Source organism: Mesorhizobium sp. WSM4819, from assembly GCF_055811215.1.
In genome coordinates this window covers 1-83,966 of the sequence record NZ_JBVVQO010000031.1, presented here as the reverse complement: position 1 = coordinate 83,966, position 83,966 = coordinate 1, and the positions used below count along the sequence as shown (strand labels likewise).

Here is an 83,966-nt window from a genome sequence, read left to right as displayed (position 1 = left end):
GCCATGGCCGCCCCTCGCCTCAGAGTAAGGGCTGCTCTCTCTCCAGAGCTTTTTGCAGAACCTTCAGGACACTATCGCGAATCGGCCGGAGAGGGGGCTTCGTAGGGCGCAGTCCCCCTCTCCGTCTCGGCTTCGCCGAGCCACCTCTCCCCCACTTCGTGAGGGCGAGGAACCCAAGCTGGAATGAGGCGCAGTCCTTCGCAGACTCTCAACCGGCGCTGCCCTGCGGATAGCAGATGATCGAGAGATAGCGCATCGGGAGAATGGTAAGCACCTCCGGCCCGTGCGGCGCATCGGCGTCGAAGAACAGGCTGTCGCCGGGCTTCATCGGGTAGAGGTTGCTGCCGTGCCGGTAGGTGACCTCGCCTTCGAGCATGTAGAGGAACTCCATGCCTTCGTGCTGAAAAGTCGGAAACACATCGGAATCCTCGGTCAGCGTGATCAGATAGGGTTCGACGACGACGCCGCTGGTGTTGGAGCCGATATGACCGAGCAGATTGTACTGGTGGCCGGCGCGCGTGCCGCGCCTTTCGACGTCGAGCCCTTCGCCAGCCCTAACGAAGACGGCGCTGCGCTCTTCCTCAAAGCGGCGGAAGAAGGCGGTGACCGGAACGCCGAGCGCCCGCGACAGCGCCTGCAAGGTGGTCAGCGACGGCGAGGTGATGCCGTTTTCGATCTTCGACAGCATGCCAAGCGAAATGTCGGTGGCAGCGGCAAGATCGGCAACAGTGATGCCGAGTTTCTTGCGAAACGCCCGCACCTCGCGGCCGATCGCGACCTCGAGGACCTTTTCGCGGGTGTCGCGGACGGCGTGCGGGTCCTGGGTCAGTGGCGTCCGGATCGATGCCACGCTTTTCGGCGATGGCTTGGCCTTGGCGGCGGCGGCCCCATTCCTGAAACTGGAAGCTTTCTTCGCCATGTCGCCACCCCGTCTGCAGATTTATTTCACTCAGGGTGAACATATTCGCTGCTGATACAGAGCGCAACTGCGACAGCAAGCCACTTTATGTCGAACGCGTGCTCTCCGGTTTTTCGCCCGTCAGCGGGTCTGCTGAAATCGATTGGTGAATCGAGGTTTCGGCAGAAGGCCTGTTGACAGCCTCGAAGGGGCAATTACTGTCCTGTCAGTGAAATTTGTTTCGTTAGGGAAATGAAACCGGGAGGCCCGCAATGAAAAGTCGTGTTGCCGTCATCGGAGCCGGACCGTCCGGCATGGCCCAGCTTCGAGCCTTCAAGTCGGCAGCCGACAACGGCGCGGACATTCCGGATATCGTCTGCTTCGAAAAGCAGTCCGACTGGGGCGGCCTGTGGAACTACACCTGGCGCACCGGCCTCGACGAGCACGGCGACCCGGTGCACGGCTCGATGTACCGCTACCTCTGGTCGAACGGTCCGAAGGAATGCCTCGAATTCGCCGACTACACGTTCGAGGAGCACTTTGGCCGGCCGATCGGCTCCTACCCACCGCGCGCCGTGCTGTGGGACTACATCAAGGGCCGCGTCGAAAAATCCGACGTGCGCCAATGGGTGCGCTTCAACAGCCCGGTGCGCATGGTGACGTTCTCCGACGCGACGAAAAAGTTCACCGTTACCGCGCATGACCGCAGCAACGACGTCACCTATTCGGAAGAGTTCGACAACGTCGTCGTCGCCTCGGGGCATTTCTCCGTGCCCAACGTCCCCTATTTCGAGGGTTTTTCGAGCTTCAACGGCCGCATCCTGCACAGCCATGATTTCCGCGACGCCATGGAATTCAGGGATAAAGACATCCTGATCATCGGCCGCTCCTATTCGGCCGAGGATATCGGCTCGCAATGCTACAAATACGGCGCCAGGTCGATCACCTCCAGCTATCGCTCGAAGCCGATGGGTTTCAAATGGCCTGACAGCTGGCAGGAAGTGCCGCTGCTGCAGAAGGTCGTCGGCAAGACCGCGCATTTCAAGGACGGCAGCACCAGGGATGTCGACGCCATCATCCTGTGCACCGGCTACCTCCACTCCTTCCCGTTCCTCACCGAAGATCTGAAGCTCAAGACCGCCAACCGGATGTGGCCGGACGGGCTTTTTGAGGGCGTCGTCTGGGAGAAGAACCCGCAGCTGTCCTATATCGGCATGCAGGACCAATTCTACACCTTCAACATGTTCGACGCGCAGGCCTGGTTCGCCCGTGATGTCATCATGGGCCGGATAAAGCTGCCTTCGGCCGAGGCGATGGCCGACCATGGCGCGAAATGGCGGGCGCGCGAGGAAACGCTGGAAGACGCCGAGCAGATGATCTGGTTCCAGGGCGACTACACCAGGGAGTTGATGGAGCAGACCGATTATCCGGGCTTCGATGTCGAGGCTGTCAATCAGACCTTCATGGAGTGGGAGCACCACAAGGCGCAGGACATCATGAGTTTCCGCGACCACGCCTACCGCTCGCTAATGACCGGCACGATGGCGCCGCTTCACCACACGCCCTGGCTGCAGGCCATGGACGATTCGATGGAATCCTATCTCGAGGTGAAAGGCGTCGCGGCGGAGTAGCGGCTTCCTCGCCACCCAGCTTTGCGCGACATGCATCAGTTGCTGCGCGCCTCGCGCACCTCTTTCGTTGCCTCGATGATCCGGCCGAGCAGGGCATGGAGATCGTCGCGGTGGCCGCTGCGGCCGGCGGGGCCGTTTTCATCGGAAGTCATGACCACGGTCAACGCGCGCCCCGGCACGACATAGACCATCTGCCCGCCATAGCCCCACCCGTAGAAGACCGCTTCGCCCGCGATCTGACGGATGAACCAACCATAGCCATAACCATCACCGGTGAAGCGCGAGGCGGTACGTGGCTGCCAGGAGAGCTTGATCCAGTCGGCCGGCACAAGCTGCCGTCCACTGCTGCTCATCCCGCCGCTGCGATAGAGCTCGCCAAAGGCGAGCAGCGAGCGCGGGCTCATGGCCATCTGGTTGCCGCCGAGATAGATGCCCTGCGGGTCGCGGTCCCAGGCGGTGATGGAAAAGCCCTCCTGCGGCCCGAGCCATTCGCGCGCCAGTTCCAGCGTGGAGCGGCCGGTCCGCCGCGTCAGGATCGCCGAAAGGAGATGGGTCGAGCCGGTGGAATAGAGCATGGTACCGCCCGGTTCGTCGTCGAAGGGCATGGCGAGCGCTGCCCGCACCCAGTTGTCGCTTGCCACCCAGCGCCCGTAGTTTGGGCCTGAGGTCCGACCCAGCCCGGCCTGCATGGAAAGCAGATGACCGATCGTAACCTGCTGGAGACGCGGATCCGCGTCGGCTGGCAGGTTGGCCTGAAGAAGCGGAGCGATCTTCTGGTCAGTGCCTTGCAGCACGCCCTTGTCGATGGCGATGCCGACGAGCGCCGAGATAATCGACTTGGAGGCGGATTTTATGTTGGCCGGACGTGCCGGAGAGTGGCCGCGATAGCCGCGCTCCGCCACCACCGCGCCCTCATGCGCGATGGCAACCGTGCGCAGCGGCGTCAGGCGTTCGGCCTCGTCAAGGAGCTTTCCAAGCCGCTGCTCCAGGCCATCGGCAGCGTGAGCAGCGACGGAAAGGATGAGGAGAAAGCCGAGAATCACGGTGGGGCGCTTCAGCATGAAGCCAGCTTGGGATGCATTTTGGGCAAGACGAAGGTGGGGCGGCGGGCAAAGACGCCTGCCTAGATGGGGTATCGATGGATGTTTTCGAAGACTTCGTGCTCGCGTCGGTGCGAGATTAGACAAACATTACCGCAAAATTCAGTCCGGTCATGGAGAGCGCGCCAAATTGCCGCGCCGCTTCGTGAAAGAGGCCCATTTCCGCCAGTCTGATTGGTTTAAGGGCGCTTGGGCTGACGACGCGATCTACGCGGTGTTATCCAATTGCCAGCCGTAGTTGCCGATCTTCGTTGAATGAGAGAATGCCGTCATGGCTCCTTGATTTGCTTGTCGAGGAAGGCAAACGCGTCCTTCGCCGACTGTTCGGTCACCTCTGCGCTGTATTGATACACGATCTCCTGGCCATAGACGCCGCGCATGCGCTCCCCCGCGCTGCCCAACTCCCGATGATCCCAAACATGTGTCGCATGGTAGACGATGTGTTCGACCGGATCCCCCTGCGCCTTCCGTTCTTCGAGTAGCGTCTTGCAACCGTTCATCGGCGGTCCACCCTGCGTGTCCTGGTTGCCTATTTCAACCAGCAACGGCACGACGATCTTTTCCGGAATGAAGTGCATGTCGACGGGATGCAACAATCCCGGCATCGGGAAGTTCGCGAAGAGACAAACCGGGTAAACCGACACGATAGCGCGAAATGGCTCGTTTCCATCCGGTCGCGACCGGCTCGATCCCGCGGCGGCGAGTCCTGTCATCGCACCTTGCGAAAAACCCATCAGAGCGACCCGAGCGGGATCGACGAAATGCTGCCGACGGAGGTGGTTTGCAGCATCGAACGCATCCTTCAGGAGCCGAGAAGCAGGGATGGCCAAGGGCCGGACACAGTTGTCGTCGACTCCGCGCGGAGCCAGCGGATCAATGACGAGCGCCGCGTACCCGTGCTCGACGGCACGCCGCGCCCAATCGAACGTGTTCGAGGTGTAGAGATGTCCATAGCAGGTGGGCATGATGACGAGCGCCGGAAAAGGGCCAGCGCCAACAGGCTTGAACATCATGCTTTCGCGTCCGGCCGCAAGGTCCCGCGTCTGGTCCGGAAGCGTCAAATCCGGACTGTCAAAAGGCAGGGCAAACTCATCGAACTGATCATCGGATCCAGCAGCATTTGCCGCCAGCACAACCGCGATTGCGGTAACAGCTAAGAATGGAAAAGACATTGTTCGGCCTTCCTTACTTCCGGTGCGATCACGCCGACGCTTGCGACCCTTTCATTTCTCCGGCAATCCTGCCTTGGCAAGGTCGGCGAGTTCGCGCGAATCTCGGTTATGCACTGGACGAGGCTAGTCGGTCACTGCGATGTCGCCCCACACCGCCTGCATCAACTCGTCTTTGGTGACGAGCGTGCCCGGCCTCAAGGCAAGTAGCCTCAGAACCTCAGCTGCTTGTGGACGCAAAGTCACCGTATGCCCGGCTTGATCAGTCACCGACCCGCACTGGAGATCGACCGTGCGGCCGTCCAGGCGAAGCAACGTCGGTGCCGAGCTGTGCATCGGAACTTTCCCCCTCGAGCGGACGCCCCAGGGTTTTCTCCCGTCGCCAATCTATACCGAAGTCTGCCCCAAAACCAGCATTCGGCAATCGCCCAAGTCTTCCGTTAGCGATCGCAAGATTTCGTCCGGTTTCGTCTGGCGATCGTGTCGATCTCGTTACGACTGGCGCCATCGGGTTCACGCTCTTCTTCGCCCCGGCCGTTCCGGCGAACATTGTTCAGGAATGGAGAAGATGATGATCGAACTCGTAATCGCCGCCTGTCTTGCGACGGGTGAATGCAAGGAAACAAAACTGACTTACGACGCCCGCGACGTGTCGCTGATGACTTGCCTAGTCGCTGGTCAGTCGGAAATCGCCCGCTGGCATCAGCAACATCCGTCCTGGCAGGTGAAGCGCTGGCATTGCGGCGTCGCCAGGCAGCTAGACTAGGGGAGGCGATTTGAGGATCCGTTCAGTGCGGCAATGCGGACGGAGGTGCCGACCGCGCCGGGCGGCGTTCCTCATCGCCACTGGCACCAGACGTGGCGTAGAGCGCTTCCGTGGTTGTACGGCAGAGTCGAATCTTTCAGCCGGCTTGGTCGCGCCACTTCTGAACCTCAGTGGTGCCTTTCGGAAGGTCTCGCATCCGAGCCGCCCCGAGCTGAATGTCCGCTCACTTACATCTCACACTGGCAGCTGCCTGTCCGCTATCGGCCCCAGAGCTGACATTTTTGCGATCAGCTTGGCAAGGACAGCTTCTGGAAGCCGACGTTTCGCGGCGCGCGCCCCCTCTATCTCCGGCTACCCCAGCCTTGCGCGTGCCTTCGCCGTCCAGGCGTTGAACAGCCGGTCGGCGACGATGCCGATGAAGGCGATGGCCAGTCCGGCGACGATGCCGCGGCCGGAATCGGCCTTGGACAGCGCGATGAACACCTCCTGGCCGAGATCGCGGGTGCCGACCATGGCGCAGATGATGATCATCGCCAGCGCCATCAGGATGGTCTGGTTGACGCCGAGCATGATCTCAGGCAACGCCAGCGGCAGCTGCACGCGCAGGAACGTCTGGCGCCTGGTGCAGCCTGACACCTTTGCCGCCTCGATCAGCGCCGGCGGCACCTGCCTGAGACCGTGATTGGTGTAGCGGATGGCCGGCACTACGGCAAAGGCGACGGTCGCGATCATCGCCGTCACGTCGCCGACTCTGAATAGCATCACCACCGGGATGATGAAGCAGAACGACGGCAGCACCTGCAGCGTGTCGATAACAGGGGTGACGATCTTCTCGACACGGTCGCTGCGCGATGCCATCAGCCCGATCGGAATGCCGATCAGGCAGGCGATGAAGGCCGAGATGCCGCAGAGGTAGACCGTCGCCATGGTCTTTTCCCAGAGGCCGGTCACCGCGCAGAAGACGGTCAGCGCCGCGACCAGGGCGGCGAGGCGCAGGCCGCCGAGCTGGTAGCCGGCAAGCCCAAGCAGGAACACCGCGCCCAGCCACGGGAAGCCCTCGCAGAAGGCGCGCACCGGGTTCAGCACATTGAGGATCAGCGCCACCCGGAACGCTTCGATCGTGTCGAAGAAGTTGATCGTGATCCAGCTCACCGCTGTCTTCCACAGCGGCGCGGTGGTGAAGGTGATCGCCTTCGGCACCGCAGCGAAGGCCGGAACGAACAGACCAAGCAGTGTCGTGACGGCAAGGACGGCGACGGCCAGCGTCAGATTGGGGTAGCGCCGCCAGAAGCTCGGGCTGACCTCCTGGTAGACATGGCCCTTCGCATGATTGCGCGCGATCGCCTGGCTCAGCCGGTCGAGGGCGATGGCCAGCGCCACGATGGCAAGGCCGGCTTCCATCGCCTCGCCGACCTTCAGCGCCCTGAGCGCCAGAAGCACGTCGTAGCCGAGGCCGCCGGCGCCGATCATCGAAGCGATGATCACCATGTTGAGCGCCAGCATGATGACCTGGTTGACACCGACCATCAATGTCGGACGCGCCGAAGGCAGCAGCACGCGCCACAGTTTCTGGCGCGCCGTGCAGCCGGCCATCTCGCTGAAATCGCCGATTTCGGACGGCACCCGCGACAGCCCCAGCATCGTCGCGCGCACCATCGGCGGCGTCGCGAAAATGGCCGTCGCGATCATCGCCGAAACCGGACTGTTGCCGAACAGAAGAAGCATCGGGATCAGATAGGCGAAGGTCGGGATGGTCTGCATCAGGTCGAGGGCAGGGGAGATCAGCAGCCGCTCCGCCCATGGCTTGCGCCACGCCCAGATGCCGACGAACAATCCGGTGACGATGCAGAACGGCACGGCGATGGAGATCAGCCCGAGCGTCAGCATGGCGCTGGTCCACTGGCCGAACAGCGCGATGTAGAGGAAACAGCCGCCGACCAGCGCGCCGAGCTTCCAGCCGCCGGCGGCACGTCCGGCCAGGAATGCGGCGATGCAGACACCGACCCAGGACAGACGCGGCAGGACGAGCATGTCGGCGCCATGGCCGATCTTGAAATTCTTGGCGAGCAGACCGAGCGCAAAATCGAGCGGCACGCCGAGCGCCGCGGTGATCGAGCGCGTCAGCCAGGAAAAGTTCGACTTTATCAGGCTCATCAACGCGCTGACCCAATCAGCGACCGGAATGATTGCGCCGACCGGATAATTGACCGCCCAGGGCAGCCTGTCCTGCAGCAGGAACACGGCAAGCACGGCGGCAAGGGCGCCGGCCCAGACCACCAGCCAGAGCTGAACCGGCCGCGATCTCGCCTCGCTGGCGCTTGCCGTCACCGTCATGCGTTGGCCCCGGAACGCTCGATGCCGGCCAGAAGATCGATCACCGCTTGCGGCGTGACTTCGCCGATCGGCTTGCCGGTGCCGTTGACGACGGCGAACGGCTTGCCGGCCGAAACGATATCAGCCGAAAAACTCGATATCTTGGCATCCGGCGCGACCACGCCGCCATGCTCGGCGCCGGCGCAGGCGCGCATCAGGCTTCGCGCCGAGATCACCTTGGCGCGGTCGACGTCGCGGGTGAACTCGGCGACATAGTCGGTCGCCGGGTTGACCACCAGCTGTTCCGGGGTGCCGATCTGGATGACCTCGCCGTCCTTCATGATGGCGATGCGGTCGGCCAGCCGGATGGCCTCGTCGAAATCATGGGTGATGAAGACGATGGTCTTGTGCAGCATGGTCTGCAGCCGCATCAATTCGTCCTGCATCTCGCGGCGGATCAGCGGATCGAGCGCCGAAAACGGCTCGTCGAGAAACCAGATTTCCGGCTTGGTGGCGAGGCTGCGGGCGATGCCGACACGCTGCTGCTGGCCACCGGAAAGCTCACGCGGATAGAAATGCTCGCGGCCGCGCAGGCCGACAAGCTCGATCACTTCGCGCGCGCGCTTCTCGCGCGTCGGCCGGTCCTGCCCTTGGATGCCCAGTGGAAAGGCGATGTTCTCCAGCACATTCAGATGCGGCAGCAGGGCGAAATTCTGGAACACCATGCCCATGCGGTGGCGCCGCAGCTCGATCAGCGCGGCATTGGAGATTTTGAGGAGATCCTTGCCCTCGAACTCGACCTTGCCATGCGTCGGCTCGACCAGCCGCGACATGCAGCGCACCAGCGTCGACTTGCCCGACCCCGAAAGCCCCATGATGATGAAGATTTCGCCCTGGCGGATTTCGAGGTCGACGGCGCGCACCGCGCCGACCAGCCCGGCCGCGGCGACCTCCGCCATGCTGGCCTTGCCGTCGCGCTGGCGGATGAAATTGGCCGCGTTCGCGCCGAACAGCTTCCAGACGTTGCGGCAGGCAAGTTTTATCGGGCGGGCATCCTTCGGCGTGCCTGCCGTTTGCGGCACCTGTTCAGTCGTATCGGCCATGCAGTCGTCCTTCTGGAATATGGGATAGAGACCCGGCCATGAATGACCGGGTCTCGCAGTTTCCAGTTGGAACTATCACTCGGCCGCCCAGGCCTCCCAGTCGGCTTCGTGGGCGGCGATCCAGGCGGCGGCGACGTCTTCCGGCGTCTTGCCTTCAAGATCGATCTGGCCGCTCATCTTGTTGAGCTCGTCGGTGTCGATCGTGTAGTTCTTCGCGACCTTGTAGGCGACCGGCCATTTGTCCTTCATGCCGGCCCAGGAATATTTCCAGATCTCGCCATGCGGCTTGCCGCAGTCATACTTTGCCTCGGGGTTCACACCCCATTTCGGATCGGTGTAGCATTCCGGCGTATAGTCGGGGAATTCGACCCATTCGCCCTTGTATTTGGCCGGTGCCCAATGCGGCGAATAGACCCACAGCATGATCGGCGCCTTGCGCTGATAGGCCGAATCCAGCTCGGCGAACATCGCCGCGTCGGTGCCGGCATGGATGACGGTGAAGGGCAGCTTCAGCGCCGCGGCACGCTCGTCGTCAAAACCTTCCCATGTCACCGGGCCGCCGAGATAGCGGCCGTTCGGCGCCGTTTCGGCGGTCGAGAAGGCCTCGGCGCATTTCGGGTCCTTCAGCGCCTCCCAGTTCGGCAGGCCCGGGCATTTTTCCTTCATGTATTCGGGATACCACCATTCCTCCTTGGCCTTGGGCCCGAGCGGGCCGAGGCGTTCGGTCTGCCCGGTTGCATCCGAGGCCTTCATGGCTTCGCCGGCCGTCGTGTCCCAGAATTCCATGGCGACAGCCAGATCGCCATTGGTAAGGCCGGTGGTCAGGCTGGAGAGATAATCGGCGGTCGGATACTCGACCGTGTATCCCAGCTTTTCAAGAATGCCGCCGAGGATCTTTGCGTTCAGATTGACGCTGGTCCAGTCGAACAGCGCGATCTTGATAGGGTCGTTCGATTCTGGCGCCGCCGCTTGGGCCGAAGGCGTCAGTGCACTTGCCGCGGCAAGTGTTAAGGCTCCCATTGACAATCTCGAAATCAAACTCCGAAGTGACATGCCTGTGCTCCTGTCAAGCTCTGGTGGAAGTTATCGTTCGTTCCCTTCTTGCGTCTTTTTGATTGTGTTGGAAAAGCTGGTCGTTGCGCAAGTCCATTGGCAGCAAATTGCTGTCGGCGCTGAAGTAGGCGCAGACGGGAATGATGCCCAATTCGATGAAGAGGTCGTGCGACCGCGTCATGGCTGCCGTGCTGCCGAAGCAGTGATCCGCGGATCGATCGCCGCTCTTGCGGCGCCCTCAAGCTTGCGAGCCATCAAGGTCCCATGCTGTCGGCTCTCGGCAGTCGCCGAAGCCATTTTCATGAGATGAAATTATATATACCAACATTCATGTCGCGCAACGACTAATGCGCCTCTTCCTTCTCCCCTTGTGGGAGAAGGTGGCCTCGCGAAGCGAGGTCGGATGAGACACATCGCCCGGCGCCGGGCGCCATCGTAGATGAAAGGTGCGTGGGCCGCTTTCTCTGGTATATCGGCTTTAAAAATCGAGCCCTTGGCCCAAGCCGCTATCCGATTGAAATGAAACAGAGTTTGAAGTTACTTTCATGGCAGGGGTGCTCCAGCTTGGCACTAACAGCACTCCGGCCAACACCCCTCATCCGTCTCGGCGCTGCGCGCCGATCCACCTTCTCCCCCAAGGGGAGAAGGCAAGAAGCGGTGGCGCCTCACGACATGATCAGGCCGCCATCGACATTGATCGTCTGGCCGGTGATGTAGGCGGCGTCGCTGCTGGCCAGGAAGCTGACCAGGCCGGAAACATCCTCGCCGCTGCCGGCGCGGCCCATCGGGATGTTCTTCACCCATTCGGCCATCAGCTCGCCGGGCTTGTAGTCGCCCATCAGTCTGCCCCATGCGGCGTCGTTGTAGGCCCACATGTCGGTATCGATGATGCCGGGGCAGATCGCGTTGACGGTGATCTTCTCCTTGGCCACTTCCTTGGCGAGGCTCTGGGTGATGCCGACGACGCCGAATTTCGAGGCGGCATAGTGCGGTGTGTAGATGAAGCCCTGGCGCGCCTGGCCGGATGCGGTGTTGATCAGCCGGCCGCCGTCGCCATGCTTGCGGATGCGCGCGATCGCCTCCTGGCAGCACAGGAACACGCCCTTGGTGTTGACCGCCATCACCTTGTCCCATTCGGCCTCGGTCATCGCCTCGATCCTGGCGATGGTGATGACGCCGGCATTCTGCACGGAGATGTCGACGCGGCCGAACTGCTGTTCGGCCAGATCGTAGAGGGCGGCGACCTCGTCCTTCCTGGTCACGTCCATGCGCAGCGATGCGACCTTGGCGCCCTCCGCCTTCAGTCCGGCGGCGATCTCGTCGACGCGCGGGTCGATGGCGCTGACGACCACAGCAGCACCCTCAGCCGCGAAGCGCCTGGCCATGGCCGCGCCAATGCCGCCGCTGGCGCCCGTGATGACCGCCGTCTTTCCCTCGAACCGTTTCTGCATGTTCTCTCCTACCAGCAGACGAAGCCGCCATCGACGATCAGGTCGATGCCGGTGACGAAACTCGAGGCGCGGCTGGCCAGGAACACGGTCGGGCCGACCATCTCTTCCGGCGCCGCCATCCGCCCCATCGGCGTGTCGCGCTCGAAGATCGTGACCTGGTCGGCGACCTCCGGCCGCTTGTTCATCGGCGTCAGCGTGTAGCCGGGGCTGACGACGTTGACGCGCAGGCCGCGATCGGCCCATTCCATGGCGAGACTCCTCGACATGTGGATGACGGCGGCCTTCGACGAATTATAGTGCGCCTGGGTCAGGCCGCGGTTGACGATCGAGCCCGACATCGAGGCGATGTTGATGATCGAGCCCTTGCGCCGCGTCAGCATTACGCGCGCTTCGGCCTGGCAGGACAGGAACACGCCGCTGACATTGACGTCGTAGAGCTTCTGCCATGTCTCCAGCGACAGCGTCTCGGCCGGCTCGGCCCCGGCGACGCCGGCATTGTTGACGGCGATGGTCAGCGCGCCGAGTTCCTTCTCCGTGCGTTCGGTCGCCGCTGCCAAATCGGCCTCTGAGGCCACTGTGCCGGTCAGCACCAATGCCTTGCGGCCGAGCCCCGAGATCCTGTGCGCGGTCTCGTCCAGCCCGCCCTTCGAGGCATGGCCGAAACAGGCGATATCGGCGCCGGCCTCGGCCAGGCCGATGGCGATTGCTTGGCCGATGCCGCTGCCGGCGCCGGTGACGAGGGCAACGTCGCCATGAAGATCGAATAATTTCATCGAAATGTTTTCCTGTTGAGCCGCCGGTGCTGCCCTGGGAAGGAAGGGGCGCCAGTCCTGACTGGCGCCCCGCGCGGTCCGGTGCCTGGGAGGATACCACCTGCTGCGCTCTATTCCGATCCTTTATGCCGCCCTCAGCTTGTGGCGAGCTCCATGACGGCGACGTTGCTCGCTTCGCTGCGGTCGAGAATGCCACGCTGGCGGCCACGGCTCAGCACCAGCACGCGATGCGACAGGCCGAGCACTTCCTCGAGGTCGGAGCTCACCACCACCACCGCCATGCCGGAGCGGGCGAGTTCGGCGATGACATCGTAGATCGCGGCGCGAGCACCGACGTCGATGCCGCGTGTCGGCTCGTCCAGGATGAACACCTTGGGCGGCCGTGAAATCCATTTGGCGATGATCACCTTCTGCTGATTGCCGCCGGAAAGCTTGCTGATCGCCTGGTTAGGCCGGCCCTTGACGCCGAGCCGGCCAATGCCGGCCTCGGCGAATTTCTGCACCGCCTTGGGAAACACCCAGCCATTCGGCGCGACATGGTCGAAATTGCCGATCGCCAGATTCTCGCCGATGGTCTGGTCGAGCACCACGCCTTGCGCCTTGCGGTCTTCCGGCACCAGCACGACGCCGGCCTTGATCGCCGCCGCCGGGCCAGTGAGGTGCACCGGTTTGCCGGCAACGCGCACCGAACCCGATGAAATCGGATCGGCGCCGGCAATCGCGCGCACCAGTTCGGTGCGGCCGGCGCCGATCAGCCCGGCGATGCCAAGGATCTCGCCGGCCCTTACCGAGAAGCTGACATTCTGAAAGCTGCGTTCCGGCGAGGACAGGTTGTCGACCTCGAGCAACGCCTCGCTGCCCGGCTCCGACAGCGGCGGGAACATCCGCTCGACGCTGCGGCCGACCATCTGCTCGACTATCGCGCGCACCGGAACGTCGGCGCGCTCGTGGCGGGCGACAATGCGCCCGTCGCGCATGACCACGACGCGGTCGGCTATCTCAGCAACCTCGTCCAGCCGGTGGCTGATATAGATGAAGGACATGCCTTCCGCCTTGAGCTTGCGGATCTGCTTGAACAACAGCTCCGTTTCCTCGCTGCCAAGTGCCGCTGTCGGTTCGTCGAAGATCAGAAGCTCGGCATTGAGCGTCAGCGCCTTGGCGATCTCGACCTGTTGCTGGGCGGCGATGCGCAGCGTGCCCACCTTGCGTTCCGGCGAGACATCGAGGCCGAGCCGCTTCAGTTGGGCCGATGCCCGCGCATTCATGGCCGCGCGATCGATGCGGCCGCCGCGCATCAGCAGGCGCCCGACATAGACGTTCTCGGCGACCGACAGGTCCGGCAGCAGCTTCAGTTCCTGGTGGATCATGCCGACGCCGGCGTCGATGGCCGCGGCGGGAGAAGCGGGGGAATACGGCTTCCCCCGCCATGTGATGCTGCCGGCATCGGGTTTGGTCGACCCGGCGATGATGTTCGAAACGGTGGACTTGCCGGCGCCATTTTCTCCAAGCAGCGCCACGACCTCTCCCGGCCGCACCTCGAAGCTCGCATCGGCCAGGACCTGCACCGGCCCGTAGCTCTTGCAGAGGCCGCTGACGAAGAGCCCCAGATGCGGGGTCTGCGTATGGCTGGGATCCAGGGACATCGTTCCGCTCATCAACTGCCGGACTCTTTGGGATCAGGGATGCCTGATATTAAGGATGCTTGGCGATGAACTGGTCGACATTGTCCTTGGTGGTCAGCGTCGCATCCTGCAGCTGTTCTGCGGGAACGGTTTCGCCGGCCACCAGCTTGATCGCCGCATCGACGGCAAGCCGGCCCATGCCTTGCGTCTGCTGTGTCGCAGTCACGTCGAAGACGCCGCCTTTCAGTGCCTTGAGCGCCGCCACGTCGCCGTCAAAACCGGCGATCCAGACCTTGTGGCCGGGATTGGCGACCTTGACCGCCTGCGCCGCACCGAGCGCCAGCGCATCTGCCTGGCCGATGACGATCGACACGTCGGGATGCGACTGCAGCAGGTCCTGCGTCAGCTTGAAGCCCTCGTCCTGGTGCCAGCCTTCGCTCCACAGCTCGCCGACCACCTTGATGTCGGGATAGGCGCTCAACGCTTCGCCGCAGCCCTTCGACCGGTCGACCTCGGGCGTCGTGCCTTTCTGGCCATGGATGATGATCAGCTCGCCCTTGCCACCGGCCTGCTTGGCGATGTAGTCGCACACCGCCTTGGCCGATGCGACGCTGTTGGTGGCGATGAAGGTGTCGCCGGGGGCGCCCTCGGCGTTGCGGTCGACATTGATGACCGGGATGCCGGCAGCCTTGGCCGTCTTGGTCGGCACGGTGGCGGCGGTGGCGCCGGCCGGGATATAGATCAGCGCATCGATGTTTTGCGTGATCAGGTCCTGCACCTGGCTGACCTGGGTCGCCGAATCGCCCTTGGCGTCGACGGTGACGATCTCGATGCCCTTTTCCTTGCCATAGGCCTCGACGGACTGCTTGATCTGGTTGAAGAAATCGGCCTGCAGGTTGGCGACGGCAAGGCCAAGCTTCTTGGCTTCCTTGGCCGAGGCCATATCGGACAGTCCGAGCAGCGGAATGACGGCTGCTGCAGCAAGCAGCAATGAACGTTTGGTCAGCATGTGTTTCCTCCGTTGATGTTCAATCTGTCCCGCCGGCGCATCACGGCGCCCCTTGGCCGAACAACTCCCAATTTCGGATCACCGATCCGTTTTCGCCCGGACATCCGGGTGAATCTCCTTGCGCCCACTCTTCATTGGGCTCTGCGCCGCCATGTATCCGTGGCCACCGCCAGCGCGATCACGACGCCGATCACCACCTGCTGGATGAAGGGCGACACGCCGAGCAGGTTCAGCCCGTTGCGCAACACGCCGATGATGAGCACGCCGATGGCGGTGCCGCCGATCGAGCCGACGCCGCCCGACAGGCTGGCGCCGCCGATCACCACCGCCGCTATCGTGTCCAGTTCGTAGCCGAAGCCGGAACTCGGCTGGACGGAATCAAGCCGTGCCGCAAGCACGATGCCGGCGAGCCCGGCCAGAACGCCGCAGACGGCATAGACCCAGTTGGTCAGCGACTTGACCGGTATGCCGGACAGCCTGGCGACCTCGGCGCTGCCGCCGATCGCGTAGAGGCTGCGACCGGTCGCGCGATAGTTGAGGAAGATCGCGAAGATGATGGCCAGCACGATCATCAGGCCGACGGTGACCGACAGGAAGCCGAAATGGCGGATGATCGACAGGCTGGTGAACCAGTCGGGGAAGCCGATGATCTGCGAGCCGTCGGTGATCATGTTGGCAAGACCGCGCGCCACCGACATCATCGCCAGCGTGGCGATGAAGGGTGGCAGCTTGGTGACGGTCACGAGCAGGCCTGAAACCAGCCCGCAAAGCCCAGCAACGACAAGCGCTGTGACGATGCCGGCAGGCATGCCGAGATTGAGGTGGTCGGGATGGGCGACGAAGCCCATCACCATGGCGGCGAGCGCCAGCACGGAACCGACGGACAGGTCGATGCCACCGATCAGGATGACCAGCGTCATGCCGATAGCCATGATGCCGAGCACCGTGACCTGGTCGAGCACGTTGAGGATGTTGCGGACAGTCAGAAACGTGTCGGTGGTCAGCGACAGCGCAAGGCACAGCAGCACCAGCCCGATTAGCGGTCCCATGGTTCCGGCGAACAGCGCCGAAAGCTTCGCGCCCGCCGCGGCCTGTGCATTTGGGCCGGCCTTCAACTCGCTTGCACCGTTGCTCACAGCCATTTTGTCTCCTCCATCAGCGCTCCGGCGATGCGTCGTCGGCTCACTCTTGTTCACCAGGCACCTCCCTGTGAACAATTTATCTTTGATATGCAATTTTGTTCAGCTAAACTGTTCGTCGGAAAATTGTCAAGGCCCGCCGCATCATTCCACGCCGGTTTGCGCCGCCAGCCGGTTTGCCTTACGAAAGGGCATGGAATGCCGCGTTTCAGGTCCGCTCTCATCCTGCGGAATCATGTCGGCTGCTTGAGCAGGGCAGGACGGCCAAGACGAAGTAAATGTTGACCATTTTGGCTTTCACTCACGTTGTAGAGGTATCCTGTCGATGTCCTGAATCTCGAATCCCGGGCACGCAGAATAATTTCGCGTCGCTTGGTCGGATAACGCCATTTGAATGGCATTTAAGGATTCGGACGACCGCGGGAGGGCAAAAAGATGGCGATGACAGACAATGAGAAGGCCTCGCGCTTCCCGGATGCCGAACTGAAGGCCCGTGCCGCGTGGCACTATTATGTCGAGGGCCTGACGCAGGAGAGGATTTCGGAGATCCTCGGCATCGGCCGCATCAAGGTGCATCGCATCCTGTCGGCCGCGCGTGAGGAGGGCGTCGTCCAGTTCCGCATCCGTGACAGCGTCGTCGAATGCCTGGTGCTGGAGGAGGCTCTAAAACAGCGTTTTGGGCTCAGCCAGGCGGTTGTGGTGCCGTCGGCCGCCGACCGAAGCAACGCGCCGCTGATGATCGGCCATGCCGCGGGCGCCTATCTGGCTGACAATGTGAATGCCGGCGATGTTATCGCGCTGGGCTGGGGGCGCACGCTGAAGTTCGCCATCAATGAATTGCCGCGGCGGCCGATCGCCAGGACGACGGTGGTTTCCATGCTGGGCGGCCTCACCCATGCCCAGCCGCTCAACCCGACCGAAAGCGCCTGGGAATTCGCCGAAAAGATCGGCGCCGAGTGCTTTCTGCTGCCGGTGCCGGTCTATGCCGACAGGCCGGAGCAGCGCGAAGCCTTCATGAGCCAGCGCAGCGTTCAGGACGTCGTCTTCCGCGCGCGCCGGGCAAACATCGCCGTGCTGAGCGTCGGATCGTTTTCCACTGACAGCCCGATCGCCAATTACGGCTTCATCAAGCCCAGCGAACTCGAAGAGCTTCAGGCGGCCGGCGCAGTTGGCGATATTTTATGCCATTTCATCGACGCCGACGGCCGGCTCGTCGACCATGAGGTCAACCGCCGGGTCTGCGCTTATCCGCTGCAGGACCTGTCGGACATCCCGGCCATCATCCTGGTCTCGGGAGGGCAGGAAAAAATCGCCATCATGCGGGCGGCGCTTGCCAACACCAGGATATCGGTTCTGATCACCGACGAGGACGCCGCCAAGGGCCTGCTCAACCGCTAAACCTGCCCGACTTCACCGAGCCGCACATGGGTCTCGCGCGTCGCCTGATAGAGGTCGCGGTAGATTGCCTTGCGCGCACGGTAACCGGAAACCAGCCCGTCGACGGGGTCGACATGCCTGGTCGGCGGCGCGGCCATCGCCTCAGCCGCCGTTTCAGGCGAGGCAAACCATCCGATGGCGGAAGCCGCCAGCATGGCGGCGCCGAGCGCTGCGGCTTCGTTGACTGGCGAGACGGACAGCGGCCGCTCGAGCACGCTTGCCATGATCCGCATCAGCAGGGCGCAGTTGGTGCCGCCGCCGGCGGCGATCATCGCCGCCGGTTTGCCGCCGGCCAGCGTTTTCGCCGCCTGCGTTTGCGCCGCTTGGGTTTCCGCCGCCCGAGTTTCCGCTGCTTGAGTTTCCATTGCCTCGCTGGCGATGGCCTGCTCGAAGGCGATGCCTTCCAGAACCGCTCGAAAAAGGTGCTTCGGCTCATGGTCGAGCGACAGGCCGACAATGGCGCCGCGCGCCGCGCCGTCCCAATAGGGGCTCATGACACCGGCCCAATACGGCAAGACGAGCAGGCCCTCGCTGCCGGCGGCAACGTCGACCGCTGCCTTCTCCAGGGCCGCAGCCGACGGCGAGCCGGTGGTGCGAACGATCCAGTCGACCAGTTGCATGCCGGAGCGCAGCACGGTCTCCAGCATGAAGCCCGAGCCGGTCGGCGAGACCAGCGTTCGAAACGCGTCCGACGTCGTGATCCCATGGGAATAACAGCCGCTGACGATGCCCGAGCCGAGCGAAAGATAGTTTTTGCCTTCGCCATAGACGCCCATGCCGAGGCCCATCGCCTGGCCGTCGCCGGCGCCGGCGACAACAGCCGTGCCGGCCTTCAACCCGATCAGCCGGGCCACGCTTTCGCCAAGCCCGCCGCAGATCGCGCCGGGCGCGACCAGTCGCGGCAACTGGTCCGGCCGCAGCCCCGCGGCCTCGACGAGCTGAGGGTGCCAAGTGCCATTCTTGACGTCGAGCAGCCCGAGCGGATCCGCACTTGCCGTGCTGGTGACCAGACGTCCGGTCAGCCGGTGGACGAAGAAGCCATGCACGTCGACGAGTGCGGCTGCGTCATCAAGCGTTTGCGGCTGGTGCTCGGCAAGCCAGGCGATCGCATAGAGCGCGGGCGTCGGGTCCGGCGGTTTGCCGCTCCAGTCGCGGATCGTCTCGCGGCCGAGCTCCGCCGAAAGCCTGATGACTTGCGGGCGCGCCCGCTCGTCCAGCCACAGGATCGCCGGAATAAGCGGCTTGCCGGCATGATCGATCAGCGTGAATGTTTCGCGCTGGTGGGCGATGGCGATCGCCGCCACCCGGGCAGCGCCAACCGCCTCAGCGACCTGCTTCAAGGCGCCGAGCAGCGCCGTCCACCAATGTTCGGCATCTTGCTCGAAATGGCCGGGCCTGGGATTTGAAAGCGGATAGGCTTCGCGCGCCTGGAACAGCTCCTTGCCGTCGCGCGTGAAGGCAATCGCTTTCACGGCCGTGGTCGAGGCGTCGATCCCGATTACGACATCGTCCATCAGGCGGGAATCCAGCGGATCAGGCGGCGTTCGTAACGAACCGTCCGTCCGACTGGTCGAGACGACGGCGGATCTGGGTTATCACCATCGAATCGTCGGGTACACAATTTTCATAGGTGAGGAAATCGCCTGTCTTGACCGGCTTGACCACCTTGGCGCGTTCGGCGAGGCCGAGCGGCAGGGCGCCGCGGGCGCGCGCGTCCTCCCAGGTCATGGCGAAGCCGCGATAGTCGTTCTCGCCGATCATGCCGAGCGACTGGCCAGGGGCAAGCTCGCTCTTGGCAACCGCCACCGCCTCGGCGACCGGATGGTCGAGCGGCTCCATGTCGGCGCGCTTGTAGACCACGGCGCGCGCCGCCGACAGCGGCACTTCCAGGCTGGTCAGATGATAGGGGCGGAAGATCGTGAAATACGGGCCCTTGCCGACCTTGAGGTCGATCATGCGCTCCAGCACGCGCGGATGCCTGGTCTCGATGATGCAGAACACGCCGGGCGCCACGCCCTTGCCGATCGAATAGTCGACGACGCCCTTGCGGTGCAGCACGCCGCCATCCTCGCGCGGGCAAAGCACGCCGGCGAGTTCCTCCAGCGTCGCGGTCGGGCCGTGCATGCCCGGCACGTCGGGCACCAGGCCGGTGGCGTTGGCGATCGCCACCATCTCGATCGCCGTCTTCGAGCCGTCGACGAACTCGACCAGCATGCGCGCATTCATGTTGCGCTCGGCCGCCTCCTTCTCGTAGTCGGCCGGCATGGCATCGATCTTCAGCGGATTGTTCTTGCCCTTGCCGGCGGCGATGATGTTGAAGCCGAGGCTCCTGGCAAAGCCGATGATCTCCAGCGTGCAGGCCGGCTCGTCGCCGGCCGCACCGGTATAGACGACGCCGGCCTTGCGCGCCTCCTCCTTGAGGAAGCGGCCGATGGTGATGTCGGCCTCGACGTTGAGCATGACGATATGCTTGCCGTTCTTCATCACTTCAAGCGCGAACAGCGTGCCGATGTTGGGATTTCCTGTCGCGTCGATGATGACGTCGATGCGGCCGGCCGCAGCCAACGCATGCAAATCTTCGGTCACCGCGATCTTGCCGGCCTCGATGGCGCGGTCGATCGCCGCCGCATTGCCGGCCTGCACGATATCCGAGCGGTCGTGGCCGGCGAGCAGCGCCGCATCGATCGCCGCCTGCGGCCTGACCTCGGAAATGGCGCCGATCCGCATGCCCGGCATCAGCGCGACCTGGACGACGATGTCGGTGCCCATCTGCCCGGCGCCGGCAAGCCCGATGGTGATCGGTCCCTGCTGTTCAGCGCGCTGCAAAAGTTCCGCTGCAAATTGCGGATGGGCCATGTCGCTTCCTCCAGTTCCTGACGCGCCGCAGCGTCGAAGCCATCATTTTGAACATTCCTATTTCCAAATGAAAAATATTTCAACCGGCAATTCGGCAGCCGTCCCCGCAAACATTCTGTGATTTAATTTGTGTAAGCCTTGGCTTGCGGCTTGGCAGCGCGGCGCAGAAGGCGGTGATCTCTTGGGATGCAGGCGGCGACGACCGTGACATCTCTGCTCGCAAGCAAGCGGGTGCGACGAAAAAACTGTTTCACGACCGCTCAGCTGCCGCTGCGCCTATCGCCGCGACGGAGTCGCGCGCTGGCCGGCATGCTCAGTCGGCACATGCCAGCATAACAGTCAGCTGCCGACCTCGAAGAAGGGCGCGCCAAGCAGGTCGGGAACAACGTCGATGCCGAGGCCAGGCCCGTCCGGGATGCCCATGCGGCTTCCCGAAACCGGCGGCTTGTTCGATGCGGTGCGCACCGTCACCCATTCGTGGAAGGCAATGGCGTGCAGCCGGCGCTCCTCCGGCGTCGACAGCGACAGATGCGCCATGGCTGATGTGTCGATCTCGGCGCCGCCGGTGTCCTCGACGGTGATCATGAAGCCCAGGTCGACGGCAAGGTCGCGGATCTGGCGCGTCCTGGTCACGCCGCCGAGCCGCGAGATTTTCAGCGTCAGCCCGTCAGCCGCCCCCTTGCGGTGGATGTCGAGCATGTCGTCCAGCGAGGTGACGGATTCATCGAGCACCATCGGCTTGTCGAGCGAGCGGCGCACCGACATGCATTCGTCGATCGTGGTGCAGGGCTGCTCGAACGTGTAGTCGATGGCGCGCGTCGCGTCGGCGAACTGGCGCGCCTGATAGGGCGTCCAGCCGGCATTGGCGTCGCAGAAGATGACGGTGCCCCTCGGCACTGAAGCGGCGACCGCGGTGACGCGCTCGATGTCGTCATGGACGTTGCCGCCGACCTTGACCTGCAGCCGGTGAAACCCGTCCTTGACGATGCGCTTGGCCAGTGCGGCCATCGCGTCGACGGTGCCATGGGTGACGACCTTGTAGAGTTCCGCCGTCTCGCTCTCGCGCCCGCCGAGCAGCGTCACCAGCGGCACCTCGGCGGCGCGTGACGCGAGATCCGAGCAGGCCATGTCGAGCGCCGACTTGATGTAGGGGTGGCCCTTGAACACAGTGTCCATCAGCCTGCCGATACTGACCAAGGCGCGAGGATCGTGGCCGAGCAGATGCGGCGCAATTTCGATGACGCCGGCGCGAGTGCCGGCCGAGAATGCCGGCGAGTAGAAATTGCCGAGCGGCGCCATCTCGCCCCAGCCGGTCAGCCCGCTGTCGGAGGTGATTGCGACGATCACCGCATCGAACGCGGCGGCGACACGCCCCTTGGACATGCGGTAGGGCCCGTCCACAAAGGGCTGCACGACATGGTAGGCCTTGATGGTTTTGATCCGCAATTTTTCTGTCCGTCGCTGTGACGCCCTGACGAAGCCGCCAACCTGCATCGTCCGCTGGGCTCAACTGCCGTCAGGCCGGTTGCGCGTCAGGCTGGCGCGATCGGCCTTGACGCCTCTGAAGCACACTGTTCGAGGCAGCGCGCATAGGCAAGCAGTTCTTCGAAGCTGTGCCGATGTCGCCGGCCTTGTCGAACTGCTCAGCAAAACGGCGCCCTCGGCATAGCCGGGGGCGCCGCTGGACCGGGCCTGATGGGGGGGTATCAGTTGGCAGGTTTCTGTGGCAGCGGCGAGACAGGCATTCCCGGGCCGATCTTCTGCAGATTGCCTGTTATCACCTGGTCGCCTTCCGCTACGCCGCTCGAGATCGCCACCAGGTCGCCGTTGGTCGGCCCCAGCGAAACAATGCGCTGGTCGACAGTATTGCCCTTGCCGACGACGTAGAGATACTTGCCGAGCTGGCTCGATCCCAATGCCGTCTGCGGCACCATCAGTGCATCTGGCTGCTGCTTGATATGCAGCCTGACACGAACATATTGGCCCGGCAGCAGCGTGAACTTGGCATTGCCGATCGTCGCGCGTGCGGTGATGGTGCCGGTCGATCGATCGACCGTGTTGTCGATGAAGGTGAGCTGACCTCTCTGGCGCGGTTCCGTATCGCCGGGAAGCAGGACGTCGACATCGATGGGTCCCGTCGCGCGGGCTTCCTCGATCTGTGCCAGATCCGTTTCGCTCGGATTGAAGGTGACATAGATCGGGTCGAGCTGCACCAGCGTGTTGAGCACTGTGCCGGCGACGCTGACCAGCGTTCCGACCGAGGCCTGGTTGCGGCCGACGCGCCCGGCGAACGGCGCCTTGATTTCCGAATAGCTCAGATTGAGCTCGGCGGTCCGCACAGCCGCCTGGTTGACGGCGAGTGATGCCTGGGCCTCGCGCAAGCTGCTGGTGCGCTGGTCGAACGCATCCTTGGCGATGTATCCGCTCTTGGCCAGTTCGGTGCCGCGACCAAGGTTGGATCGTGCATAGTCGAGCGTTGCCTCGTCGCGCTGGACCTGAGCCTTCGCCTGTTCAAGGGCAGCCTGGAAATCCTCTGGAGCGATCTTGTAGAGAAGGTCGCCCTTCTTGACATCGTCGCCGTCTGGCGCGACCTGCTCCTGCAGATACCCCGGCACGCGCGCCTGCAGCGTGATGCTGCGGATCGGCTCGGTGCGAGCGGCATAGTCGAGATAGATCGGGATCGTCTTCTTGACGACGCTCACCACTGGCACCGGCATGACAAAAGCCGCGGGCTCGGGCGCCGCGGGCTCAGGCGTTGCCGCCCCTGCCGTGCCGGCGTTGAGGCCGAAATTACCCATGTCGAGCAAGTGGACGCTGGCCATCGAGACCGCCCCCACGGCAACAGCCGCTCCCAACGCAATTTTCCATTTACGCATGATCATTCTCCAATTCTATTCGGCCGCTTCGGCCAATCGCTCGAAAGCGGGTTCGGCAGTTGGTTCAGTCGGTTCGGCGACAGGCTCGCTCTTGCTGCCGCGCTCGCGCAGCTGCTCGATCACCGCGTAGAAGACCGGCACGAACACCAGCGACAGGATCGTCGCTGCGACCATGCCGCCAAAGACGGTGGTGCCGATCGACTGGCGGCTGGCTGCACCGGCACCTGTCGAGAACATCAGCGGCAGCACACCGAGGATGAACGCGAAGGCGGTCATCAGGATGGGCCGCAGCCGCAGGCGCGCCGCTTCCATTGCGGCGTCGACGATGCTGAGACCTTCCTCGCGCCGGCGCCGGGCAAACTCCACGATCAGAATGGCGTTCTTCGCCGCCAGCCCGATCAGCATGACGAAACCGATCTGCGAATAGACGTCGATCTGCATGCCGCGCATAAGCAAGGCGACAAAGGCGCCGAACAGGGCAAGCGGCACCGCGAGCAGGACCATGAAGGGCATGGCCCAGCTCTCATATTGGGCGGCAAGGATCAGGAAGACGAAGACCATGGCGAGACCAAAGACGATCGAGGCGATCGATCCGGCCTTGAGCTCCTGATAGGTGATGCCCGTCCATTCATAGCCGAAATCCTTCGGCAGCGCCGTGGCGGCGGCACGCTCCATCGCAGCGACCGCCTGGCCCGAGGAGAAGCCGGGTGCGGCACCGCCATTGATCAGGGCCGACGCATTGTTGTTGTAGTGCGGGACGGTTTCCGGGCCGACGATAGGCACCAGCTTGCCGAGCGTGCTCAACGGCACCATGCCGCCGGAGGCATTGCGGACATAGAGCCGCGAAATGTCGGCCGCACCCGCACGCGCATCCTTGTCGGCCTGGATCGTCACCCGGAAGGTGCGGCCGAACAGGTTGAAGTCGTTCACATAGAGCGAGCCGAGATAGATCTGCAGTGTGTTGAACACGTCGGGCAGGCTGAGGCCGAGCAGCTTCGCCTTGTTGCGATCGAGGTCGTAGTTGAACTGCGGCGTCGAGGTCGAGAACGACGAGAACAATTGCTGCGGGTTGAGTTCGGGCTGCTTGCGCGCTTCGGCCAGCACGGCCTGCGTCGCGTCGTTGAGCGCAGCGCTGCCGCGACCGGTCAGGTCCTCCACCTGGAATTCAAAGCCGCCGGTCGTGCCGATGCCCGGAATCGAAGGCGGGTCGAAGCTCAGCGCGAACGCTTCAGGAAGTTCCATGAGCTTCGAGCGCACGTCGGCGACGAGCTTCGAGGCGCTCTGGTCAGGGCCGCGTTGGTCCCATGGCTTCAGGATGGCGAATTCCACCGCCGAGTTCGACTGGGCGGCACTGGTGAGGAAGTTCAAGCCGCTGATCGAGCCGACGATATCGACACCAGGCGTATTCTGCAGGATGTCGCGCGCTTTGCGGGCCACCGCGTCGGTGCGCTCCAGGGACGCGCCGTCCGGCAACTGGATGACCACGAAGAAATAGCCCTGGTCCTCGACCGGAAGGAAGGTCGAGGGCAGGCGCTGCCAGACGAAATAGGTCGCGACAAGCCCAGCCGCGAATATGCCGAGCATGATCCAGCGCAGGCGGATGAGGAAGCGCACACCATTGGCATAGGCATGCGACAGCCGATCGAAGCCCGTGTTGAACCAGCGGAACAGCACGAATTGCGTTGCCGGGCGGTGGCGCAGGAAAGCGGCGCTGAGCGCCGGGGTGAGCGTCAACGAGACGAAGGCGGAGATGCCGAAGGAGATCGCCACCGTCAGGGCAAACTGGTTGTAGAGCCGGCCGGAAACGCCGGGTATGAAGGCGACAGGCACGAACACGGCCATCAGCACGGCGGTTGTGGCGATGATCGGGCCGGTCACCTCGGCCATCGCCGCGCGCGTCGCAGCCAGCGGTTTGAGGCCGGCCTCCAACTGGCGTTCGACATTCTCGACGACGACGATCGCGTCATCGACGACGAGGCCGATCGCCAGCACCATGCCGAGCAGGCTGAGCATGTTCAGCGAGAAGCCGAACATGTACATGACGACGAGCGTGGCGACCAGCGACACGGGAATCGCGATCGTCGGGATGATCGTGGTGCGCCAGCTCTGCAGGAAGATGAACACCACCGCGACAACCAGGACCAGCGCCTCGCCGAGCGTGACCAGCACGTCGTGCATCGAGGCCGAAACGAAACGTGTCGTATCGTAATGCATGGCGTAGCTGACGCCCTTCGGGAAGCGGGCCGACAGTTCCTGCATCTTGTCTTTGACGCGCTGCTGCAGATCGAGGGCGTTCGAGCCCGGCATCTGGTAGACCGCGAGCACCACGGTCGGGTCCTCGCCGAAGAACGCCGACGACGAATATTGCAGGGCGCCGAGTTCGATGCGCGCGACGTCGCGCAACCGCACCAGTGAACCGTTCGCGGCATCGGCGCGCACGATGATATCGCCGAATTCCTTGGGGTCGCTGAGTCGGCCGACGGCATTGACCTGCATTTCGAAAGCGGTGCCGGCCGGCGCCGGCGACTGCCCGATCTTGCCGGCCGCAACCTGGACATTCTGCTCGGCGATGGCGTTTTGGACATCGACGGCGGTGATGCCGAGATTGGCGAGCTTGTCGGGATCGAGCCATACGCGCATCGAATAGCGCCGCTCGCCGAAGATCTGCACGTCGCCGACGCCGGGCAGGCGCTTCAGCGGGTCGACCACTTGCAGGTAGGCGAGGTTGCTGAGCGCGACCGGATCGACAGAGCCGTCGGGCGAGGTGAGGTTGACGATCAGGACGAAGTTCGGATTCTGCTTCTTAATCGTCACGCCGCCCTGGTTGACGATGGCCGGCAGCGAGGACGCCGCCTGTGAGACGCGGTTCTGGACATCGACGGCGGCGGTGCTCAGTGGATAGCCGACCTCGAAGGTGACGGTGATCGTCGAGGAGCCGTCATTGGAGCTCGACGACGACATGTAGGTCATGCCTTGAACGCCGTTGATCTGCTGTTCGAGCGGCGTCGTGACGGTGTCGGCCACGACTTGCGCACTGGCGCCAGGATAGTTGGCGCTGACCACGACCTGAGGCGGCGTGATATCGGGAAACTGCGAGACAGGCAGCAGGAAATAGCAGATCGTCCCGGCGAGCACCATGATGGTGGCGATCGACGATGCGAAGATCGGACGGTGGATGAAGAAATTTACCATGACACGCACGCCTCGCCCGATGCTCTTGCCTGGCCAAAGGCCTTGGCCACCCTTGACAGCCGCCGGCTGCGGCTTTGCCCGGAATCTTCCAGGAAACGAGGCGGCGCCTTGCGGCTGCGGCCTTGCGCATCCGCAAGGGTGCGCAGCATCGTCTCGAAAGAGCGCGGGTCGACACGGTCGGCCTGCATCAGCATCCGGATCATCGGATCCGTCACAACTTCGTCGATCGTCAAATCTTTGCGCTGCGACATCGTAGCGGCTCCTGGCTTTGGGGATCTGTGGCGTACGCCGCCGCAGATCGGGTGGTCTTCCTTTTCGCGGCCAAAGTCGCCTGGGCGCAGTTTCATGCCTGGGCCGATTTGGCGGAGGCTGTTCACAGGCGCCTGCGAGATTGACACGAGGCAATGGGGGTGTTACCAGTAAGTAACATCTAGAAGTTACAGACCGGTAACACCCTAGTCAAGAGGTGTGCCGAGGGATTTTTCGGAAATCCCGGAAACCAAGGAGGTTTTGATGGAAGACGGCACTGCGGAACGCATCCGCCCCCGGGATCGCATCCTGGAGACGGCACGGGATATGTTCCACAAGCATGGCATCAAGGGCGTCGGCGTCGACGCGATCACTGAGGCCGCCGGTACCAACAAGATGACGCTCTACCGTCATTTCGAGTCCAAGGACGATCTGGTCATCGAGTGCCTGCGAGCGACCGCATGCAGCGCCAACGCGATGTGGCAAAAGTTCGAGGCGGAGCATCCGGGCGACAAGCTTGCGCAACTGCATGCCTGGGTTCGGATGGCAGCCGATTGCCTGATGATGGACGGCCGCGGTTGCGACATGGCCAACGCCGCCATCGAGTTGAGCGAGACCGACCATCCGGCCCGTCGGGTAATCAAGGAACTCAAGCAGGCTCAGCGCGACCGCCTCGTCGGCCTGTGTCGGGATGCCGGCATCGGCCAGGCAGAGCTTCTCGCCGATACATTGTCGCTGCTGCTTGAAGGCGCCCGTGTCAGCCTGCAAAGCGTCGGAGCCGAAGGCCCCAGCGCGCAGTTTGTCCGCATGGCGGAAGGCCTGATCACCTCGTTCAAGGCCAGATAGTCTCGCAAGCGGCGAAACGATCGGTGGCGTGTTCATTGCAAGCCGCGCCGCGAGTGCTCTTTTGCCTTGGCATGTGCTGTCATCTCACGTCTCCGTTGCCGGTCTGTCGCCGCGCTCTTGCGCGCGGCGGTCGCTGCTGGTTGTGAGCAGGCTAGGCCCGATAGCGAATTGGTGAGAGTGACAAGTGTGGCGGGATTCCAATGGGGCTGCGGCGCTGCCCGAACCAGCCATTGGCGATTGCCGCCGCCTTGCCCGACACCCAAGAACAAAAAAAGCCCGCTGCCGGGAGGAGGTGGCAGCGGGCTCGATTTCGAATACGACGCGGGAGGAGGTGCGCCGCACTCAGCGTCGGCATCGCATCTGGGAGGAGTAGATGGCCGACACCTGCGAAACTAGCGGTTGCCCAATGATTCGGCAATAGCAAAAGATGCATAGCAGATGTGCAGATTCGCGCTATCAAGCGAATATTAACCATCGCCGCGACCAACCGTGGCGCTTGCGTGGCATCACTGGACCGGAACGTTCTCCTTGAAGATCAGGCGCGGTTCGATGAATTTCCGCGTCAGATAGGGCGCCGAGGAAGCGATCGAGCCGAGCAGGCGAATCACCGATTGCTCGGCGATCAGCCGTGCATTCTGGTCGATGACGACATCGAGCAGATCGTCGACGAGATAGCCGCGTGTCGCTCTTGTCAGGTCGTGACAGATGAACACCGGCTTCCTTTGCGGTTTGGCTTCCAGCAGCGCTTTCGCCACGCCCGAGCGTCCGGCGCCGACGCAATAGATACCGAGCAGTTCCGGCTCGTTGTGCAGCGCCTTCATCGTCGCCGTGTAGCTGATATCAGGCTCGTCGTTGATCTCGACGGCGCTGGTCACGGTCAAATTGCGGAACTCCTCGCCGAGCACCGAGCGAAAGCCCATTTCGCGTTCCTCATGCCCGCGATAGGAGCGCGAGCCGACGATCATCGCCAGATGGCCCGTGCGACCGCCTAGGAAACGTCCCATCAAAAGGGCTGCGGTGCGCCCTGCGACACGGTTGTCGATGCCGACATAGGCCGATCGCGGCGCGCCCGGAACGTCCGACACCAGCGTGACCAGGCGGATGCCGGCTTCGACGATCTCGCGCAGGATGTTGCGCGTTCTCGGGTGATCGATCGCAATGACACCGACGCCGTTCGCCTTGAGCGAGAGGTTTTCGACGGCCGCCTGCAACGCGTTCGGCGAGATGCCGGCGAGCTTGTGGATCCGACAGGAGGCGACAAGCGGCAGGCGTGCGGCATAGTCCTCGATATGATTTGCCAGATCCATCATGAAGGCGTTCGAGCCGATCGGCAGGAAGAACTCGAGATGCGCCGGCCGCGAGGGCAACGTGACCTGATCCACGACCGGCAAATAGCCAAGCTGCTTGGCCGCCTCCATCACCCGCTGCCGGTTGGCGGCGCTGGCGCCCGGCCGGTTGTTCAGCACCCGGTCGACCGTCGCGGTCGACAGCCCGCAGCTTCTGGCGATGTCCGCAACGGTGGCTTTCATAGTCGCAGTCATAGGAGCCGATGTGATCCTGTACCAGAGATACGGCCAACCCGGCTTCCAACTGGCCACTCAGCCCTGCGATTGCTTCCCCTGCACGATGGCGTCACGGATCTCCTTGTCGGACATGCCGGTGATGATCCGTTCGACTTCCGCGACGTTGGTGTTCTTCGGATCGATATCGTCGGCAACCACCTTGCCGCGGCGCATGACGACGATGCGGTCGACCACCTGGAAGACGTGGTGGATGTTGTGCGCGATGAAGATGCAGGAATGGCCCGAATCGCGGGCGCTGCGCACGAAGCTCAGCACACCTTGCGTCTCGGCAACGCCGAGATTGTTGGTCGGCTCGTCGAGGATTATGAGGTCGCTGTCGAAATGCATGGCGCGCGCGATCGCCACGGCCTGCCGCTCGCCGCCTGAGAGTGAGCCGATTGGTGTGGTCGGCGGGATGTTCTTCGAGATGCCGACCTGCTTGAGCAGATCGCGGGCGACCACGTTCATCGCCTCCTGGTCCATACGGTTGAGAAAACGCGGCGGTTTGATCGGTTCGCGCCCGAGGAACAGGTTGCGCGCGATCGACAATTGCGTGACCAGTGCGGAGTCCTGGTAGATCGTCTCGATGCCGTGCGCGATGGCGTCGCTGGTGCTGCGCAAGTCCACCTTCTTGCCGCGGATGAAGATGTCGCCGCTGGTCAGCGGGACCGCACCCGACAAGACCTTGATCAGCGTCGACTTGCCGGCGCCATTGTCGCCGAGCAGACCGACGATCTCCCTTTCGTTGACATGGAAATTGGCGTCCACCAGCGCTTGCACGCGCCCGTAGGACTTGCGGATGTTTTCCATGCGGACAAGCGGCTCAGTCATGGTTCAAGTCCCCGCCTGATGCCGGCGTTCCAGCCATGAATGGAGCGCCATCATGCCGAGGATGATCGCGCCGATGAAGATGTTGTAGGCAAGCCCAGGCACGCCGATCAGCACGATGCCGTTGCGCATCACGCGCAGGATCAGGATGCCGAGCACGGTACCGATGATGGTGCCGCGTCCGCCGGTCAGCGCCGTGCCGCCGATCACCACCATGGCGATGACTTCGAGCTCGTAGCCGGTGCCGCTGTTCGGGTTGGCCGCCGAAGTGCGCAGCGAACTGATGACGCCGGCAAGCGAAGCCATGATTGACGACAGGATGAACAGGCCGATCTTGACGCCGCTGACATTGACGCCGCGCGCCCTTGCCGCATTGGGGTTGCCGCCGGCCGCCTGGATCCAGTTGCCGGTCCGGCTCTGCGTCAGCACGTAGCCGAGTGCGATCGCGGCTGCGATGAACCAGAACAGCGACATGTAGATGCGGAACGGTCCGATGAAGAAATCGCCGACCAGCGCCTCGGCGAGCCAGCTGCCTTCGGCGCTCCAGGTGCGTTGCGGAAATCCGCTGGTGACGAACAGAGCGGTGCCGCGCACCACCAGCAGCATGCCGAGCGTCACCAGGAAGGACGGTATCTTGAGTTGCGTCACGAACCAGCCATTGACCAGCCCGATGAAGCCGGCAACCAGCAAGGCCACGACGAAGCCGGCCTCCAGCGAGGTGAGGCCGCTGTTGAAGAGCGTCCACATCAAGACGGGCGAGAAACCGAACAGCGATCCGACCGAGAGGTCGAATTCGCCTGAAGTCATCAACAGCGTCATCGCCAGCGCGATCAGGCCGAGCTCGACCGTGAAGGCCAGTATGTTGCTGATGTTCTGCGGCGACAGGAAGTCGTGGTTGAACCCCCAGAACACGACAAGCTCGACGACGAGCAGCACGAAGGGCCCGAATTCCGGCCTGGCGATCGAGCGTTGGATGATGGAACTGTTTTCCACGTTGGACCCGCGACATGGTTGGAACTGGCCAAGTCCGGCGCCGCATGAGGCGGTTCGAGGCTCAGCGGGATGATGGGGATGATCGCTGCGGCAAGCGCCGCCGCGACCATCCCGATCGCGGTTTTATTTTCCGGACAGGATGTCGTCGTAGACCTGTGCGGTGTCCTTTTCGTAGAGCGCGCCGGTGATCACGTCGAAGCCGGGCGGAATGCCGCTCGCGGCCATGTTGGCGATCGAAAGCGCCACATAGCTGGTCGCCTGCGGATCCTGCCACTGCGCGGCATTGACGTAGCCGGTCAGCACCTCCTGGGTGGTGTCGAGCGAGTTGCCCCAGCCGACGACCGGGATTTCGCCCGGCTTGATGCCGGCCTGGTCGAACACCCGCTTGATCGAGCCGGTCACCAGGTCGCCGAGACCGATGATCGCCTTGACCTTGGCCCTGTTGGCGGTGAGATAATCGACCATGCGGTTGATTGCTTCGGCCTGGTCGAGCGTGGCTTCGGTGATTTCATAGGTGATGCCGAGCGGCTCGAAGACGCTCTTGATGCCCTCTTCTTCCTGGACGCCGTAGGTGGCGCCGGGGATTTCAACCGGCATCCAGACAAAATCGCCCTTCTTCACCAGGCCCTTGTCGACCAGATACTGAGCCCAGTTTTTGCCGAAGGTGACGTTGTCGCCGCCGACATAGGCGTTGAAGTCCGCCTTCGGATCGGGCGTGTTGAAGTTGATGATCGGGATGTTTGCCGCTCGTGCCTCCTTGACGAGCTCGATAAGGCTGCCCGGGTCGGGGCTGGTGGTGGTGATGCCGTCGGCCTTCGCCGCGATGGCGGCGCGAACAGCCTCCTGCTGGGACGACACGTCGCCATTGTGGAACGAGGTGTTGACGGTGTTGCCGGTGTCCGTCGCCCATTGCTTGGCGCCGGCGAGGAAGTAGGTCCAGACCGGATCGGCCGGGCCGCCATGCGAAATCCAGTAGAAGGTCTTGGCCTGTGCCGCCGCCGGAATCGCCAGCGCCACGATCAAGCCGAATACAAATAGTCGTAGCCTCGTCAGCATTTGATTTCCTCCCATTTTGAAAACGTCCTCCAGCTCCGGCGACGATCACGGCAAGCCTGACCGTATTCTTGCCAGCGGCGATCTGGATGCATCAGAGCATCCGCTTTTTCGATCAATGGCAAGCCTCCATTTGCCAGTGGTAGTTGGCGCACGACGATGCGCCATCAGCCATCCCATCAGATCGCATCAGTTTGGCTGATATCTTTTGCGGCAAGCGGTACGCGGCGCCGAAGACGAGGGCGCAGGCGGGACGGAAGCTAGATGAGGTCGGCCCTGGCAAGGTCGCGCAAGAGATGGCTGGCGCCGTAGGTCCAGTGGGGACAGTCGGGCGACAGCCGCACCCGGTTGATCAGGGCGCCGAATTTCTCCGATGAGATGGTGACGATGTCGCCGACCTTGTGCGTGAAGCCCTTGCCCTTTTCGCCGCGATCCTTCGACGGCACGAACATGGTGCCGAGGTAGAGCGCCAGCCCGTCGGGGTACTGGTGATGCGGGCCCATGGCGGCGGCGACCAGTTCTTCGGGCGAGCGGCTGATCTCGGCCATCGAACTGGCGCCCTCCAGCGAGAAACCATCCTCGCCCTCGACCTTCAGCCGCACGGTGGCCTGCTTCACGTCACCGATGGAAAAGGTATCGTCGAACAGCCGGATGAACGGGCCGAGCGCGGCCGAGGCGTTGTTGTCCTTGGCCTTGCCGAGCAACAGCGCCGAGCGCCCTTCGACGTCGCGCAGATTGACGTCGTTGCCGAGCGTGGCACCGACGATTTTGCCGCTGCCGGCGGCGATCATGGCGATCTCCGGCTCCGGATTGTTCCAGGTGGAGACCGGATGCAGGCCGACATCGGCGCCGAAGCCGACCGACGCCATCGGCTGGCATTTGGTGAAGATTTCGGCATCGGGGCCGATGCCCACTTCCAGATATTGCGACCAGGCGCCGCGCTGGATCAGCTTGGTCTTGATCTCTATCGCCTCCGGCGAGCCTGGCTTGAGCTTCGACAGATCGTGGCCGATCAGCCCGGCAATGTCGGCGCGAATGGCGTCGGCTTTTTCCGCGGAGCCGCGCGCCTGCTCCTCGATGACCCGTTCGAGCAGGCTGACGACGAAGGTGACGCCCGATGCCTTGACCGCCTGCAGGTCGACCGGAGAGAGCAGGTACGGCTTTTGCGGATCGCGCGCGGCCTGGAAACTGTTGGCGGCGATTGCATCGAGCGATCCGATCGGTTCGCCCGCGGCGGCGTGGACGTAGCCTGCTGGATCCGGCATCTCGCAGATGTCGCGCACGGTTGGTGCCATGCTGGAGGTGATGTCGAAGACCGTGCCGCCACGTACCGTGACCACCAGCGGATGCGATGCTTCGCTCGTCCAGGCGCGGCCGATGAAGAGGCCCTCGTCGGGCAGGAGGGTGGCGTTCGTCATGGCTTGCGGTCCTCTGCTGTCTTGTTCTGCGTCGCTGCGGACCAATGGTTCATCAAAAGCCTGGCCGCGGCGGCGGCACTTTCAACAAATTCCCGCCAAAGGTCTATCCCGTTCCTAGCGGTCGAGCCCTGCGCTGAATTTCGCATCGGCGGACGCCATCCTCTTCAATCCCTTGATGCCGAGATCAAAGGCTCTTTCAAAATAATGAAATCGTCACTAGGATTTTCATTTGACGAAGACATTTCAGGTGACCCTTGCCCCTACCGTTTTCCGATCCGCTCTGGCAGAAGCCGCCGGCGGCCCCTGCGTTCCGGTCGCTTTTTCCCGGCCGCCAGCGTGCCGATGTCGTCATTGTCGGTGGCGGGATTCTCGGTCTGTCGACAGCCTTGCATGCAGCCCGGTTCGGCCTTGCCGTGCAGGTGCTGGAAGCCGGCGAAATCGGCCAAGGCGCATCGGGCCTGAATGGCGGTCAGGTCATCCCTGGCCTGAAATATGATCCGGAATGGCTGCTGGAGCATTTTGGCCTCGAACGCGGCGAGATCCTCGTCAATTTTGCCGCCTCAACGGCGGACGCCGTCTTCGAATTGATCCGCGACGAGAATCTGGCGGTGCCGTTCGTCCGCAACGGCTGGATCCAGGCAGCGCACACCGAGACGGCGCTGAAGGCGGCGGCGAACAGGGACCGGCAGTGGCGGAACCGTGGCGCCGATGTCCGGCTTCTGAGCCAGACCGAGATCGCCGCGTTGACTGGCGCGCAGGGCTATCTCGGTGGCTGGCTCGACCGCCGCGCCGGCGTGATTGATCCGCTTGCCTACACGTCGGAACTGGCACGGATCGCCTCGGCCGCGGGCGTGAAGATCGCCGAACATCAGAAGGTGATGCGCCTCGACAAGGCCGGCATTTGGCGCATCTCGACGGAGGGCGGCGCCGAATTGCAGGCCAAAGCGGTCATTCTGGCGACGAACGCCTATACCGGCGACCTGCTCCCTGGTCTCGCCGAAACGTTCGTTCCGCTGCACTCCTTCCAGATCGCGACAGCACCGCTGCCATCCGATCTGGCGGCCGGGATTTTACCGGAAGGGCAAGCAGTATCGGACTCACGTCGCATCCTCGTTTATTACCGCAAGAGTGCCGACGGGCGGCTGGTGCTCGGCGGGCGCGGCCGAATGGCGCTGCCGACCAGCGAATGTGATTGGGCGCATCTCGAGCGCGCGCTGCTCCGGCTGTATCCGGCGCTATCCGAAGTCGCAATCGAAAAGCGCTGGTTTGGCCGGGTGGCGATGACGCCGGATCACCTCCCGCATATCCACGAGCCCCAGCAGGGCCTGATGGCCGTGGTCGGCTGCCAGGGCCGTGGCGTCGGCCTGATGACCGCGCTTGGCGAGCGCATTGCTGGCTATCTGGCGAGCGGCGACGCCGGGCAATTGCCGTTCCCGGTCTCGCCGATCCGGCCGATCCCATTCCACGTCTTTCGGCAGGTCGGCGTCGCCGCGACGATCGCCTGGTATCGTATGCTGGATGCATTCGAGCGCTGATTTTATGCCGATGCAGGAATCAGCTTGACAGTTTCACGATTCTGAAAAATTCTTAAGTGATTTCAAATTTCGATGGGCAACCCCGATGTCGACCATCGTTGCAAGGCAGCCGCTGCCGGAGTCCCGGTCCTCGACGGGTTTCCGGTTGGCCATGCTGCTGCCGGGCGGGCTGGTCACCTTCTTCCTGATCCTGTTTGCCCTCGGCCTCGTGGTTTTCCTCGCCCTTCGCGGTAATGACGGTTCGCTGCTGGGCGCCGGTTTCACTTTTGCGAATTTCGTCACCGTGGCATCCGACCCGCTGTACTGGACGGTAACGCTGCGCTCGCTGGCCATTGCCGGCCTGGTGACGCTGGCGACGGTCGTCACCGCCTATCCCGTCGCCTACTACCTGGCCTTCCATGCCGGACGGCGGCGCGGGCTGCTGCTGTTTCTGGTGACGCTGCCGTTCTGGACCAGCTATCTGTTGCGCGTTTTCGCTTGGAAGATCGTGCTTGCCTACAATGGCGTGCTGAACTCGGCGCTCGTCGAAAGCGGCATCTGGTCCGAACCGACACTGGCGTTTCTCAACACGCCGACCGCCGTCGTCGTCACGCTGGCTCACGCCTATGCGCCGTTCGCCATCCTGCCCATCTATGTGGCACTGGACACGATCCCGAAATCGCTGCTCGAAGCTGCTTCCGATCTCGGTGCCAGACCGTTCACCAGCTTCCGCCGCGTCGTGCTGCCGAATTCGATGCCGGGCGTGCTGGCGGCGGCTCTCGTCGTCTTCGTGCCGACGGTCGGTGATTATGTCACTCCGGCGCTGGTCGGCGGCCCTGCCAGCACCATGATCGGCTCGCTGATCCAGGCCCAGTTCGGCAAGGCAAACGACTGGCCGTTCGGCGCAGCACTCGCCGTTGCCGTCATGCTGGTCATCCTTGCCGTGGTGCTGGTCGTGCGTTCCGCCGACCGCAGGTTTGGCAGCCGCACATGAGCGCCGCGCGCATAGACGCAAAGCAAGGTGGCCGCTGGCTCGGCGCCTACGTGCTTGTCTATCTGGTATTCCTCTATTTGCCGATCTCGCTGATCCCGCTGTTTTCCTTCAACGATTCGATCCAGGCGGCGTTTCCGCTGCAAGGCTTCACGTTTGAATGGTACACGACGCTGTCCGGCAATTCGGCGCTATCCGGCGCGCTTGCCAACAGCCTCGTCATCGGTGCAATTGCCGCCACCGGTGCCACGCTCTGCGGCATCACCGTGTCCTACATGGATCTTTTTGGCCGTTCGCCGCTTGCCTTCACGATCAGCGCTATCGCGCGGCTGCCGATCCTGATCCCCGGCGTCATCGTCGGCATCTCGCTGCTGATCCTGGTCAACCTCATTGGCTTCGGTCCGTCACGCACCGCCATCGTGCTCGGCCACATATTGGTGGCGCTGCCGACGACGGTGGTGATCATGAAAAGCCGCTTCGCCGCTATACCCAAGACCATCCATGAGGCGGCACTCGATCTCGGCGCCTCCGACTGGACGACATTCAGGCGGGTCATGCTGCCGCTCAGCCTGCCCGCCATTGTATCAGCGTTCATGCTGGCCTTCCTGACCTCCTTCGACGAGTTCATCGTCGCCTTCTTCCTCGCCGGCACCGAACCGACCTTGCCGCTTTATATCTGGAGCCAGCTGCGTTTCCCGAAATCGCTGCCGACCGTCATGGCGCTGGGCACGGCCATCCTGGCCGTGTCCTTCGTCATCGCGGCAATTGCCGAAATCCTGCGCCATCGCGGGCTCGCCGCCGCTCAGCGGCCGGTGCCCGCCAACCTGTCCAAACCAGAAGAAACCGAAAGAGGAGAACTGCAATGGCATTCGACCTGAAATCGATAAATCGCAAGACAGTCCAAGCCGGATTGGCAGCCTTCGCGCTGGCGTTTTCGTCGACCGTCGCGGTTGCGGCCGACAAGCTGCAATATTTCACCTGGTCGGGCTACGAACTTCCCGACTTCAACAAGAGCTTCCTCGCCGCACACCCCGATGGCGTCGAGGCCTCGATGTTCGGCGACGACGATGACGCCTTCACCAAGGTCAAGGCCGGTTTCCGTCCTGACGTCGCGCATCCCTGCTACGACAAGGTGGCGCGCTGGAACAAGGAAGGCCTGCTGCAGCCGATCGACACCAAGCGCATCAAAAACTGGGATTCGATCTTTCCGGTTTTCAAGAACCTGCCCGACCTGCAGGCCGGCGACGGCAAAGTCTGGATGGTGCCGTGGGACTGGGGCAACACCTCGATCCTTTACCGCACCGATCTGGTGAAGAACCCGGAGCCAAGCTGGAACCTTTTGTGGGACAAGCAATATGCCGGGCGCATGGCGACGATCGATGCCGTCCACGACACGCCGGTGGTGGCGGCGCTTCTCGCCGGTGTCAATCCGTTCGACATGACGCCGGAACAGATGGAAAAGGTGGCTGAAAAACTGCGCGAGCAGCGCCCGCTGCTCTCCAACTACACCACGGACATGACCTCGGTCGAACAGGCGCTGGCGAGCGGCCAGCTGGTCGCCGCCATGACCTGGAACGCGTCGGCCACCTCGCTGAAGAAGCAGGGCGTGCCGGTCGAGTTCATGAAGCCTAGGGAAGGCATGCTGACCTGGTCGTGCGGCTTCGTCATGCTCAAGGACGCCAAGAACGTCGACCTCGCCTATGATTTCATCAACAGCCGGCTGGAGACGGATTCGGGAAAATACCTGATTCAGACCTATGGTTACGGCAGCTCAAACAGCTCGGCCTTCGCCGCGGTGCCGAAGGAGGAACTGGAAAAGCTGCAACTGCCGTCCGATCCGGAAGTGATGCTGAAGACTACCGTCTTCACCGGGCCGATGAAACAGAATGACGAACTCGCCAAGATGTTCGAGAAGGTCAAGGCAGGCGGCTGAGTTCGCTCTTCCTTCTCCCCTTGTGGGAGAAGGTGGATCGGCGCGTAGCGTCGAGACGGTAGAGGGGTGCTGGACAGAATGCGGGGTTTGCCAAGCTGGAACACCCCTCATCCGTCCGAGCGGCGCCTGTCCTCGGGCTTGCCGGAGGCAAGACCCGTGGGCTCGGCCACCTTCTCCCACAGGGGGAGAAGGGAAAGTGCTGGCGAACGAGGAAATATGCATGGATATACTGGACCAAGCGGCTGAAAAGCCGAAAGACGACGCCGATGTGCGGGTCGGCCGGCGCGTGCGGGCGCTTAGGCTGGAACGCAGTCTTTCGCTGGCCGATCTCGCCGCCAAGGCCGGCGTTTCGATCGGGGCGCTCAGCCAGATCGAGCGCGGCTTGTCCTCGCTTCGCGTCAAGGTGATCTGGCCGCTCGCCGCCGCTCTCGACATCGAGCCGTCGGCGCTGATCGCTGACGGCAACCATGCCGTCAGCGATCTCTATTGCGTGCGCGCCAACAGTCGGCGCCAGATCCCGGTGAAGTCGGAAGGCATTGCCAAGGCGCTGCTGTCGCCGCCGGCCGCTACGCTCACCGGCATGCTGGTGACGGTAGAAGCCGGTGGCGGCACCGTCGAAGCCTACGCCCATCCCGGCCACGAATTCGGTTTCATCTTGTCGGGCGAAGTCGAACTCGTGATCGATTCAACCACCTACGGGCTGAAGACCGGCGACAGCTTCGCCTTCAAAAGCACCTTGCTGCATGCCTTCCGCAATCCGGGCACCGAGCGCTGCCAGATCCTCTGGGTCAACACGACCAAAGCGTCCGAGGTCCGCGATGGCGCCTGATCCTCTCGTCCGGCTGGATGCGGTATCGAAGATTTTCCCCGGCGGCATCGTCGGTCTCGACGCCGTCGATCTCGACATCGCCCGCGGCGAGTTCCTTACCTTGCTCGGCCCATCTGGCTGCGGCAAGACCACTAGCCTGCGGGTGATCGCAGGATTTGAAAGCCCATCCAACGGACGGGTGCTGCTCGACGGCCGTGACATCACTTCGTTGCGGCCGTTCGACCGTCCCGTCAACACCGTGTTCCAGGACTATGCGTTGTTTCCGCACATGGACGTCGCCGAAAACGTCGGCTTCGGCCTGTCGCTGCGCAAGCTTTCCGGGGCAGAACAGGCAAAGCGCGTCGGCGAAGCGCTCGACATGGTTGGCCTTGCCGAGAAGCTCGGCGCCCGCGTGTCCGAATTGTCGGGCGGCCAGCGTCAGCGCGTCGCGCTTGCCCGTGCGATTGTCTGCGAACCACGTGTGCTGTTGCTCGACGAGCCGCTGTCGGCGCTCGATGCGCATCTGCGCGAACAGATGCAGGTCGAATTGAAGCGGCTGCAGTCGCGGCTCGGCACCACCTTCGTCATGGTCACCCACGACCAGACCGAGGCGCTGTCGATCTCCGACCGTATCGTCGTCATGAACAAGGGCCGCATCGAGCAGATCGCACCGCCGGCCACGCTCTACGACCGGCCCGCCACAAAATTCGTCGCCAGCTTCATCGGCACGATGAACCTGCTGCAGTCGCGCTTTGTCGGCCGTGACGGCGATCGATTGCGTTTCAGCGCCGGCGCCCTGCCGCTCGAAGCCACGTCGGAAACCGGCGAAGCGCCGGGAGAAGGCGCGGTGCGAACCATCGGTGTGCGTCCGGAGGATCTTTTGGCCACGACCGAAGCAGCGATCGGCACCGCGCCGGTGCGGGTGAGCAGCATCGTCTTTCACGGCCGCACCTTGCGCCTGCACGCCGAATTGGGGCAGGGGATACCAGTGGTGATCGATGCGCCACGCCGGGCGGAAGGTTTTCAATTCAGCGTCGGCGATGTGGCGCATATCAGCCTGCGCCGGGGCGCTAACTGCCCTATGCTGCCCATCTGACCCTATCCTTCCAGAAAACCGGAGCACCACCCATGAGCAATCACTTGAACTTCTTCATCGACGGCAAATGGGTCGCGCCGGTGGTGCCGGCGACGCTGGATGTGATCGATCCGTCCACCGAAGAGGCCTACACCAAAATCTCCGTCGGCTCGAAGGCCGATGTGGATCGCGCCGTGGCGGCGGCGAAGGCGGCCTTTCCGGCCTTTTCGCAAACCAGCAAGGCCGAGCGCCTGAAGCTGCTGAAGCGCATCCTCGAAGTCTACAACGAGCGCTACGAGGACATCGCCCAGGCTGTCAGCCAGGAGATGGGCGCGCCGATCACCTGGGCGCGCGAGGCGCAGGCATGGGCGGGCAGGGCGCATATGGAGTCCACCATCAAGGCGCTGGAGGATTACGAATTCAGCGAGAAGCGCGGCGCCACCATGGTGGTCAAGGAGCCGATCGGCGTCTGCGCGCTGATCACACCGTGGAACTGGCCGCTCAACCAGATCGTCTGCAAGGTGGCGCCGGCGATCGCCGCCGGCTGCACGGTCGTGCTGAAGCCTTCCGAGATCGCGCCGATCAGCGGCATCGTCTTTTCGGAGGTGATGGAGGCGGCCGGCACGCCGAAGGGGGTCTACAACATGGTCAACGGCACCGGTCCGGATGTCGGACAGGTCATGGCCGGACATCCCGATGTCGACATGGTTTCCTTCACCGGCTCGACCCGGGCCGGCATCATCGTCGCCAAGTCGGCGGCTGAGACGGTCAAGCGCGTGGCGCAGGAACTCGGCGGCAAATCGCCCAACATCGTGCTTGCCGATGCCGATTTCGAGAAGGCCGTGCGCAAGGGCGTCAACGCCTGTTTCGGCAACAGCGGCCAGTCCTGCGATGCGCCGACGCGCATGCTGGTGCCGGCCGCCCGCCACGATGAGGCGCTGCTGATCGCCAAGAAGGCGGCCGAGGCGCACAAGGTCGGCGATCCGCGCTCGGAAGACACCAGGCTCGGGCCGGTGGTCAGCAACATCCAGTTCGACAAGATCCAGCGGCTGATCGAGGCCGGCATCGCCGAGGGTGCAACGCTGGTCACCGGCGGTCCCGGCCGGCCGGAGCATCTTAATCGCGGTTATTACGTGCGGCCGACCGTCTTCGGCCACGTCACGCCGGGCATGACCATCGAGCGGGAAGAAATTTTTGGGCCGGTGCTTTCGGTCATCTCCTATGATGACGACGATGACGCGGTGAAAATCGCCAACGACACCGTCTATGGCCTCGCCGCCTATGTGCAATCAGGGGATATAGACCACGCGCGCAAAGTCGCCGGCCGCCTGCGCGCCGGACAGGTCTCGATCAACTATCCGGAGTGGGACACCTTCGCGCCGTTCGGCGGCTACAAGCAATCCGGCAACGGCCGCGAATATGCCGACTGGGCGATCCACGATTTCCTCGAGATCAAGGGCATCATCGGCTACGGCGCGTAGGGCTTAACCCGAACAGCGCCGCGCATCCAAGAAGGTCGCTGTAGCGGGTCATCTGAGCTATTCGGCGGCTTCGCGGACAGGGATCAGGCGCCGCTCAACCTGCTGGAGATGCAGGCGCATCGCTGCCGCCGCGCCGCCGAGGTCACGCTCGGCGATCGCCTCGACGATCCGTTCATGGTCGGCGAAGCTGTGATGGTCTGCCGGAGGGCGGGCGCCTTCTGAACGGAGACGTCCCCAGACCACGGTGCGGCGCACGGCGTTCAGCACGTCGAACAGGCCGAGCAGCACATTGTTGCGGCTCGCCTGCGCAATCTGCCGGTGGAGCAGATTGTCGACATTCTCATACTGCCGCCACGTGACGGCCTCCCGCGTCTGCACCAGCGATTGCCGCATCGCGGCGATATCCGAAAGCGTGGCGTGCAGCGCCGCTTCGCGCGCAATTTCGGGCTCGAGGATGAGGCGCGCGCGCATCACGTCGGCCGGATTGGTGCGCCCGGCGATTTCCGAAATGCCGATCGTCTCCTCGACCGGCCCGCTGCCGACGAAGGTGCCCCTCCCGACGTGACGCCAGATGCGGCCGTCCTTCTCGAGCACCGCCAGCGCCTTGCGCAGATCGCCGCGCGATACGCCGAGGCTGTCCGACAGTTCCCGCTCGGCAGGCAGCCGCGTCTCACCGGCATGATCCATCTGGGCAAGATAGGCCTGCAGCTGAACCAGGGCGGCGTGGCCGCCATTACCGGGATCGTCCATCAATTTAACCAATCCGCACATGATTTGCCTCTGTCGGTGTTAAAACGATTAGCTCAAACCGTCAACTGCCGAGTTTCTGGGCACACCCGTTCGATACGGTGCAATTTCTCCTTGACCAATCGGCTCCATAGTCTTAACCAATCACGGAAATGGTTACAAAAAACGGGAGGAATGACAATGGCCGGCGTGTCCAGACGTACCATCCTTGCCACCGCTTTCGCCGCGGTCCTGGCATGTGCAGCGCCCTTGTCGGCCGCAAATGCGGGCGACATGCGCATCGCATTCGGCGACCTTCCGGGCATCGAATCCATCCAGACGCTCGCCGCGATAGAGCGCGCCAGGGAACGCGGCGTGAATGTCGAGCTCATTGTTCTCAATGACGAGGATCTGGCTGCCCAGGCCATTGTCGGCGGCCAGGCCGATGTCGGCATCGGCGCGCCCTATACGTTGATCCAGAAGGTGGGCGTGCCGATCCGCATTTTCGCGCAGATATCGACGCTGCGCTTCTTTCCCGTCGTCAACAGCGAATTCTACAAGGAATGGAAGGATCTCGACGGGCAGGAGGTCGCCGTCCAGGCGCGCGGCTCCGGAACCGAGGCGGTCATGCTGCTGATGGCGAAAAACCACGGCATCAAGCTCGGCAACATCAGCTATGTCCCGGGTTCCGAGGTTCGCCGCAATGCGCTGCTCCAGGGGACCATCAAGGCGTCGATCGTCGATGCCGCCAACAGGCGCGCGCTCGAGGCCGAAGCGCCCGGCAAGTTCATCGTTCTGCCGGTCGAGGATCTCGGCGCCTCTGACGAAGCGCTTTTCGCGACCGCGGACTATCTGAAGAACAACGCCGCCGACGTCGACATCCTGGTCGAGGAACTGATGAAGACCGCGCGCGAGATCACCGCGAGCCCGGCGGTCGCCGTCGAGCTTCGCAACAAATACAAACTGCTGCCGGATCTCGGCGCTGAAGCCGACAGCGAAATCACCGAATACTACAAGGAAACCGCGGAAGCCGGCAGTCTTGCGCTGAACGGCGGCGGAGCCGATGCGGCCAAGGACGACTTTGCCTTCTTCAGCCTTGCCGGCCAGATCGAAGGCGATCCCGCCAGCCTTAAGGTCGAGGACTTCTGGGATGTCTCCGCAATCGACCGCGCCGTCGCCAAGCTCGGCAAGAAATAGGCGGCCTGCCGGATGGCCGCAAGCATCAGAACCGACGGGGAGGCTGCCGGCCTCGCTCCTCTTTCCAATCGCAGCGCAACGGGCGCATCGTGGGACCAGCCGGTCCTGCTTAGGCTGGTGTCGATCGCCCTGTTCGCGGGAATCTGGGAGGTGGCTGGGCGCATTCCGGTCAGCTTCGCCTTCCCGACTTTTTCCGATACGGTCGTCGCGTTCTTCGGACTGCTCGCCGACGGCAGCCTGGCGACCGCCTATCTTTCGACGCTGCAGCCGCTGGTGCTTGGCGTTGTCCTGTCGGCGTTCCTGGGTGTCGGCCTCGGCACGATCTGTGGCCTCTGGCGCACCGGCGAATGGCTGGTGATCCCTGTGTTCATCGTGCTTCAGGCAGCGCCCGTCGCCGCCTTCATTCCGATGGTCACGTTCGTCTACGGAATAGGCATGACCGCCAAGACGCTCGCCGTCATGATCCTCGCGCTGCCGGTCATCGTGCTCAACACCTACAAGGCCGTGCACAACGTCAACGAGTCGCTGCTGGTCATGTGCCGATCCTTCCTCGGCACCCGCTGGCAGACCGTCGCAAAGATCATTCTGCCGGACGCCAGCCCGGTGATTTTTGCCGGCTTGCGCCTTGGAGTCGCTGCTGGCTTCGTCGGCGTGGTGCTCGCCGAACTGCTGATCACCCCGACCGGCATCGGCGACCTCATCACCTTCCACCGCTCGCGCGCCGACTACGCCGAGATGTACGCAACAATCGCCTCGATCATTGCGCTTTCCACCCTGACGCTCGTCTTTCTGCAGTGGGTGGAAGTCCGCGTTTTCAGGCCCGAGAGCAGAGGTGCTTAAGATGGGCGCGACCGCATTGCGAAATGGACCGTCGCCGGTTCCCGCACCGATCGATTCAATCGTGGAAGTGAGGGGAATCTCCAAGACCTACGGCAATGTCGAGGCGCTGCGCGGCATCGACCTCTACTTTCCCAGGGGCAAGCTGACCAGCCTTCTCGGACCCAGCGGTTGCGGAAAGACGACGCTGCTGAAGATCATAGCGGGGCTGATACGGGCCGATGGCGGTACCGTCGCGATCAACGGCAAGCACGTCACAGCCCCTGGCCCCGAACGCGCTTTCGTATTCCAGGACTTTGCGCTGATGCCGTGGGCGACGGTGACACGCAACGTGGCCTTCGGACTGGAGTTGCGCGGCACCAACAAGGCCGAGCGCGAGGAGATCGCCCGACGCTACATCGCCGAGGTGGGGCTCGCCGGATTCGAGGACAAATATCCGCATCAGCTGTCGGGCGGCATGCGCCAGCGCGTCGGCCTGGCGCGCGCCTTGTCGGTCGATGCCGACGTCCTGCTGCTCGATGAACCGTTTTCGGCGGTCGACGAGCAGAACCGGCGGAAATTCCAGGAAGACCTGATCCGGCTGCGCACCAACCAAAACAAGACTTTCATCTTCGTGACGCACTCGATCGAGGAAGCGGTCTACATCTCCGACCGCATCGTTTTGCTGTCGCCGAGACCCGGCCGGGTTTCGCAGATCATCGAACCGGAAATCGATCGCTCCGGCGACCCCGAGCGCATCCATCGCGACAGGCACTATCTCGATACTGTCGAGGAGATCTGGCAGGGGCTGAAGCAGTATGTGGAGTGACCGGCCGTGACCTTGTTTGGCTACCGTGTGCCAATGATGGCGTCCCTGCTGGTCTGGTGCGTCGTATGGGAAATCGTCGGCCGGCTCGACCTTGTCTTTCTGCTGCCGCCGTTTAGCGACGTGCTGGTTGCAGCGGTCAGCCTGGTGCAGACGCCGTCCTGGCAGAGCGCGACAGTCACGACCCTTCGCGCCTTCGCGACGGGCATGGCCCTGTCGATCGTGGTCGGCGTGCCATTGGGTATCCTGATGGGACGCGTCAAGATCGCCGACGACCTGCTCGGCATGTGGGTCAACATCTTTTCAAGCGCACCGCTCTCGGCGATCGTCCCGGTGCTGATGATCCTGTTCGGCTTCGGCGAGAAGACGATCGTTGCGGCGGTGTTCCTGTTTGCGATCTGGATCATCGTTCTCGACACCCGCGCCGGGGTCCGCCATATCTCGCCGTCGCTGATCGAGATGGCGCGTTCCTACGGCGCCTCGCGCCCGGCGCTCTATAGCAAGATCATCCTGTGGGCGGCCCTTCCGGAAATCCTTGCCGGCATTCGCCTCGGCCTCATACGCGGCGTCAAGGGCGTCGTCATCGGCCAGTTGCTCGTCGCCATCGTCGGCTACGGTGCACTGTTCGAAACCTTCTCGCGAAATTTCCGCATGGCCGAATTCTGGGCCTTGACCATCATCCTTTTTGCCTTCGCCCTGCTGATCGCCGAACTGATCGAACGGTCCGAAGCCAAGGTCGAATACTACGCAGGAGCAAGACAGTGAACATGCACGGCACGACTTCAAGCTATGTCATCGAACCAACCGCAATCCCGAGCATCCCGGTGGCGGGAACCGACAAGATGTTTCCGGTGCACCGGGTCTATTGCGTCGGGCGGAACTATGCCGCGCATGCCGTCGAGATGGGACACGACCCCGACAGGGAGCCGCCATTCTTCTTCCAGAAGAACCCCGACAACCTCGATACGACAGGAGAATTTCCGTACCCTCCGGCCTCCAACGATGTTCATCACGAGATCGAAATGGTCGTGGCGCTGAAGAGCGGCGGTACCGACATCCCGGTCGAAAAGGCTCTGGACTGCGTGTTCGGTTATGGCGTAGGTCTCGATATGACGCGGCGCGACCTGCAAGGGAAGGCGAAGGACATGGGCCGTCCATGGGAGGTCGGCAAGGCCTTCGAGGCATCGGCGCCATGCACGCCATTGGTTCCGGCAAGCTCGACCGGCCATCCCAGCCAGGGCGCGATCTGGCTGGACGTCAATGGTCAGCGAAAGCAGACCGGCGACCTCAACCAGATGATTTGGAAGGTTCCGGAAATGATCAGCTATCTGTCAGGTCTGTTCACGCTGAAGCCGGGGGACATCATTCTTTCCGGCACGCCGGCGGGCGTCGGCGCGGTCGTGCGCGGTGATGTTCTTCGTGGTCATATCGATGGCGTCGGCGACCTAGAGGTTCGCGTTGTCTGAAGCGGCCTTGATCATTGAGCGGCTTGCCGCCGGAGTCGACGATGCGCCGGCGATTTCGGCACCCGACAGGATCACGCTCACGCATGGCGGACTGCGCCGCCTGATCTCCGAGACGGCAGCGCAATTGCATGCACTGGGCCTCGGCCGTGGCGACCGGGTGGCCATCGTGCTGCCGAACGGGCCGGAGATGGCGACGGCCTTTGTCGCGGTGGCGGCGGCGGCGTCGACGGCCCCGCTCAATCCGGCCTACCGGGCCGACGAGCTCGATTTCTATCTCTCAGACATCGGCGCCAAGGCGATCCTCGTCGCCGAAGACGAAAGCGGCCCGGCGGTGACCGTGGCCGAGCGCCTCGGCATAGCGGTGCTCAGGCTCACAGCACTGCGTGACGCGCCAGCCGGCAGTTTTGAGATCAAGGGCAAACCGGTTGGTCCGTCTGTTTCGCCGGGCCTGGCTGAAGACGGCGACATCGCGCTGTTGCTGCACACGTCCGGCACCACGTCACGACCCAAGCTGGTGCCGCTCAGCCACGCCAATCTCGCCGCCTCGGCCGCCCATATCGGCGCGACGCTCGGCCTGACGGCCGGCGATCGTTGCCTCAACATCATGCCGCTCTTCCACATCCATGGGTTGATCGCGGCGGTGCTGTCCGCGCTCGCCGCCGGCGGCAGCGTCTTCTGCACGCCGGGTTTCAACGCGCTGCGCTTCTTCCATTGGCTGGGCGAGGCGCGGCCGAGCTGGTACACGGCGGTGCCGACCATGCATCAGGCGATACTGCCGCGCGCAACGCGCAATGCCGAGGCGCTGGCCGCAGCGTCGCTTCGCTTCATCCGCTCGTCCTCGGCATCGCTGCCGCCGCAAGTGATGGCCGAGCTTGAGGCGACCTTCGGCTGTCCGGTGATCGAATCCTACGGCATGACCGAGGCCGCGCACCAGATGGCTTCGAACCGGCTGCCGCCGGGCCTGCGCAAGCCGGGCAGCGTCGGCGCCGCGGCCGGACCGGAGGTGGCGGTGATGGCGCCGGACGGGCAATTGCTGCAGCCCGGTGACACCGGCGAGATCGTCATTCGCGGACCTAATGTCACCGCGGGCTACGAGAACAATCCGGACGCCAATGCCACGGCTTTTGCACATGGCTGGTTTCATACCGGCGACCAGGGCGTGCTCGACGACGATTTTTATCTGCGCGTCACCGGCCGGCTCAAGGAAATCATCAACCGCGGCGGCGAGAAGATCTCGCCGCTCGAGGTCGACGACGTGCTGATGGACCATCCGGCGGTGGCGCAGGTCGTCACCTTCGCCACGCCGCACGACAAGCTCGGTGAAGAGGTCGCGGCTGCGATCGTGCTGCGCGAGGGCATGACCGCGACAGAAGCCGACATCCGCAGCTTTGCCGCGACACGGCTTGCCGACTTCAAGGTGCCGCGCATTGTCCTGATCCTGGACGAAATCCCGAAGGGCGCGACCGGCAAGCTGCAGCGCATCGGCCTCGCGACCAAACTCGGTCTTGCCAAACCTGGGCTGGGATAATGCGGATCAGCATTTTTGGCGCTGGCGCGATCGGCGGCTACCTCGCGGCCAAACTTGCCATGGCCGGGCGCGTCGATCTGTCGATCGTGGCGCGCGGCGCGCATCTTGACGCGATCAGGGCAAACGGGCTTCGCCTGATCGAAGACGGTCATGAAGCCGTCGCCTCGGTCAGGGCCGCCGCGCAGGCGCAGGAGCTAGGCGTCCAGGACTATGTCGTGCTGGCGCTCAAGGCCCATTCGGTCGCGCCAGCGCTCGACCAGATCGCGCCGCTGCTGGGCGAGGGAACGGCCGTCGTCACCATGCAGAATGGCGTGCCGTGGTGGTATTTCCACAGGATCGGCGGGCCGCTCGAAGGCACGCGGTTGCAAGCGGTGGATCCCGGCGGGGTGATCTGGGACCGGCTTGGGCCGGATCGCGTCATCGGCTCGGTCGTCTATCCCGCGGCCGAGGTGGATGCGCCCGGCCTGGTCCGCCATATCGAGGGAAAGCGGTTCTCGCTCGGCGAGCCCTCGGGCGAGAAGAGCGAGCGTGTCACGCGGCTTGCCGAGGAGATGGTTGCGGCGGGGCTGCAGACGCCGGTTCGCGACGACATCCGTAGCGAGATCTGGGTGAAGCTGTGGGGCAATCTCTGCTTCAACCCGATTTCCGCGCTGACCGGCAGCACGCTTGCGGCAATCGCTGCCGACGAGGCCACCCGCACGCTTGCCCGCACCATGATGCTGGAGGCGCAGGCGATCGGCGAAAGCCTCGGCGTTCGTTTCCCGATCTCGGTCGACCGCCGCATCAAGGGTGCCGGCGACGTTGGCGAGCACAAGACCTCGATGCTGCAGGATCTGGAGCGTGGCCGGCCGATGGAGATCGATGCGCTGGTGACGGCGGTCCAGGAACTCGGCCGGCTGACCGGCCAGCCGACGCCGACCATCGACAGCGTGCTGGCGCTGGTGCGCCGCCTCGCCATCGAGCGCGGCTGCTATTGATGCAAGACAGGAGTCGTCAGGCGCTCGCCTTTAGGAGGCAGGCGGAACGCCCTTGTGAAGAAAGCAGCGTCACGGCCTTTTTGTCAAAGGAAACGAAGACTTCCCCGCCCAGCCAGCGACCATCATAGGCAATCACACCATCAGCAAAATCACCACCAGCATCAAGGACCGCCAGGCCAGCTTCAGCTGCTGGCCGATTGATCACGACATTTTCCGTGTTCAGCAGGGCACGAATCGCGGCGGAAATGTCTTCACCGGCGGTCTTGTATTGGCGCGCCAGGACCCACGTGAATTCACAAAGGGACTGTAAGCTTACCGCCACGATTTCAGCACTTGCCAGCAGCTCGACAGCTGCACTCGCCTGCTTGGCATCGTCAGCCACATAGGCGCGGAGCAGGACATTCGTATCGGCCGTGATCTTCATTCCTTGCCGGCCCCGGCGGCCGCACCAGCCTCGGCAATCGCCTCATTGATTTCCTCAATGGTGAGGACTTGGCCATTCGTCTTACCTTTCAGGAAGCCATGAAGGTCCCGGAACGATCCCTTAGGCTGCGATGCCTTTAGCTCTGCCCGGCCCCCCGGTAGCAGATCGAGTTCGATTTTTTCTCCCGGCTGGATGCCGAGGTGTTGGAGCACTTCTTTGCGAAAAGTGACCTGCCCCCGCGCCGTTACGGTCAGTGTCGTCATGGCAGAATCTCCTGAGTTGAATAGATAAACATAATGCGAAAGTGCATTACATTCAAGCACCGGGCCGGCCGGCTCGATCTCTACTTGACTCTCCAGTTTGTTCCTGTTTTGTTCCACGCTTCGCGCATCAAAAGTGCTTTAGTTAGGGGCCAGCACGCCAATTCATCCTGACATAGGCTGTCAGCTATCGAGCGGACCGCCAGTGGCAGGTTAGCAAACGGTTCCCTACTTGGAACGCGTCTGAACAGGAGGAACACGCATGACTACGGCGGAAATTGCCAAGGATTTCACAGATCTGCTCAAGCAGGGTCAGAACGATGTTGCGGCTGAGAAGTACAATGCCGACGACATCGTCAGCTACGAAGCGATGGAAGGGCCGATGGCCATCTGCAACGGCAAGGAAGCCGTGAGGCAGAAGGGCCAGTGGTGGGAAGAGAACAACGAAGTTCATGACGGCTCGGTCGAGGGCCCATATGTCAACGGCGACCAGTTCGCAGTGCGCTTCAAGTTTGACATAACGCCCAAGGCTACAGGCGAGCGCGTCAGCATGGATGAGGTTGGTCTGTACACGGTCAAGAACGGCAAAATTGCCGAAGAGCGCTTCTACTATTGAGGCCGGAACCGGATTTCGGAAGCTCTGTCACTCGCTGCATCGTTGGTGATCAGGCATGGCGGCCAGGACGATGCCCTGGCCGCCATGTGAGCAAGCTCAAATCCCCTTCACATATGGTCGCTGGCAATGCTTGAACGGTGGTTTTACGGTGCGGCAGATTCGATGAGCGACCAGCCGAGGGCCAAAATATTGACGATCACCATGTACGGCATCACCAATTGCGATACGATCAAAAAGGCGCGCATCTGGCTGGAAAGCCACGATGTCGCCTATCGTTTTCACGACTACAGGGTCGAGGGGCTGGAGGCGGATAGGCTCGACGGCTGGTCCGGCAAGGTCGGCTGGGAAATCCTGCTCAACAAGTCGAGCACGACGTTTCGCGAACTGTCGGACACGGACAGGCTGAGCCTCGACGAGAGGAAGGCCAAGGCGCTGATGCTGGCCAAACCGACGATGATCAAGCGGCCGATCCTCGATCTTGGCGATCGTATCCTCGTCGGCTTCAAGCCTGATGTCTATCAGCAGGCGCTGGGCGGGTTGAAGTAGCCGGACGGGATGCTTTTCACGCTCCAGCTCGCCAGGCGAATCGGGTCGCGGAAAAGACCTTGGCCTGCCTGGCCGAGAGCGCGTCCCACGCTGCGCGGCAGCCGGGGTCCGGCTCGATTGTCTCGGCGATGCTCGTCATCGCATCCGCAGCCTCGGCAAAACCCTCGAACCATCCGATGCCGACCGCCGCGCTGATCGCTGCACCGAGCGACGAGGCTTCGGCATTGTGACCCTTATGGATCGCGATCCCGGTTGCGTCCGCGATCATCTTTGTCCAAAGCCTGCTGTTGGCGCCGCCGCCGATCGCCACCATTTGCGCCGGCGAAAGACCATGGCTGCGCATCTCTTCGAGAGCCCGGGCGGTTTGCAGCGTCATTGCCTCGAGCCCTGCACGATAAAAATGACCGAGCGTGTGCGAGGGGTGCATGCCGATGAAGCTGGCGCGTGCGCTCGGATCCCAGTGCGGGTCCATGCAACCGACGAGGGTGGTGCCGGCGAGAAGCCCGTCCGAGCCGATCGGCACGGCCGCCGCTTCCCTTTCAAGGCGGTCGAAGATCGCCGGATCGGAGCGCCCGCCGGCAAACATGTCGACGAACCAGTTGACGAAATAGACACCCGCCCGCTGCACGGCCTCGAGGAAATAGCCATCGCCTGTCGGCGAGGTCATGGTGCGCCAGAAGGCGCCGACCACCGGTTCCCGCGACCAGATTCCCGCAATGATCGCGGTGCCGAGATTGAGATAGACGACGCCGTCGCGCATGGCATTGACGCCGAGCCCGGCGCATTGCCCATCGCCACCGGCGGCAATCACCGGGGTTCCTTCGGCGAGGCCGGTTGCGGCGGCTGCGGCGGCATGAACGGTCCCGACTCGCGTGCCGGACCGCACCGCATCGGGAAGTTGCGACGGTTTGATGCCGAGATGATCGAGGATCGGCTGCGACCATGCCTTGCGCGAGATGTCGAAGAGACCGAACGGATCGGCGCTGGTCCAGCTCGCGCTTGGCGTTCCCGTCAGTCTCAGCGTCAGATAGCCATGCACGTCGAGGATTTTGTTCGCCTGGTCCAACCGTTCCGGCTCGTTCTCGCGCAGCCATTTCAGGCGATAGACGACCGGCGTCACGTCGATCGGCTTGCCGGTGATCTGGTGCAGCCGCTCACGGCCGATCTCCGCCGCGAAACGGTCGACCAGCCCGGCGGCGCGTTCGTCGAGCCACAGGCTGGCGGGTCCGATCGGCGCGCCGGCGCCGTCGATGAGGGCAACGGTCTCGCGCTGGTTGGAGATCGCGATCCCGGCGATGCGTGTCGCGTCGACCGCGTCGACAAGCTGTCGCAGCGCCGCTGTTGCGGCCCGCCACCAGTCGGTGACCTCCTGCTCGACATAGTCCGGCCTCGGCTTCATCAGTTCGAGCGGCGCCCGGCCTTCCGCCACGGCTCGTCCGTCCCGGCTCCAGGCAATCGCCTTGCAGGATTGGGTGGAACTGTCGAGGCCGACGACAAGAGGTCCGTCGCTGCTGCCCATGATTGTCCTCCCGAGACGATGAGTTCCACCGGTGCTGGTTGGTACAAGTGCCGGTTATTCCAAGAGACTGTTCGCGGTGGCCATGTCGGTGACAAAATGTGTCGCATATCCGCCGCCGAGCCCGGCCCTGATCGCCGCCATCTTGCGGGCGCCACCGGCGGCGCAGATGCGGACCGGCACCGCTTTCAATTCATCGAGCGTGATGCCGACGGTGCGTCCGTCGAGCGGTGTTGCGAAAGGGGCTCCTTGGGCGTCGATGAACCGCCCGATGATGACGCCGAGCGCGCCCTGCTCGATCATGCCGGCAAGTGCGGCGGCATCCGATATCCCGGCTCGGGCATAGGTGCTCTCCGGCCCGATATCGCCGATCCCGAAGATGACTTTGCCGGCGGCATGGATCATGCGGAACTGGTTGACGAGCATCGGCTCCTGCATGAGTTGGTCGTGCAGTTCGTCGGTGGAGACGATCGCCGGGGCAAGCAGGTTTATGCAGCGGGCGCCGAGCCGGTTGGCCATCAGCGAGGTGCAGAATTCCGGCGAGAAATCGCTGGTGCCGATCGAGCTTCCCGAGAGCTGGACGACGGTGAGGTTCCGATCATGCCGTAGTCGGGGGATCGAGCGGGCGGCAGCGAGCACCGTTTTTCCCCAGGCAACGCCGATCGTATCGCCCGGATCGACCATCGACGCCAGCAGCCGTCCTGCCGCTTCGCCGATGCGGCGGTCGGCATGGTTTGGATCGAGGTCGGGGATAACCGCCGCGCCGCGAAGCCCGTATTTTTCCATGAGACGCCGCGAGGTGAAGGTGCGGGCAAAAGCGTCGTGGTCGACCTGCACGGCGACAAGTCCGCTTTCGCGCGCCTCCTGCAGATAGTGCACCACGCTCGCCCTGGAGACGTTCATGACCTTGGCCACGTCGCTCTGGTTGAGCTGGTCGACATAGTAGAGCCAGGCAGCCCACGCCACCGCGCTGTCGAATTCGGGCGGCAGTGCCGAGAGCCCAGATGGTCGGACTACGTCGATGTCGGCGTTGGCATTCATGTCCCTTTTTCCGCAGGTTTGCAGAACGAAGTCAAGCGTCGCGGGCAAATGCTTGACAAAAGACAGTGATAGGTGACTATTGTTTATAACGCCAACGCTCCTGCGCCTCGATTACAGGGTCGCCAGCATGAGGACGTCATGACCAATCCGGCAGCCGGATCCTGGACGGCATTGATCGACGACATTCTGGACGGGCGCTGGACCAACCCTGAGACCGGTGAAAAGGCGGTGGTGCCGTATGACCGGATTGTCATCGAAGAAAGCCTCGACGGGCGGGCGGCCGATCTGGTTTCGGAACTCGATCTGGGGGAGCGGTTCACGGTCGTTGCGGATGCCGCCACCTATGAGGCGCTTGGCCAACGCGTTGCGCGCGAACTGAAGACGCTCGGCCCCGTCGATGTGGTGATCCTGGATCATCCGCATGCCGACATGGCCAATGTCGAAAGCCTCGCCGTCAAACTCGCCGATGCGGATGCCGTGGTCGCGGTCGGTTCCGGCACCATCAACGATCTCTGCAAGTTCGTCACCGGCAGGAATGAGCGGCGCTATTGCGTGTTCGGGACGGCCGGTTCGATGAACGGCTACACATCGACGACTGCGTCCATCACACTGGAAAGCGGCCTGAAGGTATCGCTGCCTTCCCACGCCCCATCAGGCTTTTTCGTCGATCTTGGCGTCTCCGCTGCCGCCCCGACCTATCTGTCTGCGGCGGGGTTCGGTGACTGCCTTTGCCGCTCGGTCGCCCAGATCGACTGGTGGATGTCGCACCGCCTGCTTGGCACTGCCTACCATCAGGTCCCTTTTCTCATCCAGGAAAAGGATGAGACGGCGCTCAACAAGCGTGCCGGAAATCTTGCCGAACACGATATCGAGGCCAATGGCTACCTCTATCGCGTGCTGACGCTCTGCGGTCTCGGAATTTCCTTCACCGGCGTCTCCAATCACGGTTCCATGGGCGAGCATCAGATATCGCACTACATCGACTGTTTCGCCGGCGAGCGTCACCCCGGCACGCTGCACGGCACCCAGGTCGGCGTCGCTTCGCTCACCATGGCGCGATTGCAGCAAGCAATGCTTGCAAGCGACAAGCCGCCGGTGGTGAAGGCGACGAAGATCGATCCTGACGACATGATCCGTCGCATGGGCCCGGCTGTCGCCGCACAATGTCTCGACGAACTGAAGAAGAAGGCCTTCGACGAGACTGCCGCCGCGGCATTCAACGAGCGGCTGCAGGAGCTCTGGCCGACACTCAGGCAGGAGCTCAAGCAATTCATGGTGCCTGTCGACGAGATGCAGCGCCTGCTGAAATCGACCGGCGGGCCGATTTCAGCGGCCGAATTGGGCACGCCGGCCGATTTCTATCGCGAAGCCGTCGTTCATTGCCGGGAGATGCGCAATCGCTTCTCGTTCCTCGACATTGCTGCGGATGCAGGAATGCTGGAGGATTTTGCGCGTGGGGAAGCCTGACCGGATGCGCGACCTCGCCGAATTCGGACCCGAAACTGCATCGCGCATTCGCGGCGTCTTCTGCGATATCGACGACACCTTGACCACCGAGGGTCGTCTTCCGGCCGACGCCTACCGTGCGCTCGAACGCCTGCACGAGGCGGGCCTTGTCGTTGCTCCCATTACCGGGAGACCGGCAGGCTGGTGCGACATGATTGCCCGGTTCTGGCCGGTCACCGGCGTGGTCGGCGAAAATGGCGCTTTTTACTTCGCTTATGACCAGGCAACGCGAAAGATGATCCGGGTTTTCGCGGCAAGCGCTGACGAACGCCGGGAAAACAGGCGCAGGCTCACCGAGCTGGAAAAGCGCATTGTCCAGGAAGTGCCGGGTTCGGCGGTATCCGCCGACCAGCAATATCGCGAAGCCGACCTGGCCATCGACTTTTGCGAGGATGTTCCGGCGCTGCCGCTGTCCGATGCCAGGCGCATCAAGCAGATTTTCGAGGAGGCCGGCGCTGTCGCCAAGATTTCGTCGATCCATGTGAACGGCTGGTTTGGCCGATACGACAAGCTGGCGATGACGCGCCGCTTTGCAAGCGAGAGGCTGGGAACCGATCTCGATGCTGAAAGGAAGGCCTATGCTTTCGTTGGAGACAGCCCGAACGACGCCCCGATGTTCGGGTTCTTTCCGAACGCGTTCGGGGTCGCGAATGTGGTGGATTTCCAGGGACAGATCGACGCCGAACCCGCTTTCGTCGCCAGGTCGCGGGGTGGCCGCGGCTTCGTCGAGATTGCCGATATGATCCTGGCGAACCGGAGGTCGGGATTGGGCTGATCGGCGGGCGCGAAAATGCGGACTGCAAAAGACGCAAAAAAGGATGTTCTGCAGGCGATGGAACCGAACCAGGGACGGCTTAGGCAAGTGGGCGCGATGCGCCAGGCAACATCGCACGGCAGCTTCGGCTGCCGCCGCAACCCCGGCCGGTCACAGCGAACTCCCCGTCCCCTGATCGGTGATGAGGCCGGTGAAGAATCCCTTTTCCAGGAGCTTGGTCATGATGCCGACCTTGTTCTTTCCGCCGGAAACGAGGATGCGCTTGGGAATGTTCAGCGTGTCGCGAGGATAGACCCCGACAATGCGCTCGTTGACGGGATGGTCGATGAGTTCGGCGTCCCGGTCGAAGAAATAGCCGAGAAAGTTGCCGATCGGCTTCAGTCTCAGGATATCGTCGAATTCCTCGTCGGTCATGTAACCGACGCTCCGCAGCGTCGAACTGGTTGTGCCGCCGACGCTCATCAGCGCAAGGTCGGCGTTCAGCGCCTTCTGGATAACCTCGCGCGCGCTCGGTTGCTGCAGGATCGTCTCACGGCTTTCACGGCTGTCGCAGATGATGGGTCCGGGGAGATAATAGGATTCGGCCTGGGTGCGCTGGGCAAAGACGGCGGCGGCGTCGTATTTGTCGATCGACGACCGGCGCGACAGCGAGCCGAGAAGCGGCACGACGGTAACGTTCCTGAGCGCCACCGGCTCGATGTTGGAAGCGAGCCATCGCATGGTTCGGCCCCACGCCATGGCGACCGTCATGTCGTCCCTGAGCAGCGTCTCGACCGTCTGCGCGGCATAGATGCCGATCACTTCGGAGAGCCCGAGTTCCGACCCGGTGTCATCAGGTGTGACGCTGCATATGTCGAGCCGGTACTTCCGCCTGAGCTGTTCTTCCATTTCGAGCGCCTGGGACGTCCCGGCATTGATGCGGATCGAGACGATGCCGCGCTCCTTCGCCTCGGCCAGCAGCCTGTGGATCTTGGTGCGGTTGATCTGCAGCCGCTCGGCGATGGCCTGCTGCGTTTCGCCCAGCACGAAATACTGATGGGCAACCCGTGCCAGCAGACCGATCGACGTCATGAGGGTCCTCCGATGCTTGTGGCGCACCCATCCGAATGCCGCTGTAGCCGGCCAACAAGTGCTTGCCACAGACAGGGCGACGATATAGCATTTGAACAAATGCACAAGATATGAACATTTGTGCATCGCAAAACGAAGCGGTTCGGGAGGAACGCGTGCGGGTTGCCCAAGCCAGACGTTTGGTCATTTCGGATCACCCGCTGCCCTGGCTGCTGCCGCTGGTGGCGATCCTGCTTGTCTTCACCGTGTATCCTCTCATCTACAACATCTGGCTGAGCTTCCATGAGTTCGTCCCGCGCCGGCGGGCGCTCGAATTCGTCGGAACGGAAAACTGGGTGCAGCTGTGGAACGACACGCGGTTCTGGCAGTCGCTCGTCATCACCTTCACCTATTTCGCCATCGCGCTGATCTTCGAGCTGGTGCTCGGCATGGCGATCGCGCTGCTCCTCGACAGCGACGGCTTCGGTTTCGGATTCCTGCGCGGCGTGCTGACGATGACGCTCGTCATCCCGCCGGCCATTGTCGGCATGATGTATCTGCTGATGGAGGATCCGCAGTTCGGCGTGATCAGCTATCTCCTGCAGTCGATCGGACTGCTCAATTCGAACAACCCCATCCTCGCCACCGCGTCGACCGCGCTTGCCGGCGTTCTCGTCGCGGAAATCTGGCAGTGGACGCCGTTCATGGTGCTCATCTTTCTTGCCGGTCTCAGGGCGCTGCCGCCGGAGCCTTACGAGGCCGCGATGATCGACGGCGCCTCGTCGTTCCAGATCTTCCGGCGCATCACCCTGCCGACGATGTCGAAGGTGATCGCCATCGCCGTGCTGGTCCGCGGCATCGATCTGTTCCGCGTCTTCGACTACGTCTTCGTCATGACCTCCGGCGGGCCGGGAGCGTCGACCTACTCGCTGTCCCTCTATGCATGGCAGCAGACGTTCAGCTTCGTAAAATGGGGCTATGGAGCCACGCTCAGCCTCGTCACCCTGGTGATCATCCTCGTCATTGCCAACCTCTTCATCCGTATCGCCAAGGTGAGGTGGTAGAATGAACGGCTCCTTCTCGACCCGCATGCTTCGCACCATCGCCGCCTGGGTTGTGGTCGCGATCTTCTTCTTTCCGATCTACTACTGGACGTCGGTGGCGTTCAAACACGGCAACGACATCTTCAACCGGCCGCCGAAACTGTTCGCCTTCACGCCGACCTTCGACAATTTCCAGAAGGTGTTCGGGATTTCGCTCGGCAGCGGCGGCATCACCGTGACGCCGGGCGGCGGCAATTTCTACATGGCGCCCCGCGTCTGGGATTCGATTGTCATCGCGACGCTGTCGACCGTGCTCGCTGTCGCCATCGCCACGCTTGCCGCCTATGCCCTGTCGCGCATGAACTTCCGCGGCCGGCACAGTTTCGTCGGCTGGGTGTTGTCGACGCGCATGATGCCGCCCGTCGCGGTCGCGGTGCCGATGTTCTTCATCTACAAGAATTTCGGTCTCATCGACACCTATACCGGCATGGTGCTGATCCACGCGCTGATGAACCTGCCGCTCGCCGTCCTCCTGATGAAGAGCTTCTTCGACGACATTCCTTCCGAGATCGACGAGAGCGCGATCGTCGATGGCGCCAGCCGCTTCATGATTTTTCGCAGGATCGTGCTGCCGATGGCCAAGGGCGGCATCGCCGCCACGGCGGTGCTCTGCTTCATCTTCAGCTGGACCGAATTCCTCTTTGCGCTGACCCTGACCACCACCTCGCTCAAGACCGTGCCAGTCGTCTCGTCGACCTTCGTCACCTCGATCGGCACCGCCTGGGGCAACATGGCCGCGCTTGGCGCTGCCTCCATCATTCCCGCTTTCATCTTCATTCTGTTGGTTCAGAAGCACCTCGTGCGCGGTCTCACGATGGGATCGTTGAAACAATAGATGGGAGGCTCGAATTCGCAGCCTTGAGAAAATCGCGAATTAAACCGGAGGAGTAGACAATGAAAGACAGCATCAGAAAGACGCATCTTGCCTCTGTCACCGACCGCTTCGTTCGCGGACAGATGGACCGCCGCTCGTTTCTTCGCGCAGCAAGCATTCTCGGCCTCGGCGCCGGCGCGCTCGGCATGGGCCTGGGACGACGTCCGTTCTACGGCATCAGCCAGGCATCGGCTCAGGAACAGGAACTGAAGCCCAGCGCCGAAATCACCAAATGGCTCTCGGATGTCGGCAAGCCCTTTGCCGGAACGACGCTCCGTCTCGCCACCGAATCGACACCGCCGTCCAATGCCATCGCCACGCAGCTCAAGCAGTATTTCGAGGAGGCTACCGGCATCAAGGTCGAGATCGAAGTGCTGCCGCTCGAGCAGGTGCTGCAAAAGCTGACCCTTGACGTGGCTTCGAGCCTCGGCACTTACGACCTCTACTATATCGACCAGAGCTGGGCGGCGAGCTTCAGCCAGGACGTCTTCGATCCGCGCGAACAGCTCAAGAACGCCGACCTGGCAATGCCGAACTACAACATCGACGACTTCCTGAAGCCGCTCGTCGACGGTATCGCCATGTACGAGGACCGCATGGTCGGCGTACCCTACGACATCCCGATCTTCATCATGCAGTACCGCAAGGACGTCTGGGACGAGCTCAAGCTGCCGCCTCCGGCGACGCTGGACGATTTGCTGAAGGCGTCTGCGGCGATCACCGACGCCAAGGGCCCGAACATGTACGGCACCAGCGGCCAGATGAAATCGGGCCATTACAGCCTCGAATGCGATTGGACGGCGTGGCTTTGGGGCCATGGCGGTTCGATTTTCGGCCCCGACGGCAAGTTCACCGGCAATGACGACGCCGGCTTGGCCGCCATGGCCTACTGGGACAAGCTCAAGGCGACGATGCCGCCCGGCGTCGACGGCTGGACATGGGATGGCGAGGGCCAGTCGGTCGGCCAGGGCGTCGCCGCCTCGATGCTGTCCTGGGGCGAATTCTTCCCGTTCTTCGACGATCCCAAGGCCTCCAAGGTCTCGGGCTTGATGGAAGCGATGGTTCCGCCGAAACCTGCCGCGACGCTGCGCACCGTCGAGCAGACCGGGTTCGGCGAGATTCCGGGCGTTGGTCACCAGGGCGGCTCTTCGCTCGCGGTATCGAAATACTCGAAGAGCCCGGACGCCGCCTGGATCTTCATGCAGTGGGCGACCTCAGCCGATACCCAGGCGCTGATAACGGTTCTGGGTGGCGGTACCGGACCAACGCGCACCAGCGTCTATGACGATCCGCGCGTGCTGGCCAATGCGCGTGTCGGCGCCGGCACGACCCGCCACTTGCCGGTCGTGCGCGACACCATCGCCAACTACATGGGATCCGAGCCCGACCTGCCGGCATGGGCAGAACTCTCGAGCGACATGATCCCGGTTGCGCTGGGCAAATACTTCGCCGGCCAGTCGGGCTCGGCCAAGGAATCGCTCGACGCCCTGAAAACCCAGGTCGACGATCTCGTCGCCAAGGGCTGAGTCTTCCCCCGGGCTGGCTGCCCGAAGGCCGCCAGCCCGGGGTATCGACAATTTCGATTGAGGAAAGCCATGGCTGGAAAACAGCTCGTAGCAGTGACAGGAGCCAGTTCTGGTATCGGCGAGGCGGTCGCCAAGGCGTTTTCGCGCGCCGGCCACCCTGTTCTGATGATGGCCCGCCGTCTGGAGCGCATGGAGGCACTGAACCTGCCCGACAGCATGGCCCGGCAGGTCGATGTCCGCGACCGCGCCGCGATCGCAGCCGCCGTGAAGGAGGCGGAAGCCGAATACGGACCGGTCGACATGCTGTTTGCCAATGCCGGCATCGCGCGGCTTGCCGACATAGGCCGCCAGCCGCCCGAGGAATGGGACGAGATGATCGACATCAACACCAAAGGCGTGCTGAATTCGGTTCACGCCGTGATGTCGGGCATGATGGAGCGCCGTCATGGAACCCTGTTCATGATGAGTTCGATCGCCGGCCGAAAAGTCTATCCGGACCATACCGTTTACTGCGGGACGAAATTCTTCGTTCACGCCGTGTCGGAATCGCTGCGCGACTATCTTTCCGACTATGACGTCCGCGTCGTCGTGCTTTCGCCCGGGGTGATCGAAACCGAGGTTCTGAGCGGCGTCCTCGATCCGCAGACGCTCGCCAACTACAAGGCCAACAAGCTCAAGATCGGCGGCGGCATCGGCCCGGAGCACGTCGCTGACCTCATGCTGCACACCTACCAGATGCCACAAAACGCTCTCGTGCAGGAAATCGTCATCACGCCGACCAGGCAGAAATACTGACGACCCTGACCTGGGCGTCTGGAGACAGAGAATGGCCACCGTAGAATATAAGAACATCGCCAAGAGTTTCGGCCATGTCGAGGTGATGAAGGACATCTCCTTCGGCATTGCCGACCGCGAATTCGTCGTCCTTCTCGGGCCGTCGGGCTGCGGCAAGACCACGCTCCTGCGCATGACGGCCGGGCTCGAGCGCGTGACCAACGGTGACCTTTTGATCGGCGACAAGCGGGTCAATGACGTTCACCCGCGCGATCGCGACATCGCGATGGTGTTCCAGAACTACGCGCTCTACCCGACAATGAAGGTGTTCGACAATATCGGCTTCAGCCTCGAAGTGGCGAAAGTGCCAAAGGCGGAGATCAGGAAGAAGGTCGAATGGGCGGCGGAAATCCTGAACCTTACGCCCTACCTCGGGCGCTATCCCAAGGAACTGTCGGGTGGCCAGCGCCAACGCGTCGCCATGGGCCGCGCCATGGTGCGCAATGCCGCCGTCTTCCTTTTCGACGAGCCGCTCTCCAATCTCGACGCCAAGCTGCGCACGCATATGCGCGTGGAAATCCGCCAACTCCATAATCGTCTCGGCACCACCACGATCTACGTCACCCATGACCAGATCGAGGCGATGACGATGGCCGACAAGATCGTGCTGATGCACGCCGGCAGGATCATGCAGATCGGCACGCCCGACGAGGTCTATGAGCGCCCGAACTCGAAATATGTCGCTGATTTCATCGGCTCGCCGTCGATGAACTTCATCGCCGGCGCTGTCGAGACCGCAGGCGGCAGCCCTCGCTTCGTCGCCGAAGGCGTGTCGATCGGCCTGTCACCGCAGATCAAGGCAAAACCAGGCCAAAAAGTCATCATGGGCGTGCGGCCACACGATCTCGGCATTTCGGATACAGGTGAGATCAAGGGCGAGGTTGTGCTCTCCGAAACGACCGGCGCCGATGTCCAGATTCATTTGCGCGTGGCCGGATACGACGCCGTCGCCGTGGTGCCGCGTGACGAGCGCCGCAACGCCGGCGCCGCGATCAATCTTTCGGTGCTGCCGGGCAAGGTGCACCTCTTCGATGCAGCCACGGAACTGCGTGTCGCCTGAGATTAGCGACGACGGCGTCGATGCGACCTCGGCAACGACTACGTGTTCGCTGGCACGAAGAAGGGTCAGGCGGTCGGCGAGACGGCGCTCAACGACATGATCACCAAGAACCGCTCGCGCGGCGGTCTGCTGGCCCTGCAGGGCATCGCCACCCAGCATGGGCATGCGCGCCTCGTTCCGCACATGGGCGAAGGAGCACAAGTTCGATAACGATGCCGCCGAGCTTTGCCTTGCGCACGTCGTCGGCACCAAGACCCAGCAGTCCTATGACCGCGCCGAAATGTTTGGGGAGCGCATCAAGATCATGCGGGCTTGGGGCAATTACTGCACGGGCGTTTCGAACGTCGTGCCTCTGCAAGTGGCGGCATGATGAGCACCCCCAAGCGCGAAACGGTCGAGATGCTCGACGTCTACTCGGACGACAACTGGGCGACTGGTCCATCTAGGACCAGGTAGCAAAGAGGTCTGCCCAACAGCGGACGTTGTGTCGGCGGCCAAGTGAGGTATCGTCCAAATCCATCGTCCCGCAACACTGGAAATTCGATACTTAGATCAATGCTTTCATTACCTCGCGTTTGCCGGTTTCTCATCTTTGTCGCGCTGACAATCGTGACCCAGATCGGTGGCCTTGCCTATCTTCTGGCTTTGCTCGCAACCCACGCTTTGGGCACGCGGCGCCTCGCGGCAAAATTTGGGATGTTCATCCTTTTCTACGCCGCTACAGCATTTGCAGCGAGTTTTGTTGCACCGATATTCGGGCGGGTTCCTCTATCCTGCTTTCCAAACGAGAAGGTCCGTCTTGTCGTGAAGTCGCCGATCTATTGCTTGCTCAACCGCAACTACGTGGCGCCGCCCATGCATCATCTCGTCACGGCGCTTGCGGAAGATGTGGACCGCGAATTCCCTGGCACTGCCACAGTCGCACTGGATGGAAACTTCCCCTTTTGGGATGGTTTTCCGCTGCTTCCGCATCTTTCCCATGCCGATGGCAAGAAACTCGATCTCGCATTCTACTATAAGACCCCGCAAGGCAACTTCCTGAATGGCGTAGCAAGGTCCCCGATCGGGTATTTTGCCTTCGAGGAACCGGCGGCGGGCGACGAACAGCCCTGTGAAGGAAGGAACGACTTCATCACTGCGCGATGGGATCTCGAGTGGCTGCAGCCATTCTTTCCCGGCTATCAAATCGAAAAGCGGCGCACGGCGTTTTCCCTCCATTGGCTTTCCACGAAAGGCGTCGAAAGGTTCGGGCTGGATAAGATCTTCGTGGAACCGCATATTAAGAATGCGCTGGGCACCACCGATAGCCAGATCAGGTTTCAGGGATGCCGCGCCGCCCGCCATGACGACCACATTCATATACAGATCAGGTAGTGATGATGGCGGGCAGATGGCAGCGGCAGAGCGCGTGCTATTGGGCTGAGCTGGTCTGGGGAGCACCAAATGTGGAAAAGAGAGCCAACTGAGTTGCAAAAAAGAATTGAACTCCAATTCAAAGAGGACACCCGCGTCGATCCATTACACCCCGTCGAAAGCAGCGAACGTTTGCGGCGGGCGTTCGAGAAATACGGGCTCACTCCAATTCTAAAACGCGGGATCGCTGTCATGTTTGTTCTGATGCTCGGGTTGGTCATTTGGGAAGAGCTCCGTCACTGACGGGCGCGTCCCTTTTTGCCCTCCGTGCGGAACAATGGCACCGGCTGAAAGTTCGGCCCGTGCAGCACCTCCTACGCAGACCTGCTGCGAGATCGGATTGCATCCCTCCGATCCGGTCAGCCCGCGTCCTGCCCCTTTCTCCGCGTGGACGCGGGCTTTACATCCACGGAACCGAAACGATCAAAGTTTATTGAATCGGGTCTGTTGCGTTGGAGTTTGCATGGCCGCGAGGCTGACGTTTATCCCCCCGATAGAGCCCAAGCTGGTCGCCAAGCCGCCCGAGGGTGAAAACTGGATTCACGAAATCAAGCTCGACGGCTACCGTTCCCAGATCGTCATCAACAGCCCCGAGGATATCCGCGTCTATACGAAAACCGGTGCGGACTGGACGAAGAAATATGCAGGGCTCATGGACGCAGCGCGGGAGCTTGATGTCAAGAACGCGATCATCGACGGCGAGGCTATTGTCATCAATGAAGCCGGCCTGTCCGATTTCGGCGCGCTCCAAACAGCCGTCCACAACAACCCCTATGCCATGTATCTCGGTGCCTTCGACATTCCTGCACCTGGACGGCCACGATCTGCGCGACCTCGGCTGCAAGGCACGCCGCGAAATTCTCCATGGCATCATCCAGCCGAACAGCCGGGTTCAGTTCAGCGGGGCCATGCCCGGCGACGCCAAGGCGATCTTCTACCTCGCCGACCAGGCCGGGCTCGAAGGGATCGTTTCGAAGCGCGCTGACAGCAAATACCGCAGCGGCCCAACGACCAACTGGCTGAAGACCAAGAGCTTCACGGAAGATGAGTTCGAACTGCTCGGCGTCAAGCGCGAGCGGGGCAAGGCGGCATTCGCCTATTTGGCCGAGCCGGGCTCCAGGAAGTACCGCGGTTCGGACTTCATCAGCCTGGGCCGAGACATGAAGGATCGGCTGTGGAAGCGTGTCCAGGATCACGCTGGACCGAGGCCAGATGTCATGAAGGAGAAGCCGGAGGCGGAGTGGGTCAAGCTTGGCATAAAGCTGCGTGTCTAACATCTTCGCGGCGACCACGCCCACATACGCCACGCGTCACTGCTGGGCTTCAGTGACGAATAGGCGACCTATTGTACTGCCGGAAGCGGCTCGTGCTCCGGCTGGGCATGATGAAACACCTGCCCCAGCTATGGAGCGAAGTTGCCGGTAATGATTATGAGAAAGAGAGCAACAAATCGGAACACCTCCCAAGCTACCATCAGGCCGAGGCCGATCACCACAGCCCACGCAACCAGATTACCCCAATTCTTTCCGGCCGCAGACGGCTTTTTTTCCCCTTCGGTCATAATCTCGCCCTTTGTTAAGTTTGCCAACGGTTGCCTTTGTCCCCTGGCTGACTGACTGCGGCCTCTATCGAATCATAGATGGGAACACCCAGATTGGTTTCGCGCGGTGCTGACATCTGCGACGTAAGAGTGATTGTTGGCAGCCAGATGATAAGTCATCCCGCCCTCCCTAAAGATAGGCAGAGCGCGCTGCCTCAGCCCCTTAGGCTGAGATAATCAGCCAAAGCCACCGCGTTGTTGTGCAGTTCGTCCTGGGCGCCGTAGAGCAGCGTTACCCGGCCGTTGTCCAGCATGGCGCGCAACTGGCCGACCGCCTCGCTGTTCCTGTCGAGCTCGCCGCGATAGCGCTGCTGGAACTCCATCCAGCGCGTCGGATCGTGGCCGAACCATTTGCGCAATTCATCGCTTGGCGCGACGGTCTTCAGCCACAGTGTCAGCGCGGCGTCTTCCTTGCGGACGCCGCGCGGCCATAGGCGGTCTGTGAGCACCCGCTGCCCATCGCCAGGCGAGGGCGGCTCGTAGATGCGTTTGACCCTGATATCGAGTTTCATTGCCAACTCCGGGGTTGGCCGCCATGTCGTCTTGCTGGCCATGACGTCTTGCTGGCCATGACGGCTTGCTGGCGGCTGCTTACGCCCACTCGCCCTTACGCCCACTCGCCCCCTAAGCCCATTCGCCCTTGCGCATGACCGGCACGCGGCTGCCGTCCTTGCCGACCCCGTCGATGTCGACCTTGTCCGAACCGATCATCCAGTCGATATGGATGAAGCTCTTGTTGCCGCCGCGCGCCGCGATCTCGTCCTGAGTGAGCGAGGCGCCGTCGACAAAGCACTTCGAATAGCACTGGCCGAGCGCGATATGGCAGGCGGCATTCTCGTCGAACAGCGTGTTGAAGAACAGCAGGCCGCTCGCCGCGATCGGCGAGGAATGCGGCACCAGGGCGACCTCGCCGAGCCGGCGTGCGCCTTCATCGGTGTCGAGCACTTTTTTCAGCACATCCTCGCCGCGGCTGGCCCTGGCCTCGACGATGCGACCCTGCTCGAAACGCACCGCAATGCCGTCGATCAGCGTGCCCTGGTACGACAGCGGCTTGGTGCTCGTAACATGGCCTTCGACGCGCCTTGCATGCGGCGTGGTGAAAACCTCCTCGGTCGGGATGTTCGGGTTGCATGTGATGCCGTTCCTGGCGGTCGAGGCGCCGCCCATCCATTCATGGCCGTCGGCCAGACCGACGGTCAGGTCGGTGCCGGGTCCGGTGAAATGCAGCGCATGGAAATTATGGCCGTTCAGCCATTCGGTGCGGCTGCGAAGCGCCGCATTGTGCGCCTTCCAGTTGCCGATCGGGTCGTCGACATCGACCCGTGAGGCGGCAAAGATCGCGTCGGCGAGCTTCGCCACCGCGACGTCGTCGCTATCGCCCGGAAACACCTGCCTGGCCCAGGCCAGGTCGGGATAGGCGACGATGTTCCAGTTGATGTCGAAGCCGGTGATCTTTTCCAGTGCCGGCTGGTAGGCGATCGAGTTCGCCTTGTTGGCGCGCGCCACTTTCGCCGGATCCTGCGCCGACAGCAGCGACGGGTCCTCGCCGCGCACGGCAAGCCGCGCCGCGTTGTTGGCGAAGGCCTTCGCCATGCCCTCATAGAGCCAGCCGGCGGCGTGGTCGAAGCCGGCGTCAGCGCCATGGCGAAAACGTGCCAGCGTCATCTCGTCGTCGTTGAAGATCGGCGTCACCAGGCCGGCGCCGGCCTTATAGGCTTGCTCGACGATCCGTCGCGTCAAAGGCAGCGCTGCGATCGACGATGTCAGCACCAGATCCTGTCCCGGCTGCAATTGCAGCCCGACCTTGATGGCGACTTCCGCCAGCCTGTCGAGCTTCACCGGGTCGATCGTTGCGGCAACGTCGCGCGAATGTGTGGTCATGATCCTGCCTGTCGCGATGTGGGAGTCTGGTTCTTACATAGACCGGTGCCATCGGTCTTTCCACCGTGATCGACCGGGGCCTGCTCAGGCCGCGCCGGCGAGCGCGCCGAACTGCGCCATCGTCGCCTCGATCTCCTCGCGGATCCAGATCTTGAAATCGCGCACCTTGCGGCTCTCGCTCTTGCTGGCCGAGGTCACCAGCCAGTAGCCCAGCCCGCTCTCGGCGCGGACGCCGAACGGCGCGACCAGCCGGCCGTCGGCGAGAGCATCAGCCGTCAGCAATTGCCAGCCGAGCATGACGCCGTGGCCGGCGATCGCCGATTCCAGGCAAAGCATCGGGTCGGTGAAGCGTGCGCCCCTGAGGAAGCTGACCGGCTCCACCCCGGCCGCCTCGAACCAGCTTTCCCAGCTGATCATCGCTCTTTCGTCGGTGATCGCGCAGGTCAGGGCGAGATCTTCGATCGATTTCAGTTTGTCGGCGATCGCCGGGGCGCAGACCGGGAAGACTTCCTGGGCCAGCAGCAGCTGCGCGCGCACGCCCGGCCATTTGCCGTCGCCGAGCCGGATGGCGATGTCGATGTCCGAGCGATCGAGATCGGCAATCCGCACCGAGGCGTCGATGCGCAAAAGCACATTCGGATGTCGGGCGAAGTGACGTGACAGTCGAGGCAGCAGCCACTTCGAGGCAAAGGCCGGCGCGACCGAGACCACCAGCGTGCATTCGGAGGCCTCATCGGCGAGCGCCACAGCTTGGGCGAGCTCGCGGAAACCTGCCCCGAGCCGGGCGGTGAAGACGGTGCCGAATTCGGTCGGTACCAGACCGCTTGCCGTTCGTTCGAACAGCGCCTGGCCAAGTTGCGCTTCCGTCCGCTTGACCTGCTGGCTGACGGCACTGGCGGACACGTTGAGTTCGCTCGCCGCAGCCGAAAGCGATCCCAGGCGGGCGACGGTTTCCACGGCGCGCAGGCCGTTGAGGTGGACGCGGTTGAGCATGGCCATACAGTTTTTCTAAACCGGTACGGTTGAAATCTCAATTGAAATGCGGGGAGGAACGGCAAATTTTAAGGAAAAAGCAGACCTGTGGAGGAAAATACGATGAAGATTTTGTCACTGCTCGGGGGCTTTTCCGCTGCCGGCGCGCGGCAAAGCCGGTCGCATGAAAGCGAGGCCACCCGATGGGCCACCGATCCGCTGTCGCATCCTGTGCTCGACACCATGTCGGAGCGCGAACTCGGCGACCTGCCGTTCCGGATGACAGCCCGGCGCACGGCTTATGAGACGGGTACCGGCCAGGTCAGCTGCGGCTGAAGATGCGAGCAAAGGTCGGAGCGGACTCAGTTCCTTTCAGGGACAAATCGCAAGCCTTGGAGATTGGCTGAACCATCCCTCTCTTCGTCATGACGAAGCCATGTTGTTCTGCGGGCCAATCGCAAATGTCGGATATTGGTCGGCTGGAAGCTGCTCGTCCGCCGCTGCAACCCGTTCTGGCCCAACAAGAAGCGGATTGTTTCACCCGCTCGTGCACCTATTGTGCACCGCAATGAAAGCCGCTTCGCCGTCCCCTTTGCGCCTCGCCTTCGCCGGCATGATTGCCCTGGCCGTTGCCATGGGCATCGGCCGCTTCGTCTATACGCCGATCCTGCCCGGCATGATGGAGGAACTTGGCCTGACGCCGGCCGATGCCGGCTGGATCGCATCCGCCAACTATCTCGGCTATCTCGTTGGCGCGCTCGCAGCCGTCGGCGGCTGGGCGCACGGTCGCGAGCGCCTGCTGATGGTTGCCGGTCTTGCCGCCACCGCAGTCCTCACCGGGCTGATGGGCCTGGCCGAGACGATGGCGGGCTTTCTCGTCATCCGCTTTCTTGCCGGTGTGGCCAGCGCCTTCGTCCTTGTGTTCATGTCCAGCATCGTTTTCGGCCATCTCGCCGCGGTCGGCCGAAACGACCTGCAGGCGCTGCATTTCGGCGGCGTCGGCCTTGGCATAGCGGCGTCCTCGGCGCTGATGGCAATACTCGTCACCGGACATGCCGGCTGGCCGGCGGGCTGGTTCTGGTCCGCCGCGATCTCGGCCTGCGCCATTGCCGTCGTGGCCTTTCTGCTCGGCAGCACTGCGACCGCCAACGGCGCCGATGGCCGCGAACCGGCGCTGCCAAAGGACCGGTCACTGGTGAAGGTCATAGTCGCCTACGGGCTGTTCGGCTTCGGCTATATCGTGACGGCGACGTTCCTGGTCGCCATCGTCCGGCAGGGCGGCGGCGGCCGCGTCTTCGAGGCCGTGGTGTGGATGGTCACCGGCCTTGCCGGGATTCCCTCGGTCTGGCTTTGGCAGAAGATCGCGGCAAAGATCGGGCTCTACCGGGCTTATGCCTGGGGGTGCCTCGTCGAGGTCGTCGGCGTCAGCGCGAGCGTCACCATGGGCGGACACATTGGGCCGCTGCTCGGCGGGTTTCTGCTTGGCGGCACCTTCATCGCCATCACTGCGCTCGGCCTTCAGACCGGAAGGCAGCTTGCCCCGCAGGCGCCACGCCGGATCCTGGCATCGATGACGGCGTCCTTCGGCCTCGGCCAGATCATCGGTCCGATCGTCGCCGGCTTGCTTGCGCAAGCCTCCGGCGACTTCTTCCTCGCATCGATCGTGGCCGCCGCGGTGCTGCTGGTCTCTGGCGCGGTCATCTGGTCGGCTGCGCCAAAATCGCCATGATTGTGGTCTTGCTCGGTGCCGGGCATCACGCACCGGCCATTTTCATTCCGATCGATGTGTGACCTTATGCCCGCTGAACAGCAACGCCGCTGATTTGCGCATCGACCGAGGATTTCCCAACAGTGTTCGTATCCTTCTTCCCGCAGCCGAAGTTGTTTTTCACTTCGGCCGTCGCCTGGAGCCTTCTGCTCGTCCTCCTGTGGTTTTTCGGCGGCGAGCACCTTGGCACGATGCTCGGCATGCCGCCGGTCGACCCGCAGGCCGCCCCTATCATCAGCCCAGTAAGATTCCTGACGCCGGCATTTCTCTGGTTTCATGGATATTTCTTCGCCGGTATGGGCGTATTCTACCTTTTCTGGGCGCTGTATTCCCCGCATCGCTGGCAGAACTGGTCGATCCTTGGCTCTGGTTTGATTATTTTCGTCACCAATTTCATCGTGCAGATCAGCGTGGCGCTCAATGACTGGCGCGGCATGTTTTACGATATGGTGCAGAAGGCGCTGACCACGCCGGGCTCCGTTTCCCCTGCCGAGCTTTACTACGGAGTATGGCAGTTTCTGTCCTTGGCCCTGGTCTATATGAGCATCGCCGTTCTGAACGTCTTTTTCGTCAGGCACTATGTGTTTCGCTGGCGCACCGCGATGAACGATTATTTTACCGCTTACTGGCCGCGGCTGCGCCATATCGAAGGGGCGTCGCAGCGCGTTCAGGACGACACGATGCGCTTCTCCGGCACAATGCAGGGGCTCGGCGTGAACTTCATCGACTCCATCATGACCCTGATTGCATTCCTGCCCTTGCTGGCCTCCCTTTCTCTCCATGTCTCAACGCTCCCAATCGTCGGCGCAATCCCTTATCCGCTGGTCATTGCGGCGATCGCCTGGTCGCTGTTTGGCACCGGCTTGTTGGCAGTCGTCGGCGTCAGGCTGCCCGGGTTGGAATTTCGCAATCAGCGGGTTGAAGCCGCGCTGCGCAAGGAACTTGTCCTCGGCGAGGACGATACGGCACGAGCGCAGCCACCAACTCTGGCCGAGCTTTTCAGAAATGTTCGCAAGAACTATTTCACTCTCTATGCACACTATGTCTATTTCGACATGGTCCGCTATCTATACCTTCAAGTCGACAACGTATTCGCTACGCTTATTCTTGTTCCGACCTTGGCAATCGGCAAGATAACATTTGGCGTTTTCCAGCAGATTGTTACCGCCTTTTCACAAGTCGCCACTTCGTTCCAGTATCTCGTGAATTCCTGGCCGACCATCGTCGAGCTGATATCCATCTACAAGCGCCTGCGCGCCTTCGAGGCGACACTTGAAGGGGCGCCGCTGCCGGAAATCGACCAGGCCTATCTGGAGCGAGAGCGAGCCGGCTTGCGGCCTGAGGATCAGCCGGTAAGTTGAGAGTGACGGGGCGGCGAGCGCTTTCGGTTCAGCCGCCCACCGACGCCCACTTTTGCCGGCGTTGGCGCGAAACATAGTCGCGATAGCTGATGCACTCGACATCGGGCCTGGTGCAGACCTCGCCGGCAAAGCGCTCCAGCGCCTTCCAGTAGGCGCCGTCATTCATCAGTGTGAAATGGAAGCCGAGTTCCAGCGGAATGCGTTTGCCCTGATATTGCGCGTCGAAGGCGGCGCGAAAGGCGTCATGGGTCCGGTTGGCGAATTCGTCCGCCTGGCTCGGCCGCTCGAAGCCGCCGGAATGCCTGACATAGAGATTGTAGTCCATCGCGATCACCGGCCTTGTGTCAGGACCTTCCGGAATCTTCGGCAGTGAGAAGCGCGTGATGCCGTCGCTGGTCGGTGGCCGGGCAGGGCCGCGCGACACACCGCTCGCGTCGAACCAATAGCCCGCCTTTGGCAGCGCCTCGTAGAGCGCCTTGTTTGCCGACAGATAGGGTGCGCGAAAGCCAACCGCCTTACGTGCAATTTCGCGCCAGCCTGCGGGTTCGGGGGTAATAGCGTTGATCGAATAGGCATTTTCGAGAATGCGTTTGAACGAACCGAACTCGCTCAGCCAGTCGGCCTTGTTCCAGTCCTTGCCGTCGAAATGGCCGCAAGCGTGGCTGCCGATGTCATGGCCTTCCGAGGCGGCAAGGTTTATCTGCTCGAGCCGGTGAGCGATTTCCTGTTTCGAGGCGGCGAAGCCGATATTGGATTTGCCTGATGCCTTGCCGGGCGCCGTGTATTGCTTGCGCGTCTCTGGCGAGAGCAGGAAGACGCAGGACACGAAGTAGGTGAAATGGGCGCCGGTGCGCTGGGCCAGCGCCCGGCTGCGCTTCCATTGCAAAATATCGCGGGCGCTGTCGAACGAGATGAGGACGGTCTGCTTCGGCTTTGCCGGCGCTGGCGGGTCGGCGACAGCAGCGCCCGCTGCGGCAAGCGACGCGATCGAAAACGCAGCAGCGCGGGACAAACGAGGCATCAGTGTCTGATCTGGATTTTGAGGAGGGTTCGCGCACCGGCTATCGGCGAAATGTGGCGTGGGTGCGGTCGCCCTTTGCAGCCATCCTTTACATCGTCGTCCGGCGATTAGCCGATTTTCCGGTCGAACCCCTTCCATGCCGGCAAAATTTCGCTAAAACGCGGGCTACCGCATCGGCCTGAAGTGCAGAATTGATTTTTTTTCAGGAAACACGAGGCGCAAATTCAAAGTGTTAGAGCGTACTTTCCATGGACGCACGTCGCTCTAAACCGCCCTGAGGCGGGCAGGATGGTTTTGAGATGTCGGACGACAGTTTTATCCGCGAAGTCAACGAAGAGATGCGTCGCGATCAGGCGCATGCGCTGTGGGACCGTTTTGGTCCTGCCTTGCTTGCGCTCGCGATACTGGTGGTGGTCGGCACCGCCGCCTTCGTCGGCTATCGCTATTGGGACGAGACCCGCGCCAATCGCTCGGGCGATGCCTTCTCGCAGGCGCTGAAGCTTGCCAATGAGGGCAAGAGCGACGAAGCGCTGGCGGCCCTCGATGCGCTGGAAAAAGATGGCTACGGCGCTTATCCGCTGCTCGCCCGCATGCGGGCGGCAACCGTCAAGGCGGATAAGGGCGATGCCGCCGCTGCCGTCAAGGACTTCGACGAGGTCGCCGCCGATGCGGACATTCCATCAGGCCTTCGCGATATGGCGCGCCTCAGGGCAGCGCTGCTGCTCGTCGACCACGGTTCGTTCGCCGATGTGTCGAGCCGAGTCGAGACGCTCACCGCCGACACCAATCCGCTGCGCCATACCGCGCGCGAGGCGCTCGGCCTTGCCGCCTGGAAGGAAGGCAAGGCAACGGACGCACTGAAACTGTTCGACCAGATCGCCTCGGATGACAGCGCCCCGCGCAACGCGCGCGAGCGGGCGACGTTGATGTCCGAGTTGATCCGTGGGTCGGGCAATGTGTCGTGACGGATGACGTTCAAAGTCGCCATCATCGGCCGGCCTAACGTCGGCAAATCGACCCTTTTCAATCGTCTGGTGGGAAGGAAGCTGGCGCTTGTCGACGACACGCCGGGCGTCACCCGCGACCGTCGCGTCCATGCCGCCAAGCTCTACGATCTGCATTTCGACGTTATCGACACCGCCGGCTTCGAGGATGCTGCTGCTTCGACGCTGCCGGGCCGCATGCGCGCCCAGACCGAGATCGCCATCCGCGAAGCCGACCTGATCTTTTTCACCATCGACGCCAAGTCCGGGCTGATGCCTGACGACAAGACTTTCGCCGAGATCGTGCGCAAGTCCGGTAAGCCGGTTGTCGTGGTCGCCAACAAGGCCGAAGCGCGCGGCGCCCAGGGCGGCATGCTGGAGGCTTGGGAACTCGGCCTTGGCGAGCCGATCCCGGTCTCGGCCGAACACGGCCAGGGCCTGCCCGATTTGCGCGATGCGGTGATATCAGCACTGGGCGAGGCGCGCGCCTTCGGCGAAGAAGAAGATGCCGACGAGGAGGCCACCGCCAGCGAGGTGCTGATCGGCGAGGACATCACCGATCCGGACGCCGAGCCGAGCTATGACGATACCAAACCGATGCGCATCGCCGTCGTCGGCCGTCCGAACGCCGGCAAGTCGACGCTGATCAATGCCCTGATCGGCGAGGAGCGGCTCCTGACTGGGCCAGAAGCCGGCATCACCCGCGATTCCATCTCCGTCGACTGGGACTGGCATGGCCGTCGTCTCAAACTGTTCGACACCGCCGGCATGCGCCGTAAGGCCCGGATCCACGAAAAGCTGGAAGTCATGTCGGTGCAGGACGGCCTGCGCGCCATCCGCTTTGCCGAGATCGTCATCATCGTGCTCGACGCCACCATTCCCTTCGAGAAGCAGGATCTGCAGATCGCCGACCTGATCATCCGCGAGGGCCGTGCGCCGGTGATCGCCTTCAACAAATGGGATATGATCGACCATCCCCAGGAACTCCTGGCGGAACTGCGCGAGAAGACCGAGCGGCTGTTGCCGCAGGCGCGCGGCATGCAGGCGGTGCCGGTCTCGGCCGAGACCGGGCGCGGCCTCGACAAGCTGATGGATGCCGTCATCAGGACGCACAGAGTGTGGAACAGCCGCGTCTCGACCGGCAAGCTCAACCGCTGGCTGGAAGGCATCCTGGCGCATCATCCACCGCCTGCCGTCGCCGGTCGCCGGCTGAAGATCAAATATGTCACCCAGGCCAAGACGCGCCCGCCGGGCTTCGTCGTGTCCTGCTCACGGCCGGACGCGATGCCGCAATCCTATGTTCGCTATCTCTCCAACAGCCTGCGCGAAGCCTTCGACATGCCAGGCGTGCCGATCCGCATCGCCTTGCGCACCTCGGAAAATCCGTTCGCCGGCAAGGCGAAGAAACGCCGCTGAGCGCCGCGTCTTCTGGGCGCCGGCATCAGCCGCGACGCGCTTTAATGGGCGGTGTAGGCTCCGTCCACCAGATGGTAGCTGCCGGTGATAAAGCTGGCCTGATCGGACAACAGGAAGCACACAAGAGCCGCTACCTCTTCCGGTTTGCCGCGCCTGCCCATCGGCTGAAGGGCTGCCATGCGCCTGGTATTGGCTAATGCCTCCGCTTGCTCCGATAGAAGCGGCGTTTCGATCCAGCCGGGGCCGACGGCATTGATCCGGATGCCCATCCTCGCATATTCAATCGCCGCAACCTTGGTCAGCCCAACGACCCCGTGTTTCGCTGCCGTGTATGCGGACGCAGTCGGCAAGCCGACGGAACCGAGAATCGAGGACATGTTCACGATGGCGCCTCCGCCTCGATCCAGCATGGCGGCGATTTCGTACTTCATGCTGTAGAAGACGCCATTCAGATTGACGTTCATCAGCCTGTGCCAGTTGTCGAGCGGATAGTCTGCCGTCGCTTTTCGAACGCCGTCGATGCCGGCATTGTTTACCGCCATATCCAGTCCGCCGCATTTCTGGACAGTGAACTCGATCAGCTTTTCGACGGCTGCCGCATCCGTGACATCGACTGCAAAGTCGTAGGCACTGCCTCCTTGCGCGCCTATTTCGGCGGCCATGCGGCGCGCGGCCTCGGCATCAATGTCGGCGACAACGACCTCGGCTCCCTCTTGCGCGAGTTGCCGTGAAACAGCCGCTCCTATTCCGGAGCCTGCGCCGGTCACAATCGCGACTTTACCTTGGAAGTCAGGCTTCATCGTCGCTGTCCTATGCCCTTTGTGACCTAACCGAACAGAGGCGGACGGTTATCGCAAGAAGTTTCGCTCCAATTCGCTTGTCAATCCTGTGAATTCATTTTGCCACCCCACAGCGAGACTTGGCCCGCAGGCCTTGCAATGGTAGAGACGAGGACGGGCGGTAGATTGACCAGTTTCCTAGCAGGTAGAAATGGAAGAACACGACATTGCGCGCCGGGGGCTCGTGCTGGGAAGTCTGGCTCTGATGCTCTCCGGATGTACGTCGACGTTGCGACAGGTGACGGAGCCGATTTCATCCGCGTTCGGACCAGGGGAAGGCATCAATCCTCGTTTCCGACGGAGGCAGGTGCGGTACGACGGAAACGAGCCGCCTGGAACGATCGTCGTCGATACTTCGCAACGTTTTCTCTATGCCGTCGAGGGCGACGGGTGGGCGACGCGCTACGGCGTCGGCGTCGGCGAGCAGGGGCTTTCGTTCAAGGGTACAGCGACCGTCGCCCGCAAGGCGGACTGGCCGTCGTGGACACCCACCACCAACATGATGAGGCGCAAGCCGCGCCTGGTGAAATATGCAGGCGGGGTCCCTGGCGGGCCAAACAACCCGCTTGGTGCGCGTGCCCTTTATCTCTATCGCAACGGGCGCGACACCTACTTCCGGATACATGGTACAAACGAGCCATGGACGATAGGCACAGCGGTATCGAACGGGTGCATCCGTTTGACAAATGACGACGTCATCGACCTCTACGAACGGACTCCTTTGGGCACGACGGTGGTGGTGGTTTGATGGTGGGCAGGCCTGATCTCCGTTGCATGGTCGACCCTGCCGGCACGTCACCGCAAGGATTTCGGCTGCAACCGAATGCCAACTGTGTCATTTCTGCACTAGGCTTTGGTGTAGATCGCAGCTAACTTGGCGGAGCTGCATGTAATTTTTTATTTGTGGCGATTCTATAGGCTGTTCCGCCCCTGGGGAAAGGATTGCTTGATGAGCAGAATGTTGATTGTAATGGTTGCTACCCTCGCCGTTACCAGCCTGAGCGGCTGCGCGAACGGGATCGGTAAAGGAAAGGGGAAGGCTCCTCCGCCGGAACCCGTTGCCGTAGAAGAGCCAGTGATTAAGTAAGCATCGGCTTTCGAAGATTTGGGAAGGGCCGCCAGGCCCTTCCCTATCGATATGCAGGGGCCAAGGCCGGATTCGCAGCCTACGTGCGGTTGGCGGGCGTAGGCTGGCACTAGGTCTGCGGTCCTCGGAGTTCTGGATGAGATGACGCTTGTAAGTGGCCGTTCAACAATTGTGGCCCTGCTCGCGCTTGTCGCGGCGTCATGTCAGTCGCAGGACAACAAACCCCAGCCGACGTTTGTGTCCAATAATCGGGCACTGAGTACCGCGGCGATGCCGGCGCGCGCGGCCCAACGGCATTTCATCGAGTTCCGCTCCCGGTACGCCCTTACCTACGGCCATTCCTACGTGATTTTTGGACGATTGAACCAGGCGGGACGGATGGTCAACCCCGAAGTCGCGGGGCTCGCTCCGAAGTCCGATGATCCCAATGTCTATGTTCTCGGCCATGTGGCGCCCGTGCCAGCCACGACCGGGTGGACGGACGGCGACCTGGAAGATGCCTACCGGTCGGCAAGCTGGCGCGTTTTACTTACCGAAGCCGAATATAGGAAAGTCGTCGCGAGCATACGAAAGCTGCAGGCCAGCTCTCCGCTTTGGCACGCCTCGCTCTACAACTGCAACGCATTCGTAGCGGACATCGCCAAATCGATGGGGTATAAGACCCCCGGTACCTGGCTCCGGCCGCAACAATTCATAACCAACCTTCGGGAGATGAACGGCGGTTGAAATGCGATTGGCAAACCGCTTTCGCCTCATTCGCCCGGTCAACTCCGAAAGGAGCGCGCTCTGAATGTCTATCGGTCGACATTTCGGACGCTGGCATCGTTGCGACGGTCTATCGTGGTCCCAGATCGAGAAAAGGCTCCGGTGACCTGAAGTGACCATTTCTGTAGCTTCACTTGGCGAGATCATATGGGTGATCGGCCTCGTTGCCTGGTATGTGATCCGATATCCGTTCGAGCGCCGGGCAAGGCGCGTGCGGATTGTAGCTGGCGGCCGCTCAAGTTCCGACACCGTCGGGCTTGCATCGGCTCTCCTTGGCCTGGCGATCCTGCCTGGCTTCTATGTCGCCACCGGCATCCCCGCAGCGGCTGACCATCCGTCCAGCGTGTGGTCGGTGGCGCTCGGAACCATCATCTTCTGCTCCGCGCTGTTGATCTTTCGCATGTCCCACAAGGAACTTGGCCGTAACTGGTCGATCACGCTGGAGATTCGCGAACGGCACGAACTGGTCAGCGCCGGGCCGTACGCCTTGGTCCGTCACCCGATGTACACCTCGTTCCTGCTTATGGGACTCGGCCAGCTCTTTCTGCTGCCGAACTGGGTCGCTGGCATATCCGGCTTGATTGGTTTCGCCGTGCTTTTCCTGCTGAGAGTGGATAAGGAAGAGCGTATGATGCTGGAGACTTTAGGCTCGCAATACCGTGCCTATATGGAAAGGACCAAGCGAATAATCCCTTATCTTTATTAGAGGTTCGTTTCATGCGAGGCCGAGCCCTCAAGCTTTCGGCGCCCCGGCGCCTTGTTGGCGATCTGATGAGGTTTTCGATCGGCGTGCCACGCGTCGCGGTGCAGCGTCAGATGAACCTTGGCCCACTCGTAAGGGCCAGAATGGCGCAGCAGACCCGGCCCTCGTGGACCGCGATCTTCCTGAAAGGATATGCGCTTCTCGCCATCGAGATGCCGGAACTGCGGCGCGCCTATGTCAAGTTGCCCTGGCCGCAGCTTTACGAGTATCCGGCAAGCGTAGCCTCGATTGCCCACGAGCGCGAATATGAAGGCGAGCCGGCCGTTCTGCTGAGCTGCATCAAGTGCCCGGAGCGCTACTCCATCACGCAACTTGAGGCGGCCATCCACGCGGCTCGGTCACGGCCGGTCCTCGAGGTCCCGGAGTTCCGGCGTGCCTTGCGCATGGCAGCTGCGCCCGCGCCGGTCAGGTGGCTGCTTATGTGGCTGGGGTTGAACATCGCCCGGCAAAGGGCAAATTACTTCGGTACCTTCCAACTGTCCGTCTATTCTGGTCTCGGCGCGGAATCACTCAACCCGCTGACACCATTGACCACGCTTCTGAACTACGGTCCGATCGGCAACGACGGATCGGTGAATGTCCGCATCCACTACGATCACCGGGTCATGGATGGAGCGAACGTCGCACGAGCACTGGAGCGATTCGAAAAGATCCTGAACGGCACTGTCGCCAATGAAGTGGTGCTGCTCGGTCAGGATGTTGTCGCTCCCGCAATACGAAGGAACGCGACGTGATTTCGCACCATGAATTGCGGCCGGCCGTCGTCGTGATTGGCGGCTCGGGTGGAATTGGCCGGGCAATTGCAGGCGTCGCTGCACGGGAGCGCGGCGCGATCGTGCTGGTTGCCCGCTCGCCCGAGGGCTTGGCCGCCGCGGCGTCTGAGGTTCGGGAGGCGGGTGGCGAGGCATTCACGCTCGAATTGGATCTCGTGGCAGGCGACGCGCCAACGCGCCTGGAGGGCTTTCTGTCCGCACATGGCCTGGTCTGCGATGTCCTGGTCAACAGCGCCGGCTATGGCTTGCGCGGCGCGACGACGGCGCTGCCTGTTGATGGTCAACTCGGCATCATCGATCTCAACATACATTCCCTCACAGAACTGACCCTCCATTTTCTGCCCGCAATGGTGGCGCGCCGACGGGGCGGGGTGCTCAATCTCAGTTCCGTGGCCGGGTTCCTCCCCGGGCCTTATATGGCTCTGTACTTCGCCAGCAAAGGTTTCGTGCGCTTCTTCTCAGAGGCGCTTCACCAGGAGGTGCGCCGAACCGGTGTGACGGTCACATGCGTGGCGCCTGGCCCGGTGTCGACGGAGTTTCTCGCAAGGTCAGGCGCCAATCAGACGGTGCTCTTCAACGTCTTGCCCAAGGTGGATGCGCAGTATGTGGCCGAACGGGCGTGGCGAGGGTTCAAATCGGGTCGTCGCTTGGTCGTGCCGGGAATCTCGGCCAAGTTGGTGGCCCTTGCGGCGACGCTCCTGCCTTCCGCAGCGATGCTGCCCCTGGTCGGCCGGCTGCAACGCAGCGGCAATGATCAATGTCCTTGCGGTTCAGGGTTGAAGTTCAAGAAATGCTGCGGTGCCCGCCAGATCCAGCTGCGCCGAGGCCCTCGGGGAATTACCCCCTGACCTGACCGGACCAGCACGCCACGGAAAAACCTCATTGAAGCAAGAGACCGCTCGCCGATGGCGGGCCGTTAAGCATGTACGTGGCATAGCCGTTAAGCATGTTGATGGCATGGAGGAGGCTCCTGCATCTCTCAACAGCGCTCTGCGGAGCAGTTATTGCGACCGTTGCAGCCGTTCTCCAACAACGCCTTTGAAATGATTGCCGCTGTCGAGTTCCGTTAACGCCCCATCAAGGTTAATGCATCATCGTGCCTCTCCAGTGGGGTCCGTTGCGTTTCTGGAGAGTTCCGTGCATCGACGTGTTTTGAAGCGGCTTGTCGCTTTCGCCGGTGAGAAAAGACGTTCCTTTCTGTCTCCTCTGGTCATTGGACTTGGCATCTGGGTCGGCTTTCCCAATGTCATAGCCTATCAGGACATGACGAGCCTGGTCTCCGGCCTCAAGGGGCCGAGCGCCCGCTGGAACGCCTATGTCGAGAAGTCCGTCGCCGGCTCGGTCCATGCCGCCGAAATGCCTTTCCTCGATTCGGATGCCACCGGCTCGATCTCGGGTTCCGGCGTCCGCTTGCCCGGGATCGGCGCCGTATCGTTTCGCGGCAAGGGCAGCGTGGCCGGCACGACGCCCGACGAGGACCGCATCATGCGCGCCGACAAGAAGGGCCGCATCATCATCGTCTCGCCGGTCGCGCCGCCGAAGAATTTTAATGCCGGCTCGGTGTTTGAGCGCTCCTCCTCACTGCTTCGCCCGAGCATGGACAGCGGCCTGAAAATGGCTTTCGCCAGGCCCGAGATCAAAGGCAAGGAGATCCAGATTGCCGCCGCGTTTCATAGGCGCGTCGACAAGAAGCCGGATCCCGGCGTGCCGGCCATGCTGGCCGCACTGGTCAACAACGACCGACCCGACGTCCTGGCGACCGCCTACGCAGCGGCCGCGCCTGACTATGCCCAGGCTTCGCCCTTCGAGGCCTTGCTTCAGGACGAGAAGCCGAACGATGGCCGCTTCATTCCGCCGGTGGCCAAGGGCGATCATTCGTGGATGCAAACTCCGCTGCCGGCGAGCGTCTTCTCCAAAGCGGAACAGACTTGCCTCGCCAACGGCATCTATTTCGAGGCGCGCGGGGAATCGGTGCGCGGCCAGGCCGCCGTCGCCCAGGTCATCCTCAATCGCGTTCGCAATCCGGCCTATCCGAACTCGATCTGCGGCGTCGTCTATCAGAACGACAAATGGTTCAATCGTTGCCAGTTTTCCTTCGCCTGCGACGGCAGGAAGAAGCGCATCCAGAGTCCGGCCCATTACAAGACCGCGCAGGACATCGCCATGGCGGTCACTGCCGGCAAGATCTTCATCCCGGAAGTCGGATCGTCGACCCATTACTACGCCAACTACGTCAACCCGGGTTGGGCGCGGACGATGAAAAAAATGACCAGGATCGGCCTGCATATCTTTTACCGCACCTACGGCGGCGGCTGGAGCTGAGCGCCCCGGCAAGGTCCCGGGCGCGGCCGATCCAAGACCCGTCGCCGCAGGGATTCGGCTGCGGCACGCCAGCAGAGGTAGCGGGCACGATGTCGCACCCTGGCAAGCTCTTGATTTTCATGGGAAAAATACTTGACGCTGAAGTCCTGCCCGTGGCTTGACGGGCGGGGACCCTCTAACTATGTTGCCGGCGACTTAAGAGCGGACGGACGGTGACGATCTGACCGGGCAAGGGGGTTGCGATGGCCGACAAGAATGGGCCAGACGGAACCGGAGAAACCGGCCGCGGCAAACAGCGTCAAGCCGACATCCGCGACGACGATCTTGAGCGCCGCCGGCGCGACCTTGAAGCATCACTTGCGACAAGGCGGCCGGACCGGCTCGAGGGGAAAGACGACGCGAAAGCGGGCAGTGCGGCCGGATATGGCCAGGCGCTCAAGCTATCCAGCGAGTTCATCGCCGGGATAGTGGTTGGTGCGGGTCTTGGCTGGATCATCGACCGTGTGGCGGGCACATCGCCATGGGGTCTGATTGTTTTTTTGCTGCTCGGTTTTGGCGCCGGCGTGCTCAATGTCCTGCGCTCCGCGGGACTTATGGCGGAATTCGGACAGGGCGACAAAGCCCGCGATCCGAAAGAATGACTTGAGGCGCCGCTTGCCGGCGCAGTGAACAGGACACTAAAGCCGCGCGCGGCTTTGATGGGGATTTAAAGTGGCTGCTGACAAGGTCGATCCGATCCACCAGTTCCATATCAACAAGCTGATTCCGATCGAGATCGGCGGCTACGACCTGTCGTTCACCAATTCGGCGCTCTTCATGGTCGCGACCGTCGCCGTTGCCTCGGCGTTCCTCTATCTCAGCACCTCGAGCCGCAGCCTCGTTCCCAGCCGTCTTCAGTCGGTCTCGGAAATGGCCTACGAATTCGTCGGCAACATGCTGAGGGACGCAGCCGGAAACCAGGGCATGAAGTTTTTTCCCTTGGTATTTTCGCTGTTCATGTTCGTTCTCGTTGCCAATCTGCTCGGTCTTTTTCCATATTTCTTCACCGTCACAAGCCATATAATCGTCACCTTCGGCCTTGCCGCGCTGGTGATCGGAACCGTCGTCGTCTACGGCTTCATGAAGCATGGCCTTGGTTTCCTGAAACTGTTCGTGCCGCATGGCGTGCCGGTTTACCTGCTGCCGCTGGTGGTGCTGATCGAGGTGATTTCCTTCGTATCTCGCCCGGTCAGCCTCTCGGTTCGTCTGTTCGCCAACATGCTGGCCGGCCACATCACGCTGAAGGTGTTCTCGGGCTTCGTGGTGAGCTTGAGCGCGCTTGGCACGCTCGGCATTGCCGGATCGGTCCTGCCGCTGGCGATGGCCGTGGCGCTGACGGCGCTGGAGCTGCTGGTCGCCTTCCTGCAGGCCTACGTCTTTGCCGTGCTGACCTGCATGTATCTGAACGACGCCCTGCATCCCGGGCACTGACCCAGTTGACCCAAGAGTTTCCGGCCCTGCTGCCGGGATAGAAATCGCAATGGAATTTTTAGATCCAAAGGAGTTGAACACATGGAAGCAGAAGCAGCAAAGTTCATCGGCGCCGGCATCGCATGCCTCGGCATGGGTGGCGCCGGTATTGGCCTTGGCAACATCTTCGGCAGCTATCTGGCGGGCGCGCTGCGCAACCCGTCGGCCGCGGATGGCCAGTTCGGCCGCCTGATCTTCGGCTTCGCCGTGACTGAAGCGCTGGGCATCTTCTCCCTGCTCATCGCGCTTTTGGCCCTGTTCGGCTGAGCCCCTGTTCGGCTAACATTGGGAATTGGAAGGGCCGGCCGCAAATCGGCGGCAGGCCTGACATCAGGGGATAGTCGATGTTCGTGACATCTGCCTTTGCGCAAGAGTCCGCGCCTGCCGTCGAAGGCGGCCATACCGGCACGGAAGGCGATACGCAGTCCGGCACCGGTGTGCCTGCCGAGGCGCACGGCGTGTTCCCGCCATTCGATCCGGCGACATTCCCCTCGCAGCTTCTGTGGCTGGCGATCACCTTCGGGCTGTTCTACCTGTTCCTGAAGAAGGTGGTGATGCCGCGTGTTGGCGGCATCATCGAGGTCCGCAACGACCGCATCACCCAGGACCTCGACCATGCCGCCAGGCTGAAGGGCGAGGCCGATGCCGCCGTTGCCGCCTATGAGCAGGAACTGGCGGAGGCCAAGACCAAGGCCAATGCGATCGGCCAGCAGGCCAACGATGCCGCCAAGGCGGAAGCCGAGGCCGCCCGCAAGAAGGTCGAGGCAGCGCTTGACCAGAAGCTTGGCGAAGCCGAGGCTCGCATTTCGACCATCAAGGCCAATGCCATGAAGGAGGTCGGCACGATCGCCGAGGACACGGCTTCGGCTATCGTCGAGGCGCTTGTCGGCGGCAAGGCCAGCAAGGCCGAGATCGCGGCAGCCGTCAAATCCGTGGCCAGGTGAGGAGCGCATCATGGACGCCACATCACTCGCGACGCTTTGGGCCACCGTTGCCCTCGTCATTTTTCTGGCCATTGCCGTCTACGTCAAGGTGCCGAAGCTGATCGCCAAGGCGCTCGACGCCCGCGCCGACAAGATCAGCAACGAGCTTGAAGAAGCCCGCCGGCTGCGCGAGGAGGCCCAGCAACTGCTCGGCCAATACCAGCGCAAGCGCAAGGAAGCCGAGCAGGAGGCCGCCGACATCGTCGCCGCCGCCAAGCGCGAGGCCGACATGCTGGCTACCGAGGCGCACAAGAAGACCGAGGACTATGTCACCCGGCGCACCGCGCTTGCCGAACAGAAGATCGGTCAGGCAGAGCGCGAGGCGATCGGCGAAGTGCGCGCCAGTGCCGTCGATATCGCCGTCGAAGCCGCCCGCATGCTGCTCGCCGCCAAAATTGACGCCAAGGCGGGCGCCGACCTGTTCCAGGCCTCGCTTCAGGACGTCAAGTCCAGGCTGAATTAAGGAGAGAATCTCCCCCTTGAGGGGGAGATGCCAAGTTTTGGCAAAGAGGGCAGGCCAGAGGGGATAGCCGCGCGTGAAGCGCCAACCTTCTCTTTCGTCCAAGATGGCGTCGCGCCAGCCGAGGCGACCCCCTCTGTCGCCTTCGGCGACATCTCCCCCTCAAAGGCATATGCGCTAAGATAGGAGTTGCAGCGGGGAATCGGTTGTGATTCTACGCTGCGATGACTCACGAATCGCTTGT

84 protein-coding genes and 1 pseudogene are annotated in these 83,966 nt (G+C 62.6%); 50 read left to right on the top strand and 35 right to left on the bottom strand.

Features of this window, described 5'->3' with window-relative positions; all coding sequences use genetic code 11:
* Nucleotides 1-208: 208 nt before the first annotated feature.
* Entirely contained in the window at nt 209-919 is a 711-nt protein-coding gene (locus AC0L18_RS24110; RefSeq protein ID WP_473494464.1) for a helix-turn-helix domain-containing protein, read from the bottom strand.
* A gap of 251 nt (nt 920-1,170) precedes the next feature.
* On the opposite strand from AC0L18_RS24110, the gene AC0L18_RS24105 reads away from it, so the two are divergent.
* A complete protein-coding gene (locus AC0L18_RS24105; RefSeq protein ID WP_473494463.1) occupies nt 1,171-2,529 on the top strand; it encodes an NAD(P)-binding domain-containing protein in 1,359 nt (452 codons plus the stop codon).
* Between the two features lie 35 nt (nt 2,530-2,564).
* On the opposite strand, the gene AC0L18_RS24100 is transcribed toward AC0L18_RS24105, so the two are convergent.
* From AC0L18_RS24100 to AC0L18_RS24090, 3 genes are all read right to left on the bottom strand, one after another.
* Complete coding sequence (locus tag AC0L18_RS24100; RefSeq protein ID WP_473494462.1) at nt 2,565-3,590, bottom strand: serine hydrolase domain-containing protein; 1,026 nt, start codon at nt 3,588-3,590, stop codon at nt 2,565-2,567.
* A 308-nt stretch (nt 3,591-3,898) separates the two neighbouring features.
* Nucleotides 3,899-4,801, bottom strand: coding sequence for a dienelactone hydrolase family protein (locus tag AC0L18_RS24095; RefSeq protein WP_473494461.1), 903 nt, complete (start codon nt 4,799-4,801; stop codon nt 3,899-3,901).
* A gap of 123 nt (nt 4,802-4,924) precedes the next feature.
* A complete protein-coding gene (locus tag AC0L18_RS24090) occupies nt 4,925-5,134 on the bottom strand; it encodes a winged helix-turn-helix domain-containing protein (RefSeq protein WP_473494460.1) in 210 nt (69 codons plus the stop codon).
* Nucleotides 5,135-5,369: 235 nt separating this feature from the next.
* Here AC0L18_RS24090 and AC0L18_RS24085 point away from each other — a divergent pair, with 235 nt between their 5' ends.
* Complete coding sequence (locus AC0L18_RS24085; RefSeq protein ID WP_473494459.1) at nt 5,370-5,564, top strand: hypothetical protein; 195 nt, start codon at nt 5,370-5,372, stop codon at nt 5,562-5,564.
* A gap of 351 nt (nt 5,565-5,915) precedes the next feature.
* On the opposite strand, the gene AC0L18_RS24080 is transcribed toward AC0L18_RS24085, so the two are convergent.
* The 8 genes from AC0L18_RS24080 to AC0L18_RS24045 all read right to left on the bottom strand — a co-directional run bounded on the left by AC0L18_RS24080 (nt 5,916) and on the right by AC0L18_RS24045 (nt 16,030).
* Nucleotides 5,916-7,898 carry an ABC transporter permease gene (locus tag AC0L18_RS24080; protein WP_473494458.1) on the bottom strand — a complete coding sequence of 661 codons (1,983 nt, stop codon included), beginning with the start codon at nt 7,896-7,898 and terminating at the stop codon, nt 5,916-5,918.
* On the bottom strand, nt 7,895-8,980 hold the full coding sequence (locus AC0L18_RS24075; RefSeq protein ID WP_473494457.1) for a quaternary amine ABC transporter ATP-binding protein: 1,086 nt from the start codon (nt 8,978-8,980) through the stop codon (nt 7,895-7,897). Before AC0L18_RS24075 ends, AC0L18_RS24080 begins: the two co-directional genes overlap by 4 nt.
* Before the next feature lie 75 nt (nt 8,981-9,055).
* Nucleotides 9,056-10,033 carry an ABC transporter substrate-binding protein gene (locus AC0L18_RS24070; RefSeq protein ID WP_473494456.1) on the bottom strand — a complete coding sequence of 326 codons (978 nt, stop codon included), beginning with the start codon at nt 10,031-10,033 and terminating at the stop codon, nt 9,056-9,058.
* Between the two features lie 665 nt (nt 10,034-10,698).
* On the bottom strand, nt 10,699-11,484 hold the full coding sequence (locus AC0L18_RS24065) for an SDR family oxidoreductase (protein WP_473494455.1): 786 nt from the start codon (nt 11,482-11,484) through the stop codon (nt 10,699-10,701).
* Between the two features lie 8 nt (nt 11,485-11,492).
* Nucleotides 11,493-12,257 (bottom strand): SDR family oxidoreductase, encoded by a 765-nt coding sequence (locus AC0L18_RS24060; RefSeq protein WP_473494454.1) that lies wholly within the window; start codon nt 12,255-12,257, stop codon nt 11,493-11,495.
* Between the two features lie 134 nt (nt 12,258-12,391).
* Nucleotides 12,392-13,900: a sugar ABC transporter ATP-binding protein gene (locus tag AC0L18_RS24055; RefSeq protein ID WP_287213756.1), complete on the bottom strand. Its 1,509-nt coding sequence runs from the start codon at nt 13,898-13,900 to the stop codon at nt 12,392-12,394.
* A 49-nt stretch (nt 13,901-13,949) separates the two neighbouring features.
* The gene (locus tag AC0L18_RS24050; protein WP_473494453.1) at nt 13,950-14,888 is read right to left on the bottom strand and encodes a substrate-binding domain-containing protein; all 939 of its coding nucleotides are present in this window, start codon (nt 14,886-14,888) and stop codon (nt 13,950-13,952) included.
* A 131-nt stretch (nt 14,889-15,019) separates the two neighbouring features.
* Nucleotides 15,020-16,030 (bottom strand): ABC transporter permease, encoded by a 1,011-nt coding sequence (locus AC0L18_RS24045; protein WP_236387908.1) that lies wholly within the window; start codon nt 16,028-16,030, stop codon nt 15,020-15,022.
* 432 nt (nt 16,031-16,462) lie between these two features.
* Here AC0L18_RS24045 and AC0L18_RS24040 point away from each other — a divergent pair, with 432 nt between their 5' ends.
* Nucleotides 16,463-17,425, top strand: coding sequence for a sugar-binding transcriptional regulator (locus tag AC0L18_RS24040; protein ID WP_473494452.1), 963 nt, complete (start codon nt 16,463-16,465; stop codon nt 17,423-17,425).
* Here AC0L18_RS24040 and AC0L18_RS24035 read toward each other — a convergent pair.
* The 6 genes from AC0L18_RS24035 to AC0L18_RS24010 all read right to left on the bottom strand — a co-directional run bounded on the left by AC0L18_RS24035 (nt 17,422) and on the right by AC0L18_RS24010 (nt 26,639).
* Complete coding sequence (locus AC0L18_RS24035; RefSeq protein WP_473494451.1) at nt 17,422-18,978, bottom strand: xylulokinase; 1,557 nt, start codon at nt 18,976-18,978, stop codon at nt 17,422-17,424. The two genes, AC0L18_RS24040 and AC0L18_RS24035, sit on opposite strands and share 4 nt — an antisense overlap.
* Nucleotides 18,979-18,997: 19 nt before the next feature.
* Nucleotides 18,998-20,320 carry an NAD(P)H-dependent oxidoreductase gene (locus AC0L18_RS24030; protein ID WP_128167747.1) on the bottom strand — a complete coding sequence of 441 codons (1,323 nt, stop codon included), beginning with the start codon at nt 20,318-20,320 and terminating at the stop codon, nt 18,998-19,000.
* Between the two features lie 339 nt (nt 20,321-20,659).
* Nucleotides 20,660-21,766: a mandelate racemase/muconate lactonizing enzyme family protein gene (locus AC0L18_RS24025; protein WP_473494450.1), complete on the bottom strand. Its 1,107-nt coding sequence runs from the start codon at nt 21,764-21,766 to the stop codon at nt 20,660-20,662.
* 260 nt (nt 21,767-22,026) lie between these two features.
* Complete coding sequence (locus AC0L18_RS24020) at nt 22,027-23,196, bottom strand: efflux RND transporter periplasmic adaptor subunit (protein WP_473494449.1); 1,170 nt, start codon at nt 23,194-23,196, stop codon at nt 22,027-22,029.
* Nucleotides 23,197-23,211: 15 nt separating this feature from the next.
* Nucleotides 23,212-26,388: an efflux RND transporter permease subunit gene (locus AC0L18_RS24015; protein ID WP_473494448.1), complete on the bottom strand. Its 3,177-nt coding sequence runs from the start codon at nt 26,386-26,388 to the stop codon at nt 23,212-23,214.
* Complete coding sequence (locus AC0L18_RS24010) at nt 26,382-26,639, bottom strand: hypothetical protein (protein ID WP_473494447.1); 258 nt, start codon at nt 26,637-26,639, stop codon at nt 26,382-26,384. Before AC0L18_RS24010 ends, AC0L18_RS24015 begins: the two co-directional genes overlap by 7 nt.
* 262 nt (nt 26,640-26,901) lie before the next feature.
* Here AC0L18_RS24010 and AC0L18_RS24005 point away from each other — a divergent pair, with 262 nt between their 5' ends.
* Nucleotides 26,902-27,483: a TetR/AcrR family transcriptional regulator gene (locus tag AC0L18_RS24005; protein WP_091596146.1), complete on the top strand. Its 582-nt coding sequence runs from the start codon at nt 26,902-26,904 to the stop codon at nt 27,481-27,483.
* 506 nt (nt 27,484-27,989) lie between these two features.
* On the opposite strand, the gene AC0L18_RS24000 is transcribed toward AC0L18_RS24005, so the two are convergent.
* The 5 genes from AC0L18_RS24000 to AC0L18_RS23980 all read right to left on the bottom strand — a co-directional run bounded on the left by AC0L18_RS24000 (nt 27,990) and on the right by AC0L18_RS23980 (nt 33,337).
* Entirely contained in the window at nt 27,990-29,012 is a 1,023-nt protein-coding gene (locus AC0L18_RS24000) for a LacI family DNA-binding transcriptional regulator (protein ID WP_473494446.1), read from the bottom strand.
* Between the two features lie 69 nt (nt 29,013-29,081).
* A complete protein-coding gene (locus AC0L18_RS23995) occupies nt 29,082-29,876 on the bottom strand; it encodes an ATP-binding cassette domain-containing protein (protein WP_473494445.1) in 795 nt (264 codons plus the stop codon).
* A 3-nt stretch (nt 29,877-29,879) separates the two neighbouring features.
* Nucleotides 29,880-30,866 carry an ABC transporter permease gene (locus AC0L18_RS23990; protein ID WP_473494444.1) on the bottom strand — a complete coding sequence of 329 codons (987 nt, stop codon included), beginning with the start codon at nt 30,864-30,866 and terminating at the stop codon, nt 29,880-29,882.
* Between the two features lie 123 nt (nt 30,867-30,989).
* Nucleotides 30,990-31,922 (bottom strand): substrate-binding domain-containing protein, encoded by a 933-nt coding sequence (locus tag AC0L18_RS23985; RefSeq protein WP_027152256.1) that lies wholly within the window; start codon nt 31,920-31,922, stop codon nt 30,990-30,992.
* Nucleotides 31,923-32,179: 257 nt separating this feature from the next.
* Nucleotides 32,180-33,337, bottom strand: coding sequence for a fumarylacetoacetate hydrolase family protein (locus tag AC0L18_RS23980; protein ID WP_473494443.1), 1,158 nt, complete (start codon nt 33,335-33,337; stop codon nt 32,180-32,182).
* 254 nt (nt 33,338-33,591) lie between these two features.
* Here AC0L18_RS23980 and AC0L18_RS23975 point away from each other — a divergent pair, with 254 nt between their 5' ends.
* The 7 genes from AC0L18_RS23975 (at nt 33,592) to AC0L18_RS23945 (ending at nt 41,139) form a co-directional block, all read left to right on the top strand.
* A complete protein-coding gene (locus AC0L18_RS23975) occupies nt 33,592-34,872 on the top strand; it encodes an NAD(P)/FAD-dependent oxidoreductase (protein WP_473494442.1) in 1,281 nt (426 codons plus the stop codon).
* A gap of 85 nt (nt 34,873-34,957) precedes the next feature.
* Nucleotides 34,958-35,845 (top strand): ABC transporter permease, encoded by an 888-nt coding sequence (locus tag AC0L18_RS23970; protein ID WP_473494441.1) that lies wholly within the window; start codon nt 34,958-34,960, stop codon nt 35,843-35,845.
* Complete coding sequence (locus tag AC0L18_RS23965; protein WP_473494440.1) at nt 35,842-36,720, top strand: ABC transporter permease; 879 nt, start codon at nt 35,842-35,844, stop codon at nt 36,718-36,720. The genes AC0L18_RS23970 and AC0L18_RS23965 overlap by 4 nt, the downstream gene beginning before the upstream one ends.
* Nucleotides 36,705-37,775: an ABC transporter substrate-binding protein gene (locus AC0L18_RS23960; RefSeq protein ID WP_473494439.1), complete on the top strand. Its 1,071-nt coding sequence runs from the start codon at nt 36,705-36,707 to the stop codon at nt 37,773-37,775. Before AC0L18_RS23965 ends, AC0L18_RS23960 begins: the two co-directional genes overlap by 16 nt.
* Nucleotides 37,776-37,995: 220 nt before the next feature.
* Complete coding sequence (locus AC0L18_RS23955) at nt 37,996-38,604, top strand: cupin domain-containing protein (protein WP_473494438.1); 609 nt, start codon at nt 37,996-37,998, stop codon at nt 38,602-38,604.
* The gene (locus AC0L18_RS23950; RefSeq protein WP_473494437.1) at nt 38,594-39,679 is read left to right on the top strand and encodes an ABC transporter ATP-binding protein; all 1,086 of its coding nucleotides are present in this window, start codon (nt 38,594-38,596) and stop codon (nt 39,677-39,679) included. The genes AC0L18_RS23955 and AC0L18_RS23950 overlap by 11 nt, the downstream gene beginning before the upstream one ends.
* A gap of 32 nt (nt 39,680-39,711) precedes the next feature.
* Nucleotides 39,712-41,139: an aldehyde dehydrogenase family protein gene (locus tag AC0L18_RS23945; RefSeq protein WP_473494436.1), complete on the top strand. Its 1,428-nt coding sequence runs from the start codon at nt 39,712-39,714 to the stop codon at nt 41,137-41,139.
* 57 nt (nt 41,140-41,196) lie between these two features.
* On the opposite strand, the gene AC0L18_RS23940 is transcribed toward AC0L18_RS23945, so the two are convergent.
* Nucleotides 41,197-41,889 (bottom strand): FadR/GntR family transcriptional regulator, encoded by a 693-nt coding sequence (locus AC0L18_RS23940; RefSeq protein WP_473494469.1) that lies wholly within the window; start codon nt 41,887-41,889, stop codon nt 41,197-41,199.
* A 177-nt stretch (nt 41,890-42,066) separates the two neighbouring features.
* On the opposite strand from AC0L18_RS23940, the gene AC0L18_RS23935 reads away from it, so the two are divergent.
* From AC0L18_RS23935 to AC0L18_RS23905, 7 genes are read left to right on the top strand one after another with little or no spacing between them, the layout of a single operon-like run.
* Entirely contained in the window at nt 42,067-43,062 is a 996-nt protein-coding gene (locus AC0L18_RS23935) for an ABC transporter substrate-binding protein (RefSeq protein ID WP_473494435.1), read from the top strand.
* A gap of 12 nt (nt 43,063-43,074) precedes the next feature.
* Complete coding sequence (locus AC0L18_RS23930; protein WP_473494434.1) at nt 43,075-43,902, top strand: ABC transporter permease; 828 nt, start codon at nt 43,075-43,077, stop codon at nt 43,900-43,902.
* 1 nt (nt 43,903) lies between these two features.
* Nucleotides 43,904-44,707 carry an ABC transporter ATP-binding protein gene (locus AC0L18_RS23925; RefSeq protein ID WP_473494433.1) on the top strand — a complete coding sequence of 268 codons (804 nt, stop codon included), beginning with the start codon at nt 43,904-43,906 and terminating at the stop codon, nt 44,705-44,707.
* 6 nt (nt 44,708-44,713) lie between these two features.
* Nucleotides 44,714-45,469 (top strand): ABC transporter permease, encoded by a 756-nt coding sequence (locus AC0L18_RS23920; protein WP_473494432.1) that lies wholly within the window; start codon nt 44,714-44,716, stop codon nt 45,467-45,469.
* A gap of 2 nt (nt 45,470-45,471) precedes the next feature.
* The gene (locus tag AC0L18_RS23915; protein WP_473494468.1) at nt 45,472-46,170 is read left to right on the top strand and encodes a fumarylacetoacetate hydrolase family protein; all 699 of its coding nucleotides are present in this window, start codon (nt 45,472-45,474) and stop codon (nt 46,168-46,170) included.
* Entirely contained in the window at nt 46,163-47,698 is a 1,536-nt protein-coding gene (locus AC0L18_RS23910; RefSeq protein ID WP_473494431.1) for an acyl--CoA ligase, read from the top strand. The genes AC0L18_RS23915 and AC0L18_RS23910 overlap by 8 nt, the downstream gene beginning before the upstream one ends.
* Nucleotides 47,698-48,675 (top strand): 2-dehydropantoate 2-reductase, encoded by a 978-nt coding sequence (locus tag AC0L18_RS23905; RefSeq protein ID WP_473494430.1) that lies wholly within the window; start codon nt 47,698-47,700, stop codon nt 48,673-48,675. The genes AC0L18_RS23910 and AC0L18_RS23905 overlap by 1 nt, the downstream gene beginning before the upstream one ends.
* A 16-nt stretch (nt 48,676-48,691) precedes the next feature.
* Here AC0L18_RS23905 and AC0L18_RS23900 read toward each other — a convergent pair whose 3' ends face one another.
* Both AC0L18_RS23900 and AC0L18_RS23895 read right to left on the bottom strand, forming a co-directional pair.
* Nucleotides 48,692-49,099 carry a type II toxin-antitoxin system VapC family toxin gene (locus tag AC0L18_RS23900; RefSeq protein ID WP_473494429.1) on the bottom strand — a complete coding sequence of 136 codons (408 nt, stop codon included), beginning with the start codon at nt 49,097-49,099 and terminating at the stop codon, nt 48,692-48,694.
* Nucleotides 49,096-49,362, bottom strand: coding sequence for an AbrB/MazE/SpoVT family DNA-binding domain-containing protein (locus AC0L18_RS23895; protein ID WP_473494428.1), 267 nt, complete (start codon nt 49,360-49,362; stop codon nt 49,096-49,098). The genes AC0L18_RS23900 and AC0L18_RS23895 overlap by 4 nt, the downstream gene beginning before the upstream one ends.
* A gap of 259 nt (nt 49,363-49,621) precedes the next feature.
* Between AC0L18_RS23895 and AC0L18_RS23890 the strand changes: the two genes are divergently transcribed.
* Entirely contained in the window at nt 49,622-49,975 is a 354-nt protein-coding gene (locus AC0L18_RS23890) for a SnoaL-like domain-containing protein (protein WP_473494427.1), read from the top strand.
* Between the two features lie 189 nt (nt 49,976-50,164).
* The gene (locus AC0L18_RS23885; protein ID WP_473494467.1) at nt 50,165-50,521 is read left to right on the top strand and encodes an ArsC family reductase; all 357 of its coding nucleotides are present in this window, start codon (nt 50,165-50,167) and stop codon (nt 50,519-50,521) included.
* 16 nt (nt 50,522-50,537) lie between these two features.
* On the opposite strand, the gene AC0L18_RS23880 is transcribed toward AC0L18_RS23885, so the two are convergent.
* Together AC0L18_RS23880 and AC0L18_RS23875 are read right to left on the bottom strand one after the other, a co-directional pair.
* The gene (locus AC0L18_RS23880) at nt 50,538-52,040 is read right to left on the bottom strand and encodes a xylulokinase (RefSeq protein ID WP_473494426.1); all 1,503 of its coding nucleotides are present in this window, start codon (nt 52,038-52,040) and stop codon (nt 50,538-50,540) included.
* Between the two features lie 54 nt (nt 52,041-52,094).
* The gene (locus tag AC0L18_RS23875) at nt 52,095-53,078 is read right to left on the bottom strand and encodes a sugar-binding transcriptional regulator (RefSeq protein ID WP_473494425.1); all 984 of its coding nucleotides are present in this window, start codon (nt 53,076-53,078) and stop codon (nt 52,095-52,097) included.
* A 138-nt stretch (nt 53,079-53,216) separates the two neighbouring features.
* On the opposite strand from AC0L18_RS23875, the gene AC0L18_RS23870 reads away from it, so the two are divergent.
* Nucleotides 53,217-54,545, top strand: coding sequence for a sn-glycerol-1-phosphate dehydrogenase (locus AC0L18_RS23870; protein WP_473494424.1), 1,329 nt, complete (start codon nt 53,217-53,219; stop codon nt 54,543-54,545).
* Nucleotides 54,546-54,549: 4 nt separating this feature from the next.
* On the top strand, nt 54,550-55,359 hold the full coding sequence (locus AC0L18_RS23865) for an HAD-IIB family hydrolase (protein ID WP_473494466.1): 810 nt from the start codon (nt 54,550-54,552) through the stop codon (nt 55,357-55,359).
* Between the two features lie 150 nt (nt 55,360-55,509).
* Here AC0L18_RS23865 and AC0L18_RS23860 read toward each other — a convergent pair whose 3' ends face one another.
* Entirely contained in the window at nt 55,510-56,430 is a 921-nt protein-coding gene (locus AC0L18_RS23860; protein ID WP_023799422.1) for a sugar-binding transcriptional regulator, read from the bottom strand.
* 155 nt (nt 56,431-56,585) lie between these two features.
* Here AC0L18_RS23860 and AC0L18_RS23855 point away from each other — a divergent pair, with 155 nt between their 5' ends.
* From AC0L18_RS23855 to AC0L18_RS23805, 11 genes and pseudogenes are all read left to right on the top strand, one after another.
* Nucleotides 56,586-57,473 (top strand): carbohydrate ABC transporter permease, encoded by an 888-nt coding sequence (locus AC0L18_RS23855; protein WP_473494423.1) that lies wholly within the window; start codon nt 56,586-56,588, stop codon nt 57,471-57,473.
* 1 nt (nt 57,474) lies between these two features.
* Nucleotides 57,475-58,347, top strand: coding sequence for a carbohydrate ABC transporter permease (locus tag AC0L18_RS23850; RefSeq protein WP_023799420.1), 873 nt, complete (start codon nt 57,475-57,477; stop codon nt 58,345-58,347).
* 59 nt (nt 58,348-58,406) lie between these two features.
* Nucleotides 58,407-59,912 carry an ABC transporter substrate-binding protein gene (locus tag AC0L18_RS23845; protein ID WP_128171996.1) on the top strand — a complete coding sequence of 502 codons (1,506 nt, stop codon included), beginning with the start codon at nt 58,407-58,409 and terminating at the stop codon, nt 59,910-59,912.
* 69 nt (nt 59,913-59,981) lie between these two features.
* Complete coding sequence (locus tag AC0L18_RS23840) at nt 59,982-60,707, top strand: SDR family oxidoreductase (RefSeq protein ID WP_292161537.1); 726 nt, start codon at nt 59,982-59,984, stop codon at nt 60,705-60,707.
* 31 nt (nt 60,708-60,738) lie between these two features.
* Nucleotides 60,739-61,806, top strand: coding sequence for an ABC transporter ATP-binding protein (locus AC0L18_RS23835; protein WP_473494422.1), 1,068 nt, complete (start codon nt 60,739-60,741; stop codon nt 61,804-61,806).
* A gap of 42 nt (nt 61,807-61,848) precedes the next feature.
* Nucleotides 61,849-62,016 carry a hypothetical protein gene (locus tag AC0L18_RS23830; protein WP_473494421.1) on the top strand — a complete coding sequence of 56 codons (168 nt, stop codon included), beginning with the start codon at nt 61,849-61,851 and terminating at the stop codon, nt 62,014-62,016.
* Nucleotides 61,970-62,176: a hypothetical protein gene (locus AC0L18_RS23825; protein ID WP_473494420.1), complete on the top strand. Its 207-nt coding sequence runs from the start codon at nt 61,970-61,972 to the stop codon at nt 62,174-62,176. Before AC0L18_RS23830 ends, AC0L18_RS23825 begins: the two co-directional genes overlap by 47 nt.
* Before the next feature lie 185 nt (nt 62,177-62,361).
* Nucleotides 62,362-63,180: a hypothetical protein gene (locus AC0L18_RS23820; protein WP_473494419.1), complete on the top strand. Its 819-nt coding sequence runs from the start codon at nt 62,362-62,364 to the stop codon at nt 63,178-63,180.
* A 69-nt stretch (nt 63,181-63,249) separates the two neighbouring features.
* Nucleotides 63,250-63,462, top strand: a complete 213-nt coding sequence (locus AC0L18_RS23815) for a hypothetical protein (protein ID WP_473494418.1) — start codon at nt 63,250-63,252, stop codon at nt 63,460-63,462.
* A gap of 34 nt (nt 63,463-63,496) precedes the next feature.
* Nucleotides 63,497-63,919, top strand: a pseudogene (locus AC0L18_RS23810) (DNA ligase-like domain-containing protein); the annotation flags it as partial.
* A gap of 73 nt (nt 63,920-63,992) precedes the next feature.
* Nucleotides 63,993-64,493 (top strand): ATP-dependent DNA ligase, encoded by a 501-nt coding sequence (locus tag AC0L18_RS23805; RefSeq protein ID WP_473494417.1) that lies wholly within the window; start codon nt 63,993-63,995, stop codon nt 64,491-64,493.
* A gap of 128 nt (nt 64,494-64,621) precedes the next feature.
* Here the strand turns inward: AC0L18_RS23805 and AC0L18_RS23800 are convergent, their stop codons facing one another.
* The 4 genes from AC0L18_RS23800 to AC0L18_RS23785 form a co-directional block, all read right to left on the bottom strand.
* A complete protein-coding gene (locus AC0L18_RS23800) occupies nt 64,622-64,780 on the bottom strand; it encodes a hypothetical protein (protein WP_473494416.1) in 159 nt (52 codons plus the stop codon).
* Between the two features lie 194 nt (nt 64,781-64,974).
* Complete coding sequence (locus AC0L18_RS23795) at nt 64,975-65,331, bottom strand: DUF488 domain-containing protein (RefSeq protein ID WP_473494415.1); 357 nt, start codon at nt 65,329-65,331, stop codon at nt 64,975-64,977.
* 112 nt (nt 65,332-65,443) lie between these two features.
* Nucleotides 65,444-66,700 carry an aminopeptidase gene (locus tag AC0L18_RS23790; protein WP_473494414.1) on the bottom strand — a complete coding sequence of 419 codons (1,257 nt, stop codon included), beginning with the start codon at nt 66,698-66,700 and terminating at the stop codon, nt 65,444-65,446.
* Nucleotides 66,701-66,784: 84 nt separating this feature from the next.
* Nucleotides 66,785-67,699, bottom strand: coding sequence for a LysR substrate-binding domain-containing protein (locus AC0L18_RS23785; protein ID WP_473494413.1), 915 nt, complete (start codon nt 67,697-67,699; stop codon nt 66,785-66,787).
* A gap of 96 nt (nt 67,700-67,795) precedes the next feature.
* On the opposite strand from AC0L18_RS23785, the gene AC0L18_RS23780 reads away from it, so the two are divergent.
* The 3 genes from AC0L18_RS23780 to sbmA all read left to right on the top strand — a co-directional run bounded on the left by AC0L18_RS23780 (nt 67,796) and on the right by sbmA (nt 70,801).
* Complete coding sequence (locus AC0L18_RS23780) at nt 67,796-68,008, top strand: hypothetical protein (RefSeq protein WP_473494412.1); 213 nt, start codon at nt 67,796-67,798, stop codon at nt 68,006-68,008.
* 232 nt (nt 68,009-68,240) lie between these two features.
* Nucleotides 68,241-69,401 (top strand): YbfB/YjiJ family MFS transporter, encoded by a 1,161-nt coding sequence (locus AC0L18_RS23775; RefSeq protein ID WP_473494411.1) that lies wholly within the window; start codon nt 68,241-68,243, stop codon nt 69,399-69,401.
* A gap of 122 nt (nt 69,402-69,523) precedes the next feature.
* Complete coding sequence (gene sbmA, locus AC0L18_RS23770; protein WP_473494410.1) at nt 69,524-70,801, top strand: peptide antibiotic transporter SbmA; 1,278 nt, start codon at nt 69,524-69,526, stop codon at nt 70,799-70,801.
* Between the two features lie 28 nt (nt 70,802-70,829).
* Here the strand turns inward: sbmA and AC0L18_RS23765 are convergent, their stop codons facing one another.
* Nucleotides 70,830-71,822 (bottom strand): polysaccharide deacetylase family protein, encoded by a 993-nt coding sequence (locus AC0L18_RS23765; protein ID WP_473494409.1) that lies wholly within the window; start codon nt 71,820-71,822, stop codon nt 70,830-70,832.
* Nucleotides 71,823-72,121: 299 nt separating this feature from the next.
* On the opposite strand from AC0L18_RS23765, the gene AC0L18_RS23760 reads away from it, so the two are divergent.
* Together AC0L18_RS23760 and der are read left to right on the top strand one after the other, a co-directional pair.
* Nucleotides 72,122-72,787, top strand: a complete 666-nt coding sequence (locus AC0L18_RS23760; protein ID WP_473494408.1) for a tetratricopeptide repeat protein — start codon at nt 72,122-72,124, stop codon at nt 72,785-72,787.
* A 3-nt stretch (nt 72,788-72,790) separates the two neighbouring features.
* Nucleotides 72,791-74,221 carry a ribosome biogenesis GTPase Der gene (gene der / locus AC0L18_RS23755; RefSeq protein WP_473494407.1) on the top strand — a complete coding sequence of 477 codons (1,431 nt, stop codon included), beginning with the start codon at nt 72,791-72,793 and terminating at the stop codon, nt 74,219-74,221.
* Between the two features lie 41 nt (nt 74,222-74,262).
* On the opposite strand, the gene AC0L18_RS23750 is transcribed toward der, so the two are convergent.
* Nucleotides 74,263-75,021 carry an SDR family NAD(P)-dependent oxidoreductase gene (locus AC0L18_RS23750; protein ID WP_473494406.1) on the bottom strand — a complete coding sequence of 253 codons (759 nt, stop codon included), beginning with the start codon at nt 75,019-75,021 and terminating at the stop codon, nt 74,263-74,265.
* Nucleotides 75,022-75,211: 190 nt separating this feature from the next.
* On the opposite strand from AC0L18_RS23750, the gene AC0L18_RS23745 reads away from it, so the two are divergent.
* The 12 genes from AC0L18_RS23745 to AC0L18_RS23690 all read left to right on the top strand — a co-directional run bounded on the left by AC0L18_RS23745 (nt 75,212) and on the right by AC0L18_RS23690 (nt 83,725).
* Nucleotides 75,212-75,808: a L,D-transpeptidase gene (locus AC0L18_RS23745; protein ID WP_473494405.1), complete on the top strand. Its 597-nt coding sequence runs from the start codon at nt 75,212-75,214 to the stop codon at nt 75,806-75,808.
* A gap of 201 nt (nt 75,809-76,009) precedes the next feature.
* A complete protein-coding gene (locus AC0L18_RS23740) occupies nt 76,010-76,147 on the top strand; it encodes an ABC transporter (RefSeq protein ID WP_084646669.1) in 138 nt (45 codons plus the stop codon).
* 141 nt (nt 76,148-76,288) lie between these two features.
* Nucleotides 76,289-76,873, top strand: a complete 585-nt coding sequence (locus AC0L18_RS23735; RefSeq protein WP_473494404.1) for a hypothetical protein — start codon at nt 76,289-76,291, stop codon at nt 76,871-76,873.
* Nucleotides 76,874-77,030: 157 nt separating this feature from the next.
* Complete coding sequence (locus tag AC0L18_RS23730) at nt 77,031-77,618, top strand: protein-S-isoprenylcysteine O-methyltransferase (RefSeq protein ID WP_473494465.1); 588 nt, start codon at nt 77,031-77,033, stop codon at nt 77,616-77,618.
* Nucleotides 77,619-77,629: 11 nt separating this feature from the next.
* On the top strand, nt 77,630-78,409 hold the full coding sequence (locus AC0L18_RS23725) for a hypothetical protein (RefSeq protein ID WP_473494403.1): 780 nt from the start codon (nt 77,630-77,632) through the stop codon (nt 78,407-78,409).
* A complete protein-coding gene (locus AC0L18_RS23720) occupies nt 78,406-79,296 on the top strand; it encodes an SDR family NAD(P)-dependent oxidoreductase (RefSeq protein WP_473494402.1) in 891 nt (296 codons plus the stop codon). The genes AC0L18_RS23725 and AC0L18_RS23720 overlap by 4 nt, the downstream gene beginning before the upstream one ends.
* 289 nt (nt 79,297-79,585) lie before the next feature.
* Complete coding sequence (locus AC0L18_RS23715; RefSeq protein WP_473494401.1) at nt 79,586-80,770, top strand: cell wall hydrolase; 1,185 nt, start codon at nt 79,586-79,588, stop codon at nt 80,768-80,770.
* A gap of 242 nt (nt 80,771-81,012) precedes the next feature.
* Entirely contained in the window at nt 81,013-81,411 is a 399-nt protein-coding gene (locus AC0L18_RS23710) for an AtpZ/AtpI family protein (RefSeq protein WP_023799399.1), read from the top strand.
* 70 nt (nt 81,412-81,481) lie between these two features.
* Nucleotides 81,482-82,240 carry a F0F1 ATP synthase subunit A gene (locus AC0L18_RS23705; RefSeq protein ID WP_473494400.1) on the top strand — a complete coding sequence of 253 codons (759 nt, stop codon included), beginning with the start codon at nt 81,482-81,484 and terminating at the stop codon, nt 82,238-82,240.
* Nucleotides 82,241-82,321: 81 nt separating this feature from the next.
* Entirely contained in the window at nt 82,322-82,546 is a 225-nt protein-coding gene (locus tag AC0L18_RS23700) for a F0F1 ATP synthase subunit C (protein ID WP_023799397.1), read from the top strand.
* A 77-nt stretch (nt 82,547-82,623) separates the two neighbouring features.
* Complete coding sequence (locus AC0L18_RS23695) at nt 82,624-83,223, top strand: F0F1 ATP synthase subunit B (protein ID WP_473494399.1); 600 nt, start codon at nt 82,624-82,626, stop codon at nt 83,221-83,223.
* 10 nt (nt 83,224-83,233) lie between these two features.
* The gene (locus AC0L18_RS23690) at nt 83,234-83,725 is read left to right on the top strand and encodes a F0F1 ATP synthase subunit B (RefSeq protein ID WP_473494398.1); all 492 of its coding nucleotides are present in this window, start codon (nt 83,234-83,236) and stop codon (nt 83,723-83,725) included.
* Nucleotides 83,726-83,966: the final 241 nt, after the last annotated feature.

What these genes read in the sequence shown, in the direction of transcription:
- AC0L18_RS23930 (WP_473494434.1), top strand. Translation starts at nt 43,075, where the DNA reads ATGGCCGCAAGCATCAGAACCGACGGGGAGGCTGCCGGCCTCGCTCCT.
- AC0L18_RS24070 (WP_473494456.1), bottom strand. Translation starts at nt 10,033, where the DNA reads ATGTCACTTCGGAGTTTGATTTCGAGATTGTCAATGGGAGCCTTAACA.
- AC0L18_RS23745 (WP_473494405.1), top strand. Translation starts at nt 75,212, where the DNA reads ATGGAAGAACACGACATTGCGCGCCGGGGGCTCGTGCTGGGAAGTCTG.
- AC0L18_RS24060 (WP_473494454.1), bottom strand. Translation starts at nt 12,257, where the DNA reads ATGAAATTATTCGATCTTCATGGCGACGTTGCCCTCGTCACCGGCGCC.
- AC0L18_RS23765 (WP_473494409.1), bottom strand. Translation starts at nt 71,822, where the DNA reads ATGCCTCGTTTGTCCCGCGCTGCTGCGTTTTCGATCGCGTCGCTTGCC.
- AC0L18_RS24100 (WP_473494462.1), bottom strand. Translation starts at nt 3,590, where the DNA reads ATGCTGAAGCGCCCCACCGTGATTCTCGGCTTTCTCCTCATCCTTTCC.
- AC0L18_RS23880 (WP_473494426.1), bottom strand. Translation starts at nt 52,040, where the DNA reads ATGGGCAGCAGCGACGGACCTCTTGTCGTCGGCCTCGACAGTTCCACC.
- AC0L18_RS23945 (WP_473494436.1), top strand. Translation starts at nt 39,712, where the DNA reads ATGAGCAATCACTTGAACTTCTTCATCGACGGCAAATGGGTCGCGCCG.
- AC0L18_RS23805 (WP_473494417.1), top strand. Translation starts at nt 63,993, where the DNA reads ATGCCATGTATCTCGGTGCCTTCGACATTCCTGCACCTGGACGGCCAC.
- AC0L18_RS23865 (WP_473494466.1), top strand. Translation starts at nt 54,550, where the DNA reads ATGCGCGACCTCGCCGAATTCGGACCCGAAACTGCATCGCGCATTCGC.
- AC0L18_RS24035 (WP_473494451.1), bottom strand. Translation starts at nt 18,978, where the DNA reads ATGGACGATGTCGTAATCGGGATCGACGCCTCGACCACGGCCGTGAAA.
- AC0L18_RS24040 (WP_473494452.1), top strand. Translation starts at nt 16,463, where the DNA reads ATGGCGATGACAGACAATGAGAAGGCCTCGCGCTTCCCGGATGCCGAA.
- AC0L18_RS23940 (WP_473494469.1), bottom strand. Translation starts at nt 41,889, where the DNA reads ATGGACGATCCCGGTAATGGCGGCCACGCCGCCCTGGTTCAGCTGCAG.
- AC0L18_RS23860 (WP_023799422.1), bottom strand. Translation starts at nt 56,430, where the DNA reads ATGACGTCGATCGGTCTGCTGGCACGGGTTGCCCATCAGTATTTCGTG.
- AC0L18_RS24010 (WP_473494447.1), bottom strand. Translation starts at nt 26,639, where the DNA reads ATGTCGCAGCGCAAAGATTTGACGATCGACGAAGTTGTGACGGATCCG.
- AC0L18_RS23825 (WP_473494420.1), top strand. Translation starts at nt 61,970, where the DNA reads ATGCGCGCCTCGTTCCGCACATGGGCGAAGGAGCACAAGTTCGATAAC.
- AC0L18_RS24075 (WP_473494457.1), bottom strand. Translation starts at nt 8,980, where the DNA reads ATGGCCGATACGACTGAACAGGTGCCGCAAACGGCAGGCACGCCGAAG.
- AC0L18_RS23895 (WP_473494428.1), bottom strand. Translation starts at nt 49,362, where the DNA reads ATGACGACACTGACCGTAACGGCGCGGGGGCAGGTCACTTTTCGCAAA.
- AC0L18_RS23690 (WP_473494398.1), top strand. Translation starts at nt 83,234, where the DNA reads ATGGACGCCACATCACTCGCGACGCTTTGGGCCACCGTTGCCCTCGTC.
- AC0L18_RS23695 (WP_473494399.1), top strand. Translation starts at nt 82,624, where the DNA reads ATGTTCGTGACATCTGCCTTTGCGCAAGAGTCCGCGCCTGCCGTCGAA.
- AC0L18_RS23925 (WP_473494433.1), top strand. Translation starts at nt 43,904, where the DNA reads ATGGGCGCGACCGCATTGCGAAATGGACCGTCGCCGGTTCCCGCACCG.
- AC0L18_RS23780 (WP_473494412.1), top strand. Translation starts at nt 67,796, where the DNA reads ATGAAGATTTTGTCACTGCTCGGGGGCTTTTCCGCTGCCGGCGCGCGG.
- AC0L18_RS23870 (WP_473494424.1), top strand. Translation starts at nt 53,217, where the DNA reads ATGACCAATCCGGCAGCCGGATCCTGGACGGCATTGATCGACGACATT.
- AC0L18_RS23965 (WP_473494440.1), top strand. Translation starts at nt 35,842, where the DNA reads ATGAGCGCCGCGCGCATAGACGCAAAGCAAGGTGGCCGCTGGCTCGGC.
- AC0L18_RS24095 (WP_473494461.1), bottom strand. Translation starts at nt 4,801, where the DNA reads ATGTCTTTTCCATTCTTAGCTGTTACCGCAATCGCGGTTGTGCTGGCG.
- AC0L18_RS23800 (WP_473494416.1), bottom strand. Translation starts at nt 64,780, where the DNA reads ATGACCGAAGGGGAAAAAAAGCCGTCTGCGGCCGGAAAGAATTGGGGT.
- der (WP_473494407.1), top strand. Translation starts at nt 72,791, where the DNA reads ATGACGTTCAAAGTCGCCATCATCGGCCGGCCTAACGTCGGCAAATCG.
- AC0L18_RS23915 (WP_473494468.1), top strand. Translation starts at nt 45,472, where the DNA reads ATGCACGGCACGACTTCAAGCTATGTCATCGAACCAACCGCAATCCCG.
- AC0L18_RS23785 (WP_473494413.1), bottom strand. Translation starts at nt 67,699, where the DNA reads ATGGCCATGCTCAACCGCGTCCACCTCAACGGCCTGCGCGCCGTGGAA.
- AC0L18_RS23950 (WP_473494437.1), top strand. Translation starts at nt 38,594, where the DNA reads ATGGCGCCTGATCCTCTCGTCCGGCTGGATGCGGTATCGAAGATTTTC.
- AC0L18_RS23905 (WP_473494430.1), top strand. Translation starts at nt 47,698, where the DNA reads ATGCGGATCAGCATTTTTGGCGCTGGCGCGATCGGCGGCTACCTCGCG.
- AC0L18_RS23900 (WP_473494429.1), bottom strand. Translation starts at nt 49,099, where the DNA reads ATGAAGATCACGGCCGATACGAATGTCCTGCTCCGCGCCTATGTGGCT.
- AC0L18_RS23750 (WP_473494406.1), bottom strand. Translation starts at nt 75,021, where the DNA reads ATGAAGCCTGACTTCCAAGGTAAAGTCGCGATTGTGACCGGCGCAGGC.
- AC0L18_RS23875 (WP_473494425.1), bottom strand. Translation starts at nt 53,078, where the DNA reads ATGAATGCCAACGCCGACATCGACGTAGTCCGACCATCTGGGCTCTCG.
- AC0L18_RS23985 (WP_027152256.1), bottom strand. Translation starts at nt 31,922, where the DNA reads ATGCTGACGAGGCTACGACTATTTGTATTCGGCTTGATCGTGGCGCTG.
- AC0L18_RS23700 (WP_023799397.1), top strand. Translation starts at nt 82,322, where the DNA reads ATGGAAGCAGAAGCAGCAAAGTTCATCGGCGCCGGCATCGCATGCCTC.
- AC0L18_RS24085 (WP_473494459.1), top strand. Translation starts at nt 5,370, where the DNA reads ATGATCGAACTCGTAATCGCCGCCTGTCTTGCGACGGGTGAATGCAAG.
- AC0L18_RS24000 (WP_473494446.1), bottom strand. Translation starts at nt 29,012, where the DNA reads ATGAAAGCCACCGTTGCGGACATCGCCAGAAGCTGCGGGCTGTCGACC.
- AC0L18_RS23980 (WP_473494443.1), bottom strand. Translation starts at nt 33,337, where the DNA reads ATGACGAACGCCACCCTCCTGCCCGACGAGGGCCTCTTCATCGGCCGC.
- AC0L18_RS24065 (WP_473494455.1), bottom strand. Translation starts at nt 11,484, where the DNA reads ATGCAGAAACGGTTCGAGGGAAAGACGGCGGTCATCACGGGCGCCAGC.
- AC0L18_RS23795 (WP_473494415.1), bottom strand. Translation starts at nt 65,331, where the DNA reads ATGAAACTCGATATCAGGGTCAAACGCATCTACGAGCCGCCCTCGCCT.
- AC0L18_RS23775 (WP_473494411.1), top strand. Translation starts at nt 68,241, where the DNA reads ATGAAAGCCGCTTCGCCGTCCCCTTTGCGCCTCGCCTTCGCCGGCATG.
- AC0L18_RS24110 (WP_473494464.1), bottom strand. Translation starts at nt 919, where the DNA reads ATGGCGAAGAAAGCTTCCAGTTTCAGGAATGGGGCCGCCGCCGCCAAG.
- AC0L18_RS23725 (WP_473494403.1), top strand. Translation starts at nt 77,630, where the DNA reads ATGCGAGGCCGAGCCCTCAAGCTTTCGGCGCCCCGGCGCCTTGTTGGC.
- AC0L18_RS24015 (WP_473494448.1), bottom strand. Translation starts at nt 26,388, where the DNA reads ATGGTAAATTTCTTCATCCACCGTCCGATCTTCGCATCGTCGATCGCC.
- AC0L18_RS23955 (WP_473494438.1), top strand. Translation starts at nt 37,996, where the DNA reads ATGGATATACTGGACCAAGCGGCTGAAAAGCCGAAAGACGACGCCGAT.
- AC0L18_RS24020 (WP_473494449.1), bottom strand. Translation starts at nt 23,196, where the DNA reads ATGCGTAAATGGAAAATTGCGTTGGGAGCGGCTGTTGCCGTGGGGGCG.
- AC0L18_RS23835 (WP_473494422.1), top strand. Translation starts at nt 60,739, where the DNA reads ATGGCCACCGTAGAATATAAGAACATCGCCAAGAGTTTCGGCCATGTC.
- AC0L18_RS24090 (WP_473494460.1), bottom strand. Translation starts at nt 5,134, where the DNA reads ATGCACAGCTCGGCACCGACGTTGCTTCGCCTGGACGGCCGCACGGTC.
- AC0L18_RS24080 (WP_473494458.1), bottom strand. Translation starts at nt 7,898, where the DNA reads ATGACGGTGACGGCAAGCGCCAGCGAGGCGAGATCGCGGCCGGTTCAG.
- AC0L18_RS24045 (WP_236387908.1), bottom strand. Translation starts at nt 16,030, where the DNA reads ATGGCTGTGAGCAACGGTGCAAGCGAGTTGAAGGCCGGCCCAAATGCA.
- AC0L18_RS23995 (WP_473494445.1), bottom strand. Translation starts at nt 29,876, where the DNA reads ATGACTGAGCCGCTTGTCCGCATGGAAAACATCCGCAAGTCCTACGGG.
- AC0L18_RS24105 (WP_473494463.1), top strand. Translation starts at nt 1,171, where the DNA reads ATGAAAAGTCGTGTTGCCGTCATCGGAGCCGGACCGTCCGGCATGGCC.
- AC0L18_RS23960 (WP_473494439.1), top strand. Translation starts at nt 36,705, where the DNA reads ATGGCATTCGACCTGAAATCGATAAATCGCAAGACAGTCCAAGCCGGA.
- AC0L18_RS23710 (WP_023799399.1), top strand. Translation starts at nt 81,013, where the DNA reads ATGGCCGACAAGAATGGGCCAGACGGAACCGGAGAAACCGGCCGCGGC.
- AC0L18_RS23790 (WP_473494414.1), bottom strand. Translation starts at nt 66,700, where the DNA reads ATGACCACACATTCGCGCGACGTTGCCGCAACGATCGACCCGGTGAAG.
- AC0L18_RS23845 (WP_128171996.1), top strand. Translation starts at nt 58,407, where the DNA reads ATGAAAGACAGCATCAGAAAGACGCATCTTGCCTCTGTCACCGACCGC.
- AC0L18_RS23890 (WP_473494427.1), top strand. Translation starts at nt 49,622, where the DNA reads ATGACTACGGCGGAAATTGCCAAGGATTTCACAGATCTGCTCAAGCAG.
- AC0L18_RS23815 (WP_473494418.1), top strand. Translation starts at nt 63,250, where the DNA reads ATGTGGAAAAGAGAGCCAACTGAGTTGCAAAAAAGAATTGAACTCCAA.
- AC0L18_RS23850 (WP_023799420.1), top strand. Translation starts at nt 57,475, where the DNA reads ATGAACGGCTCCTTCTCGACCCGCATGCTTCGCACCATCGCCGCCTGG.
- AC0L18_RS23740 (WP_084646669.1), top strand. Translation starts at nt 76,010, where the DNA reads ATGAGCAGAATGTTGATTGTAATGGTTGCTACCCTCGCCGTTACCAGC.
- AC0L18_RS23760 (WP_473494408.1), top strand. Translation starts at nt 72,122, where the DNA reads ATGTCGGACGACAGTTTTATCCGCGAAGTCAACGAAGAGATGCGTCGC.
- AC0L18_RS24055 (WP_287213756.1), bottom strand. Translation starts at nt 13,900, where the DNA reads ATGTCCCTGGATCCCAGCCATACGCAGACCCCGCATCTGGGGCTCTTC.
- AC0L18_RS23840 (WP_292161537.1), top strand. Translation starts at nt 59,982, where the DNA reads ATGGCTGGAAAACAGCTCGTAGCAGTGACAGGAGCCAGTTCTGGTATC.
- AC0L18_RS23820 (WP_473494419.1), top strand. Translation starts at nt 62,362, where the DNA reads ATGCTTTCATTACCTCGCGTTTGCCGGTTTCTCATCTTTGTCGCGCTG.
- AC0L18_RS23735 (WP_473494404.1), top strand. Translation starts at nt 76,289, where the DNA reads ATGACGCTTGTAAGTGGCCGTTCAACAATTGTGGCCCTGCTCGCGCTT.
- AC0L18_RS23935 (WP_473494435.1), top strand. Translation starts at nt 42,067, where the DNA reads ATGGCCGGCGTGTCCAGACGTACCATCCTTGCCACCGCTTTCGCCGCG.
- AC0L18_RS24050 (WP_473494453.1), bottom strand. Translation starts at nt 14,888, where the DNA reads ATGCTGACCAAACGTTCATTGCTGCTTGCTGCAGCAGCCGTCATTCCG.
- AC0L18_RS24030 (WP_128167747.1), bottom strand. Translation starts at nt 20,320, where the DNA reads ATGGCCCATCCGCAATTTGCAGCGGAACTTTTGCAGCGCGCTGAACAG.
- AC0L18_RS23970 (WP_473494441.1), top strand. Translation starts at nt 34,958, where the DNA reads ATGTCGACCATCGTTGCAAGGCAGCCGCTGCCGGAGTCCCGGTCCTCG.
- AC0L18_RS24005 (WP_091596146.1), top strand. Translation starts at nt 26,902, where the DNA reads ATGGAAGACGGCACTGCGGAACGCATCCGCCCCCGGGATCGCATCCTG.